This is a genomic window from Fretibacterium fastidiosum, from assembly GCF_964642095.1.
GTDB classification, from domain to species: Bacteria; Synergistota; Synergistia; order Synergistales; family Aminobacteriaceae; genus Fretibacterium; species Fretibacterium fastidiosum.
Genome location: NZ_OZ209244.1, coordinates 2,286,795 through 2,402,137 on the forward strand (window position 1 = coordinate 2,286,795; position 115,343 = coordinate 2,402,137).

Annotated in this window: 98 protein-coding genes and 3 pseudogenes (2 of these 101 cut by a window edge); 38 read left to right on the top strand and 63 right to left on the bottom strand. The window is 65.8% G+C overall.

What is annotated here, in order from left to right:
- The 4 genes and pseudogenes from ACK28C_RS10325 to ACK28C_RS10340 all read right to left on the bottom strand — a co-directional run.
- Window positions 1-100, bottom strand: partial view of a transposase gene (locus ACK28C_RS10325; RefSeq protein WP_409152131.1) — the beginning only. 557 nt of this gene lie to the left of the window's left edge; 100 of the gene's 657 nt are visible here — the first part of the coding sequence; its start codon is at window positions 98-100; its stop codon lies off the left edge, out of view.
- Between the two features lie 30 nt (window positions 101-130).
- A pseudogene (locus ACK28C_RS10330) lies at window positions 131-595 on the bottom strand (IS3 family transposase); the annotation flags it as partial.
- 258 nt (window positions 596-853) lie between these two features.
- A pseudogene (locus tag ACK28C_RS10335) lies at window positions 854-1,087 on the bottom strand (IS3 family transposase); the annotation flags it as partial.
- Between the two features lie 44 nt (window positions 1,088-1,131).
- Window positions 1,132-1,272 (bottom strand): hypothetical protein, encoded by a 141-nt coding sequence (locus tag ACK28C_RS10340; protein WP_409152132.1) that lies wholly within the window; start codon window positions 1,270-1,272, stop codon window positions 1,132-1,134.
- Window positions 1,273-1,384: 112 nt separating this feature from the next.
- Here ACK28C_RS10340 and ACK28C_RS10345 point away from each other — a divergent pair, with 112 nt between their 5' ends.
- The 12 genes from ACK28C_RS10345 (at window position 1,385) to ACK28C_RS10400 (ending at window position 13,225) form a co-directional block, all read left to right on the top strand.
- Complete coding sequence (locus ACK28C_RS10345) at window positions 1,385-2,656, top strand: hypothetical protein (protein WP_409152133.1); 1,272 nt, start codon at window positions 1,385-1,387, stop codon at window positions 2,654-2,656.
- 539 nt (window positions 2,657-3,195) lie between these two features.
- Window positions 3,196-4,215, top strand: a complete 1,020-nt coding sequence (gene aroF / locus ACK28C_RS10350; RefSeq protein ID WP_015556660.1) for a 3-deoxy-7-phosphoheptulonate synthase — start codon at window positions 3,196-3,198, stop codon at window positions 4,213-4,215.
- Window positions 4,212-5,048: a prephenate dehydrogenase/arogenate dehydrogenase family protein gene (locus ACK28C_RS10355; RefSeq protein WP_015556659.1), complete on the top strand. Its 837-nt coding sequence runs from the start codon at window positions 4,212-4,214 to the stop codon at window positions 5,046-5,048. The genes aroF and ACK28C_RS10355 overlap by 4 nt, the downstream gene beginning before the upstream one ends.
- A complete protein-coding gene (gene aroB, locus ACK28C_RS10360) occupies window positions 5,049-6,128 on the top strand; it encodes a 3-dehydroquinate synthase (RefSeq protein WP_409152134.1) in 1,080 nt (359 codons plus the stop codon).
- Window positions 6,125-7,411 (top strand): 3-phosphoshikimate 1-carboxyvinyltransferase, encoded by a 1,287-nt coding sequence (aroA, locus tag ACK28C_RS10365; RefSeq protein ID WP_015556658.1) that lies wholly within the window; start codon window positions 6,125-6,127, stop codon window positions 7,409-7,411. The genes aroB and aroA overlap by 4 nt, the downstream gene beginning before the upstream one ends.
- Window positions 7,401-8,519: a chorismate synthase gene (gene aroC, locus ACK28C_RS10370; RefSeq protein ID WP_015556657.1), complete on the top strand. Its 1,119-nt coding sequence runs from the start codon at window positions 7,401-7,403 to the stop codon at window positions 8,517-8,519. The genes aroA and aroC overlap by 11 nt, the downstream gene beginning before the upstream one ends.
- Window positions 8,520-8,551: 32 nt before the next feature.
- On the top strand, window positions 8,552-9,688 hold the full coding sequence (locus ACK28C_RS10375; protein WP_015556656.1) for a bifunctional chorismate mutase/prephenate dehydratase: 1,137 nt from the start codon (window positions 8,552-8,554) through the stop codon (window positions 9,686-9,688).
- A 2-nt stretch (window positions 9,689-9,690) separates the two neighbouring features.
- Window positions 9,691-10,929: a shikimate kinase gene (locus ACK28C_RS10380; protein ID WP_409152135.1), complete on the top strand. Its 1,239-nt coding sequence runs from the start codon at window positions 9,691-9,693 to the stop codon at window positions 10,927-10,929.
- A complete protein-coding gene (aroQ, locus tag ACK28C_RS10385; protein ID WP_409152136.1) occupies window positions 10,910-11,362 on the top strand; it encodes a type II 3-dehydroquinate dehydratase in 453 nt (150 codons plus the stop codon). The genes ACK28C_RS10380 and aroQ overlap by 20 nt, the downstream gene beginning before the upstream one ends.
- A gap of 527 nt (window positions 11,363-11,889) precedes the next feature.
- Complete coding sequence (locus tag ACK28C_RS10390; RefSeq protein ID WP_409152137.1) at window positions 11,890-12,195, top strand: hypothetical protein; 306 nt, start codon at window positions 11,890-11,892, stop codon at window positions 12,193-12,195.
- Between the two features lie 59 nt (window positions 12,196-12,254).
- Window positions 12,255-12,773, top strand: coding sequence for a hypothetical protein (locus ACK28C_RS10395; protein WP_015556654.1), 519 nt, complete (start codon window positions 12,255-12,257; stop codon window positions 12,771-12,773).
- Window positions 12,774-12,820: 47 nt separating this feature from the next.
- Entirely contained in the window at window positions 12,821-13,225 is a 405-nt protein-coding gene (locus tag ACK28C_RS10400; protein WP_015556653.1) for a hypothetical protein, read from the top strand.
- 459 nt (window positions 13,226-13,684) lie between these two features.
- Here the strand turns inward: ACK28C_RS10400 and ACK28C_RS10405 are convergent, their stop codons facing one another.
- The 4 genes from ACK28C_RS10405 to ACK28C_RS10420 form a co-directional block, all read right to left on the bottom strand.
- Complete coding sequence (locus ACK28C_RS10405) at window positions 13,685-15,130, bottom strand: DUF1254 domain-containing protein (protein WP_208873298.1); 1,446 nt, start codon at window positions 15,128-15,130, stop codon at window positions 13,685-13,687.
- A gap of 52 nt (window positions 15,131-15,182) precedes the next feature.
- The gene (locus tag ACK28C_RS10410; protein WP_208873297.1) at window positions 15,183-15,410 is read right to left on the bottom strand and encodes a co-chaperone YbbN; all 228 of its coding nucleotides are present in this window, start codon (window positions 15,408-15,410) and stop codon (window positions 15,183-15,185) included.
- Window positions 15,411-15,667: 257 nt separating this feature from the next.
- A complete protein-coding gene (locus ACK28C_RS10415) occupies window positions 15,668-19,387 on the bottom strand; it encodes an FG-GAP-like repeat-containing protein (protein WP_208873296.1) in 3,720 nt (1,239 codons plus the stop codon).
- A gap of 255 nt (window positions 19,388-19,642) precedes the next feature.
- Entirely contained in the window at window positions 19,643-20,062 is a 420-nt protein-coding gene (locus ACK28C_RS10420) for a hypothetical protein (RefSeq protein ID WP_409152138.1), read from the bottom strand.
- Between the two features lie 442 nt (window positions 20,063-20,504).
- On the opposite strand from ACK28C_RS10420, the gene ACK28C_RS10425 reads away from it, so the two are divergent.
- Window positions 20,505-23,120, top strand: a complete 2,616-nt coding sequence (locus ACK28C_RS10425) for a LuxR C-terminal-related transcriptional regulator (RefSeq protein ID WP_015556651.1) — start codon at window positions 20,505-20,507, stop codon at window positions 23,118-23,120.
- A gap of 43 nt (window positions 23,121-23,163) precedes the next feature.
- Here ACK28C_RS10425 and ACK28C_RS10430 read toward each other — a convergent pair whose 3' ends face one another.
- From ACK28C_RS10430 to dapF, 6 genes are all read right to left on the bottom strand, one after another.
- Entirely contained in the window at window positions 23,164-23,469 is a 306-nt protein-coding gene (locus ACK28C_RS10430) for a septum formation initiator family protein (RefSeq protein WP_015556650.1), read from the bottom strand.
- Between the two features lie 4 nt (window positions 23,470-23,473).
- Window positions 23,474-25,192: an arginine--tRNA ligase gene (gene argS, locus ACK28C_RS10435; RefSeq protein ID WP_015556649.1), complete on the bottom strand. Its 1,719-nt coding sequence runs from the start codon at window positions 25,190-25,192 to the stop codon at window positions 23,474-23,476.
- 22 nt (window positions 25,193-25,214) lie between these two features.
- Window positions 25,215-27,086 (bottom strand): hypothetical protein, encoded by a 1,872-nt coding sequence (locus ACK28C_RS10440; protein WP_015556648.1) that lies wholly within the window; start codon window positions 27,084-27,086, stop codon window positions 25,215-25,217.
- Window positions 27,087-27,088: 2 nt separating this feature from the next.
- Window positions 27,089-29,932 carry a preprotein translocase subunit SecA gene (gene secA, locus ACK28C_RS10445; protein WP_208873290.1) on the bottom strand — a complete coding sequence of 948 codons (2,844 nt, stop codon included), beginning with the start codon at window positions 29,930-29,932 and terminating at the stop codon, window positions 27,089-27,091.
- Between the two features lie 127 nt (window positions 29,933-30,059).
- The gene (locus ACK28C_RS10450; protein WP_208873288.1) at window positions 30,060-30,941 is read right to left on the bottom strand and encodes a YitT family protein; all 882 of its coding nucleotides are present in this window, start codon (window positions 30,939-30,941) and stop codon (window positions 30,060-30,062) included.
- A gap of 43 nt (window positions 30,942-30,984) precedes the next feature.
- Window positions 30,985-31,839 (bottom strand): diaminopimelate epimerase, encoded by an 855-nt coding sequence (gene dapF, locus ACK28C_RS10455; RefSeq protein ID WP_015556645.1) that lies wholly within the window; start codon window positions 31,837-31,839, stop codon window positions 30,985-30,987.
- A gap of 255 nt (window positions 31,840-32,094) precedes the next feature.
- Here dapF and gyrB point away from each other — a divergent pair, with 255 nt between their 5' ends.
- Window positions 32,095-34,029, top strand: coding sequence for a DNA topoisomerase (ATP-hydrolyzing) subunit B (gene gyrB, locus ACK28C_RS10460; RefSeq protein ID WP_015556644.1), 1,935 nt, complete (start codon window positions 32,095-32,097; stop codon window positions 34,027-34,029).
- Between the two features lie 117 nt (window positions 34,030-34,146).
- Here the strand turns inward: gyrB and ACK28C_RS10465 are convergent, their stop codons facing one another.
- The 19 genes from ACK28C_RS10465 to mraZ form a co-directional block, all read right to left on the bottom strand.
- Complete coding sequence (locus ACK28C_RS10465; RefSeq protein WP_015556643.1) at window positions 34,147-35,115, bottom strand: Gfo/Idh/MocA family protein; 969 nt, start codon at window positions 35,113-35,115, stop codon at window positions 34,147-34,149.
- A gap of 166 nt (window positions 35,116-35,281) precedes the next feature.
- The gene (locus ACK28C_RS10470) at window positions 35,282-36,064 is read right to left on the bottom strand and encodes a polyphenol oxidase family protein (RefSeq protein WP_208873286.1); all 783 of its coding nucleotides are present in this window, start codon (window positions 36,062-36,064) and stop codon (window positions 35,282-35,284) included.
- Window positions 36,057-37,364: a bifunctional folylpolyglutamate synthase/dihydrofolate synthase gene (locus ACK28C_RS10475; RefSeq protein WP_409152139.1), complete on the bottom strand. Its 1,308-nt coding sequence runs from the start codon at window positions 37,362-37,364 to the stop codon at window positions 36,057-36,059. Before ACK28C_RS10475 ends, ACK28C_RS10470 begins: the two co-directional genes overlap by 8 nt.
- Before the next feature lie 131 nt (window positions 37,365-37,495).
- Complete coding sequence (locus tag ACK28C_RS10480; protein WP_208873282.1) at window positions 37,496-38,332, bottom strand: SPOR domain-containing protein; 837 nt, start codon at window positions 38,330-38,332, stop codon at window positions 37,496-37,498.
- Window positions 38,333-38,362: 30 nt separating this feature from the next.
- Window positions 38,363-39,580 (bottom strand): cell division protein FtsZ, encoded by a 1,218-nt coding sequence (gene ftsZ, locus ACK28C_RS10485; RefSeq protein ID WP_015556642.1) that lies wholly within the window; start codon window positions 39,578-39,580, stop codon window positions 38,363-38,365.
- A 406-nt stretch (window positions 39,581-39,986) separates the two neighbouring features.
- On the bottom strand, window positions 39,987-41,261 hold the full coding sequence (gene ftsA / locus ACK28C_RS10490) for a cell division protein FtsA (RefSeq protein WP_279369729.1): 1,275 nt from the start codon (window positions 41,259-41,261) through the stop codon (window positions 39,987-39,989).
- Entirely contained in the window at window positions 41,262-42,023 is a 762-nt protein-coding gene (locus tag ACK28C_RS10495; protein WP_015556640.1) for a hypothetical protein, read from the bottom strand.
- Window positions 42,024-42,058: 35 nt separating this feature from the next.
- Window positions 42,059-42,982 carry a UDP-N-acetylmuramate dehydrogenase gene (gene murB, locus ACK28C_RS10500; RefSeq protein ID WP_208873278.1) on the bottom strand — a complete coding sequence of 308 codons (924 nt, stop codon included), beginning with the start codon at window positions 42,980-42,982 and terminating at the stop codon, window positions 42,059-42,061.
- A 113-nt stretch (window positions 42,983-43,095) separates the two neighbouring features.
- Window positions 43,096-44,568 carry a UDP-N-acetylmuramate--L-alanine ligase gene (murC, locus tag ACK28C_RS10505; RefSeq protein WP_243440626.1) on the bottom strand — a complete coding sequence of 491 codons (1,473 nt, stop codon included), beginning with the start codon at window positions 44,566-44,568 and terminating at the stop codon, window positions 43,096-43,098.
- A gap of 76 nt (window positions 44,569-44,644) precedes the next feature.
- Window positions 44,645-45,706 (bottom strand): UDP-N-acetylglucosamine--N-acetylmuramyl-(pentapeptide) pyrophosphoryl-undecaprenol N-acetylglucosamine transferase, encoded by a 1,062-nt coding sequence (locus tag ACK28C_RS10510; RefSeq protein WP_409152655.1) that lies wholly within the window; start codon window positions 45,704-45,706, stop codon window positions 44,645-44,647.
- Window positions 45,707-45,722: 16 nt separating this feature from the next.
- Entirely contained in the window at window positions 45,723-46,889 is a 1,167-nt protein-coding gene (locus tag ACK28C_RS10515) for an FtsW/RodA/SpoVE family cell cycle protein (protein ID WP_208873276.1), read from the bottom strand.
- Window positions 46,886-48,262, bottom strand: coding sequence for a UDP-N-acetylmuramoyl-L-alanine--D-glutamate ligase (gene murD, locus ACK28C_RS10520; RefSeq protein ID WP_015556637.1), 1,377 nt, complete (start codon window positions 48,260-48,262; stop codon window positions 46,886-46,888). Before murD ends, ACK28C_RS10515 begins: the two co-directional genes overlap by 4 nt.
- 122 nt (window positions 48,263-48,384) lie before the next feature.
- Window positions 48,385-49,329 carry a UDP-N-acetylmuramyl pentapeptide phosphotransferase/UDP-N-acetylglucosamine-1-phosphate transferase gene (locus ACK28C_RS10525; RefSeq protein ID WP_015556636.1) on the bottom strand — a complete coding sequence of 315 codons (945 nt, stop codon included), beginning with the start codon at window positions 49,327-49,329 and terminating at the stop codon, window positions 48,385-48,387.
- On the bottom strand, window positions 49,326-50,714 hold the full coding sequence (murF, locus tag ACK28C_RS10530) for a UDP-N-acetylmuramoyl-tripeptide--D-alanyl-D-alanine ligase (protein ID WP_409152140.1): 1,389 nt from the start codon (window positions 50,712-50,714) through the stop codon (window positions 49,326-49,328). Before murF ends, ACK28C_RS10525 begins: the two co-directional genes overlap by 4 nt.
- Before the next feature lie 17 nt (window positions 50,715-50,731).
- Window positions 50,732-52,210, bottom strand: a complete 1,479-nt coding sequence (locus tag ACK28C_RS10535; RefSeq protein WP_409152141.1) for a UDP-N-acetylmuramoyl-L-alanyl-D-glutamate--2,6-diaminopimelate ligase — start codon at window positions 52,208-52,210, stop codon at window positions 50,732-50,734.
- The gene (locus ACK28C_RS10540) at window positions 52,207-53,880 is read right to left on the bottom strand and encodes a penicillin-binding protein 2 (protein WP_208873275.1); all 1,674 of its coding nucleotides are present in this window, start codon (window positions 53,878-53,880) and stop codon (window positions 52,207-52,209) included. The genes ACK28C_RS10535 and ACK28C_RS10540 overlap by 4 nt, the downstream gene beginning before the upstream one ends.
- A 46-nt stretch (window positions 53,881-53,926) precedes the next feature.
- On the bottom strand, window positions 53,927-54,313 hold the full coding sequence (locus ACK28C_RS10545) for a hypothetical protein (RefSeq protein WP_208873273.1): 387 nt from the start codon (window positions 54,311-54,313) through the stop codon (window positions 53,927-53,929).
- Between the two features lie 138 nt (window positions 54,314-54,451).
- Window positions 54,452-55,363: a 16S rRNA (cytosine(1402)-N(4))-methyltransferase RsmH gene (gene rsmH / locus ACK28C_RS10550; RefSeq protein WP_015556635.1), complete on the bottom strand. Its 912-nt coding sequence runs from the start codon at window positions 55,361-55,363 to the stop codon at window positions 54,452-54,454.
- The gene (gene mraZ / locus ACK28C_RS10555) at window positions 55,350-55,778 is read right to left on the bottom strand and encodes a division/cell wall cluster transcriptional repressor MraZ (protein WP_409152142.1); all 429 of its coding nucleotides are present in this window, start codon (window positions 55,776-55,778) and stop codon (window positions 55,350-55,352) included. Before mraZ ends, rsmH begins: the two co-directional genes overlap by 14 nt.
- Before the next feature lie 275 nt (window positions 55,779-56,053).
- On the opposite strand from mraZ, the gene ACK28C_RS10560 reads away from it, so the two are divergent.
- The 4 genes from ACK28C_RS10560 (at window position 56,054) to iadA (ending at window position 62,768) form a co-directional block, all read left to right on the top strand.
- Entirely contained in the window at window positions 56,054-57,706 is a 1,653-nt protein-coding gene (locus tag ACK28C_RS10560; RefSeq protein WP_243440623.1) for a Na/Pi cotransporter family protein, read from the top strand.
- A gap of 3 nt (window positions 57,707-57,709) precedes the next feature.
- Window positions 57,710-59,992, top strand: a complete 2,283-nt coding sequence (pbpC, locus tag ACK28C_RS10565) for a penicillin-binding protein 1C (RefSeq protein WP_409152143.1) — start codon at window positions 57,710-57,712, stop codon at window positions 59,990-59,992.
- A 165-nt stretch (window positions 59,993-60,157) separates the two neighbouring features.
- On the top strand, window positions 60,158-61,594 hold the full coding sequence (gene nhaC / locus ACK28C_RS10570) for a Na+/H+ antiporter NhaC (protein WP_409152144.1): 1,437 nt from the start codon (window positions 60,158-60,160) through the stop codon (window positions 61,592-61,594).
- A gap of 25 nt (window positions 61,595-61,619) precedes the next feature.
- Window positions 61,620-62,768 (top strand): beta-aspartyl-peptidase, encoded by a 1,149-nt coding sequence (iadA, locus tag ACK28C_RS10575; RefSeq protein ID WP_409152145.1) that lies wholly within the window; start codon window positions 61,620-61,622, stop codon window positions 62,766-62,768.
- Window positions 62,769-62,824: 56 nt separating this feature from the next.
- Here iadA and ACK28C_RS10580 read toward each other — a convergent pair whose 3' ends face one another.
- From ACK28C_RS10580 to xseB, 3 genes are all read right to left on the bottom strand, one after another.
- Entirely contained in the window at window positions 62,825-64,051 is a 1,227-nt protein-coding gene (locus ACK28C_RS10580; RefSeq protein WP_409152146.1) for a M20 family metallo-hydrolase, read from the bottom strand.
- 24 nt (window positions 64,052-64,075) lie between these two features.
- A complete protein-coding gene (locus ACK28C_RS10585; RefSeq protein ID WP_015556634.1) occupies window positions 64,076-65,347 on the bottom strand; it encodes a Glu/Leu/Phe/Val dehydrogenase in 1,272 nt (423 codons plus the stop codon).
- Window positions 65,348-65,503: 156 nt separating this feature from the next.
- Entirely contained in the window at window positions 65,504-65,767 is a 264-nt protein-coding gene (gene xseB / locus ACK28C_RS10590; protein WP_015556633.1) for an exodeoxyribonuclease VII small subunit, read from the bottom strand.
- 282 nt (window positions 65,768-66,049) lie between these two features.
- On the opposite strand from xseB, the gene rpmB reads away from it, so the two are divergent.
- Window positions 66,050-66,265: a 50S ribosomal protein L28 gene (gene rpmB, locus ACK28C_RS10595; protein ID WP_208873267.1), complete on the top strand. Its 216-nt coding sequence runs from the start codon at window positions 66,050-66,052 to the stop codon at window positions 66,263-66,265.
- 141 nt (window positions 66,266-66,406) lie between these two features.
- On the opposite strand, the gene ACK28C_RS10600 is transcribed toward rpmB, so the two are convergent.
- Window positions 66,407-66,580 carry a YjfB family protein gene (locus ACK28C_RS10600; protein WP_015556631.1) on the bottom strand — a complete coding sequence of 58 codons (174 nt, stop codon included), beginning with the start codon at window positions 66,578-66,580 and terminating at the stop codon, window positions 66,407-66,409.
- A 159-nt stretch (window positions 66,581-66,739) separates the two neighbouring features.
- On the opposite strand from ACK28C_RS10600, the gene ACK28C_RS10605 reads away from it, so the two are divergent.
- The 8 genes from ACK28C_RS10605 (at window position 66,740) to ACK28C_RS10640 (ending at window position 77,709) form a co-directional block, all read left to right on the top strand.
- Window positions 66,740-67,891 carry a DUF362 domain-containing protein gene (locus ACK28C_RS10605; protein WP_409152147.1) on the top strand — a complete coding sequence of 384 codons (1,152 nt, stop codon included), beginning with the start codon at window positions 66,740-66,742 and terminating at the stop codon, window positions 67,889-67,891.
- Between the two features lie 267 nt (window positions 67,892-68,158).
- Window positions 68,159-69,034 (top strand): methylenetetrahydrofolate reductase [NAD(P)H], encoded by an 876-nt coding sequence (metF, locus tag ACK28C_RS10610; RefSeq protein ID WP_243440622.1) that lies wholly within the window; start codon window positions 68,159-68,161, stop codon window positions 69,032-69,034.
- On the top strand, window positions 69,035-69,706 hold the full coding sequence (locus tag ACK28C_RS10615) for a vitamin B12 dependent-methionine synthase activation domain-containing protein (RefSeq protein WP_409152148.1): 672 nt from the start codon (window positions 69,035-69,037) through the stop codon (window positions 69,704-69,706).
- Window positions 69,696-72,155: a homocysteine S-methyltransferase family protein gene (locus ACK28C_RS10620; protein WP_409152149.1), complete on the top strand. Its 2,460-nt coding sequence runs from the start codon at window positions 69,696-69,698 to the stop codon at window positions 72,153-72,155. Before ACK28C_RS10615 ends, ACK28C_RS10620 begins: the two co-directional genes overlap by 11 nt.
- A gap of 387 nt (window positions 72,156-72,542) precedes the next feature.
- Window positions 72,543-72,767: a hypothetical protein gene (locus tag ACK28C_RS10625; protein WP_208873257.1), complete on the top strand. Its 225-nt coding sequence runs from the start codon at window positions 72,543-72,545 to the stop codon at window positions 72,765-72,767.
- Between the two features lie 16 nt (window positions 72,768-72,783).
- Window positions 72,784-73,149, top strand: coding sequence for a DUF1294 domain-containing protein (locus ACK28C_RS10630; protein WP_015556630.1), 366 nt, complete (start codon window positions 72,784-72,786; stop codon window positions 73,147-73,149).
- A gap of 3 nt (window positions 73,150-73,152) precedes the next feature.
- Window positions 73,153-76,116, top strand: coding sequence for a PD-(D/E)XK nuclease family protein (locus ACK28C_RS10635; RefSeq protein WP_409152150.1), 2,964 nt, complete (start codon window positions 73,153-73,155; stop codon window positions 76,114-76,116).
- A gap of 168 nt (window positions 76,117-76,284) precedes the next feature.
- Window positions 76,285-77,709, top strand: coding sequence for a diguanylate cyclase domain-containing protein (locus ACK28C_RS10640; protein ID WP_208873251.1), 1,425 nt, complete (start codon window positions 76,285-76,287; stop codon window positions 77,707-77,709).
- An 81-nt stretch (window positions 77,710-77,790) separates the two neighbouring features.
- Here the strand turns inward: ACK28C_RS10640 and rsmI are convergent, their stop codons facing one another.
- From rsmI to ACK28C_RS10755, 23 genes and pseudogenes are all read right to left on the bottom strand, one after another.
- A complete protein-coding gene (gene rsmI / locus ACK28C_RS10645) occupies window positions 77,791-78,621 on the bottom strand; it encodes a 16S rRNA (cytidine(1402)-2'-O)-methyltransferase (protein WP_409152151.1) in 831 nt (276 codons plus the stop codon).
- 20 nt (window positions 78,622-78,641) lie between these two features.
- Complete coding sequence (locus ACK28C_RS10650; protein ID WP_409152152.1) at window positions 78,642-79,397, bottom strand: tRNA1(Val) (adenine(37)-N6)-methyltransferase; 756 nt, start codon at window positions 79,395-79,397, stop codon at window positions 78,642-78,644.
- The gene (gene smc, locus ACK28C_RS10655) at window positions 79,397-82,807 is read right to left on the bottom strand and encodes a chromosome segregation protein SMC (RefSeq protein WP_409152153.1); all 3,411 of its coding nucleotides are present in this window, start codon (window positions 82,805-82,807) and stop codon (window positions 79,397-79,399) included. Before smc ends, ACK28C_RS10650 begins: the two co-directional genes overlap by 1 nt.
- A complete protein-coding gene (locus ACK28C_RS10660) occupies window positions 82,782-84,293 on the bottom strand; it encodes an Rne/Rng family ribonuclease (RefSeq protein WP_015556627.1) in 1,512 nt (503 codons plus the stop codon). Before ACK28C_RS10660 ends, smc begins: the two co-directional genes overlap by 26 nt.
- A gap of 126 nt (window positions 84,294-84,419) precedes the next feature.
- Window positions 84,420-85,061 (bottom strand): TIGR03936 family radical SAM-associated protein, encoded by a 642-nt coding sequence (locus ACK28C_RS10665; RefSeq protein ID WP_409152154.1) that lies wholly within the window; start codon window positions 85,059-85,061, stop codon window positions 84,420-84,422.
- Window positions 85,058-86,866, bottom strand: coding sequence for a TIGR03960 family B12-binding radical SAM protein (locus tag ACK28C_RS10670; RefSeq protein WP_409152155.1), 1,809 nt, complete (start codon window positions 86,864-86,866; stop codon window positions 85,058-85,060). The genes ACK28C_RS10665 and ACK28C_RS10670 overlap by 4 nt, the downstream gene beginning before the upstream one ends.
- 83 nt (window positions 86,867-86,949) lie before the next feature.
- A complete protein-coding gene (gene rodA / locus ACK28C_RS10675) occupies window positions 86,950-88,068 on the bottom strand; it encodes a rod shape-determining protein RodA (RefSeq protein WP_409152656.1) in 1,119 nt (372 codons plus the stop codon).
- Between the two features lie 35 nt (window positions 88,069-88,103).
- On the bottom strand, window positions 88,104-88,439 hold the full coding sequence (minE, locus tag ACK28C_RS10680) for a cell division topological specificity factor MinE (protein ID WP_208873245.1): 336 nt from the start codon (window positions 88,437-88,439) through the stop codon (window positions 88,104-88,106).
- A gap of 265 nt (window positions 88,440-88,704) precedes the next feature.
- Entirely contained in the window at window positions 88,705-89,508 is an 804-nt protein-coding gene (gene minD / locus ACK28C_RS10685) for a septum site-determining protein MinD (protein WP_208873243.1), read from the bottom strand.
- A gap of 193 nt (window positions 89,509-89,701) precedes the next feature.
- Window positions 89,702-90,502: a septum site-determining protein MinC gene (minC, locus tag ACK28C_RS10690; RefSeq protein WP_208873241.1), complete on the bottom strand. Its 801-nt coding sequence runs from the start codon at window positions 90,500-90,502 to the stop codon at window positions 89,702-89,704.
- 7 nt (window positions 90,503-90,509) lie between these two features.
- Window positions 90,510-92,261, bottom strand: coding sequence for a penicillin-binding protein 2 (mrdA, locus tag ACK28C_RS10695; protein WP_409152156.1), 1,752 nt, complete (start codon window positions 92,259-92,261; stop codon window positions 90,510-90,512).
- The gene (locus ACK28C_RS10700; RefSeq protein WP_208873239.1) at window positions 92,254-92,715 is read right to left on the bottom strand and encodes a hypothetical protein; all 462 of its coding nucleotides are present in this window, start codon (window positions 92,713-92,715) and stop codon (window positions 92,254-92,256) included. The genes mrdA and ACK28C_RS10700 overlap by 8 nt, the downstream gene beginning before the upstream one ends.
- Window positions 92,712-93,512 carry a rod shape-determining protein MreC gene (gene mreC, locus ACK28C_RS10705; protein ID WP_015556625.1) on the bottom strand — a complete coding sequence of 267 codons (801 nt, stop codon included), beginning with the start codon at window positions 93,510-93,512 and terminating at the stop codon, window positions 92,712-92,714. Before mreC ends, ACK28C_RS10700 begins: the two co-directional genes overlap by 4 nt.
- A gap of 88 nt (window positions 93,513-93,600) precedes the next feature.
- A complete protein-coding gene (locus ACK28C_RS10710) occupies window positions 93,601-94,656 on the bottom strand; it encodes a rod shape-determining protein (protein ID WP_015556624.1) in 1,056 nt (351 codons plus the stop codon).
- A gap of 79 nt (window positions 94,657-94,735) precedes the next feature.
- Window positions 94,736-95,371 carry an MBL fold metallo-hydrolase gene (locus ACK28C_RS10715; protein ID WP_015556623.1) on the bottom strand — a complete coding sequence of 212 codons (636 nt, stop codon included), beginning with the start codon at window positions 95,369-95,371 and terminating at the stop codon, window positions 94,736-94,738.
- 53 nt (window positions 95,372-95,424) lie between these two features.
- On the bottom strand, window positions 95,425-95,874 hold the full coding sequence (gene dtd / locus ACK28C_RS10720) for a D-aminoacyl-tRNA deacylase (RefSeq protein ID WP_015556622.1): 450 nt from the start codon (window positions 95,872-95,874) through the stop codon (window positions 95,425-95,427).
- A gap of 5 nt (window positions 95,875-95,879) precedes the next feature.
- Window positions 95,880-96,158: an ACT domain-containing protein gene (locus tag ACK28C_RS10725; protein ID WP_409152657.1), complete on the bottom strand. Its 279-nt coding sequence runs from the start codon at window positions 96,156-96,158 to the stop codon at window positions 95,880-95,882.
- A gap of 289 nt (window positions 96,159-96,447) precedes the next feature.
- Window positions 96,448-98,097: pseudogene (locus ACK28C_RS10730) on the bottom strand (RelA/SpoT family protein); the annotation flags it as partial.
- A gap of 197 nt (window positions 98,098-98,294) precedes the next feature.
- Window positions 98,295-99,938, bottom strand: coding sequence for a DHH family phosphoesterase (locus ACK28C_RS10735; RefSeq protein ID WP_015556620.1), 1,644 nt, complete (start codon window positions 99,936-99,938; stop codon window positions 98,295-98,297).
- 85 nt (window positions 99,939-100,023) lie between these two features.
- A complete protein-coding gene (gene tadA, locus ACK28C_RS10740) occupies window positions 100,024-100,512 on the bottom strand; it encodes a tRNA adenosine(34) deaminase TadA (protein ID WP_409152157.1) in 489 nt (162 codons plus the stop codon).
- Window positions 100,513-100,545: 33 nt separating this feature from the next.
- The gene (locus ACK28C_RS10745) at window positions 100,546-100,995 is read right to left on the bottom strand and encodes a YhcH/YjgK/YiaL family protein (protein ID WP_243440619.1); all 450 of its coding nucleotides are present in this window, start codon (window positions 100,993-100,995) and stop codon (window positions 100,546-100,548) included.
- Between the two features lie 226 nt (window positions 100,996-101,221).
- Window positions 101,222-101,995, bottom strand: a complete 774-nt coding sequence (nth, locus tag ACK28C_RS10750; RefSeq protein ID WP_409152158.1) for an endonuclease III domain-containing protein — start codon at window positions 101,993-101,995, stop codon at window positions 101,222-101,224.
- On the bottom strand, window positions 101,992-104,478 hold the full coding sequence (locus ACK28C_RS10755) for a Lon protease family protein (protein WP_409152159.1): 2,487 nt from the start codon (window positions 104,476-104,478) through the stop codon (window positions 101,992-101,994). Before ACK28C_RS10755 ends, nth begins: the two co-directional genes overlap by 4 nt.
- Window positions 104,479-104,882: 404 nt before the next feature.
- On the opposite strand from ACK28C_RS10755, the gene ACK28C_RS10760 reads away from it, so the two are divergent.
- Together ACK28C_RS10760 and nikR are read left to right on the top strand one after the other, a co-directional pair.
- Window positions 104,883-105,344 carry a hypothetical protein gene (locus ACK28C_RS10760; protein WP_409152160.1) on the top strand — a complete coding sequence of 154 codons (462 nt, stop codon included), beginning with the start codon at window positions 104,883-104,885 and terminating at the stop codon, window positions 105,342-105,344.
- Window positions 105,341-105,751, top strand: a complete 411-nt coding sequence (gene nikR, locus ACK28C_RS10765; protein ID WP_409152658.1) for a nickel-responsive transcriptional regulator NikR — start codon at window positions 105,341-105,343, stop codon at window positions 105,749-105,751. The genes ACK28C_RS10760 and nikR overlap by 4 nt, the downstream gene beginning before the upstream one ends.
- Here the strand turns inward: nikR and ACK28C_RS10770 are convergent.
- Window positions 105,748-107,622 (bottom strand): hypothetical protein, encoded by a 1,875-nt coding sequence (locus tag ACK28C_RS10770; protein WP_409152161.1) that lies wholly within the window; start codon window positions 107,620-107,622, stop codon window positions 105,748-105,750. The genes nikR and ACK28C_RS10770 overlap by 4 nt on opposite strands.
- A 256-nt stretch (window positions 107,623-107,878) precedes the next feature.
- Between ACK28C_RS10770 and ACK28C_RS10775 the strand changes: the two genes are divergently transcribed.
- Window positions 107,879-108,265, top strand: a complete 387-nt coding sequence (locus ACK28C_RS10775; RefSeq protein WP_409152162.1) for a hypothetical protein — start codon at window positions 107,879-107,881, stop codon at window positions 108,263-108,265.
- A 39-nt stretch (window positions 108,266-108,304) separates the two neighbouring features.
- Window positions 108,305-109,306, top strand: coding sequence for an HAD family hydrolase (locus ACK28C_RS10780; protein ID WP_409152163.1), 1,002 nt, complete (start codon window positions 108,305-108,307; stop codon window positions 109,304-109,306).
- Here ACK28C_RS10780 and rsmA read toward each other — a convergent pair.
- Together rsmA and ACK28C_RS10790 are read right to left on the bottom strand one after the other, a co-directional pair.
- Window positions 109,297-110,118 (bottom strand): 16S rRNA (adenine(1518)-N(6)/adenine(1519)-N(6))-dimethyltransferase RsmA, encoded by an 822-nt coding sequence (gene rsmA / locus ACK28C_RS10785; protein WP_409152164.1) that lies wholly within the window; start codon window positions 110,116-110,118, stop codon window positions 109,297-109,299. The genes ACK28C_RS10780 and rsmA overlap by 10 nt on opposite strands.
- On the bottom strand, window positions 110,115-110,618 hold the full coding sequence (locus tag ACK28C_RS10790) for a YbaK/EbsC family protein (protein WP_015556619.1): 504 nt from the start codon (window positions 110,616-110,618) through the stop codon (window positions 110,115-110,117). Before ACK28C_RS10790 ends, rsmA begins: the two co-directional genes overlap by 4 nt.
- A 234-nt stretch (window positions 110,619-110,852) precedes the next feature.
- On the opposite strand from ACK28C_RS10790, the gene rpsO reads away from it, so the two are divergent.
- From rpsO to trxB, 7 genes are all read left to right on the top strand, one after another.
- Entirely contained in the window at window positions 110,853-111,119 is a 267-nt protein-coding gene (rpsO, locus tag ACK28C_RS10795) for a 30S ribosomal protein S15 (protein ID WP_015556618.1), read from the top strand.
- A 58-nt stretch (window positions 111,120-111,177) separates the two neighbouring features.
- Entirely contained in the window at window positions 111,178-111,405 is a 228-nt protein-coding gene (gene rpmE, locus ACK28C_RS10800) for a 50S ribosomal protein L31 (protein WP_015556617.1), read from the top strand.
- 42 nt (window positions 111,406-111,447) lie between these two features.
- Window positions 111,448-112,140, top strand: coding sequence for an FAD-dependent thymidylate synthase (gene thyX / locus ACK28C_RS10805; RefSeq protein ID WP_409152165.1), 693 nt, complete (start codon window positions 111,448-111,450; stop codon window positions 112,138-112,140).
- Window positions 112,127-113,092: a DUF1385 domain-containing protein gene (locus tag ACK28C_RS10810; protein ID WP_243440616.1), complete on the top strand. Its 966-nt coding sequence runs from the start codon at window positions 112,127-112,129 to the stop codon at window positions 113,090-113,092. Before thyX ends, ACK28C_RS10810 begins: the two co-directional genes overlap by 14 nt.
- Window positions 113,089-114,162, top strand: a complete 1,074-nt coding sequence (prfA, locus tag ACK28C_RS10815; RefSeq protein ID WP_015556616.1) for a peptide chain release factor 1 — start codon at window positions 113,089-113,091, stop codon at window positions 114,160-114,162. The genes ACK28C_RS10810 and prfA overlap by 4 nt, the downstream gene beginning before the upstream one ends.
- The gene (prmC, locus tag ACK28C_RS10820; protein ID WP_409152166.1) at window positions 114,162-115,034 is read left to right on the top strand and encodes a peptide chain release factor N(5)-glutamine methyltransferase; all 873 of its coding nucleotides are present in this window, start codon (window positions 114,162-114,164) and stop codon (window positions 115,032-115,034) included. The genes prfA and prmC overlap by 1 nt, the downstream gene beginning before the upstream one ends.
- Before the next feature lie 108 nt (window positions 115,035-115,142).
- Window positions 115,143-115,343, top strand: partial view of a thioredoxin-disulfide reductase gene (gene trxB, locus ACK28C_RS10825; protein ID WP_015556614.1) — the 5' portion only. The gene runs 999 nt beyond the window's last position; only the first 201 of its 1,200 coding nucleotides appear in the window; its start codon is at window positions 115,143-115,145; its stop codon lies beyond the right edge, outside the window.

The following is a 115,343-nucleotide window of genomic DNA, read 5'->3' on the forward strand; positions in this document are numbered from 1 at the left end:
CGCGAATGGCAAGAAAACGGTACGTCGGACCTTTCCTGCCGAGGCTCAAAGACTGTGGCGCATAGATGACCTCTATAGTGGTCCCCATGTCAAGGACCAAAAAGAGGGGAAAGAGAGTTTAGGTCAAGGTTCAAGAAATGAGGCACTTTTCATACATGTTGCGCGGGGTTATCCTTCCCGGTAACGCCGTGAGCGGACGCTCCTCATTGTAAAATCCGAACCACCACCTCAGCCCTTCCAGCAATTCGGGCACATTCTCATACTCGTTCAGATAGATGCACTCGTACTTCAGGCTTCGCCATAGACGCTCAATAAAAATGTTGTCCAACGCACGACCACGGTCATCCATGCTGATGCGTATCGCACTGTCCAAAAGCCGGCTCGTAAAGTCATCGCTCGTAAATTGACTGCCCTGATCCGTGTTGAATATCTCAGGTTTACCTCGACTCAATGCCACCTCCAGTGCCCTCACGCAGAATTCGCTGTCCAGGCTGTTCGACAGCTCCCACGACAGCACATAACGGCTGTACCAGTCCATTACCGCCGCCAGGTACATGTACCCCTGCTTCAGAGGAATGTACGTAATATCCGTGCTCCCCAAATCCGCGGGCAAAATTTTTAACGTGCGTCAGAAACCGGTTTTATGCGTTTTTTGCCTCACCTGACGGGTGAAAGATCAGAATCGGCTTAACCTGTGCTACGACGGGCTTGAGCCTCGATAAAGCCATCGCAACCCGTGGATTTGGGTGCTCCATACCTGGTTGACAGACGTTATCTCAAGACCCCGAAGCAGATACGGATATACCTTGTGCTCCGGATGGGGCTTGCTCGTCGATGGGCCAGGAGCCTGGCCTTCCAGTCCCATCTTTCGCATCAGACGCATCACTCGCTTACGGTTTACCGCATATCCCTGACCTTTGAGCCAGATCGCCTTCCTCCGACTCCCATAGAACGGCGTCTGGATATACTGCCGGTCGATTGCCTTCATCAGTTCTTCGTTAGCCTCACTCTCCCTGCAGGGCAACAATGATCGGTAATAGCCTGAGCGGCTCAATGCCAAAAGCTTGCACTGGCGTCTGATGCTCATCTCGGCATCGCACGGATTAACAAAACTGCGCCGTTCAGCGACGCTCAATTCCTCCTCGTTTTTTTTTTGAGCCACTCTATATCCATTTTCAGGCGCCCGATTTCCTTGTACAACGGGTCGGTGATCTTTTCTACGTCCATTGAGCTCCCCGTCTCAAAAAGCTCGGACGCCCTGTCGCTCAGCATCTTTTTCCAGCGCCCTATCTGCATGGAAGAAACACCATACTCCGCAGATAATTCCGATAGGGTCCTGTCGTTACGATACGCGCTTAACGCAATCTCCAGCGGCGGCAGAGCCGTGGAACACCTGAAGTTTTTGAAGGAGCAGGCGGGGCTGAAGAAAGTCTCTCTGCCGTTTCCATCTCCGACGTCGGCCCGGGACTACGCCAGCTGTTTTCATAACGAATCGGAGGACCGGGAGCGGGGTCATGGCCGTTCCTTTGTCCCGGCATCGAATGAGGCGCTGAGGGGGTTTGAGGAGGTGCACCGCCATCTTCTGAGGTGCGCGTTCGAGGCGTCCGTGCAGGAGGAGTTGACGCTGGACCAGGACGCGACGTTCATCGAGACGAAGACGAGCGGGGCGTTGTACAACTACCAGGGGAAACGGAGTTACGAGGCGTTGAACGTGTACTGTCCGGAGTACGACCTGCCTGTGGCGACGGAATACCGGGACGGGAATGTGAAGCCTGGGCACGGACAGCTGGAGCAGCTGCAGGGGGTACTGGCGCATCTTCCTGCGGGAGTGAGGAAGGTGAGGTACCGTTCGGACAGTGCGGGTTACCAGACGCGCCTTTTGCGCTATCTGGCGGAGGGTCAGGATGCGCGTTTCAGGGTGATCGAGTTTGCGATCTCGTGTCCTGTATACCGGGATTTCAGGGAGGCGGTGGAGGCAGTTTGTGAGAAGGATTGGCGCCCTTTGGGCAACGGCCAGGAATGGGCGGAGGTCGTCTATGCGCCACAGTCTTTGAGTCTCGACAAGAAAGGTCCGACGTACCGTTTTCTTGCCATTCGCGAGGCATTCGAGTTGGAGGGATCGGGAAAGAAGCTCCGACTGTCTCAGGAGCTGCAGGACTCACGGCAGCTGTTCATACCGGAGCTGATCGACGACCTGGAGTCTGAGAACGCCAAGGTGAAGAAGCTGCATCTGACGGAGCTTGGGGGCCACGTATACAAGGTGTTTGGTATCGTGACGAACCTGTTGGATTGGGAGGGAGGAGCGGTAATCCGTTGGTATCGTGAGCGGTGCGGCAAGTCAGAGGAAGTGCACCGCATCCTGAAGGAGGACCTGGCCGGCGGGCACGTCATCTCGCACCGATTTGGGTCGAACGCGTTTTGGTGGAATGTGTCGGTGCTGTCTCTGTCGCTGCACAGTTTGTTAAAGCGTCTGCTTCTGCCTGAAGCGTTGAGGAGTTACCGTCCCAGGACGCTGCGATTTGTGTTTTACACGAGCATAGGGCGTATGGTGCGCCATGCGCGCCGCATGGTGCTGCAGGTGAAAGGGGGAGTTGTGGGGAGTTGGTTTCTAGGAGCGTACCGGAAGCTTGAGAAATTGGCTATCTCGCTGGAATGAGCAGGAGAACGCTGGGCCAATAGCCGAGAGGGGGTGTGGGTGCGAGCCCACGCTGACGGGGTTATTGTGAGAACGGGAAGATATTTCCGTATTTGAAGGCAGCGGAGGGGTGAACAGCCCATTTTTTAAAACTTTTCCTCTGCCTGGCCCTCTTACTTTGCCCGCGCTTTGCGTTCCCGTGGATTTGGGCCCCCAATCCCAGCTTGACTTTCTGCTGTGCTTGTGTAATGATTTGCAACATCGTTCGACAAGCCTCTTTTACGTTGTAAGAGGATGCTCTGAGTTTGCGGCCGACAGGGCCGTGCGGCTTTTGGAACTTGGAATCGAGGTCTTTTGAGATGCGTCTTACCGCAGTCAAGCTCTTTAGCTATTGCTTTTTCGGCTTTGCCTATGATTACGGCAGGCCCAATTTGCGCTTGGCTGGGAGTGAAGCTCTTTAACGCACCCTCTTCGTTACGGCATCAAGAACGCCCCCGGCAGCCATGAAGCGCTGCGGGGGCGTTTTCGTTCTCATAATAAAACTTATGGAGGTAGTCGTCATGATCATCATTCTGAAAAAAGATCCGGATCCAGCACAGCTTGAGAGCCTCGTCGCGTGGCTTCGGGACAAAGGGCTTCAGGTCCACACCAGCACGGGCGAGTCCCACATCGTGCTGGGGCTCGTGGGCGACACGGCCGCAATGGACATCGATCTCATCGCTGCCCTCGACATCGTCGAGAGCGTGCGGCGCGTCCAGGAGCCCTACAAGAAGGCCAACCGCAAATTCCACCCCAAGGACACCGTCATCGAGGTCGCAGGCCGCCAGATCGGCGGCGGGACCCTCACCATCATGGCGGGGCCCTGCTCCGTCGAGAGCGAGGAGCAGATCCTGGCCGTGGCCCAGGCCGTGAAGGAGAGCGGCGCGACGATGCTCCGCGGCGGCGCCTTCAAGCCGCGCACCTCCCCCTACTCCTTTCAGGGCAAGGGCGTCGAGGGCCTTCGCCTTTTGAGCCTCGCCAAGAAGGCCACAGGGCTGCCCATCGTCACCGAGCTGATGGAGGTCCACCAGCTTGAGTACTTCGACGACGTGGACGTCATCCAAGTTGGAGCGCGCAACATGCAGAACTTCAACCTTCTGAAGGAGCTGGGCAAACAGGACAAGCCCATCCTCTTGAAGCGCGGCATGTCCGGCACCATCGAGGAGCTCCTGATGAGCGCGGAGTACGTCATGAGCGAGGGCAACGAGAAGGTCGTCCTCTGCGAGCGAGGCATCCGAACCTTCGAGACCGCAACGCGCAACACGCTGGACCTCTCCGCCATTCCCGTCCTGCGGCAGCAGAGCCACCTCCCCATCATCGTGGACCCCAGCCACGCCACGGGCAAGGCCAACCTCGTCCCCCCCATGGCCCTCGCCGCCGTGGCGGCCGGAGCCGACGGCCTGATCATTGAGGTCCACAACGACCCACAGCACGCCCTCTGCGACGGAAGCCAGTCCCTGCGCCCTGAGGTCTTCGACCGGCTGGCGAGGCAGATCAAGGCCCTTCACGCCGCCGTACAAGAGCTGGAGAGGACGGCATGAACGTCGGGATCGTCGGCCTGGGGCTCATCGGCGGCTCCATGGCGAAAAGCGTCAAGACGCGTACGCTCCACACCGTATGGGGGGCGGACATCGACCGCGAAACCATGACGCTGGCCCGCCTGTGTGGGGCCATCGACGGGCCTCTGACGGATGAAAACCTCGCCGACTGCGACCTCCTCCTGCTGGCCCTGGCGCCCCGGTCCGTCGTCGGCTGGGTGCAGGAGCACGCGAAAGGGATATCCCGCAAGACCGTCGTGATCGACCTGTGCGGGATCAAGCGGGCCGTCTGCCGGGAGCTCGCGCCCCTGGCGCGCCAGCACGGCTTCACCTACGTCGGGGGGCATCCCATGGCGGGCCTGGAGCGCAGTGGGTTCGTCAACGCTCAGCCGGACCTCTTCGCCGGCAGCTCGATGATCCTCATGAGGGGCCCGGACACGGACATCCAGCTCCTCGACCGGCTCAAGGCCTTCTTCACGGACGTCGGCTTCGCCTCCCTCACCTTCACGACCCCGGAGGAGCACGACCGGATCATCGCCTACACCTCCCAACTGGCCCACGTGGTGTCGAGCGCCTACGTCCGCTCTCCGGAGGCCCTCGAACGCAGAGGCTTCTCCGCCGGCAGCTTTCGGGACATGACCCGCGTGGCGCGCCTCGACGAAATCCTCTGGACGGAGCTCCTCATGGACAATCGGGACTTTCTCGTCGGCCAGATCGAGACCCTGATCGACAACTTAAACGGATACCTCGACGCTCTGAAGTCGGACGACGCCGCACGCCTCAGGGCTCTCCTAAAGGAAGGCCGGGAGAAAAAGGCCCAGGCGGGAGGGAACTGAATGTCCGCCGTCGTGAGGGTCAACGTGGGGTCAGGGTACGACGTCGAGGTCGGGGCGGGGCTCCTGCAGCGCTGCGGGGAGAGGATCGCGCGGACGCTGGGACCCCGCAGGGCCTTTGTCGTGACGGATGCCAACGTCGGCCCCCTCTACCTGAGAGCCTGCCTCGACAGCCTGACCGATGCCGGGTTCACGCACGCCTCCCTTGCCCTCCCCGCGGGGGAGGGTACCAAGAACCTTTCCACCTTCGGCGAACTGCTCGAGGCGATGGCCCATGAAGGCATGGGCCGCACCGACATCGTCGTCGCGCTGGGCGGGGGCGTCATCGGCGATCTGGCCGGCTTCGCCGCTGGGTGCTACATGCGGGGCATCCCCCTCGTCCAGATCCCTACGACGCTGCTTGCCGCCGTGGACTCCTCCGTCGGAGGCAAGGCCGCCGTGGACCTGAGCGCCGGGAAGAACCTGGCTGGGGCATTTCACCAGCCCTCCCTCGTGCTGTGCGACACGGATTGCCTGACCTCCCTGCCGGACCGGGAGTACCGGTGCGGGGCTGCCGAGGCCATCAAGGTCGGGGTCCTGGGCGACGAGCCCCTGTTCCGGCTCTTCGAGGAGGGGGGCGCTCCCCGGGAGCGCCTTACGGACGTCATTCTGCACTGCGTTCGGTACAAGGCCGCCGTGGTGGAACGCGACGAGCGCGAGCAGGGCGAGCGAAGGCTGCTGAATCTGGGGCACACGGTGGGACACGCCATCGAGCGGTGCTCTGACTTTTCCATCCCTCATGGGCTGGCCGTGGCCGCTGGCCTCGCGGTCATCGCGCGCGCCTCGGCCAAGCGGGGCTGGTGCGCTCAGGACACGGCCCGCCGCGTCGAGAGGACGCTTATCAAAAACCGCCTACCCGCGACCACGGGCTTCCCGGCCGAGGCCCTGGCCCGCGCGGCGCTTTCCGACAAGAAGCGTTCCGGCAGCGACATCACGCTGATCACCCCCAAGGAGGTCGGCACCTGCGAGCTGCGCCGGGTGGGGGTCGACGAACTCCCCGGCGTCATCGCCGACGGCCTCGCCGAATCGGGTGAAGTGGCATGAGGGCCCTCATCCGTCCGCGCCCTCTCGCCGGGACCGTCACCGCTCCGGCGTCCAAGTCGGAGGCCCACCGCCTCCTGATCTGCGCCGCCCTGTCCGACCGGCCCACGCGCTTGACGCTCAACGGCACCTCAGAGGACATCGATGCCACGGCGGACTGCCTGCGGAGCCTCGGCGCCGAGGTCCTTCATGAGGAGGGCAGCCTCGTCGTCACTCCCATCAGGCGCGTTCCCGATGGTCCCCTGCTGGACTGCCGGGAGAGCGGATCGACGCTGCGGTTCCTGCTGCCCGTGGCGGCGGCTCTGGCCGAGGAGGCCCGCTTCACCGGCAGCGGGCGCCTGCCGGAGCGCCCCATCGGTGCGCTCCAGGCCGCTATGGCCCGACACGGCGTCTCCTTCAGCGCGGACCGCCTGCCGTTCAGAACCTCTGGCCGCCTTCAGGCCGGCGCTTTCGACCTGCCGGGCGACGTCAGCTCCCAGTACGTCACGGGGCTCCTGCTGACCCTTCCTCTGCTCAGCGGCGACAGCCTCCTGACCGTCCATCCCCCCCTGCGCTCCGCTGCCTACCTGGACATCACGCTGGCGGCACTGCGCCGCTTCGGAGTTCGGCCCCGTGAGGAGGGCGGAGGCGCGGACCTCCCCCGGCGCTTTCAGCTTTCGGGTCCCCAGGCGTTCCACACCCCGGGCGTCCTGGAGGTCGGAGGCGACTGGTCCGGCGCGGCGTTCTTCTTGGCAGCCGGGGCTTTGACCGGCCCTGTGAGCGTCCGGGGCCTTGACCCCGCCTCCCCTCAGGGAGATCGGAGGATACTGGACTTTCTCAAGGCGTTCGGAGCGGAGGTGAGCCTGCGGAAAGACGCGGTCACGGTGGCCCCTGGCTCCCTTCGGGGGCTGGAGGGCTGCCCCCTCGACGTCGATGCGACCCCCGACCTCCTGCCGGTCCTCGCTGCAACGGCGGCGTGGGCCGACGGCAGAACAGCCTTCGTCAACGGCGGGCGGCTCCGGCTCAAGGAGAGCGACCGCATCGCCTCGACGCTCTCGCTCATTCGCTCCCTCGGCGGCCGCGCGGAAGAGACGCCGGAGGGCGACGGGCTCATCGTCCAAGGCGGTGGGCTGGTCGGAGGGACCGCGGAGGGCTTTCACGACCACCGCATCGTCATGGCTGCGGCCGTCGCGGCCTCGCGTTGCCCTCAGGGCGTGACCGTCACGGACGCGGAGGCCTGTTCCAAGTCCTACCCGGCCTTCTTTGAAGACTACGCACGGTTGGGAGGCGACGTCCATGTCCTCTGAGTTCGGCATCAACATCCGCTTCAGCGTCTTTGGACAGTCCCATGGGCGGGCCATTGGGGTCCTGATCGACGGGCTACCGGCGGGCGAGCCCATCGACATGGAGGAGCTGGCGGCCTTCATGGAGCGCCGGCGCCCGGGGAAGTCCCGCCTATCGACAGCACGAAACGAGGCGGACCAGCCCCTCATCCTATCGGGCGTCCGGGAGGGCAGGACCTGCGGCTCCCCGCTCTGCGCCATGATCGAGAACGCGGACGCGCGCTCGGAGGACTACGGGAAGCTGTCGGACACGCCCCGCCCCGGGCACGCCGACTACACGGCGTGGGCGAAGTGGGATGGCGCTGCGGATATGCGGGGCGGCGGGCACTTTTCGGGACGGCTCACCGCCCCCCTGTGCATCGCGGGCGGCATCGCAAAACAGATCTTGTCGCGGCGGGGGATTTGGGTGGGGGCACACCTGGCGGAGGCCGCGGGTCAGACGGATGCTCCCCTCCCCCTCCGTCCATCGGCGGCTCTCCTTGCAGCCGTCGCCGGACGGGAGGTGCCCGTCCTCGACGAGGGGGCTGGCGCGCGCATGAAGGAGGCCATCCTGAAGGCCGCGGACGAGGGGGACTCCGTGGGGGGCATCGTGGAGTGCGCAGCCATCGGCCTGCCCGCCGGGCTGGGTGAGCCGATGTTCGGGGGCGTGGAGAACCGGTTGGCGGCCGCCCTGTTCGGAATTCCGGCCGTCAAGGGCGTGGAGTTTGGTGCGGGCTTCGCGGCGGCGCGCATGAGAGGTTCTCAAGACAACGACCCCTTTGAGGTGGGCGAGGGGGGGAAAATCCGGACCACCTCCAACAACGCGGGTGGCATCCTGGGGGGCATCACTACGGGGATGCCCCTGATCCTCCGGGCCGCCGTCAAGCCCACGCCTTCGATCTTCCAGCCACAGCGCACCGTCAGCCTGTCGCGGCGCGAGGTGGCGGAGCTCCGCATCGCGGGCCGGCACGACCCCTGCATCGCCCATCGGGCCGTCCCGGTGATCGAGGCCGTAACCGCCTGCGTGCTCCTGGACCTGCTGCACGACAAGCCTCCCGTCCTAAGGCCGGGGGCTGCGGACGATGACACATAACCGATAAAACACCGCCATAGGAGGAAAAAATCATGGACATCGCTGAAGTTCGTTCCAAGATCGACGACCTTGACCAAAGGATGCTGGACCTCTTCCTGGAGCGCATGAGCCTGATGGGAGAGGTAGCAAAGTACAAGGAGGCGCACCACCTGCCCATCGAGGACCGGGCCAGGGAACGCGAGGTACTGGCAAGGGTGATGGACAGGGCGGGCGACATGGAGGAGTACGCCTTCTACTTCTTCTCCAGGCTGATGAGCCTCGCCAGGGCCAGACAGAACGAGTTCCTTTCCAGCCCGAGCAAGGTGCGCGCCCTTGTGGAGCGCGCGGTTGCCCGCGTCGAGGACCTGTTCCCCAAGACGGGGAGCGTGGCCTGCCAGGGAGTGGAGGGCTCCAACGCCCAGGCCGCCTGCGACAAGCTGCTGCCGAGGGGGCGCATCCTCTACATGAAGACGTTCAAGGCCGTCTTCGACGCCGTGGGGTCCGGGCTGTGCCAGTACGGCGTGCTGCCCATCGACAACAGCCTCAACGGCTCCGTGCGCGCGGTGTACGAGTTGCTCCGGGAACGCCGGTTCTTCATCGTCCGCAGCACCCGCCTCTTCATACGCCACGTGCTGATGGCGAAGCCCGGCGTCAAGCTCAGCGAGATCCGGAACGTCTACTCCCACCCCCAGGCGCTGGGGCAGTGCTCGGACTTCCTGGACTCCCTCGAGGGCGTCGAGGCCATCCCCTACCCCAACACGGCGTCCGCGGCCAGAATGGTAGCGGAGTCCGGGGATCGGACCGCCGCGGCCATCGCGGCGCCCGGCTGCGCCGCCCTCTACGGGCTCACCCCCTTAAAGGAGGACATTCAGGACAACGACAACAACCAGACCCGCTTCATCTGCATCGCGAAGGAACCCGTCATCTACGCCGGGTCGAACCACCTGAGCGTCATCCTGGCCTGCGAGAACACCCCCGGTGCGCTGAACGACGTCCTCTCCAAGTTGGCCGCCCACGGGGTCAACATGAACAAGCTGGAGAGCTGCCCCGTCGTGGGGCGCAATTACGAGTTCATCTTCTTTCTTGAGATGGACGGCTCCGTGCAGGACGCGGGCGTCCTCTCGATGCTGGAGGACCTGGAGCGCTCCTGCCCCAGCTTCGACCTCCTGGGAAACTACGCGATCGTCTGACCATGCCCGCCTTTGGACTCATCGGACGAACGCTGGGGCATAGCTGGTCCGTCCCTATCCACAGGGCGCTTGGCTGCGAGGACTACCGGCTGTTCGAGCTTGAGCCGGAGGAGCTGGAGGGCTTTCTCCGGCGGGAGGACGTGGGCGGGCTCAACGTGACGATCCCCTACAAGCGCGACGTGATGCCCCTTTGCGACGAGCTGGCGGAGAGCGCCCGCCGCGTCGGCAGCGTGAACACGATCGTGCGGGGCCCCAAGGGCCTGGTGGGGCACAACACCGACCTCTATGGGCTGCTCTGGGCCGCGGAGCGCGCGGGCATCTCCATGGCGGGGCGCAGGGTCGTGATCTTCGGCTCCGGCGGCGCCTCCCTCGCGGCACGGGCCGCGGCGGAGGCGCAGGGCGCCCGGTCGGTCGCCGTCATCTCCCGAAGGGGACCGGACAGCTATCGGAACCTGAACCGTCACGCGGACGCGGAGGTGCTCATCAACGCGACGCCCGTCGGCATGTACCCCCGGACGGGCGAGAGGGTCGCGGACCCCGCCCTCTTTCCCCGCTGCCGGGGCGTCATCGACCTGATCTACAACCCGCGGCGAACCGCCCTTCTGATGCGGGCGGAGGAGCTGGGGATCCCCTCTACGGACGGCCTGCCGATGCTCGTGGCTCAGGCGGCTGCAGCGGAGGAACTCTTTACGGGGCGCGGGGGCGATGAGGAGGAGGTCCAGCGCATCACGGCCCGACTGAGGCGTGAGATGATGAACGTCGTCCTGATCGGGATGCCGGGCTGTGGCAAGACGACCGTAGGGCGGGAGCTGGCGCGCTTGACGGGACGCCCTCTGGTCGACCTCGACGAAGAGATCGCCAGGGCGGCGGGACGATCCATCGAAGTTATCTTCAGGGAGGGGGGCGAGGAGGAGTTTCGCCACCTCGAGCGCGAGGCGGCGGCGGAGGCCGGGCGAGAGAGCGGGCGGATCATCGTCACAGGCGGCGGTGTCGTCAAGGACTTTGAGAACAACTACCCGGCCCTGCACCAGAACGGGCGCATCTGTCATCTGGAGCGGGACACGTCCCTGCTGGAGCGCCGGGGACGCCCCCTGTCGCTCTCCGCGGACCTCGATTCCATGTACCGGGAGCGCCTGCCGATGTACCGGCGATTTCGGGACGCAGCCATCGTCAACGACGCCTCCCCGCGTGACGCCGCGGAGGCGGTTTGGAGGGATTTCCTTGAGAATATTGATCGTTAACGGTCCCAACATGAACCTGCTGGGCCTGCGCGAGCCTGAGATCTACGGCCGGACGACCTACGGGGAGCTGACGGCGATGATCGAGGAGGAGGCGGCACGGCGCGGCCTCGAGACGCAGTTCTTCCAATCCAACCACGAGGGAGCCATCGTCGATGCCATCCAGGACGCCGCAGGCCGATTTGACGGCATCGTCATCAACCCCGCGGCCTACACCCACACGAGCGTCGCCATACTGGACGCCTTGAAGGCCGTCGGGCTCCCCGCCGTCGAGGTCCACGTCTCCGACCCCGACCTCCGGGAGGACTTCAGGAGGACCTCCTACGTCCGCGCCGCCTGCATCGCCACGGTCAAGGGCAGGGGGCTGCGGGGCTACGTCGAGGCGATCGACATCCTGAATCGGTATTTATGCGGAAAACCGACCAATCCCGCATAGAGTCCTTGCATTTTGATTTTCTGTGCTATAATAAAGCGCCTTTCAAGATAACCCATCAACCATTCCATTCAGGACAAAAGCTCCGGGCCCGAAGACAAAGGGCCCGGCTTTTCCTACCTGTTTCTTTACATTTGCCCGTCTCTGTGTTTGAATATAAAGAAGGTAGATCGCAACAGCATCAACTCGGCGGGACGTTCGGGAGCGACTTCGCACCTCTGAAGCAACTGCTGATGTCGACAAACGAGCGCGAATAGGCCCGACAGCAGGGTCTTTCTGCGTCTTCCGATCGGGAGGGCTAAGGCGAGGAGGCGGGCATCTTTGATGGAGGAATTTCCTGCGACGGGGCTGTGGTTCACGATGTTTTTCCTTTTGCCGTCTCGTTTGACGTCATCGGCCTGTGGCGCTGCCGGAGGCTTCCGCTCATGAATAGCGATCGACTCCCTCTCAGATGGGGTAACTTGTGGCGAATTTTTTGGGCTTCTCTGGACGAGCTGTCCTTCGGAGAGATGTTATGGAGGATGCCCCTCGTGGTGGCCATTGCGTATGCTTCCGGTTACGAGATGGGAGCAAAAAACATGTTGAAACCGGCAGAGCCGTATGCCCCGATGGTTTGGACCTATTATGGGGTATCGTGGCTGATTTTCGTCGTGTTTCGCTATTATTTCCTTCCCTCTCACTGGTTCCCGTGGATGCAGGTCGTCGCGGGCTTCCTGTACGGGGGGATCTTGGGCGTCCTGACCTCGCTGTTCTACCATGCGTCGCTCGAACAAACGGTAACGATCGTCGTGTGTGGAGCGGTCTCGATCCTGATCCTGATATTGCGTCGTGAATGAGCTGCAGCCATCGCGGCTGCAAAAAATGTCAAGCACTCGAAGGGAGAGTCGGAGGCGCGATGAGCCGAAAAAATCTTTACATAGGAATTGCGTGCCTGTGTTTGTTTTTGCTCGCCCTGTGGACTGCAAAGCTGAGGAACCCCCAAAAAGATTCGACCCCCTTCCGAAACGGCAGGGAAGTTTATGAGACGTTGATGTCGCTGAGGCCGGGGACTTCCCTTGAGAAGGCCAAGACGCTTCTCGGAAACCCGGACGACGTTTCGGAAAACGTCCTCACTTGGTTCCTCATGGATGAGCAGGGGGAATTTGCAGCGGATTTCAACGTCCTGACGTCACAGGACAGGGTGATCGCCTCCTCTTACCTTGAATCTGCCGAGGGGAAAAAAGTTGCCTCAAAAAAGTACAAAATTTTTGAGAGGGAGTTGCGTTCCATATTGGGCCCTCCGCGTGAGCAAATCTCCGATCTTTTAAGCGTCTGGGTTTCTGAAAAACTACAATTTATCTTAGCGGTTACCTTCGATGAGGAAATTTCAGCGGTGACTCTTCTGTTAAAGGAGCCCCTCGTTGAGGGGATGTGATCTGCCGATTGCGGACAGGTTGGGAGAGGACGAAAAGGAGGGACGTCATGAACGTCATCAAAAGAGCCCTGGACCGGTGCGAAGTTGAGTTTTTGTTGTTGGGAATGATGGTCGTTTCACCAATGGCGGATTCTCTATTGACAGCAACCGGTTGGGGGGAAATTTTGCTTCAATCGTTTTTTGTCGCCATCTGTCTTCTGTTCATCTACAAGGTCGTCGTCTCAAAATCTCCAAACTGGGCCTGGGCGGCATGGGGGTCTTTTTGCTGCCTCATCGTGCCTGTCGCCCTTTTTGGATATTTTGCAGGACCGGGACAAAAAGATTCTCACGTAAAGATCGTTTACAGCCTCTTAAATGTGCTTTTTATAGCCATCGTCTTGTTGCGTACCTGCTTTCGGCTGGAGGACCTCAAGAGGGCGGAAAACGCCTCGTCACACGACAGCGAGCATTAATACCAATTCGCGTTTAATATGGATTGCCTCCCCTGAAAGGGGAGGTGCCGAACGGAGTGAGGCGGAGGGGGTCGGCCAGACGACCGGCCTCACGCAAGCCGATCTTTCGGGAGGATTGCGGCGGCCGGTCGGTCGGCTGAGCCGAAGCGAGGCAATGGATTGCCTTGTGGAGGCGTTGACGGGGAATGTCAGACAGGCGCGTCTTATGAAAAACACCCCTCCCCTTCGGGGCAGCCCCCCTTGCATAAGCAGACTGCCAGCGAACGCAGTGAGCTGTGCAGGTCGCTTAGGGGCTCCATCAGGGGGGGCCTTTCTTTCCCTTTAGACGCAAATTGGTATCAGCACAATTTGGCATGACACCGGACGAACGGCCCCCAAAAGGGGGCCGTTCGTCAACGGTTCCTTCGTGCCCATTCCGTTGCCTGGAGCACGGGGCTTCTTTGCTTCTTTACACCCGCCCTATTCAGCCGTTGGGATAAGGCTCGGTGCCTTCCATCCCCCGTCGATCCTCGTCCTGTCCGGGCAGTAGATGCGCAGGAACAGGTGGAACCCGCCCCGTCCCGTGGGCAGCCAGTTGGCCTTGAGGGGGTCCTCGTCCTTTGGAGCCTCGGGCTGGAGCAGCAGCTCCAGGGAGCCGTCCGCATTATAGGTGACAGGGGTGCGGTCGTTGATGCAGTAGCGGTTCAACGGGTTCGCAATCAAAAAGTCGTCGTCGCCGTAGGCCGTTACCGACCAGAACCCACCCCTCAGAACCGGCGGCAGCGCCCCCTTCTCGAAGCGCACCCTGTAGCGCGTCCCCGCCTTCAGGGCCTGTCCCGACGAGTCCTTGTTCGTGCTGGCGTAGATGGCGGCCGAGACCGGGTTGGCCCCCAGCCCCCTCCAGGCGACCATCGCGCGGTAGTCGTACTCCGTCCCGAACTCGGCGATCGGCGCACCGAGGTACTGCCATGGCCCCCAATGCACGAGGAACTTCTGACTGTTTGCGGTGACTCGCTCCTGGACCCTCTTGACCATCGCCCGCCACGCCGCCTCCCGCTCCTGCGCGTCCGATCCCAGCACCGCGGGATCGAAGCTGAGACCGGGTCCTACGCCCAGCACACGAAGCTTGTCCAGGAGGGGCCCATCGCCGGGGAGCGGAGGGTTGTCCCGCATCAGGGCGTTGGCCTCGCCGAAGAATTGCTCGGGCGTCATCCTCAAAACGTAGTCCACGGGGACCGCGCCGTCGTACCGGGGGTCGTGGGTCCCCTTTGGGGGGACATAGTCTCCGCCCCGGAGATAGTCGGCCAGCGGCATCAGCTTCATCCGTTTCTGAAGGGTCCGGACGTTTTCCAGGTCGTCCTCGCCCCTGCACAGGGTGCGCCCGATGATCCAGCCGAGGTTCCCGGAGAAACGAAAGGGCGTCATCCCCGCCGGAACGGTCGTTTTGTCGTCCGACCGCATCAGCAGGCAAACCTGCTCCCCGGACGTTCCCTCCCTGCCCCCCGTGCCGGCAATCCCCACGCTGTTCGTCCAGGCGTCCAGGAACTGCGCCGAGCAGTAGCGGTCTGCGGCTGGCTTGACGAACACCAGGGGCCCGCCCTTCAGGTCGATGAACGCCTGAGAATAGAGCGTATCGACGTTCGGCGTGACGACGTCCTTGAAGTCCGGCCCCGCCAACCTCTGCGCGTGGCGCAGCTGGTTCACGGGCACCTTTGCGGAGGTGGCCTCGACGACGTTCGTCGCCACCCTCTGGGACACGGACATCATGACCAGCGGATAGCAGTAGACGTAGGCGTCGTCGAGCGTCGTCGCAGAGCCGGACTCGTGCCTGCCGCCGCCGCAGCCCCCCAGGGCAAGCAGCAGCAGGGCCATGGCTGCGGCGAGGGGCAAAACGCCCCCGCCGCTCTTTACTCTCCCTTTACTCACGAACACGATCTTCTCTCCCCTTTCGACGGATGCCGAGACCCGAGGCCCCGCGTCATTCGATGTCGATCCCCATGTCCCGGAAGATCTCCAGCACCTCGTCAAGGCTGTGATAGCCAACCTCCTGACGAACGACATCGCCGTTGTCGTCCAGAAAGAGGAGGGCGGGGAGGTAGGTCACGTTGTACTCCTTAGCGAGCTCGGGATACTCGTCCACGTCCACCGCTTCCGCTGCCAGCCTGCCCTCATACCGGTCATTGATCGCATCCAAAACCTTGGACATCTGTTTGCAGGCCGGTCAACCGGCCCCGGACAGGGATACCAGAGTCGGCAAGTCCTTTCCCTCGGCATGAACGGGACAGAAAATGAAAGCCAAAAAAAGGAAAATCGACACAAGCATCGTTCTCATTACCGAACCCTTCCTTTCGCTTCTAAAGAATGTGTTCCTTTCGCTTTCAGCAGGAATACCGCGGCAAGGGCCAGCGTTAACCCACCCCATCCCGCGTCGCCCCTAAAGGGACTAGCTGCGGTTGTTGAAAATCAGGCTTTCCTTTTCAATAGGAACGCAGCTGCAAGAGCCAGTGTCCATCCACTGACACCCGCGTCGCACCCGCCGCTGCTCTTGTTGTCGTCAGGCGTGGGAGGATCCGTCGGGTTGTCCCCGCGGGGCCAGTGGAGGCTCACGCCCTTGTCCCCGACGAGATCGACGGCCAGGGTTCCCTCGCGCATCTTGCCCGGCGACACAATGAACGAGAGGCTGCGCTCCGTGTTCGGGAAGATCGCCGGGATGGTCCGCGTCACAACGCGGCTCTCGCTGCCGTCGCCCTTGACGCGACTCACCGTCAGGCGCAGGTTCGTCAGCGTCTCGGAGCCACTGTACCGAATGGTGGCGTGGGCGCGGAAGTCCTCGGTCTGTTTCAGGAGCTCTGCGCGGAACTCCGGAAGCGTCAGCTGCGTGCGCGTGTCGTCCGACCGGATGGGCTTGAAGGTCATGCTGAAGTCGCCCTCCTTCGCGGCCGCACGGGCCACCTGGGCGGACACGACCGCCAGGCCCGCGACAGCCTTCGGCTCCTCGGCCAGAACGGCGATCGGATAGCGGCCGACGTTGTTGCCGCCCGGATCGCTCTTGTAGTCCCACTCCTCGTGGAGCTCGTCGAGTTTGTTGTCCGGGTCCACGGCGAAGTAGAGGTCGTAGTTGCCGGGGGCGAGGTCGTTCGGAACGGTCCACTGGAACGAGGCGGTCGCCTTGTTGGCCTCCGTGCCCTGCGTCCAGCCTCCAAGCCGAACGGTCTGCCGGTCCAGCGTCCGCAGGTCCGTGTCCCCGCCCCCAGCGCGAAGGCGCATCTCGACCTCGACGTCACCCGCGTCCTTGAAGCTCGCGTTGTAGAGCGGGAGCCGAACCTCGTACTGTCTGCCGCGGACGAGGGCCGACGTCGTCCACTTCTTGAGGACGACGTCCCGGAACCCAATGCCGCGCACCTGCGTCGCCGAGAGCCTGTCCTCGTTGGTGGACCAGACCACCCGGGTTGTTCCGCTCTCGGACAACTGGACGCGCCGGTTGTAGCGCGCCGGCAGGACCAACGCGGGGTCGGGTTTGTCGGCGTAGAGGCTGCCCGGCGCGTTCCGCCATACGAGCGCGTTGCTGTCGGCCAGGTCCACCGCGAAGGCCACCTTCATCACGCCGGCGGCGTCGGCGTAGAGCTGGGTCTCGATGAGGTGCTTGACGTAACTGGAGTTGAACGGGAGCTGCGCGTTGTTGAGGGTCACGGTGAACTTCTCGGACTCCTGGTACGTCTTGGTGAAGGTCTCGGTGTTCGTCAGCTCGTTGGAATAGCCGACCGTGCTCGTGACCCCGACGCTGAAGACTTTCGGCGCGCCGAGCGAGACGTTGAGCGAGCCGTTCGCCGCCTTCTTCGACTTGGTGGTGAGACCGGACACGTCGGTCGTCACCTGAGAGACCGCGAGGTCCAGCACCGTCTTGCCGCCGACGGTCGAGTTCAGCCTGTTCGACAGCACCTGCTGCAGTTCACCGTAATACGGGGTGTTCTCGACCTTCGTCGGATACGAGAAGAGGTTGCCCTCCTCGTGGATGGGGTTGTAGTCGTCGAACTGCGCGCTCTGGCCGGCGTCGCCCTGGACGATCGTCGGCGCGTCGCAGAGCGAAAAGGTCATGAACCGATCCCCGTTGAGCTTCTCCCCCTCCTCGAGCGGCGCGTCCGGAGCCTGAGGCATGGTACCGAGGACCGGGTAGCGCCACACGTGCCGGTCGGTCTTATACAGGACGACGTTGTCCGATCCGTCCGTGACGGTGGTGATGGTCGTCGCGACCGTCGCCTGGGAGCTGTTGGCCTTGTTCTCGACCCTTGCCGACGTGTCCTTGTAGCCGCCCGAAGCGTTGGCGCCGATCAGCTTGTACCGCCCTCCGACGGAGGCATTGACCCCCCACTCCAGCGCGCTGGTCGCGCTGAACGACGTGTCGGCCTTGCTGCTCTCGGTCTGGCCCTTCGAGTACGCGACGGACGAGCCCATCCAGGACAGGTTCATCACGGACTTCCGCTCCGGCCGGACGCCGTTGACCTCGAATGGGGCCTGGACGTAGTCCACGTGGTAGGGGGGCGTCTGGATCTCCGCGACGTAGCTGCGCTCGTCGGCGAAGACCAGGTGCGTCGGATCGCCCAGGGCCAAGGACTCGCCGTAGAAGTCCCCGGGCAGGAGCGCCACGGCGCGTCCCGCCTTGCCTTGCGCGTAAAGGACGGGCGAGGAAAGGCCCGTGAGGTTGCCGCCCGAGATCTCGGGCGACAGGTACCACAGTCTGTCGCCGGTGAAGTAATCGCTCGACCGTTTGTCCGTATCGTCGTCCTGCGAGATCGAGAAGAACACCTTTCGGAGCGGGGCCCCCCGCTCCGACGTTCCTCCCAAGGGCACGAGCGCGAGCGACGCGCTGCGGAGCAGGTAGCTGCACTCCGCCCTGTCCACGCCGCCGACCCCGCCGTATCCGGCGAGGGTCTGTCCCGTGCTGCGCCAGAACTTACGCGCGGGCTTCAGGGCACCGTCCGTCTCCCACACCGAGGCCTGAATCTGCCCTCCGTTACCCCCGTACTTCGCGGACAGGAAGACGATCTCGTCCTTCCCGTCGCCGTCCAAGTCGCCGGCAGAAGCGATCATCCCGAAGTGCGGGACGTACGCCAGCGTCCACGACGTGCCGCCCACCCGCTGATCGTCGTCATCCAGCCGCGTCTCGGAGCCGCTGAACCCGGAACCGTTCCACCCGTACGTCCGAACGGTCGGATAGGCGTCGCTGTCCTTCCACTTGTCGGCGTAGACCGCCGCGAGCTCCATCCTCCCGTCGCCGTTGAAGTCCCCGGCCACCACGTCGCAGCCGTCGACCTTTTCGCCCTTCCCGTCCCGGCTGCCGAGGCCGGTCTCGTATATCGGGGACGCTTCGACGCCCCCCGACGCACTCCTCGAGGCGCGATAGACCTGAAGAAAATAATCGTCGCCCCTGCCGGTGCGGATGACCGCGAACTCGTTGGCCCTGCCGTCGTGGTCGAGGTCGCCCGCCGCCACGCGAACCGACGGGAAATAAGCGTTCATCGCCCCGAGCTGTCGGGTCTCGACGCGCTTAGTAGCAGGGTCGACGAAGGCCAGCCAGGCGGTGTAGGTCTGCTCGTACCCGGGGCGTTTCTTCCCCCACGGGGCCCCGCCCGCCGTGTAGTACGCGACGACGAAGGCCTCGGGTCCGTCCTCGCCGTCGGGGAATAGCCCGGCAGCCGAGTCCGTGACGTAGGGGTACCCGGACGCCTCGATCGTCGTGCTCCAGCCTTTCGCCGCGGCGATCCCGCCCTTCCCGTCCGTCTTCACCTGCGCGAAGCGGAGGGTGACGCCGTCTTCGTTGGAGGACGGATACATCACGACGAGGGAGCCGTCCGCGGCCCGCTTTTTGCCGACAGTCGGGTGAAGGCCCGTGTTGGTGTACCCGCCGTCATCCTCGAGGTTGACCTGAGCTTTCTCGGACGGACCTCCCTGGTCGTCCCCCTGAGTGGGATAAAACCGGAATTTGCCGTCGTTCGCCTTCATGAACTTCAAGAACGATTCCTTCACGATGCCGCGCGAGCCGGTCGTCTCCTTCACGATGTCGTCGATCTGCCCGAGCGGCTTGCCATTGATCAGGACGGACGCCGCCGCGTCCGCCGGCGCGCCGTGGATCAAGACGATCCCCGCCATCCCCGCGCACAGGACGCAGCCCCGCGCCAGAGGCAAAATCCTTCCGAGGCCAGTTTTTTTCGAGCGCCCTGACCTTCGCGTTCCCCATAAACCGAACAATCTTCGCACCTTCCCCCACTTCAACTTCATAAAAGACAACGACAGGTACGGCGTAAACCAAACGCCGTACCTGTCAAGTATCTTACTCAAACGCAACGGCGGCAAAGCCCGTCTGCAATATTCCCCGGATGTTCCTCGTTTCGAGGCGAAACGCCCCGAGAGAACGACATCCCCCCGCTTATCTTATTGTGGCTATTTCTCCTGTATGGAGTCGATGAGGGCCTCCAGCTTGGGGTTCTGCCCCGTGATGACGAGCATCAGGTATTTATCGCCCTCCGTGTTCAGGATCGCCCTGCTCTCCACGCCGGCCTCGTTCTTGAAGTCGAAATGGTACACGTCGTCCTCAAACACCGGCTCCGAACCCTTCAGCTTCTCTGCGAAAGCCGCAGCCAGGTCCTTGGCCTCCATTCCATCCCGCTTGTCCATCGTGATGCTCACCGCCGCAGAGTTGTCGTTGGCCACAATCCCCACGGTCGTGCCGTTCTGCGTCGCGGTCCAGTCGTCCGGGACATCCACGGTAAAATCCTTGAAATCCTGCACGGCTGCAAAGGCCGCGGCGGAGAACACGAGGACTGCCAATACCGACAAGACACCAATACGCTTGCTCAACATTCACAAAAACTCCCTTCCCGATAGCGAGGTTGAATAGACAGGGGACCAAGCCCCTTATCTATGATATTCTATGCCCAGCCTGGATAAGGGTCCATGACCTGAGGTCAGGATTACGGCCCGAAGAGGTAACTTTTTTCTGCAAAAGAGAAATTTTTTGGTTCACTGCCCCTCCAAGGGCCGGTCGCAGCCTTCATCACGTTCCTGTATAATTGTGAGGGGATCAAAGAGAAATGTTGATTTATACCAAATCGCGTCTAATGTGGATTGCCTCCCCTGAAAGGGGAGGTGCCGCCAAGGGCGGCGGAGGGGTTTGCTCTTAGCCTACTCAACACCCCCCAGCCCCTGCGGGGCAGCCCCCCTTGCAGGGGGGCCCTTCTCGCCCTTCTTTGAAACGCGAATTGGTATTAGTCCATCACGAAGAACATCACAGGGAGAACAGACCATGTCCGAGGAACATTTTCTTCCGCCTCGTGCGGGGAAGGGGGTTCTGTCCCGCGCGAGGGTGAACGCGATTTTAGAGGCCGCAAAGGAGCGAGGGGGACAGTGGATCTACGTGGGGGCTCCGGGCGGATTCGGAAAGAGCCTTGCCGTCTCGCAGTGGCTTGCCCCGCAGCGCAACAAGCACGCCTGGATCACGCTGGACCCCTACGACAACAACGAGGGCCGCTTCGTCCGCAAGCTCCTTGGAGGTCTTGCCTTCGCCCAGAGGGCGAACCGAAGGCTGGCCCATACCGTGGAGCGGGTGCGGCCCCCCTTCCTGGAGTGCCTCTTCGACGCCCTGGACCTGCTCCTCCCCAACGAAAAAAAGTACGTCCTGGTCCTGGACGACCTTCACCACCTGCGGGACGGGGCGGTGCTGAGGGCGCTCCCCCTGTTCCGAAAACGCCTCCCCTCCGCTTTCACCGTCTGCCTCCTGAGCCGGGACGAGCCCCCGGATGTCTTCCTGGACGCCATCCTGAAGGGCGACATGACCGTCCTGGACGCCCGCGACCTGGCCTTCGACGAGGAGGAATTGCGAAGGCTCCTGAGTCGAAACGGCCTCTCCGCCAGTCAGGCCCCCGACCTCCTGAGGAGGACTGCGGGCTGGCCCATAGCGGTGAGGGCCCTTTTGATGGGGCGCGAAACGCCGGAAGAAGCGGAGAAAAAAAGGAAAATGTCCCCCGACGAGGTCCTGCATGGGGAAGAGCTGCTGCGCCGCTACCTGGACGTCCACGTCTGGAGCGGCTGGGGCGATCGGGTTCAGGACTTCCTGATGCAGGCCTCCCTGCCCGCCCTGCTGGACGGGCGGTTGTGCCGCCGCCTGACGGGACGGCAGGACAGTGCTGAAATCCTCGAATCCCTGTCCCGGAACCTGGCCTTCGTCTCCCGTCTGGGGGACGGGCGTTATCGTCTGCACGACCTCTTTCGGGACTTTCTGAGGGAGAAGCTTGCCGAAAGTCCCCGCGCTGGTGAAGTTCACGCTCTGGAAAAAAAGGTGGCCGACGCGCTCTTTGAGGAGGAGGACTATTACGCTGCTGCTGCGCACTACATCCGCTGCTCCGATTCCAGGGGACTGTCCGACTGCTGTGCGGCCTTTCGGCGAATCGCCGCCTCCAGTTCGATCGAGGATCGCATCGCGTTCTTCAAGGAATACGTGATCGGGGGACGCGAGGAGCTGCGCAAGGACCTCTTTGAGGGGAACCTTCCCATAATGGCTCAATGCGCGTTCGTGTACTACGTGGAGGGGGACGCCCGGCAGTTCCTCCGGCTTATGGATAAGATTGAACGAGAGCTGAAAGGCCGAAGCCCAAAGGACGATTCCTGCAAGAAAGTGGACGAGGACGCGCTTCAGTTTTTCTGGGTGCTTCGGGCCCTGGACTTCCGGAGGCCTCTCGACCGCTATACGGACGAGTTCCTGGCGGGGCGAAAGGACCTGGAGCCTCTCCTGGCCGGCGGACGGCTCCGGGTGGGGACCTTCACCGCGGCCATGCCCATGCTGCATCGGTCCTTGATGGACCAGTCGGACCTGGCTCGGGGCCGCAGCCTCTACGCCCAGGCCGAAAGGAGGCGGAAGGCCTTTACCTCCTTTTTGGGAAATGAGCACCTGGTCATACTGGAGTGCCATCTTGCGGGGATCCTCTACGAGAGCGGCCGCCTCCCCGAGGCCTGTTTCCGGGCCCTGAAGGCCCAGGAGATGATGGAGACGACGCCCTGTAGGGCGGAGGTGCGTTTCTCCGCGGACCTGATCCTGTCGGCCATCCTGAGGGGGATGGGACGGAGGGACGAGGCCACCAGGATCGAGGCGGAGACGGAGCGGCGCATCGAGAGGGAAGGCCTCCTGCCCCTGCGTCCCAGCCTTCGGACCTGGCGCTATGCCTCCCGCATCGCCGGCGGAGACGGGACAGCGGCGCGGGAGTGGCTGGATACCTACGCCCCCCCCCTCGCCGACCGCCTGCCCCTGTACCGGATGCACCAGCACTTCGTCACGGTCCGGGCGCTGCTTGCCGTCCGTGAGGATGCCCTGGCCGTCCTCTTTGGCGAGAAGCTGCTGAAGCTGGGGATGGATTTTCGGCGCCAACTGGACGTTATCGAAGCCTCTCTGCTGCTCTCGATCGCCCACAGGAACCTGGGAAACCGCAAAAAAAGCCTCTTTTACATAGAACGGGCGCTCAAGATCGCGGCGCTCTGCAATTTCTCAAGGCTCTTCATCGACGACGCGCCCGCCCTCGCCCCGATCCTCGACGCCCTGCTTCGGGCCTTCAAAACGCGAAAGGCGCTCTGGATCGACTTTGCGGTCCGGGTCCGGGCTGCCATGGCGGGGACCGATACGGCGTCTCCGCCTCCGTCAAAAGCGGAGGCGGAGACGGTTCCCCTCCTGAACGGCAGGCAGGTTCGGATTCTGGAGCTTCTCGAAAGGAACGCCAGCTACGGGGAGATCGCGAAGGACCTGGGGATTGCCCACAGCACGGCAAAATACCACGTCCTCAGGCTTTACCGCGCCTTGGGCGCCTCAAGCGCCGCCGAGGCCCTCGCCCGCGCCGGCTGCAGCAGGCCGCAGCGAGAGGACGGCCTTGCCTGAGCCCCACAGGGCGGGGCCATCCCCGGGTCAGGCGACGGGCGCCTCAGGGCAGATCGCCGGACCGGGCGCCGGGGCTTGCCAGCAGGATGACGCGCTCGCCCGAAGCCACAAGGTTGTACTGCTCGCGGGCCAGGTGCTCGATCCCCTCCCTCGTCTTGTAGAAGGACACCTTCTCCTCATAGTTCCTGACGTTTTCCTTCTTCCGCTGAAGGAGATCCTCCCGCTCGTCGATCGCGCTCCGGATCTGTTCGATCCGGCTCACCTCAAAGGCGTAGTGCGTCACCATGATCAGCGCCAGGAGGCCGAGGAACGCGATCAGGGCGATCCGCCTCAGCGGGGGCATCGCCATGGCGCTACATCCGCTCCGGAGCGCTGACCCCAAGCAGGCCCAGACAGGTGGCGAGGACGATTCGCACCGCCTCCGCCAGGCGCAGGCGGCCGCGCTCAACCTCCGTGCTCTCCCCCAGGATGCGGTTCGTGTTGTAGAAGGAGTGGAAAGCCCCCGCCAGGTTCAGCGCGTAGGCCGTCACCACATGGGGCGCCAGGTCCGCTGAGGCCCCGGCCATCTCCACCGGGAAGGTCGCCAGCGTCTCAGCCAGAGCCCGCGCTTCCCTGTTGTCGAACAACAGGTCGGGAAGGGGCGTCCCATCCCGGCGCAGCGCCGCCACGTCGCCGCCGCGCCCCTCCCACTCCCGAAGGAGGCTCGATATGCGGGCATGGGCGTACTGGAGGTAGTAGACGGGGTTGTCGCTGCTCTGCTTCTTCGCCAGGTCCAGGTCGAAGTCCAGCTGGCTGTCGCTGCGCCGCATGAGGAAGAAGAAGCGCGTCGCGTCCACCCCGACCTCGTCCAGGACCGACCTGAGCGTGACGAACTCCCCGGCGCGCGTCGACATGCTCACGATCTTTCCGTCGCGCTTCAGGGCCACCAGCTGGATCAGGAGGGCCTTGAAGTCGTCGGGGGCCCTGCCCATCGCCTCGACGGCCGCCTTCATGCGCGGGACGTAGCCGTGGTGGTCCGCGCCCCACACGTCGATGACCCGGTCGAACCCCCGGCGCACGAACTTGTCGTGGTGGTAGGCGACGTCGGAGGCGAAGTACGTCGGGACGCCGTTGCTTCGGATCAGGACCCGGTCCTTGTCGTCCGCAAAGGCCGTTGACTTGAACCACAGGGCGCCATTCGACTCGAAGGCGTACCCGCGCTTCTTCAGGTCCTCCATGGCGTGGCTCACCAGGTCCCGCTCGTAGAGCGACGCCTCGGAGAACCAGCTGTCGAACAGGACCCCAAAGCGCTCCAGGTCCTCTCGTATCCCCTCGAGGATGTGGTCCGCCGCATACCTTTCGAACCAGGGAAGGCTCTCCGCGAGGGGAGTCGCGAGGAAGCGATCCCCCTCCTCCTTCCGGATCCGCTCCGCCAGGTCCAGCAGGTAGTCGCCCTTGTAGCCGTCCTCCGGCAACGGGGCGAGCTCCGACCTGCCGCAGACCTCGAAGTAACGGGCCTGCGTGGACCTCCCCAGCGTCTCGATCTGCAGACCGGCGTCGTTGAGGTAATACTCTCGTTCCACGTTCCAGCCCGTGAAGCTCAGGATTCGCGCCACGGCGTCGCCGACGGCCGCGCCGCGGCCGTGGCCGATGTGCAGCGGCCCCGTCGGGTTGGCGCTGACGAACTCCACCTGGACCCTGCGCCCCTGCCCCAGGTCCACTGCCCCGTAGCGCTCCCCCTGCTGCAGGACCTGAGACGCGGCTTCGGCGAACCACCTGTGGGAGAGGAAGAGGTTGATGAACCCCGGCCCCGCGACCTCCACCCTGTCGAGCAGGTCCTGGCACCCCTCCTGCAGGGAGCCGGCGATCCGGGCCGCAATGTCGCGCGGAGGCATCGAGAAGGCCCGCGCCAGCTGCATGGCGACGTTGCTGGCCCGGTCCCCCTGGTCTGCGCGCCTGGGGCGTTCGAGCTCAAAGGACAGAGCCTCGGGCAGCTCCTTTCCGCACGCCTCGGCCGTCCTCAGGGCTGCGGAGTGCAGGGCCCGCACCAGCGCAGCCTCCACTGCGTTCAACCTGGAAAAATTCTCGTCCATTTCTCATCGTTCCTCCCAAAGTTCAGCGCTTCAACTGCACTGGAATATGCCTCTCCGCAAAGGCCTGCCACAGGGCCACGCAACGCTGGAGCAGCGCCAGATCGCCCTCCGCCACCCTGAGCGTATCGACCTCGCACCGAGCCGAGCCCACCACCCGATGACGCCATGCCTTGCAGCTGTCGCTGTAGTTGACCCTGTCCGGCGTCCGCTTCGTCTCCCCCTCGTCGAGGATGCGCTCCGCGCTGCGGGGCAGACCGATCGTCCACCGCTGCTCCAGGACGAAGGGAAAGCGCAGCTCGATGGGAGTGGACTGCCCCTTCAGAGCGCTGAAGGCCTTCGGCAGAAAGGCCGGCGGCATCGCCAAGAGGCCCGGTCCTCCGATCGAGGCCACGCCGGGCTTTTTCTTCAGGGCAAAGGAGAGCTCCAGCCCCTCCCTGCTCCGTCGGCACTGGACGTCCTCGTAATGGCGCAGGTCGGGGAAGAGCTCCAGCAGGGCAGCACGCACCTCGGCCTCCGCAGGGGACCGCTCTCGCAGCAGGAAGGGAATCCAGGCCCCTCGAAGGAGCAGGCGCACGACGCCGGTCAACCTCCCCTGCTCGTCCATCTTGAGCTCCATGGCGGCGAACAGGCGGTTCGCCGCCGCCCTGGAGGCGGGCACCTCCTTACTCGACAGGGTGCCGTTGGCGGAGAGGCCAAAGACCCGCTCCCCCTGAAGGAGCGCGGAAGGCCCTCCGTCGAAGGGGGCGCTCATGTCGTAGAAGACGCTGTCCCGCGTCCGCTGCTTTCCATGAAACGCAGGGACCTCCAGCAGGGCGTCCTGCAGGAGCTCAGGGGACAGAGGGGGCTCCTCCGCAGGCTCTATGGGAAGGCGCCAGCTCATGGGCGCGTCCACCCCTTCCTGAGCCAGCCAGGCCCTGGCCAAAAGCAGTTTTTCGTTCCGGGTCCAGGGCGCCGCGCCGGGGACCTCCCGCCGGGCCCCATCGGGCAGGTGAAGCTCCGGCTGGAGGAAGAGCCAGTTGAGGAGGCTCTTCACGCCCTCCTCCGCAGAGCTGTGAAAGCCCGCCCTCGCGGCGTCCGGCGCGGTGGGGAGCTCGGTGCCGACGGCCGAACGCATCAACCGGATCAGGCCCGCCCTCTCCCGCCTCATGCTGAAGGCCAGCCCCGACCTCCGGGAGCGAATCAGCCCCTTCGGCTCGAAGGGCGCGGTGTTGATGACGCGCCAGCTGTAGACGGACCCCTGGGGGGCCCGTCGGACCTCCGGCTCCAGCTCCTGAGGAAAGGCTCGAAAGACGATGGACTGGGATGGGGGGAGGTGTACCTCCACGTTGGACTCCCAGACGGGAAGGGCCTCCTGCAGCCAGACGAGGTCCTCAAAGGCCAGGGCATCGGGCGTCACATCCCGCCAGGCGACCGCCAGGACGAAGGGCTCCGGCAGGTCCCGGAAGCTCACGGTCTGGAGCCCGCCCTCGGCGACCGGCGCCACGTCCCGCAGCTTCTCTCCCGTGTCGAAGGAGTAGACGCAGGCCTGCAGGACCTCCGCCCGTCCTCCCGCGGGGTCCGGGATTCGCCAGGTCAGCCAGCGGTCGTCCAGGTCCCTGCGGCCCAGGATGACCCACAGGTGCGTCCGCTCCATCCCTCCCTTGTCGCCCCGTCTGAAGACCTCCCGGCGCAGCCAGACGATCCCCTGGGCGTCGGGGTAGGTGGTGAAGTCCGGGTTGAGCTGGCGCATGCGCGCGACGCTGTACTCCGGCACCTCCTCCCCGCCCTGAGCGGCAGCGGGCAGAGCCAGGGCGGCCGTCAGCAAAAGCCACGCCACCAGGAGCCGGCACAGCCTCGTCCCGACCCCGCCGCAGGGGTGGGACCGCGTTCCGGCCGCGTCCTCATCGAAGCGCATCCCTAGAGCCCCTTCCCGCAGCAATGCTTGTACTTCTTCCCGCTCCCGCAGGGGCACGGGTCGTTTCGCCCGATCTTCGTCCCCCGGCGCACGGGCTGACGCTTCCCGCCCCCCGGCTGGGGCAGCGGGTCCTCTCCCCTGCCCTCCGGGCCGAAGCCCGGAAGCTGAAAATCCCGGCTCTCGGAGACGCGTCGCTCCCTGGATGGCCCCTCGGCGGAGACGACCTGCACGCGGAAGATCTGTTCCGCGATGGCCTCCTTGACCCGCTCCATCATCTCCTGGAACAGGTTGAAGGACTCGAACTGATACTCGATCAGGGGGTCCTTCTGGCCGATGGCCCGGAGCCCGATCCCCCGGCGCAGCTCGTCCATGGCCAGCAGGTGATCGCGCCAGGCGTTGTCCAGCGTGTTCAGCAGGACGTACCTCACCAGCCCCTCCGCTACCTCCGGCGGCAGGGTCGCCATCTTTCGGTCGTAGCGGGACTCGACCTCCTTCAGGACCTCCTCGCGCACCAGCTCCAGCCCGGCGCGGCTGTCCACCCGGGCCACCTCGTCTCCGCTCCCCGCCCCGAAGAGGGCGCGGAAGCGCGCCTCGGCCCTCGCCGGGTCCGCCTCCCCCTCCTCCGGGAAGTAGCGGTCCAGGATCGAGGAGGCGACACCGTGGACCACGTCCCGACCGTAGGCGACAACGTCCTCGTCCGTCAGGATCATGTGCCGCTCGTGGTAGACCGCTTCCCGCTGCTGGTTCATCACGTTGTCGTAGGCCAGGAGCTGCTTTCGGATGTCGAAGTGCATCTCCTCGACCTTGTGCTGCGACGACTCGATGATCCTCGAGAGCATCCCCGACTCGATGGCCTCTCCGTCCGTCATCCCCAGCTTCCCCATCAGGCCCTGAATGCGCTCGGAGCCGAAGAGGCGCAGCAGGTTGTCCTCAAGGGAGAGGTAGAAGCGGCTGCTGCCCGGGTCGCCCTGGCGGCCGGACCGTCCGCGCAGCTGGTTGTCGATGCGGCGGGACTCGTGCCGCTCCGTCCCCACGATCGCCAGGCCGCCCAGCGCCGCCACCTTTTCGTGCTCCTCGCGGCAGGCGGCGGAGAAGTCCACAAGGAAGGCGTCGTAGGCCTCCTTGATCCTGGCGAATATCCCGCGCAGCCGCCCGACGATCTCCGCGCCCTCGGCCGCATTGACGCGCTGCTCCTTCAGGTAGTTCGCCGCCAGGTTCTCCGTGTCCAGGTTGGAATAGCGCACGAAGTACTCGTAGACGCTCTCCTCGTCCAGCCCGCTCCCGCCCCAGTCGACCTCGGGGCGGGTGGCCAGGAGCTTCTCCCGGGCCAGAAACTCCGGGTTCCCCCCCAGCATGATGTCCGTGCCGCGGCCCGCCATGTTCGTGGCGACGGTCACGGCTCCTTCGTGTCCCGCCTGGGCCACGATGTGGGCCTCCTTCTCGTGGTGCTTCGCGTTCAGCACCTGGTGGGGCACGTGGCGGGCCTTCAGCAGCTTGCTGACCCGCTCCGAATTCTCGATGGAGGTGGTCCCCACCAAGACAGGCTGTCCGCGCTTGTGGCACTCCTCCACGTCGTCCGCGACGGCGTTGAACTTCTCCACCATCGTGCCGTAGATCACGTCGGGGTTGTCCTTTCGGATCATCGGACGGTGGGTGGGGATCGTCACCACCTGCAGGCCGTAGATCTCCTTGAACTCCTCGGCCTCCGTAGCGGCCGTTCCCGTCATGCCCGCGAGCTTTCTGTACATGCGGAAGTAGTTCTGAAGGGTGATCGTGGCAAGCGTCTGGCTTTCGCGCCCCACCTTGACGCGCTCCTTCGCCTCGATGGCCTGATGGAGCCCGTCTGAGTAGCGGCGCCCCACCATGAGGCGCCCCGTGAACTCGTCCACGATCACGATCTCCCCGTCCTTCACCACGTAATCCACGTCGCGGGTAAAGAGGCGGTGTGCCTTCAGCGCCTGCACGATACGGTGCGCCAGGTCGGAATGTGCCGCGTCGGAGAAGAGCCCCGGCAGCTTCAGGGCGTCCTCGCAGCGCTGGATACCCGCCTCCGTGACGGCGATGCTGCGCTCCTTCTCGTCCTTTTCGTAGTCGGCCCCTTCCTTGAGCTGGCGGGCCACGCCGTCCGCCTTCACGTAGAGATCGACGTTGTCGTCCGAGGGGCCTGAGATGATGAGGGGAGTCCGAGCCTCGTCGATGAGGATGGAGTCCACCTCGTCCACGATGCAGTAGGCGTGCGGGCGCTGCACCATCTGGTCCGCGCGCATCACCATGTTGTCGCGCAGGTAATCGAAGCCGAACTCGCTGTTCGTGCCGTAGGTTATGTCCGCCCTGTAGGCCTCGTAGCGCTCTTCGGCCGGCATGTAGGGATAGATCACCCCCACGGAGAGCCCCAGGAAATTGTAGATGGGGGCCATCCAGGCGGCGTCGCGCCGGGCCAGATAGTCGTTCACGGTCACGAGGTGGACGCCCTCCCCCTTCAGGGCGTTGAGGACGACGGCCAGGGTCGCCACCAGGGTCTTGCCCTCACCGGTCTTCATCTCGGCGATGTGCCCGTCGTGCAGGGCCATGCCGCCGATCAGCTGGACATCGTAATGACGCAGGCCAATCGTCCTCCAGGACACCTCGCGGGCCAGCGCGAAGACCTCCGGCAGGAGCTCGTTCAGGTCCGCGCCCTCCCGCGCCAGCCCGCGCAGCTCCGCTCCACGGGTCCGCAGCTCCTCGACGCTCCTGGCCTCCATCGCGTCCGACAGAGCGTTGACGTCCTCAACCTGCGTCCCGTACTTCCGGAGGGCGCGGTCGTTGGGGTCCAGCCCCAGCATCTTCCTTAAACTCTTCCACAGCATTCAGGCAGTCACCTCAAAATGATGATAATGTCAAAAAAATGCAGAAGTGCGGGGCCCCCTGGGGCTCCCGCGCACCGGCAGCTTTCCCTCCTGCCATTATAGCCCACGGGACGCCGCTGCGCCCCGGCTACAGGGAGCGCCAGTTCTTGAAGCCCTGCCCCAGCACCTCTGAGGCGTCGCAGATGGAGACGAAAGCGTGGGGGTCCTTCTCCTTGAGGAAGCGCTTGAGGTTCGCCACCTGGCGCGGCCCCAGGAGGGAGAGGAGCACCGGGCGGGGCTCGCCCGTGTAGACGCCCCGACCGTCGAGGCGGGTCACGCCCCGGCCCGTCGCCGTGATGAAGCGGCTGACCTCGTCCGGGATGCTGGTGATGATGAGCGCCTGCTTGCGCTTGTCGAAGTTCCGGGTCATGTTGTCCAGCATCACCCCGCAGATGTACACGCTCACCACGCCGTAGACCACCGGCTCAAGCCCCACCACGCCCAGGGAGAGCGCCAGGATGACGACGTTGTAGATGATGGAGAACCGGCCCACCTCGAGGTCGTAGCGGCGGCGCAGGACCGCGGCCGCGATGTCGAAGCCCCCGCTGGAGCCCCCCACGTTGAACATGGCCCCCATGCTGACGCCCTTCAGGAAGCCCGAGATCACCGCCGCCATGAACTTGTCCTCCGTGATCAAGAACGGAAAGCGCGAGAAGACCGCGAGGAAGCCGGAGAACACGACGACGGAAAAGACCGTCAGAGCCAGAAAGTGCAGGCTCAGGTCCCTGCGTCCCCAATAGATCAGCATCAGGTTGACGCCGACGATCATCCAGTTGGGGGAGATACCGAAAAGGTAGTTCGTCAGCACGGCGATGCCGGGCACCCCGATGTCCGGAAAGCGATAGGGCAGCGTGCAGTACGCCACCGCGAAAGCGTAGACGACGTTCGCCAAGACCAGGACCACAAGGGCCCGCCATTCCCTGGCGCACAGATTCCGCAGGGAGCTCAGAGTTTCCTTCGCCATTTCCATTCTTTTCCCTCGTATTCTCAGCGTATTTTTATGAAGTGCCGGGCTAAGCCGGGCGCCGGCAATCGGCCTCGAAGGCCTCCGGCAGGAGCCGGACCTCCGCGATCATCAGTGCCCCTCCCTCAAGCCTTGGCTGTACGACGTCCGTTTCGATCCACGTGAGGCTCACGTCGTTCACGCCACCGGGGTTCACCACCCGGACCTCGTCCCCCACGACCCCCAGGAGGCGCCCCGCAATGGCGCTCGCCGCAGAACCCGTCCCGCAGGAGAGGGTGACGTCCTCCACGCCCCGTTCGTAGGTGACGACGTCGAGCGTCCCGGAGTCTTCCGACGAGAGGAGGGCGAAGTTCACGTTAGCCCCCACCGGGAAGAGGTCCTGCCGGCTGCGGAGCGCGCGTCCCAGCACAGCGTACTCGGCGATCGAGCGTCGGCGTTCCCGCTCAAAGATCACCGCGTGGGGCACGCCCACCACAAGGAAGGCGTAGGTAAAGTCACAGCCTTCCACGGAGGCGTGGGCCTTCAGCACCGCCGACCCTGTGCTGACCGGAGCCAGGTCCAGGGCGACGCGGTTTCCCCTGACGACCGCATGGACGTCGCCTCCCCGCGTTTCAAAGGTCATCTCCCGTCCCACAATCCCCCGGTCGAAGGCGAAGCGCGCCGCGCAGCGGGCGCCGTTGCCGCACATCTCCCCCTCGGAGCCGTCCCGATTGAACAGGCGCATCCGAAACGCTGCGCGCTCCGAGGGTTCCAGCGCAAGGAGCCCATCTGCCCCCACGGACTCCCTGCGACGGCAGACGGCCCGCGCCGCACGAGCGAGGGCCGAAGCGTCCATCGCCAGCGACAGGTTGTCCACGACGAGAAAGTCGTTCCCGTTTCCGTTCATCTTCAGGCAATCAATCATTATTAGCTCCCTCCGAGCCGACGGCCGCAGGACGCCTGGCAAGCCCTGAGGATGCGTCGTCTTTTGCGGAAACTCCCCCTTTCGGAGCTCCTCAAATGCGGTATAATAAATCAGTTGGACCTCTTTGCCAACGTCGCTTATCAAGTAATTTATCATAGCAGGCCCGCGGAAGAAAGTGCTGAGTAAAACTACACGACACGGCCCTTCCGCCAGGAGGACGCCCAGCCGCCTGCCGGTCGCGATTCAGGAGGGAACATGGACAACAGAACGCAGGGGATGCAGAGCGCCATCAACGACTACAACGCCAACAAGATCAAGGTCCTTGAGGGGTTGGAGGCGGTGCGCAAGCGTCCGGGGATGTACATTGGCGATACGGGGCCCAGGGGGCTTCATCACCTGGTCAACGAGGTGGTCGACAACTCCATTGACGAGGCGATGGCCGGCTTCTGCACCCGAATCGACGTGACCATCCACAAGGACGAGAGCGTTACCGTCCAGGACGACGGCCGCGGGATCCCGACGGACCCGCACCCCTCGAACGGACGGCCGACCTGCGAGGTCGTGCTGACGCGCCTGCACGCCGGCGGTAAGTTTGAGCAGGGCGCCTACTCGGTGTCCGGGGGCCTTCACGGCGTGGGCGTTTCCGCTGTCAACGCCCTCTCGGAGTGGTTCGAGGTCACCATCGCGCGAAACGGCATGGAGCGCACCCAGCGCTTTGAGCGCGGCGTGCCCGTCACGGACCTCTCGGAGGGCGTGCCGGTCGACTGGCAGGGCACGAGGATTCACTACCTCCCCGACAAGGAGATCTTCGAGGACGTCCACCACTCCCTGGAGACCCTCAAGAGCCGCTTCATGGAACTGGCCTTCCTGAACGCCGGGGTCCGCATCTTCGTCACCGACGAGCGCAGCAGCGAGAGCCGGGAGTATCACTTCGAGGGGGGCGTCAGCGCCTTCGTTCAGTACCTGAACCGAGACAGGACGACGCTCTTCGCTCCCCCGGTCGTCATATCGGGCGAGAGGAACGACATCAAGGTGGACATGGCCCTTCAGTACAACGACGAGTATCAGGAACGCATCCTCACCTACGCGAACCTGATCCACACGGTGGAGGGCGGAACGCACCTCATGGGCCTGCGCCAGGCGCTGACGCGAGCCCTCAACGAGGCGGCGCGCAGCGGAAAGCTCTTGAACGACAAGGAAGACAACCTCACGGGCGACGACCTGAAGGAGGGGCTGACCTGCGTCCTCTCCGTCAAGCTCGTGGAGCCTCAGTTCGAGGGACAGACCAAGACGAAGCTCGGCAACAGCGACGTGCGCGGCGCGGTGGACTCCGTCGTCTACGAGGGGCTCCTCTCCGTCATCGAGGAGCGACCCGACATCGTCCGCCCCATCGTGGACAAGGCGCTTCGGGCCCGCAGGGCGCGAGAGGCGGCCAAGAAGGCCAAGGAGCTGGTGCGCAAGGGCGCCATGACCGGGATGAACCTTCCGGGCAAGCTGGCGGACTGCTCCTCCAAGACGCCGGAGAACTCGGAGATCTACATCGTCGAGGGGGACAGCGCCGGCGGCAGCGCCAAACAGGCGCGCGACCGCACCTTTCAGGCGATCCTGCCGCTGCGGGGCAAGATATTGAACGTCGAAAAGGCGCAGGAACACAAGATGCTTCAGAACCGCGAGATCCAGACGATCATCACGGCGCTGGGGTGCGGCATTGGCACGGAGTTCAACGCGACTCGGCTCCGCTACCACAAGATCATCATCATGACCGACGCCGACGTGGACGGCGCGCACATCAGCACGCTGCTCCTGACCTTCTTCTATCGCCACATGCCGGAGCTCCTGACGGAGGGGTACATCTACCTCGCCCAACCGCCGCTCTACCGCGTGCAGAGGGGCAAGCAGGTCCACTACTGCTACACGGAGAAGGAGCTGCGCCAGCATGTGGACGGCGCGCCGGACCCCGACAAGGTGGGCGTGCAGCGCTACAAGGGACTCGGTGAGATGAATCCGGAGCAGCTTTGGATGACGACGATGGACCCCGCCAACCGCATCCTGAAGAAGGTGGAGCTGGACGACGACCTCCTGGCGGACGAGTACTTCGACATCCTGATGGGCGAGAGGGTGGAACCGCGCCGGGAGTTCATCACCACCAACGCTAACTCGGCCAAGAACGTGGATCTCTACGCCGGTTGACGCGCGAGGGTTTCACCTTAAGAGAAAAAGTGACGCGCTCCGGCGGATTCTTCCGCCGAGGCGCGTCACTTTTTCTCCAGAATTTCAGCCGGGATCCGCGGCAGGAGTCGATGCCACTCAGGCCGTCGCCCGCTCTCCGGACGCCGCCGGACCGTCGTGGATCTGCCTCAGCACCTCGATGGCGACCTCAAGGGCGCGCTTGCCATCCCGGATTCCCACCAGGGGTTGCCGCCTGTCCCGGACACAGCTGACGAAGTGGGCCAGCTCCAGCTTCAGCGGCTCGTTCTTGGGGAAGATCGGGCTCTCGAGGATCTCCATCTGTCCGTCGCTGCTGCTGACGCAGCGGTTGATCTGCACCGTCTGCGTCTCGTAGTTTACCGTGATCTGGCGCTGGCGCTCCATGATCTCCAGCTGACGCAGTTTCTTCTCCGAGACGCGGCTGACCAGGATGTGAGCCACCACTCCATTCTCGAAGGTGATCTGAGCGTCCGCGATGTCCTCGTGCTCCGTAGAGACGCAGGCCCCCGCCGCCGCGATGCGGGCGATGGGGGACGGGACCAGGGAGAGGATGATGTCGATGTCGTGGATCATCAGGTCCAGCACGACCCCCACGTCGTTGATTCGCGGCGAGAAGGGGCCGATGCGTTTGGACTCCAGGTAGATGGGCTTGTGGGCCGTCTGGGAGATGTAGCGAATCGCGCTGTTGAAGCGTTCGATGTGCCCCACCTGAAGCACCAGGTCCTTCTCCGCCGCCAGCCGCAGCAGGTCCTCTGCCTCCTCGGGGCGGGTCGTGACCGGCTTCTCGATCAGGACGTGAAGCCCCGCCTCCATCGCCCGTTTGGCGATCTCATAGTGCAGGCTCGTCGGAACCACGATGGATACGGCGTCCGGCGCCTGACGGTCGATGAGCTCCTCCAGGCTCCCGTACGCGGGGACGCCCAGGTGAGCGCCTATTGAGCGCGCCCGCTCCGGATCGTTGTCGGCGACCCCCACCAGGCGCGCGTCCAAAAGCTCCGTGTAGACCCTCGCGTGGTGCTGTCCCAGGTGCCCCACCCCAATGACGCCAAACCTCTTTATCGATTCCATAACGTCACCTTCCAGCGAGATGCAAAGTCTTTGCGCCGTCGGCGTCCCTCGATGCGCGGCAGCTGCGTCGTCTCCCGTTTATCCTTATCCCCGCTTCGGCATCCTTTGTGGCACGCCGCCGCTCCCGAAAGCGAAATTTCTTCGCCCTCGTTTCGGGCGCTTCGGGTCAGAGCAGCCGGAGGTGCAGGAACATCCGGTCCTCGCGGTCCCCTCCGCGGTAGGAGTAGCAGCGTCCGTCGGAGGCCGTATCCATCCCCGCGACGTGAATTCGCTCCTCAGGGACCCCGCACTCCGCCAGCTGCCTTCGGATCTCGCCCGCGATATCGAAATAGAAGCTCTGTCCGACCCTCTCGACGTTGTCCGGATGGAAGGTGTTGAGCCCGCGCTGCGTCCACTCCTCAAGCGTTCGGGGGTAGCTCCTGCCGGCGATGCAGGGACCGATCCACGCGGAGGCGGAGGCCGTCGCTCCCCGCCCCATCGAACGCTCGACCTCCAGAAGGCCCGATCGCGCGATGTTCTGGACCGTGCCCTTGTAGCCCGAATGGAGGATCAGCGCCCATGGGCCGTGCCGCCGCGCCCACTCCTCCGAAGGGAGCAGGAGGACCGGGGCGCAGTCCGCGAAGCGCAGGGAGGCGTCGAGGTCGCTGCGCGTCAGCAGGACGCCGTCCGCCTCCACATGCGCCGGGAGGGCGGCCTCAGGATCGGCCTTCAGAATTCGGACCCCATGCACCTGACGGGGGGCGACCAGGGGCCGCCCCTCGTCGAGGAAGTCCGGCGCGAGGCGGTCGCGGATCGCCGCGGCGCGCCCTTCCGTTCCCGCGAGCAGCGGGCCGCGCATAAAGAGGCGGGCGGAGGCGAAGGACCGGGCCGGCAGGAACTCCAGGACGTTCTGACCTCGCGGAAGGCACAGCCGAAAGTGCTCCCGGTCGGCTACGCGCTCCTCAAACACGGCGGGGCCCTCCACTCTCAAGCGCTTCCCGCAGCCTGGGCCGCACCCACCCGATCAGGTAGAGGCTGCCGCAGACGAGCACGACCTCGTTCTCCCGACGGGCCAGCAGCGCCGCCTCCAGAGGCGAGGCGAAGGACCGAGGCTCATTGCGCCAGGGAAATCCCGCCGCTGTGCTCAGCAGGTCCTGAGCCGGGAGGCACCGCTCCATGTCCGGCACCTCCGTGGCGTAGAGGGCGGGGGACAGCGCGCCGAGGAACGAGAGGCACCCCCGATAGTCCTTGTCCCGCATCGCGGCGTAAACCACGCCAAGCCTCTTGCCCCTCCAGAGCTCACGGACGCTCTCGACGAGCTTCTTCACCCCGTCCAGGTTGTGTCCTCCGTCCAGGACGACCGTCGGGTCGTGGGCGATGACCTCGAGACGTCCGGGCCAGCGGGCCTCCGCAATCCCCAGCAAAATACTCTGCTCCGTCAACCCCGGGAACCTGTCCCGAACCTGAGCGAGGGCCAGGAGCGCCAGCGAGGCGTTGGACAGCTGATAGCGCCCCGGCAGGCGGGTGCGAACGCGATCGAGGTCGAGGAGCGGGGAGCGAAAGTCGAAGGTGCAGCCCGACTCGTCCATCAGGACGTCCTCCAGCCGAACCTCCTCGGAGACGACGTGGGGCAGCGCGCCCGCTCTCCCGCAGAAGGACTTGAAGAGGGGGACCAGCGCCGGGTTGTCGCCCAGGAAACAGGCCGGAACGCCGGGCCTCACCACGGCGAACTTCTCCCCTGCGATCGCCTCCAGCGTGTCCCCCAGAAACTCCATGTGGTCCATCGAGATGGAGGTCACGACGGAACACGCGACCCGGCCCAACAGGTTCGTCGCGTCCAGCCGACCGCCCAGTCCCGCCTCGACGACCCCCACCTGCGCCCCCTCCCGCTCGGCCAGCAGGAAGGCCGCCGCCGTCACCAGTTCAAAGTAGGAGGGAGGGTCCTTCGCCAGAAGCCCGTCCTCCCGCACCGGCGCAACCGCATCCCTCACGGCGGCCAGCCACTTTTCCCCCGCAAGCGGCTCTCCGTCGATCCATAGGCGCTCCGCGGGGCTCTCCAGGTGGGGGCTGCTGTAGAAGGCGGTCCTGCAGCCCGCGGCTCGCAGCGCCGACGCCAGGAACGCGCAGGTGGACCCCTTCCCGTTGGTGCCCACGACGTGCAGGGCCGGCCATCGGTCCTGCGGGCTGCCCAGGAGACGGAGCAATCGCCCGATCCGCTCCAGGCCGGGTCGGATACCCTGAGAGGCCGCCCCGTTCAAAGTTCGCTCCATCTCCGCAAACGCTGCGGCATCTGAAGGGTTCACACGATTCATCGGACCATTCCCTCGCTTTTTGAAAAAGGACCTCCAACAAAAAAAGCTCCGGGGCTTCCATCCCCGGAGCAAGGCTGAGGCATCGCAAACTAACGTTGAGCCGGCGGGATGGCGTAGCTCTGTGGAAACCCCAGTTTCTTGAGCTGAAGGATAGCCACCTCCGCAGATCGCTTTGTACTTCCGGCCTGCACCCAAACCTTGTGAAACTTCGGGCTGGAGAACACCGTCGCCCTGTATCCGGCCTTCGTCAGTGTGGCTACGGTCTCCTGCGCCATTCCCTTCGAGGAAAAGGCTCCCACTTGAACGCGCCACACGGCCGTTCCCTGCTGAGCGGGCTTCTGAGGTGCGGGGGGCTGGGGCTTCGGCTTTTGCTGCGGAGCCGGCTTGGGCTGCTGGGGCTTTGCAGGCTCGGCATTGGCCTTCTTCTGCACCTGAGGGGGCGGAGCCTCCTTCTGTTTCACCGGCTTCACCGGCGTGCGGTCCACCTTCACCATGCCCGTTCCCGCGTCCACGGAGGAAGATGTCGTCGGGATGGGCTGAGGGGTGGAGCGGGCAGTGGTGTCGCCGTAGGGGATGACCGTAACGTCGAGGGGCAGCGGGGTTTTGGGGCTGACGGACAACTCCGCTCCCCCGTCGGCGCTGCCCGCTCCGGTCCCCGCCGTGAGGCCGGCCTGCGGCACCTCTTCCATCGGCGGGACCTCGGCGTCGGCAGAAGGGGGCGTCCCTGCCAGGAGGTCCTCCGCCTGAGGGGGAAGGGCTCCGGAGGAAAAGGCCAGGCCATTGGCAAAGAAAAGTTTTCCGGCAACCACAAGAAGGCCGATCGCCACAACCCCGACGAACGGCAGTATGATGTCCCCGAAGGAGAGGATGAACCCCTTCTTCTTGATCTCCCTATGTCTCGATCGCCTCGTGATCCTTCTCTTCAACGGTGCTGCTCCCATTCCCTGCCCCTTCCGTTACTCCCTGGGGCGCCTTCTGAAGATGGCGGGCTGGTCGTAGGGCATCTTGGGCAGGCCCCGGAACGGCGCCATCTCATCCTCGCTGGGAGACTGCAGTCTCGTCTCCTCGAAGCTCCCGCGCTCCTGCCTCCCGAAGATCGTCCTCGCGTGGGAGGGCTGCTGGGTTCCCTCGTTCCTGGCGGCCGGCTTTTCGGGCACCCGGTTGGAGGAAGGCGCCTTGCGGCTCAGGGCCCGTCCCTCCGGGAAGCCCGTCGCGATGAGGGTCACGCGGACCTTGCCGCCCATCTTCTCGTCGATGACGTGCCCCCAGATGACCTCCGCTTCGGGGTCCGCCGTCGATTTGACGACCTCCGCCGCCTTGGACATCTCCATCAGCGTGATGTCCGGCCCCGTCGTCACGTTGAAGAGGACGCCCTTCGCGCCCTCCATGGGCACCGACATCAGCGGGGACTTGATCGCGGCCCGCGCCGCCTGCTCCGCCCGATTGTCGCCGTCGCTCTCCCCGATCCCCATGATCGCCGTTCCGGCGTTGGACATCACCGTCCGCACGTCCGCGAAGTCCAGGTTGATGAAGCCCGGCTGGGTGATCAGGTCCGTCACGCCCTTAACGGCCTGGTAGAGCACCTCGTCCACCATCGCGTAGGCCTCCGTCAGGAGCATCTTTTCCGCGTTGCCCAGCTGAAGCAGCCGGTCGTTCTCCACGATCAGGAGGGCGTCCACGCATTTTTTGAGGTTCTCGATGCCGCCCTGAGCCGTCTTGAACCGCTTCTGCATCTCAAAGTTGAACGGCAGGGTGACGACGCCGACCACGAGGGCACCCGATTCCTTTGCAGCCGCAGCGATCACCGGCGCGGCTCCCGTTCCCGTGCCGCCGCCCATTCCGGCGGTCACGAAGAGCATGTGTGCGCCCTCTATGTGCTCTTTAATGCACTCCAGGGACTCCTTCGCGGCCTCCATGCCAACCTCCGGGTTCGCGCCGGCTCCCAGCCCTCCCGTCCTCTTCTCGCCGAGGATGATGTGGTTGTTCTTGGGAGCCCGGTTCAGGGCCAACGCCTTGGCATCCGTGTTGGCGGCGATGAACTCCACGCCTTCCAGGCCGGATTCAATGATGTGGTTCAGAGCGTTGCCGCCTCCGCCGCCCACTCCAATGACGATGATATTCTCCCGCTGCTTTATCGCATCGTCGGAGAGCTCAAACATCTGTCCCTGATCCATCTGCCATCCTCCCAGCTGCTTTTGCTTCGACATTCATCCGGCGCCCCGGCCTGTTGCAGGCGGCAGGAATTCTTTTCGGAAAAATAAACAAATCCCCGGCCCCGCGCCCTAAACGACATCCCGCTGTGCGGCACACTGCATCACATTCTGTTTAATTAGAGGACGAACCCGCTCGCCCTGCCACAGGAAAAATACAGAAATTCCAGGGAAGCAGGGTATTCTTCAGCGGGTATCCTTCAGCGCTTCCCTGAGATTTTAACATGGGGCTACGCCCTCCCGGAACCTTCCGGCTGCCGTTCGCTGACGCTCGCGGGCTCCCAACGTGCTTCGCGCGGCCTGATGAAGTTTCAGACACGGATGGGAAACCCTACGGTCGACCGTTCCCGACGACTTAGCCGGCGTTTTCCTAGAAGAGTTCCTTGAATTTCCTGGCGAGTCCGCCGAGAAAGCTCCTCAGATTTTCCGCCGTCGGCTCCGGCTTCTGGGCGTCCGTCATGGGGTCGTCCAGGTACTCGACCGACAGGCGAACGTCCTCGGAGTTGGGCTCGACGAAGAGGTGAGAGTAGCTGTTGCGGTAGGTGTTGTAGCGCAGGAGCCCCGCTGCACTGACGTAGGAGGTGTCCTCGCGTCCGGGCGGCATCGCGTAGATGGGGTGGGCGACGCGAACCTTCATCTGCAGGACCTCCCCCAGCATCTCCACGATGCCCGGCGTCTTGGCTACCCCACCGGACAGGACCACTCCGCCTGGGAAGAGCTGCGGGCTGCAGTCTGCAAGGGCCACCCGGACGTAGTCCATCAGGAGTTCCTCAATCCGGGCGCCGATCACCTGAATGGCCATGTCGATGTCGATGCCGTCCCGCCGAAGGGATTCGTCGTCCTCCATGAAGATGCGCTTTTTGACGTCCTCGGCATCCCGCAGGGAGACGCGAAGGACGGTGGCCAGGTCGCTCGTGATGTGTTCTCCCCCAATGGGGATGCTCATGATCTTGAAGGGACGCCCTCCGCGATAGAGGACGAGGCCCGTCGCACCGCCGCCGATGGAGAGCGAGATGCAGCCCATCTTCATCTCCTCCTCCACGACGGACCCCAGCGACGCGGCCAGGGGCTTCAGCACAAGCCCCTTCACCCGGATCCCCGCCCCCTCCTGCACGCAGGTGAGGACGTTCTGGGTGTAGGTCATCGGGACCGAAACCGTTTGAAGCATGATCTCGAGGCGCTTCCCCGTCATGTTCAGGGGCTCGTCCACGGGGCGACCGTCCAGCTCGTAGCGCACCGGAATCGTGTGGACCGAAAAGGTGTTTTTGGGGAGTTCAAGACGGCTTTGGGCAGCCTCGATCGCCCTCATGAGGTCCGCCTCCTCGACGCGCCGCGGCTCCCGTCCGTCCAGGGCCACCATTCCCTCCGTCATCACGCTGTTCACGTCCAGAGAATTGAAGGCCACGATCGCGGAGTTGATGCGCTGGTTCGTGATGTTCTCCGCCTCCCGCAGCGCCCGCTTGACGGACTGGGTCGCTTCCTTCAGGTTGACGATGACGCCCTTGGAAAGGCCGTGAGAGGGGGAGTAGCCCATACCGATCACCTGTACAGCCTCCGGGTAGCGTGGGTCCTGCTCCGCGACAATCACGGAGATCTTCGTGGTTCCCACACTAAGTCCGACTAAGGTATCCGACTCCCTTTGCAATTACTTCAAACTCCCTTCTTCTGGCCCGCCCGGCAAATCTCTCAACAGGATCTTGCCCCTGTACGTGGCATCGATCAGGTGATTTCCGCCCTCTTTCGAGAGTTTTGAAAAGAGTTCTTCAAGCCCGACGCCCAGGTCCTGCCCCTCATATTTTTCAGGCTGTATCAAGAGCTCAAAAAGCTGTTTGTTTCGCCTGAGCTTCAAGCGAAACAGGTCCGCCCCCGCCCTGCGGTCCCAGGCGATGTCCTGTACCGCACGAAACCATCCGTACCTCTGGTATTCATCCAGGAACCCGGCGAGCGCGTCCAGCGGCATCGGGAAGTCAAAGACGCCGGAGGGAGCCCGATCGCCGTCCTCCTTCAGCTGGGGCAGGTGCCACGTCGGGCCCGACCCCATATCCGCGCTGGTCATGTGCCCCTGCGCCTCCGCGACGTTCCACATGCGCCCCTCTCTTGAGACGCACCACAGCTGGTCGTACCATCGCACCTTCAGCCACGGCGTCAGCCGCTTGATCGCGGTCGCGAACCTTCCGAACCGCGGCATCGTCGTGACCACGGACACGGGCATGTCCCGCTCCAAAAACTGCTTGAGCCCCTCCGCATCCTTCAAAAAGTACGGCCAGAAGCGAAAGCAGCGAGACGGGAACACCGACCACAGCCGCTCCTCCAGAGCGGGGTCCTGAGCGTCCACCCGGTAGCCGCTCAAGGGCATCCACGCCCTGTATTCCATGAGGCGCCAGAGGCCGCCCAGGAGCAACGACATCAAAAAAACCCTCGACCAGCGCACGCCCTTTCTCCCTAGCAGGCATCCCCTGCCTCAAGCCCGATCACACGGATCTCAGGCTCCAGGCGGACCCCTGTCCTCGCAAGCACCGTCGCCTGGCAAAGCCGCATCAACGACAGAACGTCGGACGCCGTCGCGCGCCCCTCGTTCACGATAAAATTCGCGTGGCGCTCGGACACCTTCGCACCTCCGACGGCCATCCCCTTGCAGCCGCACCGATCGAGCAGGCGCCCGGCGCTCTCTCCGGGGGGGTTCTTAAAGCTGCACCCCGCGCTGCGGGCCCCGATGGGCTGCGCGCTGCGCGCTGCGCGAAAACGCGCCAGTTCCGACTCGATCCGTCCCCTCTCCGCCGGGTGAAGGAGCATCCGGCAGCCAAGGAAGACCCGTTCGTCCCGAGTCAGCGAAAAGCTGCGATAGGCAGCGACGAACTCGCCCTTCTGCCATTCCCTTGAGGAGCCGTCCCGCTCGAGGGACGTCACCGCGGTCATGAACTCCCCCACGCTTCGTCCTCCGGCTCCAACGCTGCCGGCGATGGCGCCGCCCACCGTGCCGGGGATCCCGGCGACGAACTCCAAGCCGCCAAGGCCTCGCCGCACCGCCTCGGTGAGCACGGCGGAGAGCGGATGTCCGGCCTGCGCCTCCACGATCGCTCCCCCCTCCGGCGTCCTGCGCCAGACGGCCCCGTTCCACCTTCGCATGGAGAGGACCACGCCGGGGATCACCCCATCGACAAACAGGACGTTGCTTCCCCCTCCCAGCACGTGAACCGAAACTCCAAAACGGACGCTCGTCCGGCAGATGGCCTGAAGGTCCTCGAGGCGGGAGGGCTCGACGTAGTATTCCGCGCTCCCCCCGACGCCCAGCGTGGTGAGCGGCGCCAGGGGCCTCCCTCGCTCCACGGGACAGCTTAGACTTCTCTCCAGCTCATCCGCAAACATTCCCGCTCCTCGTTCACAAAAGACATTATATCAGTCGGTCGAATCAGGGCGCAACAACCCTGCGAATTGGTGATGAACTCTCCCCCAGGTGCCGGAGGATCGTCCTGAATCCGTTATGAGTCAGCCCTTATTCCACTTCTCAATCCATCGCGTCCTTCGCCGTCTTTGCACGCCCTGCCCCGCGTACCGTCAGGTACGCCTTCGCTGCGGCCCTCAGGGAACGATTTAGTACCCCCATCGAGGAATCGCTCGCCCACGCGAAAGACGTTTCCCGCGCCCATCGTGAGCAGAAGGTCCCCATCCTGTGAGAGCGCCCGCACCGCCCTCAGCGCGTCGTCCTCGTCCCTGCAGAAGGCGATCCGCTTCCCCGCCCTCCTGAGCCTCTCGACGATCGCCTCGGCCGAGACCTGCTGTGGAGGCTCCCCCGCGCTGTAGATGGGCAGCAGGAGGATCTCGTCCGCCCCGGACAGGGCAGCCGTCAGGGGCTCGACCAGGGCTGCCGTTCGCGTGTAGCGGTGCGGCTGGTAGAGCAGCAGGATCCGCCGGTTGGGGTAGATCCCCCGAAGCGCGGACAGCGTGGCGGCGATCTCCGTCGGGTGATGGGCGTAGTCATCGATGACGGTGACCCCGCCGAGGGTTCCCTTCGTCTGAAGGCGCCGTGCCGCGCCGTGAAAGTCCTTCAGGGTCGCTGCCGCCTTCTCAAAGGGGACCCCCAGGACGTCCGCCGCAGCCAGCGCGGCCAGCGCGTTCAGGACGTTGTGCTCCCCCGAAACGGAGAGCTCGAGGGGGCCAAGGACCTTCCCCTTGCGGCACACGCTGCAGGATATCCCGCCGGTCGCCCTGGGGACGAGGTCGAAGGCCCCCCAGTCCCAGGACCTCCCCCAGCCGTAGCGCAGGAGCGGGCCCCGCAGCCCTTCAAGCATCCGCTGGGCCCCCTCGTCCTCGGCGCAGACGATGAGCGGCGCCCCCTCCTTGCGCCCCGATGCAAAGCGCGCAAAGGCCAGGATGACGTCCTCAAAGGAGGGGAAGTGGTCCACGTGGTCCCAATCGACGTTGGTGACGATGGAGACGGCGGGTCGAAAGAGCTCGAAGGAGCCGTCGCTCTCGTCCAGCTCCGCCAGGAAGAGGCGTCCCTCTCCCAGGAGGGCGTTCGTCCCCATGTCCCGCATCCGGGCCCCTACGTAGAGGGTGGGGGCGAGGCCGGCGCGGGACAGGACGAGGCTGAGCATGGAAGAGGTCGTCGTCTTTCCGTGCGTCCCGGCCACCCCAACGCCGGAAGCTGCGTTGAAGAGCCAGCTCAGCGCCCTCCCCCGCCCGGCGGTCCGCACCCCACGCGCTCTGGCGGCCTCAAGCTCATCGCAGTCCTCGTCAACGGCGCTGGAGTAGATCAAGAGCTGAGGATCGAAGCGATCGACGTGGTCGCGCGAGTGCCCCGGCAGACATTCCATCCCCAGAGCCTCCAGCTCCTGAACCGATTCGCCCCGGCTCAGGTCGCAGCCGCTGACCTGAAACCCCATCCCGGAAAGCAGCTTCGCAAGGGACGCCATCCCGGCCCCCCCCATGCCCATGAGATGGATCCTTTCCACTCCCTCAAGTTCTGTCACCATGTCAAGAACGCCTTTCTCATAAGCTTCAGAAAACGCTGATTTCTAATGCGATCGCTCAAAGCAGTCCTGCGGCCCGTGCGATCGCCATCGACGCCGCGTCCCCGTCCGCAGGGGCCGCAGCCCTGCCGCGCTCCAGAAGGTCTCCGATCACGTCCGCAAGGAGCAGGGTATCCCCCTCCTTCCAGAGGACGCCTCCCCCCGCCTCGGCGAAAGAAAGGGCGTTGCGCACCTGATGCCCGTCGGCGGCCTGCATCCAGGGGACGGCCGCCGCGGGGATTCCCCACCTCAGGGCCTCCGCCAGCGTGGAGGCCCCCGCGCGGCAGATCAGCGCATCGCAGAGCGAGTAGAGGGGGTCCACGTCCCACCGGCGGCCGACGAAGTGGATGCCCTCCCGGTCGGCTTCACCGGGGGCATCCCCCAGGAGGACGAACTCCACGGGCTCAGCCCGGCCTCCAAGGGCATCCGCCGCCCTCAGCGCTTCGCGGACCAGCGCGGCGCTACCCAGGGAGCCGCTGATGACCCCGACGACGCGGGAGCCCTCCTTCAGCGACAGGCCAAGCCGACGCTCTGCCTCCGCGCGGGGCAGACGGTGCGGCGTTCTGACGGGAACCCCCGTCAGAACGTGAGGGCCGTGAAGGCCCTGGCACTCCTCCCATCCGGAGGCGATCACCGCCCCCAGCCTGGAGGCCAGCCGCGTCACCCGGCCCGCTACGGCGTTCTGCTCGTGGAACACCACCGGTATCCCGCGGAGGCGGCAGAGCAGGAGCGGGGCGAAGGAGACGTACCCGCCAAACAGGAAAGCCGTCGTTGGGCGCACCTCGGCCAACCGGCGCGAGACCTCCCCAAAGGCGGAGACCAGGGCGAGGGAACGCCTCAGGACCTTCAGCGGGGACCGGACGCCGAGAGGGGACCCCTCCAGGGAAAGGCGGAAGGGCGTCACGCCGGCGGCGGCGTAGATCTCGGCCTCAAGAGGCCGGGAGCCAGACAGGTAGGAGACCGCCGCGCCGCAGTGCGCCTCGAGCCACCGCCCGAAGACGAGGGCCGGAAAGATATGCCCTCCCGTCCCCCCGGCGACGATCAACGCGCTCCTCGCGCTTGCTCCGTCTCCCGCGCGCATCAAACGCCAGCCTCCATCACATCTCCCGCCTCGCCCGGCGTCCCGGCGCCTCAGGGAGCTCTTCCATCCCGGCTTCCCGTCCGTTCAGCGTTCGATCGACCGCCATCAGGACGCCCACCTTTGCCCACATGAAGAGCAGCGAGCTCCCTCCGGCGCTGATGAAGGGGAGCGGGACCCCCGCCAGCGGCATCAGCTTCATCACGCCCCCCAGGTTCAGGAACATGGGACACACCACCGACGCCGTCATCCCCAGGGCGAGCAGGGAAAGAAAGGGGTCCTCACTCCGACGGTAGATCCGGTACGCCCTCCAGGTCCACAGCGCGTACAGCGCAAGGAGGAAGGCCGTCCCCAGGAGGCCGAACTCCTCCCCTATCGCGGGAAAGACGTAGTCCGTCTGCGCCTCCGGAAGGTAGCGGTCCTCCTGGAGCCCCTTTCCGATCCCCACGCCCGTAAGGCCGCCGTTGGCAAAGGCCACAAGCCCCTGAATGATCTGAAACCCTTTGCCCGTGGGGTCGGACCATGGGTCCCAAAACGCGTGAAATCGCCTCATGCGGTAGGGCGCCTGCCAGATCAGGAGCGCGATCAGGAAAAAAGCCAGGATGCCCCCCAAGATGGGGTACTTCCACCCCCGGCTCTCCACGTGCATCAGGCAACAGACCCCGATCACCACGAGTACCCCTCCCAGGTTGGGCTGCAGCATGAGGGGCAGCACCGAGAGGAAGATCACCAAAAGCGTCGGGCGCGCAAAGGCCTCAATCCCCTCCCGGCGTGACGCCGCCATCCGGTCGGCGAGGAAGATGGGCATGGTGAAGAGAAGAACCTCGAGGGGCTGAAAGTTGATGCCTGAAAGGCTGATCCAACGGCGCGCTCCGCCGGCCCGCAGCCCCAGGCCGGGGACCAGGGTGCCCCAAAGCAGCGCAAGGGAAGCCAGCCAGAAAAGCCCACAGTGTTGGCGCAACGCCTGAGGCCGAAGCATGGTGCAGCAGGCCATGGCCGTCATGCCAAGGCCCAGAAACTGAAACTGCTTCAACGGAAGGGCGTAGGGGTTGCCGCCCGTCATGCTGTTGCGCAGGGAGAGGGAGGCGATCATCACCAGCCCGCAGAGGCTCAGGATCATGGGGATGCTCCAGATCAGGAACGCCCCCCTCCGCCAGAGCCCCTTCCCGTCGTCGTTCGGCCTCAATTCGGCTCCTGCAGGCCGCGGACGATGGAGCAGAAGTGGTCGCCCCTCTGCCCGTAGTTCTCGTACATGTCCCAGCTGGTGCAGGCGGGGGACAGCAGGACCGTCATCCCCGGACGGGCCAGGGTCTGGGCCTTTCTGACGGCATCCTCCATGTCCTGCGCCAGGGTCACCGCCGTGAAGCCCGCTCCCCTCAGCGCCCCAGCGATCGCATCCCGCTCCTCCCCCAACAGGACGGCGGCGTCCGCTTCCCGCAGGACGCCCTCCGCAAGCGCCGCATAATCCTCCCCCTTCCCGCGGCCCCCCAGGATGACGACCTTGCGGCCGGGGAGAGCGGTCATGGCCGTCACCGAGGCGGCGACGTTCGTCCCCTTGGAGTCATCCACGTACAGGACACCGTCGACGGTCCCGGCCCGTTCGCAGCGGTGGGGCAGCGGGAAGAATCCCTTCAGAAGCGTCTTTGCGTCCTCATCCAGGCCGAGGAGGCGGAGGGCGGCCACGCTCATGGCCACGTTCTCCAGGTTGTGGGCCCCCAGAAGCGTGGTCTCCGAGTAGCGAAAGAGCGGTGTCATCTCCCCGTTCAGGCGCAGCGTCGCCTCCTCCTCCCCCATGAAGATGTGGCCCGCCATCCCGTGCTTCGGCCTCTCCTCCCAGCTCAGGGTGATGACGCGCTCCTCCCCGCCGGCCTTCAGGGCCTCCACGTCGCGATCCTGCACGATCCCCCACCCGGAAGGGGCGCGCAGCGACAGGATTTTCGCCTTCGCCGCGACGTAGGCCTCGTAGCTGCCGTGCCAGTTGAGGTGGTCCGGGGCAAGGTTGGTGACGATGGAGACGCAGGAGGAAAGCGTGTGGGTCCACTCCAGCTGAAAGCTGCTGAGCTCCAGGACCACGGCGTCGAACTCCCTGCCCGCAAAGACCGACGCCGCCCTGCCCAGGTTCCCCCCGACGGCGACGTTGCGGTGCGCAGCGTTCAACATGTGCCCGATCAGGGCGGTTACGGTGCTCTTGCCGTTGCTCCCCGTGACGCCGATCAGCCTTCCGCGGAGCTGCGGGATCACGAAGTCCAGCTCTCCAATGAGGGGCGTCCCGCGCTTCCGGGCCGACAGGACCACCTCGGAGGTCGGCGGGATGCCGGAGCTGAGCAGCATGGCGTCCGCCTCAAAGGCCCGCCCCGTGTGTCCGTTCTCCTCCCAGGTGATCCCGTTCCGCGAAAAGAGCTCCGCGACCTCCGCGGACACCCCCTTTTGTTCCGTCACAAAGACCCGCGCTCCGATGCGGGCGGCCAGCAACGCAAGCTCCCGCCCGCTCACCCCGGCGCCCACGACCGTCAGGCGCTTACCCTTCCAATTGGAAAAATCCCGTACCTTATCGTCCATCACGGCAGAAAATTCACCTCTCGTCCGCCGCGCCGGCGGCGCGGCATCAAAAACGATCGAACCCGCTCTCCTTTTGGGAACCCCTCCGGGGCGGCTCGCTTACAAACCCTGCCGGCAACCGCTCAGCCCTCGCCCCCAACGCAGAGCAGAAGCAGCGAAAGCCACGCGGCTCCGACGGCCTGAACGAGCCAGAAGCGTGCCGTCACCAGGCTCTCGTCCCAGCCCATCCGCTGAAAATGGTGATGGAGAGGCGCCATCAGAAATACGCGCCGGTTCAGCTTGCGGATCGTGAAGATCTGAATGGCCGACGTGAGCATCTCGATCCCGAACAGGAACCCCACCGGGATCAGGGCCAGCAGCCGACCGTTCGTCACGCAGAGCCCGGCCAGAGCGCCTCCGAGAAAGTGTGCCCCCGTGTCCCCCATGAACGTGCGCGCCGGGCGCAGGTTGAAAAACATGAAGCCGGCGGTCATGAAGAACAGCATGGACACCGTCGTGACGTTGAACTCGGACGCCGGGATCAGAAAGGGCAGGGCCGTCAGGGAGATCATCGCGCACCCTCCCGCCAGGCCGTCGAGGCCATCCGTTATGTTGACCGCGTTCAGCATCCCCACGCACCCGATGAAGGTCAGGGGAGCCAGGAGCGGCCAACCGAGCTCAAGCCCCGGCCAAAGGCCCGCGCGTCCCTTCAGAAAGACCAGCAGGACCCAAAGGCCGCAGACGACGAGCTGCACCTTGAGCTTCGTCAGGCTGCGCAGGCCCTCACTGGAACGGCTGAAGAACTTCAGCCCGTCGTCCAGGAGCCCGATAAAACCTCCCGCCAACGGAAGGGACCAGAAGGTCAGCGACTCGCCGCTCCAAGTCGAAGCCAGGCCCAGCAGGGCCAGCACCAGGAACACCGCGCCGCCCATCGACGGCGTAGCGGCCTTGACCTCCACGTCGATGCCCACCCCGTAGCTCTTCTGCGCCTGCGTCAGGCTCACGCGCCGTTGAACGCGAAGCCAGACGTACTGCAGAACGAGGCTGAGGCAGAAGAAGGCCGCACCCCACAGGGTCGCCCGCTTCATGAGGCGGCTCCCCCACGTTCCGCAACGAGGCCGCGCACCACGTTCTGAAGGCCGAGGCTGTTCGACCCCTTGACCAGGAGGCCGGTCCACGACGTCCCCTCGGCGATCTCGAGCGCCTCTCCCCAGTCCCGCACGAAGGCGAGCCCCGGACGCTCCGGCACCGCGCTCCTCCAGGCGTCCCCCACCAGGACCACGCTCTGCAACCCGTTCAATAGGGGCTCCAGCTCACGGTGATAGCGGAGCGTTTCCCGTCCCATCTCCCGCATCTCTCCCAGGATCGCCATCTTTCCCTCGACCTGCAGTTTCACAAAGGTCGCCAGGGACGCCCGCATCGACTCGGGGTTCGCGTTGTAGGCATCGTCCACCAAAAACCTCCTGCCGCCGTCCAGCGACAGGATCCTGCCCCGTCCATCGAGGGGCTGAAAGCCCCTCAACGCCTCCGCACACTCCGCGAGCCCAATCCCCTTGAGCTCACCGAACGCCGCGGCGAAGGCGAGGGGCAGGGCGAGGTGCGTCCCCCACACCCCGGCGCTGAAGCGCGCCGTCGCCCCGTCCCGGCTTCTGAGGCGAAAGGTGAGCTCAGGCCGATTGCCCCGCATCTCAAAGCGTGGGGCTTCAATGCGGCAATCGGCTCCGTCGCTTCCTATCGAGAGCGTCTCCGCCTTCCCCCCCATGCTCAGCGCCGCGTTGCGCAGGGGGAGGCAGTCGAAGTTGTAGAGGAGACGCCTCAGCCGCGGGGAGCGGACGATCTCCATTTTACCCCTAAGCACCCCTTCCAGGGAACCGAATCCCTCGAGGTGAACGGGAGCCACCTGAGTGATCGCGGCCGAGGTCGGCGGGAAGAGGTTCGTCAGTTCCAATATCTCCCCCGGCTTGTTGGCTCCAAACTCCAGGAGCAGCACCTCCGCGTCCGGCGGCATGGCGAGGACCGTGCAGGCGCACCCGATCCTCGTGTTCAGGCTGCGGGCAGCGGCGTGCAGCCTGAATCGCCCTCCCAGCACCTGCTGAAGGGCCGCGCGGGTGGTGGTCTTCCCCACGCTCCCCGTGACGGCGACCACCTCAGGGACCTCCAGGCTGCTCAGGTAGGCCGAGGCCAGCCGGGCCAGGTCCCGTTCCGGTTCATCCAACTCCACGCAGGGCACGGGCAGGCCGCCGGGCCTCTTCCCCCGGCGGACGACGATCAAGCCCGCCCCTCGCTCCAGGGCCTGGGGGACGTACCGGTGGCCGTCCACGCGCTCTCCCTCCAGGGCGACGAAGGCCCCGCCGGGCTCCACGCAGCGGCTGTCCGTCGCGACATGGGCCGGGAAGGGACGGCCTGCGGCCTCCTCCGGCAGGGGCTCGCCGATGAGGGCGAACATCTCCCCCAGCGACGGCCTCCCCTTCAACGGCGGACGCCCCTCCCTCAGGCCCGAAGCCACGCCTGCACCGTCTCCGCGTCGCTGTAGGGCGTCCTCTTGCCGCACCTCTCCAGGTATCGCTCCGGCCCCTTCCCCGATACCGTCAGGACGTCGCCCCCCGACAACAGTTCAAGGCCACGGCGCACCGCCTCCCCACGGTCCAGGATCACCTCGTGGGACGCTCCGTCCCGAACCTCTGCGATCCCCGCCTCGATCTCGCCCGCGATCTTCGCGGGGTCCTCGTCCCGCGGGTTGTCCATCGTCACGATCACGTGGTCCGCCAGCTCCCCCGCGACGCGCCCCAAAGCGGGACGGTTTAGAGGGTAACGCCCGCCGCCGTGTCCGAAGACCGATACCACCCGCCCCTTCGTCAGGGCACGTACCGTGGTCAGGAGGCTCTCGAGGGCGGCCGGGGTGTGCGCGAAGTCCACGAAGCAGCAGGCCCCGTTGGACAGCACGTAGCGCTCGAGACGCCCCGGCACCTGAGGGGTGAGGGCAACCCCGTGGACGATGGCCTCATCGCTGACCCTGCCTCGCAGAGCCGTGACCGCGCAGAGGATGTTCCAGACGTTAAACTCCCCGGACAGGGGGCTCGTGAGGTCCAGCGGACTCATGCCGCGCATCTCCACCCGCATCTCCGTCCCCCTGAGGGAGGTGCTCCACTGGCTCACTCGGGCAAACGTGTCCTCCGCCGCCATGGAGAAACCCCTGAGGTGCTCCGGCGCCTCCTCCAGGAGCCGCCGTCCGTAAGGGTCGTCCCCGTTGGCCGCCCCCAGGAAGTCGGGCTTCGCGTACCGGGTGAACAGCAGGCGCTTGGCCTGAAAGTAGTCTTCCATCTCCTTGTGAAAGTCGAGGTGCTCCGGGTTGAGATTGGTGAAGACGGGAACGTCGTAGCTCGCGCCGCGCAGCCGCCCCAGGGTGAGCCCGTGGGACGAGGTCTCCATGACGCAGGCGGCGCACCGGTTCCGCACCATGTCCGCAAGCCGGCGCTGGACGACGCAGCTCTCCGGCGTCGTGCGGGTCGCGTCGTGCTCCTCGGCGCCGTCGCTCTCCACGATGGTCCCCAAAAGCCCCGTTCGGACGCCGGCCGCCTGCAGGATGCTGCGCAGGACGTAGGTCGTCGTGGTCTTGCCGTTGGTCCCCGTCACGCCGACCATCAGGAGCTTCTCCGCGGGCCTGTCGTAGACGGCCGCCGCGGCGTCCCCCATGACGTCGCGCACCGACGGGACGACGACCGCCGGCAGGCCGACGCCGGGGTCCCGCTCGCAGAGCAGGGCCAGCGCCCCGCGCTCCCTGGCCTCCATGGCGTAGTCGTGGCCGTCGCTCCTCTCGCCGCGGATGCAGCAGAAGAGGGTGCCCTCGCCCACCTGGCGGCTGTCCGACGCCACGTCGCCGATCAGTGGGTCCTCCGCTGCGTTCCTGACTTCGAGGGACGGCGTCCGCCCTCGAATCGCGGCAAGGACCTCGGAAAGTTTTATGCTCATAGGGATCCCTTCTTCTGTGCGTAATATTCGAGTTCCGCCATCTCCTCGACGATGGCCCGAAAGGGGGGCGCCGCAAGTTCGCCGCCGTAATAGCGCCCCCCCGCCGGCTCCCCGATGACGAGGAGCATGAGGTACTTCGGGTCCTCGTAGGGCCAGAAGCCGATGAAGGAAGCCACGTAACGGTGGCGGCTGTACTTTCCGCCCTCCGGCACCTGAGCGGTGCCCGTCTTCCCCGCCAGCCGGGTGACCTTCGTCTCGGCCCTCCTGCCGGTGCCCTCGACGACGGCGTCCCGCATCGCCTTCCGCAGCCACCTTGCGGTCTCCGGCGTCAGCACCTCGCGCAGGACGAGGGGGGAGCCCTCGTACACCGTCTCCCCCATGGAGTTGGTCGCCTTCTTCACAATGTAGGGGCTCATCAGCCTGCCGCCGTTGACGATGGCGGCCGTCGCATTGATCAGCTGCAGCGGGGTCACCGCCAGCCCCTGGCCGATCGCGATGTTGGCGGGCACGACGCCGCGCCACTGTTCGGGAAAGGGGACGATCCCCTCCGCCACCGCCGGCAGTTCGATGTCGCTCTCCTGCCCGAACCCCATGGCTCTGAGGCTCTCGTACATCTTCGCCTTTTCCGCCCGGATGCCGATCTGCGCCATGCCCACGTTGGAGGACTTGATGATCAGGTGGGCGGTGTCGATCCTTCCCATGGCCTTGGAAGCGGCCTCGGCCACGTACCCGTCCGCCACCTTCAGCCGCGCCGGACAGTTGAACGTCTCGTTCGTCCGGGCCCAGCCGTTCTCCAGCGCGATCCCCATGACGAGCGGCTTGAGGGTGGACCCCGGCTCATAGCCCCGACTGATCGCGTTGTTCGAGAGGGCCTCCGAGGCCAGGCTCCTTCGATCGCCCGGATCGAACGGAGGCCAGCTGGCCATCGACAGGATCGCCCCCGTCCACGGGTCCATGCAGACGGCAGCCGCCCACTTGGCGCCGTTGTCCTTCGCTGTCTTGAAGAGGTGCTTCTCGACGACGTACTGCATCCTGCTGTCAACGGTCAGGGTCACGACGGGCGTCGTGCGCCTCTGCTTTGACACGTCGTTGACGAGGACGGCGGACTGGGCGCCCGGTCGGCGGACCAGGATGCGGTACCCCGGCGGGTTGTACAGCGTGGAGTCCCAGGCCTGTTCGATCCCCGCAAGGCCCCGGTTGTCGATGTCGCAAAAGCCCAGAACGTGGGCCAGGAGGGACTGGTTGGGATACCTTCGGTCCTGCTCTCCGATGTCGAGCAGCGCCCTCAGGTTGAGCGCCCGAAGGTCCGCCCCCTCTTTCGGGGACACCTTCCGGCGGAGCCACATGAATTGGGAATCCCCCGCCTGCGCCAGCCGTGCGAGGAGGTCCTCGGACAGCGCCCCCTGCAGCGCCAACGCCTCGTCGGAGGTGAGGAGGCTGGGGTCCACGGCAAAACTCGACACGGGCTCGGAGATCACGAGGGCGTTCTCCCGCTCGTCCTGGATGATCCCCCGGTCCGCCCGCATGGGGACGCGCCGCCAGTACTGGTGCTGGGACTGCTGGATGATGCGCGGGCTCGGAAAACAGTGGCGCTCGATCAGCGCCCCTCCCATCAGAAGGTACAGGACGGCGAACGGGAACCAGGGGCTGATCAGATGCCGTTTTCGCAACGGTCTTCCACCTTGGTGACCATGGCTCGCGCAGGACGGCCCCGCGTCACCGCCGCTCCCCGCCCCAGAGCCAGGCCAGGCTGGCGCGCCACCCGGCGTCGTCGGGCCTGGGCGCAGGGCTCCCCGCGGAGGCCAGGCGTTCCTGAGGCCCGACCGACAACGCCTCGACCCGCAGCACCTTCTGCATCCCCAGGCACTCCTTGCAGTAGGTGTAGATCTTGATCGGAGCGACGAGGGCGGACAACTCCTGCTGCAGCCGGGTCTCCTCCGCGACGTACTGCTGTATGGATTCGTTGATGGAATCGAGTCGATAGGCCAGGCGCGCCGCGTGGAAGCGCAGGAACCCAAGAAGGGCGATGAGGAGGAGGCCCCCTCCTGCCCACAGGATCAACGCGATCCCACGCCTCGACGAACGATCCTTTACCTTCTGCATACGAGATTTCGCCCCACTTTCATCCCTGCCTATCTGCGGGTCAACGCCCCCGCCCGTTCTCCACGCGCTCGGGCTGCGTCGACCGCAGTCATCTTCCATGAATCGGCTCGCAAGCCGGACGTCCTCTGCGACGGAAAACTACCCGCCCTCAAAAAAACGAAAGGCCCGAAGTTTTGCGCTCCTCGACCGGTAGTTGCGCGTCCGCTCCTCCTCCTGGGGCAGGAGTGGATGCCGCGTCAGCGCACGGCCCAGCCCCTTCTCCTTCTCCCAGCTCCGAAAGCGGTGCTTCACGATCCGATCCTCCAGCGAGTGGTAGGACACCACCACCGCCACACATCCCTCCCCCGCCAAAGTCGGCAGGGTCGCCAGCATGGACTCGATCGCCGAAAGCTCGTCGTTCACGAAGATGCGCAGCGCTTGAAACACCCTTCGTGCGGGATGGGTCCCCATCTTCCTCTGAACGGGGGCCGGCAGGACCTCCCGGATCAGGGTTACCAGTTCCCCCGTCGTCTCAAGTCGCAGCCCCCTGGCCCGACGCTGGATTATACCATTGGCAATGCGGCGGGAGTAACGCTCATCGCCGTACTCCCAGAAGATCCGAGCCAACTCGTCGGCGCTCAGGCCGCTCAGCACCTCCGCTGCGCTGGGAGCTCCGCCGCCTGGATCCATCCTCATGTCCAATGGGCCGTCCTGCTGAAACGAGAAGCCCCGCGCAGCCTCCGTCAGTTGCAGATTGGAGACGCCAAGGTCGAACACGAACGCATCGAAGGGGGCCTCCCCCTCTAAAACCCCTGCGATATCCCCAAAGTTGGCGTGTACGGCGCAAAAGCGCGGGGCAAAAGCAGATAGGCGCCCCTTCGCCAGGCGCAGCGCATCCGGGTCTCGATCCACCCCCCAGACCCGCCCATCGGGGAAAGCCCGGAGGATCGCCTCCGAGTAACCGCCCAACCCCAGGGTACCGTCCACAATCCGAAGCGCCCTGCGCGGCTCCGACGCCTCGCTCAGAAAGGAAAGGACCTCCGGCAGCAGGACTGGCTCATGCGTCTCCATTCATTTCCCCTCCCGCGAGCTCCTGCAGGGCGTCCAACCCTGCCTGGCTGTACTCCGTCCAGGCAGCGCGATCCCAAACCTCCGCGTGGTCGTTCACGCCATTGACCACCAGGTCCTGACGAATTCCGGCATAGTCACGCAACACGCTCGGCAGCAGGATTCGCCCTGCTCCATCCGGGGCCAGATCATGGGCACTCGCCAGCACGATTCGCTGAAGCCGGCGGGCCTTGGCGTTGTTCATGAAGGATTCCGCATCCATCCACCGGATGAGCCTTTCCCACTCCGCCTGAGAGTAGAGGGAGACGCAGCGCTCCATCCCGAAGGCCGCGATCACCGTCTCGCCCAGTTCATCCCGAAACTTCGCAGGAAGCACCAGGCGGGACTTTGCATCCAGGCGATGTTCAAAGGTTCCCATCAGCACCCTGGACCGTCTCCTTCCCCTCGACGTTTTCCCCTCTTTCTACCACTACGCACCACTTCATTACACTCAGGACCACTTTATCACGTAGTTGAAATAACTTAAGAGCCATAAGGCTTAATAATGCTAATTCCAAAGTCCCCCTTCGGGGAAGGAAGCCTCATGTGAACGCGGCCGCGGCCTTTGCCCCGCGACGACCGCAGAGCCCGCAAAACCGAGGACGTGGTATACTTACGTCACGGGAAGAAGATCTCTTTTTGGGGGTACGGCTTGTGAATTGGTCAACGTTGCTGCACGTCGCCGGTGGGGTCGGGCTGTTCCTTTACGGCATCAAGCTCATGAGCGAAGCCCTTCAGTTCATCGCGGGCGACCGCATGCGCCACCTGATAGGGACCCTGACGAAGACGCCCCTCCGGGGGATATTCGTCGGCATCCTCGTCACGATCCTGATCCAGAGCAGCAGCGGAACCACGGTGATGACCGTCAGTTTCGTCAACGCGGGGCTGATGACCCTGAAGCAGGCCATCGGCATCATCATGGGGGCCAACATCGGGACGACGATCACCGCCCAGATCATCGCCTTCAGCATCCAGGACATGGCGCTGCCCTTCGTCGCCGCCGGCGTGGCGATGGCCATATTCGGGCGAACCAAAAAACTGCGCTACTTCGGCAACGGCGTCGTCGGCCTGGGGCTCCTCTTCATGGGGATGCAGACGATGGAGGCCGCCACCTCCTTCATGGCGTCGCGGAGGGACCTGCTCCTGTCCCTCAGCCGCAGCCCCATCCTGGGTGTGGCCGCAGGCGCGCTCATCACCATGATCGTCCAGTCGAGCGCCGCCACCATCGGCCTGACCATGGCCATGGCCTCTCAGGGGCTCATCGGCATCGATGCGGCCATCCCCATCATCCTGGGCGACAACATCGGCACCACCATCACGGCCGTCCTGGCGGCCATCGGAACGAGCCGCTCCGCCAAACAGGCTGCGGCGGCCCACGTGCTCTTCAACTTCCTGGGCGTCGTCATCTTTCTCCTCTTTCTGCCGTTCTACAGGGCTCTGGTCCTCCGCTCCGCCTCGGACGTGGGGCGCCAGATTGCGAACGCGCACACCATCTTCAACGTCGTCAACACCTTCCTGTTCTTTCCCTTCGTCTCCGTCTTCGCCCGCATGATCGAAAGGGTCATCCCCACCCAGGGAGCGGGCCAGGCGGGATATGCCCTCTACCTGGACCCCAAGCTCATCGCGGCCTCCGCCACGGCAGCGGTCGAGGCGGTCAAGGACGAACTGCTGCGGATGGGGGACATCGCGCAGGGGATGCTTGCCATCGCGCGGAGCGCCTACGTGCCGGGCGCCCGCGTCGCCGAGTTGAACGAGGAGTTCGCCTCCCAGGAGAAGGAGGTCAACGCGATCAACCGGGCCGTCGCCTCCTACGCCTCCGAGATCTGGCAGAAGGGCGTGTCCGCCGACATCTCCACCGTCCTGGGGTGCTACGTTAACGCGGCCGCGGACCTCGAGCGCATCGGCGACCACGTGGAGAACCTGATGGAGCTTGCAGAGCCGTTGAACGGCTGCCTCTCGAAGTCCGCCCTGACGGAGTTCGGGAGCATGCTGGACACGGCCGATCTGGCCCTCTCCACGGCCCTCTCCTCCATCAAAAACGAGGACGCCTCCCAGGCGGATCACGTCATCAACGACCTCGAGAACCGAATCGACGATCAGGAGAGGCAGTACCGCAAAAATCACATCGAGCGCCTGAACCGCGGCCTGTGCGACCCGGAAAAGGGCGTGAACTTCATCGACCTCCTCGGCAACCTGGAGCGCATCGGAGATCACAGCCACAACATCGCCTACTACACCCACGACATCGTCAAGCTCTCGGCCGCCCCCGTCCATCCGGCCCAGTACGCCGGCTCTACGCTGTCCTGAACCATGCTGAAGGCATTCCCTGTCAAGAAGGTCCTGCTGTCCCTGGGGCTCTTCCTGCTGGTCGGGGCGGCGACCCTTGCCGTGCTCTGGCGGAGCATCCCCCTCGACCTGCAGCGCTTCGATTCCCTCAGCGCCTCCCCCGCGCTCTTCGATGGCGAGGGGAAACTCTTTCACCTTCGCCTCTCGTCCGAATCGGAGTGGCGCCTCCCGATCCCCCTCGCTGAAATGGGACCGTGGCTTCCCCGCATCGCCGTGGGGGTCGAGGACGGACGATTCTACAGCCATCCGGGCATCGACCTGATGGCCATCGCGCGGGCGGCCGTCCAGAACACGGCGGCGCGCCGGGTCGTCTCGGGCGCGTCCACCATCACGAGCCAGCTCGTTCGCCTTGCCGTCTCGGAGCGCGAGACGGCGGAGGGGTCCTCCAGCCTGGTGCGCCGGCCCCGCACCCTCGCCACGAAGGTGAGGGAGTTCATCCTGGCACTGAAGCTGGAGCGCGTCCTCTCCAAGGAACAGATCCTCGAGCGCTACCTCAACCTCGCCCCCTTCGGAGGGAACATCCGGGGCGTTCAGGCAGCGTCCCTGATCTACTTCGGGAAGCCCGCCTTCAGGCTCTCCCCCAGCGAGGCATGTCTCATGATCGGCATGTTGAAGGGGCCGACGCTCTACCGCCCTGACACGAGGCCCGCGGCCGCGCGGGAGCGGCGGGACGCCATCATCCGCCTCATGGAGCGGAAGGGGGTGTTCACCAGGGAGGCGGCGGAGCGCGCCCTCCTGGAGGAACTGCCCCGGAGCCGGACGGCGCCGCCGCTCCGGGCCTGGCACTTCGCGGAGATGCTCCTCGGCAGCCAGCCGGGAATGGAGGGAAGCGTCGTGACCTCCCTGAGGCTGGACCTTCAGACGCGGCTCGAATCCATCCTGGGACAGGCGGCCCGCGAGCTCCCCCAGGACATCACGCTGGCCGCCGGCGTCGTGGAGAACAGCACGGCGCGCCTCGTCGCCTGGGTCGGTAACGCCCGGTTCGGCGGCAGGGGCACGGGGGCCTGGGTGGACTGCGGCCTGGGGCTCCGCTCCCCAGGCTCGACGCTGAAGCCTTTTGCCTACCTCTCCGCCATTGATCAGGGGCTCCTGACCCCCGCCTCCCTCCTGGCGGACTCCGCCATGGCCTTTTCGGGACGCGCCCCACGCAACTTCGACCTGCACTACCGCGGGGCCGTGAGCGTCCGGACGGCCCTCTCCGAATCCCTCAACGCTTCAGCCGTTCGGGTCCTGCGGATGGCGGGGCCCAATCGCGTCCTTCATCTGATGAGGGAGGCCGGGCTGCGGCACCTGTCGCAGTCCGCCGCGCACTACGGCGACTCCCTCGTCCTGGGGGGCTGTGACGTCACCCTCATGGAGGAGCTGGAGGCCTTCACGGCCCTGGCCTCGCTGGGACGGCACCGCCCCCTCTCCCTGCTGAAGGACGACGCTCAGGTTCCGGAGACGCGTATCGCCTCGGAGGCGGCCTGCTGGATCGTCTGCGACATCCTCAACCATCGTGGACCTCTCTCCACCCTCCCCAGGGGGACCCTGGGGGTGCGGTGGCAGGCGGCCCTGAAGACGGGGACCTCCTACGGCCTGCGGGACGCCTGGACCGCCGCCTGGACCCCGGACTTTACGACCGTGGTCTGGGTCGGCAGGCCCACCGGCGAGTCCTGGCCGGGGCTCGTCGGCATCAAGGCCGCGGCCCCCGTCGCCATGCGCATCCTGCGGGCCATCTCCCCGAACTCGGGGTGGTACGACAAACCCGACGCCCTGGCGCTGCGCAGGGTCTGCTCGCTCTCCGGCCAGCCCCCAACGGCAGCCTGTCCCTCCACTCAGCTCGACTGGTTCATCGAGTCCGTCACGCGCACCGTCCCCTGCCCCCTTCACACCATCAAGGCGGGACAGACGGCCCTCCTCCTTCCGCCGGAGCTCAGCGCTCCGGACACGCCGCTCAGCCGCATCAAGCGAAGCGCCGAACTGAAGATCGTCTCTCCCATCTCTGGCGCCACCTACTTTACCGCCCCGTTCGACCGCGAGAGACGGATCCCCATGAAGGCGGAGGGAGGGGTCGAGCGCGTTCACTGGTATTTGGACGGGCAGTACATGGGCTCCTCAAATCCCCGCGAGACGTTCTTCCACGGCGTGCCGGACGGACGGCACGTGATCGGAGCCGCGGACGAGGCGGGGCGGAGCAGCGTGACGGAGGTTTCGGTCGTGACCCCTGGAAGAAGACAAAACGCTCCGGCGCCGCGGCTGAATTAGCCCGCGAACACGACGGGCCCCTGGAACGGGGGCTTGTCCGCCGACATCTGAACTCATTTGGGACCTCATCCTGGACAACGCGCCTCAGGCGCGGCACTCGCGTTAGAAAGCGCGCAGCGCTCTGCAGCGCGCTGGGTCAACCTACATTCTTAAGGAGGTCTTTACATGAAAGACAGGGAAAGAACGCACAGGGAAGTCGGTTTGGTCGGGGCAGTCCTCATCCTCCTGATGATCCTCTTCATCATGGTGATGGGCAAGCTGGTGCTGAACTTCGACACGGGGATGCTGGTGCTGATCGTCGCGATGGCCACGACCATCGTCTACGTCGGCGTCTACCGCTTCACCTGGGACTTCATGTTCAAGGAGGGCGTCATCCCCATGGTGGCGCGGGCTTCGGGCGCGATCCTGATCCTTTTGATCGTCGGGCCCATGATCGCCATCTGGATGGCGGCCGGGACGGTCCCCTACATGATCAACCTCGGCCTCTCCATCCTGAGGCCTCAGACCTTCCTGGTCTCGGCCTGCCTCGTCTGCGCCATCTCCTCCGTGCTGACGGGGACCTCCTGGGGCTCGGCCGCCACCTTTGGAGTGGCCTTCATGGGCATCGGGCACGGGCTGGGCATCTCCCCCGCCGCCACGGCGGGCGCCATCATCGCGGGCAGCTACTTTGGCGACAAGGTCAGCCCCATCTCCGACACGACGGTGCTGGCAGCGGCCACGGCGGAGACCGACGTCGTCGCTCACATCCGCTCCATGCTGTGGACCACCGTCCCCGCGTTCTGTATCGGCCTTGCCGTCTACGCCTGGGCCGGTTCCAGCGCTGCGGACACCATGGACATGACCCGCATCAACGAGATCGTCCAGGCCATCGAGGGCTCCTACAAACTCACCCCCATCGTCCTGCTCCCTGCCGTGCTCCTTCTGATCCTGGCCTTCATGGGCTTCCCGACGATCCCCGTCCTCTGGGCCTCCATGGCCTCGGCCGTGCCGCTCGCGATGATGCAGGGACACGGGCTGTCGGATATCGTCAAGATCATGGCGAGCGGCCCCAAGGCGGCCACGGGCCTGGAGGTCGTCGACAAGCTCCTGAGCCGCGGAGGCCTCTCCTTCATGTCCTCCTCCGTGACCGTCGTGTTCTTCGCCTACATCTTCGCGGGACAGCTGGAGTGCACGGGCACCATCCGGGTCGTGACCTCGGCCATGAAGGAGCGCTTCATCCGGAGCAGCATCGGACGCCTCGTGTTCTCCACCTCCCTGACGGGGCTCATCACGGCCCTCGGCACGGGGAACTCTTACCTCAGCATCATCATGCCGGGGACCATGTACCGGGACCTCTTCGACGACTTCGGCATCCAGCGCCGCGTCCTGTCCCGCACCCTCGAGGATTCGGGCACCGTGTTCGTGCCCCTGATCCCCTGGTCCGCAGCGGGCGTCTACATGTATGGGCTCTTCAACGTCCCCGTGCTGGAGTACGCCCCCTGGGCCGTGATGTGCTATTGCGGGTTCCTGCTGGCCTGGCTCTACGCGTTCTGCGGCTTCGCCATCTTCAGGGCGGAGCCGAAGGACGGATCTCAGGCCAAGGGATCCAAGATCGCGCTCTGATGCCGCACAGGACGGGGACGCTCAGATGACGCACCCACTGCTGCTGAAACACGTAGACCTCTACGCCCCGGAGCACGTCGGGGTCAGGGACCTCCTGATCCTTGGCGGACGGGTGGCCGCGGCGGAAGCAGACCTCACCGTCAACGTGCCGGACCTTGAGACGATCGACGCCCGCGGGGCCATCGCGGCGCCGGGCATCGTGGACCACCACAACCATTTCGGCGGCGCAGGGGGCGAGGGGGGCTTCAACTTCCGGACCCCGCCGGCCCAGCTCTCCACCTTCGTGAAGGCGGGGATCACGACCGCCGTCGGGCTCCTGGGCACCGACGGCTACAGCCGGTCCCTGACAGAGCTGCTGGCCAAGGCGCGCGCCCTCGAAATCGAAGGCCTGAGCACGTGGATCTACACCGGTGCCTACCAGCTTCCGGGACCGACCATCACCGGCAGGACGGGCACGGACATCGCCTGGATCGACAAGGTGATCGGCTGCAAGATGGCCCTCTCCGACCATCGTTCCTCCCACCCCGCCCCGGAGGCGATACGGGCCCTGGTCTCCGACGTGCGGGTCGCGGGGATGCTCTCCGGGAAGCGGGGGGTCGTCTGCGTCCACATGGGAAGCGAAGGGACGGGGCTCAACCCCCTGCGGGAGGCCGTCAGGGGGACGGACGTCCCTCTCACCCAGTTCATGCCGACCCACGTGAGCCGCTGCCAGGAGCTCCTGGCCGACACAGTCCGCTGGGTTCAGGAGGGGGGAGCCGCCGACCTCACCGCCGACGAGAAGACGCCGGACGCCGTCGCCCAATTCGCCTCCGAGGGGTGCGACCTGTCGCGCGTCTGCTTCAGCTCGGACGGAAACGGCAGCATGCCCCGCTTCGACAGCGCAGGGAACTTCGCGGGGATGGGCGTCGGGGACCCGGCCTCCATCCTGCGCGCCGCGGCGGCCTGCCGGGAGCGGTCCGCTGCCCCGCTCGAAAGGGTCTTCGCCTTCATGAGCGCCAATCCGGCGGCCCTCCTGGGCCTGCCCCGCAAGGGACGGCTCGAGAAGGGCCAGGACGGCGACGTGATGGTCCTCGACGAGGACCTGCGACTGAGGACCCTCGTCGGGCGGGGGCGAGTGATGATGCGGGACGGCGAAGTGCTGGCCCGCGGGACCTTCGAGCCCCGGGAAGGGTAGCGAACGGGGGAGGGCCTCAGGCCCTCCCCCGCGCTTTTTACCGTTCAGCGGAGCGGCTATTTGCCGCCCGTCATCATCAAGGCAAAGACCTTGGCGTTGTTGACGATGTACGGAATCTCCGTGAACTCGTCCGGCTGGTGAGCAACACCCGCGCACTCCTGGGCCCAGACGGCCGCGGGAATGCCGTTGCGGCGGAACACGGCGGCGAAGGTGCCGCCCCCGATGCCCCCCGTCTTCGGCTTCAGGTGCAGGACCTCCTGAACCGCCCCGGAGACCAGGCGGACGATGTCGCTCGACTCGTCCGTCGGCTTGGCCGCGTCGCTGCGGTTGACGTTGAGCTCGATCCTGGCGCCGGTCCGGGCCTCCACGTCCCTGCGCACCTTCTCCACCACCTCAAAGGCCCGGTCCAGGTCCACCGACGGCAGGACGCGGCAGTCGAACTCGAACTCTTCGCGCCCCGGCACGGTGTTCGTGTTGGGCACGTTGGCGAAGCGGCGCGTGGGCTCAAAGGTGGATACGGGCGGATCGAATCGGGCGTCCTCCTCCGGGAAGGCCTTGTGCAGGGCCTCATCGACCTCCACCGCCAAAAGGTTGGCCACGCGGCAGGCGTTCAGCCCCTTGTCGGGGATCGCGGCGTGGGTCTGGTGTCCCAGCACCGTAAAGCTCAGTTTCCATCCCGCCTTCTCCGCGATTTCAATGAAGTCCCCCGCATCGTTGCCGCTGTCCGGCGCGATGACGAGGTCGTCCTCGCGGAACAGGTCCCCGCGCTCGAACAGCGGGATCAGGCCGTGGTGGCTCCCCATCTCCTCGTCGCAGACGAAGGCGAGGTACACCGTGTACTCCGGCTCCACGCCGGCGTTGACCAGGGCCTTCAGCGCGAAGAGCGACGCGATGAGCGCCATCCCGTTGTCGCTGACGCCGCGGCCGTAGAGGCGCGAACCCCGGACCTCCGGCTTGAAGGGGTCCAGGGACCAGACGGCGCGGTCCCCCTCCGGCACGATGTCCATGTGCGAGAGGATGCAGAGGCGGCGCTTCTGCCGTCCCGGCCACTCCAGGAAGAGGGAAGGGCGGTTGCCCGTGGGCGACTTGGGGTCGTCCACGAACTCCCACTGGACCTTCCCCAGCCCCAGCTCCGCGACCAGCTTCTCGATTTCCTTCGCCTTGGCCTCCTCACCCGTCCCCCCGTTGTGGGGGGAGACGGCGGGGATCCGACAGATGCGGCTCAGGGCCGCAACCATGTCGTCCCTGAGCCGCTCGACTTCCGTTAGAACCTTGTCGTTCACCAGAAAGCTCCTCCAAAAAGACGCCTACAGGAAGAGCCCGCGCAGCTCCACCACGTCGGCGACGCGCTGGATGGCGGCCATGGTGGCCGCGCGGCGCATCGTGACCTTCTTGGCCTCCGCGTAATCCCACACGCGCTTGAAGTTGTCCTTCATGATGTGGATCAGGCGGGTGTTGTACTCGTCGGCGGTCCAGAAGAAGCCCTGAAGGTTCTGCGCCCACTCGAAGTAGGAGCCGATGACGCCGCCCGAGTTGGCCAGGAAGTCAGGCACCAGCTTCACGCCCGCGTCCGCCATGATCTTGTCGCCCTCCGGCGTGGTGGGGCCGTTCGCGCCCTCGACGACGTACTTCGCCAAGACCTTGCCCGCCGTGTCCTTGTTGATGACGCCGTCGCGCGCGCAGGGGAACAGGAAGTCGCACTTGGTGAACAGGACCTCGTCGACCTTCTCGCAGTTCCCGACCTTCTCGAATCCGTTCAGGAGCTTCTTGGGGTCCTTGTCCTTCACCTCGAAGGCCTTCTCGATGTCGATGCCCTTTTCGGAGTAGTAGGAGCCCGTGATGTCGCTGATGCCGACGACCTTGACGCCGTTCTCCTGCAGCGTCTTGGCCGTGTAGCTGCCCACGTTGCCGAAGCCCTGAATGGAGGCGGTCATCTTCGCGGGGTCCTTGCCCAGCGCCTTCATGAACTCGAGCCCGCAGGTCGCGACGCCGCGGCCCGTGGCCTCGTTGCGCCCCTTGGAGCCCCAATAGGAGATGGGTTTGCCCGTCAGGATGCCCGGCTCCAGCTGGCCGTGCATCTTGCTGATGGTGTCCAGGATCCACACCATCTCAGGGCCGCCCGTGTTCATGTCGGGGGCGGGCACGTCCGTCCAGGAGCCGATGATGGGGGCGATGCGCGCGGCGAAGGTGCGGGTCATGCGCTCCTTCTCCTTCTTCGACATCTCGAGCGGGTCGCAGCAGATGCCGCCCTTGCCGCCGCCGTAGGGGATGCCCGCCAGGGAGCACTTCCACGTCATGAGCATGGAAAGCGCCTCGCACTCGTCGATGTCCACCGCGGGATCGTAACGAAGGCCGCCCTTCGCAGGCCCCAGGGCCGTGGAGTGCTGCACGCGATAGCCCTTAAAAACCTTCACGGAGCCGTCATCCATCTCGGTGGGCACGGAAACCTCAAGCCTGCGCTCCGCATGGCTCAGGATGGAGATCAGCTTCTCGCTGAGCCCCATCTCGTCCGCCGCGCCGTAAAACTCCTGAAGCGCCGTATCCAGCAGTACGTTTTCAGCCTTTCTTCTCTCAGCCATTACGTCATGCACCTCCACAATATTTTGAGCTCCCATCGCTGGGAAAGATTAAAGATAGATAAAGAACGAACACCGCGACGGCCCCTGAGCGAAGCAACCTCGCAACGTGTCTAAAGGATATCACAAAAAAGAGAAAAGCGTGCGGAAATTGCGTTTTTACACGTCAAATTCCCCGTCGTTTTCCCCCTCATCCTCCCCTTCCTCCTCGACGCCTGAGGGCTGCGCGGCCTCGAAGAGCGCTTCCCCCTCCTCCGTCAGAATCGTCACCTTCCGCTCCGCCCTCTGGAGCAGCTTCTCGCTCTTTTTGACGAGGGCCACCCCCTCTTCAAAAACCGCCAGCGCCTCGTCCATCGACATCGGCTCGGACTCCAGGCGTTTTGCGATCTCATCCAGACGCGCCAGATTTTCTGCGAACGGCATATCTTTCCCTCCTGCAAGGTCAAACGAAATTATGGTTGGCCGCGTGTTATTGTAGCAGGTCGCGGCACAAAAAACCGGCTGACCGCTCACGGGCGACTTCACCTTCCGCGCTTCGACTTGCGTGCGGCGCGGGGCCTTTCAGAATTTTTCCGGACGTCCATGCCTTTTCTAAGAAAGTTGTGATAAAATTCTAGAGTTAATTTCGAGGATCGTTCGGCGGAGCGGGGAGATAACAGGAAGCGTTCTTCCTTCCCCTACGCCCGATGCAGGGAGGAAATGATCATGGCAAAGTTCTGTCAGTGCTGCGGGCGCGGGCCCGCTTCGGGAAACGCGGTGAGCCACTCGAACCGGCACACCCGTCGTCGTTGGCTCGTCAACCTTCAGAGCGTGCGCATCGACGCGGGCGACGGCACGACGTTCAAGGTGCGGGTCTGCACCAAATGCCTGAGGTCCGGCTTCGTCCGGAGGGCAATGGCCGCGGCGCCGGCCGAGGCGTAAGCGAATGGGGGCTCCCGGTGGAGCCCTTTTTTTGTGCGCGGTTCACGCAGCGGCCGGCCGCGCTCCCTTCCCCGCCGAAGCCTGGGGCAGAATTTGGGGGCGATCCTGCCGGACCGCCCCCAACCCCGCGTCCACCGTCCGCTACGCCTTGACGTCCAGCGCACCGCCAAGCCCCATGGACTTGAGAAGCTGCGCCATCATGTCCTTCTGGGCCTCCATGACGTTCTTCAGCATGGAGGTCTGGACCGCCTGAGCCGTCCGCGCCGAGGCCATCTCCATGGAATACCGCGCGACATCAGCCGTGATGTCCACCATCGCTCACCCCCTTCGTCAGCGCCCTGTCCGCGTCGTTTGGCCAGAGCCGCTTTGCTTTATGATAGCACATCAAAGACCGCAGCGCGGGCGAAATGAAAGCGTTTGAGCCGATCGAGCGGTGGCCTGTCCGCCGAACCCGAAAGGAGGGGGCGAGAGGGCATGGACGAAAGGGGCGGACTCCTGCTGATCCAGCAGAAGGACTATGAGCAGGCGGGCATCGACGCGGCGGTGCGGCGGGCCTGCGACCACTTCGGTGGCGCATTGAGCCCCGTGAAGCCCGGAGACCGCGTGCTCCTGAAGGTGAACCTGGTGGGCGGGCACGCGCCGGAGCGCCGCGCCACGACGGACCCCTCCGTCGTCCGCGCCGTCGCCCGCCTGCTGCTGGACTGCGGCGCAAGGCCCTTCATCGCGGACAGCCCCGGCATTGACGCCTTCCATGTGGCCGCGGAACGGGCCGGCTTCGCGGGCGTCGCGCGGGAACTGGGAATCCCCTGTCTGGAGCTGACGGACCCCGTGCCCCTGAAGGTCTCCGAGGGCTCCCTCTTTCGGAAGATCGAGGTGAGCCGCCTGGTCCTCGAGGCCGACGCCGTCGTCAACCTCCCCAAGATGAAGACCCACGGACAGATGCTCCTCACCCTCGGCGTCAAGAACCTGTTCGGCTGCGTCGTGGGACGCGCCAAGGCCGCCTGGCACTACGACGTGGGCTTCGACCGGGACCGCTTCGCGTCCCTCCTCCTGGAGATCGCGGGGGCCGTAGCCCCCTGTCTGACGATCCTCGACGGCGTCGTGGGGATGGACGGAGAGGGCCCCACCAGCGGACACCCCAACCCATGGGGCGTCGTGGCAGCCGCCCGCGACCCGCTCCTCATGGACCTGTGGCTCTGCCGCATGATGGGCGTCCGCCTCGACGACTTCCCCCTGTACCGCGCCGCCAGGCAGCGGCGCCTTCCTCAGTGTGCTCTGGACGACGCGGACGTCGCAGGCGACCTTCCGCCGGACCACGCCTTCAGCGTCAGGCTCCCCGATCAGGGTAGCCTGCGCTTCCTGCCCCACTTGCCCTTTTTGGAGCGGGCCATGATGTCCCGTCCCATCCAGATCGCGGAGCGCTGCATCGGCTGTGGGCGATGCGCGGAGGTCTGCCCCGCGGACGCACTGACCCTCCGCGGCAGAACGCTCCGGTTCGACTACGACAAGTGCATCCGCTGCTACTGCTGCCACGAGATGTGCCCCGTCCGTGCCATCGCGTTTCGAGAGAGCCCCCTCGTCCGCTTCAGTCGACAGATCGAGAGGCTGGCCGGGTGGTTTCGGTGAAAGCCGATTTGCTCAAAGGAGCCCCTTGTGATAGAATGCCTGAATTGAATATATTATCGAGAGCACGGGGAGAGAGTCAGCTCGACGATCCTGCGCCAACCTGTTCGACACGTCGTTCAAGGTGGTCCTGCTGACAGCGATAAGTGGAGCTTTGTCGTTTTTTGAGGAGACGCCGCCCATGGTCGCAGGGGCGGCGTCTCCCTTTTGCCGGAGGCGCCGGACCGTGCCGCAGCCGCGCTGCGGCAAATGAAAGGAGTTGCCGCTACCGTGAAGAAGCTTTTAGACATCCCGACGCCGAGTTATACCTTTGAGATCTTTCCCCCCAAGGGCTCCATGAGCCTTGAGGGGACCTACGCCACCATCGACAACCTGGCGAGCCTCGGCCCGGACCTCATCAGCGTCACCTACGGCGCGGGCGGGACCAGCCGCGACAACACGGTGAAGATCGCCTCGGGCATCCAGAACAAGTACAGCATCATGGGCGTGGCGCACCTGACCTGCGTCGGAGCCACGCGGGCGAACATCGGGGAGATTCTGGACGAGCTCAAGGCCGCGGGCGTCCGAAACGTCCTGGCCCTGCGCGGCGACCTGAAGGACGAGAAGGACCTGGGCGAGTTCCACCACGCCTCGGAGCTCGTTGCCTTCATCAACGAACGGGGCCGCGAGTTCGACCTGTTCGCCGCCTGCTACCCGGAGAAGCACCTGGAGGCCCCCAGCATGGGGACGGACCTGCACCACCTGAAGGAGAAGTGCGACCTCGGCGTGAAGGCCCTCGTCTCGCAGCTGTTCTTCGACAACGACACGTTCTTCTCCTTCCGGGACAAGGCCCGCGCCATCGGCATCAAGCAGCCCATCATCGCCGGCATCATGCCCATCACCTCCCCCCACCAGATCGAGAAGATGATCACCATGTGCGGCGCCAGCGTGCCCGCGCGCGTGCAGCGCTTCGTCGATGCCTACGGGCACAACTCGGGGGCCATCAAGGAGGCAGGCATCGCCTACGCCACGGACCAGATCATCGACCTCCTGGCCCGCGGGGTGGAGGGCATCCACCTCTACACCATGAACCAGGCGGACGTCGTGCGCCGCATCGACGAGAACATCCGCGCCATCCTCTACTCCATGAGGGTCAAGAGGTCCTGAATGGACCCCACGCAGACCATGATCGACGACGCGCTGCGCTTCATGCGCGTCCCGTCCCACCAGCGCAGCGGAGAGCTCTCCCTGCAGGTGAGGCGGACCTTCGAGGAGCTCGAAGGCGTCGTGCAGCCCCGGAGTGTCTCCCGTCGCTTCCCCTCAGAGGTCCTCGCGGACGGCCGGGGCGTCGTCGTCGCGGGCTTCACCATTCAGAGCCGGGACCTGGCCAGACTCCTGGCCCACTCCAGCGAGTGCTGCCTCATGGCGGTGACGCTGGGCAGCGAGGTGGACCGCGCCATCCTGAGGGCGCAGGCGCGGGACATGCTGGGCGGCCTCATGCTGGACGCCTGCGCCTCCGTGCGGGCGGACGCCCTCTGTGACGAGGAGGAGAGGAAGGTCGCTGAGACCCTGAGGGAAGGGGAACACCTCACCATGCGCTTCAGCCCCGGCTACGGCGACGCCCCCCTGCAGGCCTCGGCAGACGTCATCGCGGCCCTGGACGCGACGCGGCGCATCGGCCTCGCCATGACGAAGCGCTTCATGATGACGCCCGTCAAATCCGTCACCGCCATCATCGGCGTGTCGCTTCAGGACACGGACCGGACGCGCGGCTGCAGGACCTGCGCCGGGCGGGAGACGTGCCCCTACAGAAAGAGAGGAGAAGGCTGTGGACTTTGACCTTGGAAAGCTGAGGACGAGGGGGCCGCGCCCCAGGGAGCTGGGGCGGGACGTCCTGTTCTTCGACGGGGGCATGGGCACCATGCTTCAGGCGCGGGGGCTGAAGCTGCGCGAGCTGCCGGAGTCCCTGAACCTCACCCACCCCGACCTGATCCGGGATATCCATCGGGAGTACGCCGCTGCAGGCGCCGACTTCATCACCACGAACACCTTCGGCGCCAACCCCTTCAAGCTGGAACGGGCGGGGCTCTCCGTGGACGCGGTGGTCCCCGCCGCGGTGCGGCTGGCGCGGGAGGCGGCCGGGGGGACGGGAGCGCTCACCGCACTCGACATCGGCCCCACGGGGCGCGTGATGGCGCCCCTGGGGGACGCCTCCTTCGACGACGTCTACGACGCGGTGGCCGCTCAAGTGCGCGCCGGCCGCGACGGGAGCGACGTCGTGCTGCTCGAGACCTTCACCGACCTGCGCGAGCTCCGGACGGCCCTCCTTGCCGTGAAGGAGAACTGCAGCCTGCCCATCCTGGCCACCATGAGCTTTGAGGAGGGCGGGCGCACGTTCTTCGGCGCCACGGTCGCGTCCATGGTCATGACGCTCGAGGGCCTGGGCGTCGCCGCCCTGGGGGTGAACTGCTCCCTGGGGCCGGCACAGCTCATCCCCATCGTCCAGGAGGTCTGCGCGCTGGCCCACGCGCCCGTCATGGTGCAGCCCAACGCGGGCCTGCCCGTGATGCACGACGGAGCCTCCTTCTACGACGTGACGCCGGACGAGTTCGCAGAGGCCGCCGTCCGGTTCGCGGAGATGGGCTGCGCGGTCCTGGGGGGGTGCTGCGGGACGACGCCGGCACACATCGCGAAGGTGGCCGCCGCCGTGCGCGCCGCACGGCAGGAGGTCGCGCCCCGCTCCGTCCCCGACAGGACCTGCATCTGCACGCCGGGCGTCGCCGTCTCCTTCGGCACGGACTTCGTCATCATCGGCGAGCGCCTGAACCCCACGGGGAAGAAGGCCCTCCAGGCCGCCATCCGTGCGGGGGACATGGACTACGTGCTGAAGGAAGCGTTGAAGCAGCAGGACCAGGGGAGCCACGTGCTGGACGTCAACATGGGGCTCCCCGACGTGGACGAGCCGGCCATGCTGCGGCGGGCCGTCGAGGAGATTCAGGCGGTGATCGACCTTCCGCTGCAGCTGGACTCCCCGAACCCGGCGGCGCTTGAGGCCGGCGCCCGCGCCTACAACGGCAAGCCCCTCCTGAACTCCGTCAACGGCAAGGAGAAGAGCCTGGAGACGGTGCTGCCCATCGCCAGGAAGTACGGTGCCTGCGTCCTGGGGCTGGCCCTCAACGACGACGGGATCCCCGGACCTGCGGAGGACCGTCTGGCCGTGGCCCGCCGCATCGTTCGGGAGGCGGAACGGCTGGGCATCCCCCGACGCGACGTCCTGATCGACTGCCTGACCCTCACGGCCTCCGCGCAGCAGGACCTGGTTCGGGAGACGCTCCGCGCCGTGCGGATGGTGAAGGAAGAGCTGGGCGTCTCCACCGTGCTGGGACTCAGCAACGTCTCCTTCGGCCTGCCGCGCCGGCCGCTGATCAACCGGACGATGTTCGCCGCGGCACTGATGCAGGGCCTTGACGCCGCCATCATCAACCCCGGCGACCAGGGCATGAGGGAGACGCTGGCCGCCTGGCGCCTGCTCAGCGGCATCGACCGGGAGGCTCACGACTACATCGCCTACTGTCAGGCGCACCCGGAGCCGACCGCTGCGCCTTCGGCGCCCGTCCCGACGGGTGGAGCCGGGGTCTCCCCCGCCGCCGCGGGGGGGCTGGACGAGGCCATCGTCCGGGGGCTGAAGGACGAGGCCGCCGCGGAGACGGACAAGCTCCTCCGGGACCTGGCCCCCCTGGAGATCGTGGAGAAGCACATCGTTCCGGCCCTCGACTCCGTGGGGCGGGAGTACGAGGCGAAGCGCCTGTTCCTGCCGCAGCTGATCAAGTCCGCCGACGCCGCCAAGGCCGCCTTTGAGCGCCTGAAGGCCGCTCTGGCCTCCTCCCCTCAAAAGGACGTGGAAACGGCGCTGGGGCCCATCGTCCTCTGCACGGTGTACGGCGACGTACACGACATCGGCAAGAACATCGTCAAGGTCATTCTGGAGAACTACAACTTCAAGGTGGTTGACCTGGGCAAGGACGTGCCGCCGGAGCAGGTCGTCGCCGCGGTTCGGGAGAGCGGCGCGCGCGTCGTGGGGCTCAGCGCCCTGATGACGACTACCGTCGCCAGCATGAAGGACACGATCGAGCGCGTCCGCTCGGAGTGCCCCGGCGTGAAGGTGCTGGTGGGCGGCGCGGTGCTGACACCGGACCTGGCGCGGTTCACGGGGGCGGACTTCTACGCACGCGACGCCATGGAGAGCGTTCGGATCGCCTCGGAGGTCCTGAAGGACGCAGGGGCGTGAACCTGGAGAAAAAACGGCCGAAGATTGGGCATAACGAGTATAATTAAGGAAGCGCTGATTAATCTTCAAAAGTTGTTGAAAGCAATCAAGGAGCATCGAACAAAGGATATCCTTCAGCGCTTCCCTAAAATTTTAAAATGGGGCTACGGCCCCCCACTTCGGGGAGCCTTTCGGCAGCCATTCGCTGGCGCTCACGGGCCGTCAGTCCCAATCCCCACGCGCTTCGCGCGGCCTGATGAAGTTTCAGGCACTGAAGGGAGCCCATACGGTTGACAGTTCTCAACAACTTAATCAGTATTTCCTTAATGACGTTTTGCTTCCGGGGTCCTGGGCGTCCTGAACGCCGGAGGCCGGGGACCACGGACACTTTTTAAGGAGGCGATCGACGTGCGCCGACTCACGCAGAGGGCCGCCCTCCGGGGCGCGACGGCAGCGGCGGCAATCGTCGCTCTGGGGACGCTCCTGTTCAGGGGGCTTGCGCTGCCCTGGAGCGAGGAAGGGGCTCTCTTCGCCGTCTACGGCGCCGGGGTGGGCTTCGCCCTGGCCATCCTCGGCAGCATGGGGCTCCTGTGGCTCTGGGATCGGAAGAAGCGCCGCGGAGGCGGCCTTTGAGGGAGGGTTTGCCGTCATGTCCATGAGGTCGTCGCCGCGCCGGTTCTTCCTCGCCGCAGCTGCTGTCTGCATCGCACTCACGGCCCTGGTCGCGCGGCGCCTGGGGAGCTTCCTGTCCGCCTATCCGATGTGGCTCCTCTGCTGCAGCGTCTCAACGTTTCTGTTCTACGGCTTCGACAAGGCCCAAAGCAGGCGCGGAGGGTGGCGCGTGCCGGAGGCCGTGCTGCACCTCCTGTCGCTGGCCGGGGGCTTTCTGGGCGCCCTCTGCGGCAGGCAACTCTTTCGCCACAAGACCCAAAAGCCTGCCTTCCTCGTCGTCATCGTCCTCTCGGCCGCGCTGCACCTCACCTTCGCCCTCTGGCTGCTGACGCGCCGGGGCTGACCGATGGGCATCCGCATCCTGCCTTACCTTCGGGGCTCCGGCCTCTCCTCCCTGATTCGGGAGCTTCTCCCCCTGGGCAACTCCCTGCGCTTTATCGTCCCCTCCCGCAAGGACCGGGAGTGGTGGTTCCTCCGTTCCGGCCAGGGGCAGTTCGGCCCGTTGGACGAACGGGAGGACGTCCTGTGGACCTGGCAGGACCTCTACGACGACATCGCCTCGACGCCCGGTGCGCGCTCCCGCCGCCCCATCTCCCCCCCCGACCACCTCCTGATCCTGCGCTGTCTGCTTCAGGAGGCGCTTCAGGGCCGGCCGGACCTCGTGAAGCAGTGGCCGGGCGTGGGCCGCGCCGGCTTCCTCGACATCCTGTCCAACGACGTGCAGGAGCTGATGAACGAGGCCGTGCGCCCGGACCAGATGGAGACGGGGGACAGCCCCGTCGCGGCGCTGCTGCGCGACGTCTACGCGCGCTTCCTGGACTACCTGCACCGGAACGACCTCCTGGACAGCGCGGAGATCTGCACGGCCGCGTCGGAGCTCCTGGGGCAGCTGGGGGACGGATGGGGCACCGACCTGACGCTGGCGTTCACGGGCTTTCTGTCCTTCACCCACGGGCAGCTGGAGCTCGTGAAGGCGCTCGAGACACGCTGCCGGGAGATCGTCATCCTGAAGCCGGAGTCGGGGCTGGAGAACTTCTACGACGCGACGGAGCAGCTGGCCGATTACACGTGGCAGCTCGGAGCGGAGCGGTCCAGCGGGCGGATCGTGGAGACGCCGGTGGAGGAGCCCTCCCTGGAGCCGGAGGCCGTCGCCCGGACCCTGGCCCTCTGGGCTGCCGGCACGGGGCCGCTGGCAGGCGTGATGGACTTCCCCGGCTTTGCCTCCATCGGCGTCATGGCCGGGCCGGAGGGCATGGAGGACATGACGGACGCGCTGACGCGCTACGGCGTCCCCTTCTTCCCCACCCTGGGCGTGAGCATCGACCGGACGCTGCCGGGGCGCATCCTGTCCGCCATACGCCTGCTGGACGAGCAGCGCTTCCCCACCTGGGACACCATCATGCTGCTGACGCAGCCCTGCTTCGCGGGCTCCCCCTTCCCCTCGGAGCGCACTCTGAGGGCCGGCCCCAGCGGCCTCACAGGCTGGACGCGCTACTTGTCCAGGGCGAGCCAGGACGATCCGGTCAAGGCGGCAGGGGCCTCCATGCGCGCCGTGGGCCGCCTCTGCCGAGCCGTCCGGAAGGGCGGAACGCCCGCCCTCCTGATGGCGGAATTTTATCGGTTCCTGACGGCGAAGGGGCTCTGGCTGGACCGCATGGCCGACCTCTCCTGCCCGGAGCTGGACGAGGAGGTCCGGACCACCGCCTCCGCCATCGAGACGGTGCGGGAGAAGATGCTGAGCCTTCGCGAGCTGCTGCCCGACATCGGGCCCATCGGGCGCGCCGCCCTGAAGGACCGGGATGCTTTCGACTTTCTGGAGACGTGGTGCCGGGAGAGCCGCACCCGCCCTCCCATGCCCCTGTCCGGCGCCCTCCGACTCTACGCGGGACAGCCGCCCGTGCTGGCCTCCCACTCCGTCTGGGTCATGACCGGCGTGACCCAGCGGACATGGCCCGGCCGCTCCCAAAGCTCCCCCCTGCTCGACGCCTCGGAGCGCCAGCGACTGGACCGGAACGGAGCGCACATGCCCTCTCCCCAGGAGAAGGCCGTGCAGCGGGAAGCGCTCTTTCGCCGGCTGCTCCTGACGGGAGAGGACCTGACCCTGGTCTATCGTTCCCTGACAGACGACGCGGGGCACCCCATGGCCGCCTCCCCCTTCGTGTCCCGCCTGCTGGAGGACGCCCGCGGCCTGTGGACGAGGACGGAGCTCCCCGTCGTCCCCCTGGAGAGCCTGACCCAGTGCGAGGACTTCTTCCCCGACGTCGATCCCGACCCTGAGGCGTCGGTCGAACGGCGCCCTCAAAGCCTTCACGGGGGGGAGCGGAGTGCATCCGAATCCGGGCAGGAGACGCTGGCCGTCAGCGACCTCCAGGGCCTGCTGAGCTGTCCCCTGCGCTGGTGGCTGGAGCGCAGGGCGCGCCTGCACGAACGCCGCATCGAGGTCGCCACGGCCGCGGAGTGGGGCGTGCTGACGCACGCCTTCTGGGAAAGGACGTGGCGGCGGTTCGCTCAGGACCCCGAAGCGGACTTCGCCGCGCTGACCCGCGAGGAGTGGGCGAAGCTCGAGGCCGCGGACGAGCCCTACGCGGAGTATGAGCGCTTTGCGGAGGACCGGCGGCTGGCGCGCCGGATGGGGATCCTGCGCTTTCGCGCCCTCCGCCTTGGGGAGGTGCAGCAGCGCATCATCCAGCGGCTGCGGGACGCCGGCTTCAGGCACCAGGGGATATGGCTGGAGGACGATGCAAGGCTCTCCACCGCGAAGGAAGGCGTAACGTTCCACGGACGCTGTGATCGGGTGGAGCTCCTGGCGGGCCCCGACGGCCGCACCTGTGCGGTCATCACGGACTACAAGAGCCGCAGGGCCGCCATCTACGACGAGGGGGTGAAGTCCCTGCCTGCGAGGAGCTGGAACGTGGACGGACGGGACCGCTTCCGGTTCGGACTCCAGCTCTCGGCCTACGCGCTGATGTTCAAAGAACGCGATCCCGACGTCCCCTTAAAGGGCCTCTGCTTCCTGGGCATGGCGGACGGGCGGACGGCCGGCACGCTGGCGCCGGAGCTCCAGCCCCTGTTCGCGGAGGAGGCCGAAGCCCCCAAAAAGCTCCTGGCCTCCATGGAAGAGCGCATGGAGGAAGCCGACTGCGCCTTGCGCTGCGCCGCCGCGCTGCTCCTGGCGGGAGAGTTCGAGCCGTTCTACGACTCCCCGTCCTGCCGCGTCTGCGACATGAAGGGCATCTGCCGACGGGGCGAATTCCATGGCGAGGTGCTTTTGATGGAGAACGACGCAGAATCCGCAGCCCTGCCGGAGTAGTGCCGTCGGTGCAAAAAAACAAAAAAATCCCTAAAATTCCCGACTTTTAGGTGCAGCCTATGGGTTTTGTGCGGCAGGTACACTATAATTAAGAGTGAGAAGACTCGGGGCGTGGTGTTCTTACTTTGAATCCTTGCTATCTCGGCATTTTAAGGGGCTAAAGGGAAGATGGGCATTATGAAGGGCCACCGCTTCAAGAGCATAGGGTTTAAGCTGGGTCTGATGTTCTTCCTCTTCGGCGCCGTCATCATCGCGTCGATCTTCGGCATCATGCTGAGGATCGTCACCCAGATGGAAGAGGCGCTGATCGCGGATCGACTGAACGCGGACATCAACTACATCAAGGACCTGATCGGCGATGGGGACTGGAACGTCCGGCACGGCGCCATCTACCTGGGCGACACCCTGGTGGGCGACGGCACGGAGACCCTGGCCAACCTGCGCCCCTTCCTGTATCACGAGCGCAAGACGGGAACGTTCTCCTACGTGTTCATCCGCAAGGACGACGGCAACCTCTCCTACGTTGCGGGGACCCCCGCCAGAAAGGGATACATGCAGGGCCCCTACCTGCGCGTGGCGGGGAGCACGAAGGACTCGGAAGGGCGCTCCATCGTTGGCACCTACATCGACAAGCAGGTCTCGGACGTCCTGGACGCGACGGGCGTCTACTCCGGCGAGGCCAACGTGGCGGGCAGCATGATCTACTGCCGCTACGAAGTGCTGAGGAACGACGACGACCAGGTCGTCGGCTGCATCGTCGTGGGCCGCAGCATCGCGGAGCTGCAGAGCCAGGTGAACAGCGTCATTCGGACGATGGCGATCAACATCGTCCTTGCGATCCTGTTCCTGGGCTTCATCCTCTTCCTGCTCATCAACCGGTGGACCTCCACGATCGGAAGGGTCGTGGCCTATCTGAAGGTCATCGAGATGGGCGATATCCCCTCGAAGCCCCTGACCTCCCAGACGGAGGACGAGATGGAGACCCTCGTCACGGGGATCAACCTCATGGTTGACGCGCTCAGGGAGAAGGAGATGCTGAGGCTCAAGTCGGAGACCGACCAGCTCACGGGACTGGCCAACCGCTTCGGCCTGAACCGCCGCTTCGAGGAGTTCTTCGAGGACTGCTACCACAACCGGCGTCCCCTCACCGTCGGCATCCTGGACATCGACTTTTTCAAGCCCTACAACGACAACTACGGCCACCAGGCAGGCGACCGGTGCATCGTGGCGCTGGCCGACGTCCTGAAGGAGATCGAGGGGAAGGAGCGCGTCTTCTGCGCGCGGTTCGGCGGCGACGAGTTCCTCCTGATAGGCAACGGACTCGACCTGCCGGACGTCCAGCGCATCGCACAGGAGATCAGGGACGCGGTCGCAGCGCAGCACATGCCCCACGCCCACTCGAAGGTCGCAAACGTCGTGACGGTCTCGCAGGGCTACTGCTGGGGCGTCCCGCTGGAGTACAGGAAGCTGAACGACTTCATCTATGTGGCGGACAGCGCGCTGTACGAGGTGAAGCGGGGCACGAAAAACGGCTTCAGGATCGTCCACCTGACGGAGGGCTTCCAGCCGGTGGATACGGACAACGCGGAATAGCGAAACGGAACGGCAAGCAAACGAGGGGGCGGACCGCAAAGTCCGCCCCCTCGTCCCCTGTCGACGGACCGCCGCTTCGCGTCAGCCCTTCCGGCTTCGCATCAGGTAGTCCTTCACCGCGTTTTTCCCGACGGGGTACCGCTCCGCCACCGCGCCCGCGACGTCCCGCACCGTCGCCCCCTCCGCAGCCATGGCGTCCGCGCAGGCCTGCCAGCAGGCCTCACCCTGCGAGCCGTCCACTGCGCCCTCCGGACAGCCCTCGACCACGAGGACCATCTCCCCCTTCAGCCCCTCCTCCAGGCGTTTCAGGACCTCCGACAGCGTGCCCCGGACGGCCTCCTGGTGGACCTTGCTGATCTCCCGCACCAGCGCGGCGCGCCGATCGCCAAGCGCCTCCGCCATCTCCGCGATCTGGCGCTCCGCCTTGTGCGGCGAGACATAAAAGCACAGCGTCCAGGGCAGGCGCTCCAACGACTGGAGGAGCCTGCGGCGCGGCCCCGGCTTCTCCGGAGGGAAGCCCAGAAACGTGAAGGGCTGCGGCGTGAGCCCGGACAACAGCACCGCCGGCAGCACGGCCGAGGGGCCGGGCAGGACGTCCGCAGGCAGCCCTTCCTCCACGGCGTTCTTCAGCAGGATCCAGCCCGGGTCCGAGACGCCGGGCGTGCCCGCGTCGCTGATCACCGCGACGCTCTTTCCCTCCCTCAACGCCTCCATCAGGCGCGGGAGGCAGCGGTTCTCGTTGTGCAGGTGGAAGGGGACGAGGGGGGCCGCGATCTCGTAGCGGCGGAGCAGGACGGAGGACGTTCTGGTGTCCTCGCAGGCGATCAGGTCCGCCGAGCGGAGGACGCGCAGCGCGCGAAGGGTGATGTCCTCAAGGTTGCCGATGGGCGTCGGGACAAGCGTCAGAGGCATCGTGCATCGTTCCTCTCTGGTCAATTCAGCCCGGAGGGCTCATAAGCGCTCAGGAGTTCTTCCGTGTACCGCCCGTCGGCCCCCAGCACGAAGAGCGGAGGCTCCACGGTCATCCCCTCCCCGCCTCCGCGAGCGCACTCCAGAAGGAGGAGGTTCGACGGCACGCCCGGACGCGGGTGCACCAACCGCATCCTCTTGGGGGCGAGGTCGTGCGCCGACACCACAGCCATCAAGGGCGCCATGCGGTCCGTGCGGAGGACGCAGAAGAGCCGTCCTCCGCGCTTCAAGAGGCGCGCGCCGGCGGCCGCTACGTCCTGAAGCGTGCAGCAGGCGCTCTCGTCCTCCGACGCCCCGTGGCGGGCGATGGCCAGGGAGGGGAGAGGGCTCACCCTCCCACGGTCCGGCGTCTCGTAGGGAGGGTTCACCACCAGTCCGTCGAAGGATTCTCTGGGCAGCAGCGACGCATCCCGCAGGTCCCCGCAGAGGAACCTCACCCGGTCCTGAAGGCCGTTTTCAGTCCGGTTGCGCTCCGCCAGCTCCACGAGCTCCGGCTGAAGTTCGAGCCCCACCACGTGGAACGGTGGGGGGAAGCGCAGGGCCAGCATCAGGGACACGGCCCCCGACGCCGAGCCCAACTCCACGAAGCGGGGCCGCCGCGCCCGGCGGCGCACCCATGCGGCCAGCAGCACCGTGTCCATGCTGACGCGCGGCCCCGCCGCCGGCTGCCACAGGCGGAGCCGACCATAGAGGAGGTCGTCCCTCGTCGCCTCCTCCATCAGCGGTAGCTCTCCACGTCGATGCCGACGATGCGGGACAGGCCGGGCTCCACCATCGTCACCCCGTAGATGAGGTCGGCGCGCTCCATCGTCGTCCGCCGGTGCGTCATGACGATCAGCTGCAACGACCGGGAATACTCCTTCGCCAGGTCGGCGAAGCGGATGAGGTTGTACTCGTCGAGGGCCGCATCCACCTCGTCCAGCACGGCCAGCGGGACCTTCGCCACTTCGAGGGCGGCGAAGAGCTGGGCGATGGCCGTCAGGGACTGCTCGCCGCCCGAAAGCTGCGAGATGTTCTGCAGCTTCTTGCCCGGCGGCCGCGCGTAGATATCCACTCCGCGCTCCCAGATGTTCGTGCCCTCCTGAAGCGTCAGCCTGGCCTCGCCCCCGGCAAAGAGCCGCTGAAAGAGCGCGTTGAAGCGGGCGTCGATCTCCGCCATCGCGCCGACAAAGGTGGCCTCCACCTGAGCGTCCGTCTGCCGGATCAGCTCTCTCAGCTCGTCGGCGCCGCCCCGCACGTCCTCCAGCTGGTCGCCGAGGAAGTCCACCCGCTCCGTCAGGGAGGTGTCCTCGGAGAGGGCCCCCAGGTTGTACGGTCCCAGGGCCTTCAGCTCGCGCTCCAATTTGCGGAGGGAGGCGATGAGGTCACGCCCTCCCTCGACCTCCCTGGCCTCCGCTGCGTCGTAGGGGTACTTCTCGTCCCACAGCTCCATCAGCTGGCCGCGCTCCGCCCCCACCGCGGTCAGCCTCTCCTCCAGAGCCGCGATCTCCGCCTGCCGTCCCGACTCCGCCGCGTCGGCGCGGCTTGAACGGGCCCGAAGCCGTTCAAGGCGAAAATGGGCCTGTCTGAGACGCCCCCGCTCCTCCTCGAGGCGGCGGGCCAATGCCTGTTCCTCGCGGTGCAGCGTCAGGCGTTCGCGCCCGATGCCGCCAAGGAGCGTGCGCCGCTCCGCCTCCTCCCTCCTCCCGGCTTCGGCCTCCTCCGTCAGGCGTTCCACCTGGCCGGACAGGGCCGCGTACTCGCCCTCCATCCGCTCCGCGATGGCCCGCGCGCCGCGAAGCCGCTCCTCCGCGAGGGAGAGCTCCGCGCGCATGGGGGCCAGGGCGGCCTCCATCCCCTCCTCGTCCGCGATCTCGTTCAACCCGGAGAGCTCTTCCTCAAGCGCTTTCGTCCGCGCCCCTGAGGAGCGCAGGTCGGCCTTCAGCTCCTCCGCCCTGGCCGCACCCTGAGCGCGATCCGCCTCGAGGCGTTCAACGGAGGCCCGCAGTGCGGCAAGCGCCCTGGCGGAGGCTGCAGCGTCCGTCCTCAGCCGCTCCAGCTCCGCCGCCGCCCCGTCCCGCGCGGCGGACAGCTCCTGCTCCCGCGCCTCGTCCGCGCGGAGGACCCCGTCTGCCTCCTCGATGCGCCTGCGCAGCTCCTCGATGGCCTCCTGAGCCTGCGCAATCTGCTGGTTCAGGACGATGGCGCTGGCCCTTTGACGCCCCCGTCCGCCGCTGACCGTCCCCGATGGGGCGAAGACCTCGCCGTCAAGGGTGGCGATGGGGAAGCGGGCCCCCTGCTTCGCCAGGCTGCTGCCGAGGGCAAAGTCCTCCACGATGAGCAGGTCCCCCATCATGTGAAGGAGCGCAGGCTCCCAGGGGGAGCGCACCTGAATCAGGTCCATGGCCCAGCCCACGACGCCGGTCGAGGGCAGCCTGAAGCGGGCGTCGCGGTCCCTGGGCCGGCAGCGCTCAAGGGGCAGGTAGGTTGCGCGCCCCGCGCGGCGCTGCTTCAGGAGCTCGATCCCCTCCTGGGCCTCATCGAGCGTGCGGACCAGGAGCCAGAACTGCCGCCCGCCCAGGTACGCCTCAAGGGCCGGGGCGATGCCCGAAGGGCAGGAGAAGGCCTCCGCCGCCACCTCGGGACGGGAGCGCATACGGTTCAGGCGCGAGGCCGAGAGCAGGAGACGGACGGGCTCCGGATAGACGGAGGCCCCGGCGCTGTCCCTCAGGGAGTCCAAATCCCCCTCGCGGTGCGCCCGATCCCGCCTCATCTGCTGCAGCGTCGCCGCCTGCTTCTGGCAGGAGGCGTAAAGGACCGCGTGCTCGTCCGTCAGGCGCCCGTGCCTGGCGGACGCTTCCGCGACCCGACGCTCCAGCGCGGCGCCCGCCTCCGCCCGGCAGCGCTCCTCCTCCCGGAGGCGCTCCAGCTCCACTGCGCCCTCCCGATCGGAGGCGGCGAGGGCCCGCAGCTCCGCCTCCGCCCGCGAAGCGGAAAGCCGCCGCTCCGCCAGCTCATCCCGCAGGCGTTGACGGCGCTCCCTCTCACGCTCCACGCCCGCGCGGCTCTCGTCGAGCTCCCGCGCCCGCGCCTCGATCGCCTCCCGGCACCCCGCAAGCCGCCGCTCTCCTTCGGCCACGTCCCCTCTCGCAGAGTCCAGCTCCTGCCTCAGGGCGTCCCGCCGCTCCTCGTCCTTCCGCACCTCATCCAGAAGCACGGCCCGCCTCTCCAGGATGGCGCGGACGCGCGCCGCGCTCTGAAAGGCCTGACGCTGCAGCGCGTCCCTGCGCGCGGCCAGCTCCTCCATCCGCGCCGTGAAGGCCCTCTCGTCGAAGCCCTGTCCCCTCAGCGCCTCCTCGGCGCCCAGGAGGGCCCGTCGCCAGACCTCGCGCCAACGGACCTCGGAGTCCAGGCGCACGCGCAAAAGCTGTGCCTCGGAGCGCAGCGCGGCTCCGGACCGCTCCAGCTCCAGGCGCTTTGAAAAGTAGAAGTCGCGGCGAAGGACCTCCAGGTTGTCCAGGATGCCCCGGGCCTCCACGGCCACCCCGACGTCCGCGGCGATCTCAGCGCGGCGATCGTTGAGGTCCTGAATCAGGGTCTCGATCCTCCGGGCCTCGCTCAGAGCGTCGTCGAGCCGCTTCAGCGTCTCGTCCCGGCGGGCGCGGTAGCGGTCGACGCCGAACAGGAGGTCCAGCTGGCGCCGGCGCTCCCTGGGCCGCTGGTGGATGGCCGCAGAGACCTCCCCCTGGCCGATGAAGGCGAAGCCCTCCCCCGAAAGGGAGAATCGCTCCTTCACCGCGTCCAGGTCCTGAAGCAGGATCCGTTCCTCATCCAGCAGCAGCGTCCCGCCACCCTCCGCGTACTGGCGGCACAGGACGGCCCGATCCTCGCCCTTCGTCACGACGAGGCGCACCTCGGCCCCCTTCGCCGGGGGGACGGAGATGCTGCCCGAAAACAGGAGGTCGCTCTGCCGGAGGATGCGAAGGGCCGTCCCGCTGCCCTCGCCCAGAATCCACCTCAGCGCGTCCAGGATGTTGCTCTTGCCGCTCCCGTTGGGGCCGACGATGGCGGTGAATCCACCGTTGAACGTGAAGCTGCAGGGGCTGCCGAAGCTCTTGAAGCCCTTAAGGTGCAGGGACTCGATGGACAACGATGGAACTCTCCTCCCGCCGCTCAAGCTGGTGCGCCCGATGCTCCACCGCGCTCAGCGTCCCCTGAAGCTCGATGCGGTACTTGCTCCAGGCGAAGTCCGGCATTCCGGCGACGAGGATCTTCACGTCCAGCTCCCGTTCCCACATCGCGAGGTACGTATCGCGGACGTACTGCGCGACCATGGAGTTGGCCTGCAGCAGCAGGGCCTCCGCGCGGTTCGTCTGCGCTATCTTCCTCAGGAAGCGCTTGATGGACAGGGCCAGCGTGTCCTCCCGCAGCACCCAGCCGTTGTCGTTGCAGAAGGGGCACCCGCGGGTCATCACGGACCTCAGATCCGGCCTCCCGCGCTTGCGGGTCAGCTCCACCAGGCCAAGCTGCGTCATGCTGAACACGCGGGCCCTCGACCGATCCAGCTGAAAGACCTCCTCGAGGCGATCCAGCAGCTTTTTTCGGTCCTCCTCAAACTCCATGTCGATGAAATCCACCACGACGATCCCGCCGATGGACCTCAGGCGCAGCTGACGGGCCACCTCGTCCGCCGCCTCCAGGTTCGTCGCCAGCGTCGTGTGTCTCATGTCCAGGTCCCCGACGTACTTGCCGGTGTTCACGTCGATCACCGTCAGGGCCTCTGTGTGTTCGATCACGAGGTAGGCGCCCGATCGGAGCCAGACCTTGCGCTCCAGGGCCTGCTCGATCTCCGCCTCGACGCCGTAGTACTCGAAGATGGGGACGGCTCCCTCGTAGAGGGAGACCTGCGGACGGTCCGTCTTGTAGAGCGTCGCGACGTACTCGTTCACGTGCCGCATCTCCTCGGCGCTGTCGAGGATGATCTCATCGACGCTGCCGTGGACCTCGTCCCGCAACACCCGCCCCAAAAGCCCCCGGTCCTTGTACAAAAGGCAGGGGGCGGCCTGGAGCTCCGCGTCGTGCTCAATCTCGCGCCAGAGCGCCAGCAGGGACTCCACGTCCGCGGCCAGCGTCTCCTCGTCCACGCCCTCCGCGGCGGTTCGGATGATCACGCCGAAGTCGTCCCCCTTCAACTCCCTGGCGAAGTGGCGCAATCGCCTCCGCTCTTCCTCATCGACGATGCGGCGGGACACGCCGGCCTCTCCGCCGTCGGGGACCAGCACGAGGTAGCGTCCCGGCAGGGAGATGCGCGGGGTCACGCGGGCCCCCTTGTTCTTGATGGCCGTCTTCGTGACCTGCACCACGATCTCCTGGTTCTCGACCACCTTCATGCCGTGTACGTCGTTGAGGTACAAAAAGGCGTTTCGTCCCTCGCCGATGGTGACGAAGGCCGCGTTGATCCCCGGCAACACGCTTTCCACCCTGGCCTTGTAGATCTCCCCGGCTTTCTGACGGTCCCACATGCGCTCTATAAAGACGTCCGCCAGCCGCCCACCCTCGAGGATCGCGACGCGCGTCTCCTCGTCCTCGCGGGTGTCGGCGATGATCTTTCGCTCCACACAGTCTAAAGACGACATTTGTCCTCCTTAGGGATCCGAGGGCCGGCCCGCAAGGTACCGCTGCGCCGCCGGCTCTCGTAAATTTTCAGCCGCCCGAACGGGCCTGCCCTTAGGGGCAGCCGCTCAGGACCGCTCAATCGTTCTTCAGTTCAGGATCGGGGCTTTTTCGCCCTCCGCCCCCAGGACCACGGCCAGAGGGCCGATGGCCACCCTCACGACGTTCAGGTCTTGCCACCCCTCCAGGACGCCGTCCGCGATCATCTTTCGGACCCAGCCGCCGATGCCGTTTTGGGCGGGGTGGGCCAGCACGAAATCCACCCAGTCGGCGCCACCGTCTTCCTCGACGTCAACCCCGCTTGCACCCCGCAGCAGTTCGTCGCCGTAGAAGGCCTGCGCCCGCGCCAGAAGCTCCTCGGAACCGAGGGGCCCCACGCAGCGCACCCAGTAGCGGGCCGCCTGGCAGACCTTGCCCAGCGACGGCGCGCCCTCCTCAGGCAGCTCGTAGGACAGCAGGCGAAAGTCCACGGGCATCGCCGCGTTCCACCGCGCGAGGAGGTCCTCCGGCACCTCATCGAGGTACACGTCCACGAGCTCTCCGAGGGCGACGACGCCCGCCGGCAGCTCAGGCGCGAAACTCATCTTCGGGTGCGGAGAACAGCCCAGGGTCTGCGTCAGGCTGAGCCCGGCGCGCAGCGCGGAACGGGTGAAGATCGAGGCCAGCGCTACGTGAGGGACAAAACACGCAAAGTTGCGTTTCTCGTAGCGAACGCGCACGCGGACGCTCACAGCGCCGCCTCCCGGCACCCCAGGCCACAGCCCGCACAGCCGTCCCGGCAGTTCGGCGAGAGCTTCCCTTCGTAGGCACGACGCCGCTCGCGGAGCAGGAAGTCCTTTCGCACCCCAGGATGGATGTGATCCCAGGGCAGCGCCTCCGACGTGCCGCGCTCGCGCGTGAAGTCGAGGGGGTCCAGCCCGCAGTGCTCGAAGGCGTCCAGCCACCGCTGCAGGTTGAAGGTTTCGCTCCAGCCGTCGAAGCGCGCGCCCGTGCGCCAGGCCCGTTCGATGACGTCCGACGTGCGCCGGTCCCCGCGCGACAGGACGCCCTCCAGAAACGTCTGCTCCGGCTCATGGTAGCTCAGGGACAGGCTGCGGTCCCGCACGCCGGCCTTGAGGCGCCGTCCCTTCTCCCTGAGCTCCTCGATGGAGTTCTGCCTCTCCCACTGAAAGGGCGTGTGCGCCTTGGGGACGAAGCCGGCCACCGACACGCTGATGGAGGCCCTGCGCCGCCCCAGGGTCCGGCCCAGCTTCAGGGCTCCCCGCGCGAGCTCCAGGATGCCGTCCAGGTCCTCGTCGCGCTCCGTCGGGAGGCCCATCATGAAGTACAGCTTCACCCGGTCCCAGCCACGGGAGAACGTCTCCGTCAGACAGGCCCGAATGGAGTCCTCGTCCACGCCCTTGTTGATGACGTCGCGCAGCCTCTGAGTCCCTGCTTCGGGGGCGAAGGTCAGCCCTCCGCGGCGCAGCTGCTGCAGGCGCCCCGCCAGCCCGACGGAGAAGCTGTCCACCCTGAGGCTGGGGAGGCCCAGCCGCGCACGGCGCTCCAGGAGCGGCCCCGTCAGCTCGTCGATCAGCCGTTCGATCTCCGAGTAGTCGCAGGAGGCCAACGACAGGAGCCCCAGTTCGTCCCACCCCGTCCGGCGCAGGAGCGCAAGCACGGCGCTGACGACCTGGTCTAGGCTCCGCTCCCGGACCGGGCGGCAGATCATCCCGGCCTGACAGAAGCGGCACCCCCGGCTGCAGCCCCGAAAGAGCTCCAGGACCGCACGGTCGTGGACGATGTTCACCGACGGGACGACCATGGAATCGGGGATGAAGACCGAGTTGAAGTCGAGCCGAATCTGGCGCTCCGCGAGGAAGGGGGCCTCAGCGGGGGACAGGGGACGCCCCCTGTCGTCCGAGGCGTAGAGGGAGGGGACGTACACCCCCTTCACCTTCGCGCAGGCCGCAAGGCGGGCGGCGCGGTCCTGTCCTCTGGTTCCCTCCAGGACGGGGAGCAGGTCGGGGAGCACCGCCTCCCCGTCGCCGATGCAAAAGAGGTCGATGAAGGCGTGCAGGGGCTCCGGAACGAAGGCCCCGTGTCCGCCCGCAACGACGATGGGGTCCTCCCTGCGGCGGTCTTCGGCGCGGAGGGGAATGCCCGCGAGGTCCAGGATCGTGAGGACGTTCGTGTACCCCATCTCGTGCTGCAGGGTGAAGCCCACCACGTCGAAGTCCGACAGCGGCCTGCGCTGCTCGACGGACGTCAGCGGCAGCCCGCGGGCCCGCAGGAGCGCCTCCATGTCCCCCCAGGGGCAGTAGGCGCGATCCACAAGACAGCCCAGCGCGCGGATGAGGGGCGCCAGGATTTGAAACCCGTAATAGCTCATGCCGATCTCGTACACGTCGGGAAAGGCGAGACAGACCCGCAGCCCGTTCCCCTCGTCCCAGGACGGCAGGGCATAGCTGCGCCATTCGTTGCCACAGTAGCGCGACGGGCGCGACACCTGGGACAGGAGCGGCCAGTCCGGCCGCTTGAACTCGGGGAAAAGCATTCAAAAAAGACTCCTTCCAGGAGGCACGGGGGGCCGCGGGCCCTTTCCGTGCATGGCCGTCAGCGCAAGTGCGAGGCCGTTCCTTAAAAGTAGTAGGGCCGCCTCGTGCCCTCGACGTAGACGCTCCCCACGAGGCCCAGCCCCATGAACAGGGAGAGGAGGGAGCTGCCCCCGTAGCTGAGAAAGGGCAACGGCAACCCCGTCACCGGCATCAGGCCGACGCTCATGCCGATGCTCTCGAACGTCTGAAACCAAATCCACGACACGACCCCTGCCGCGATCAGCTTGGCGCGTCGGTCCCGGCTCCTGAGCCCCGCGCCGACGATGCGGCAGAACAGGACGGTGAAGAGCAGGAGGACGACGATGCCGCCCAGGAAGCCGAACTCCTCCGAGCTGACGCTGAAGATGAAGTCCGTGTGGGGCTCGGGAAGGAACCGCAGCTTGCTCTGCATCCCGAGCAGAAACCCCTTCCCCCAGAAGCCCCCCGACCCCACGGCGATGCGCGACTGGATCACGTTATATCCGGCGCCCAGCGGGTCCAGCATGGGGTCCAGGAACACCAACAGGCGCATCTTCTGGTACTCTTTCAGGCCCAGCCACAGGAAGGGGAGCATGAGGACGCCCGCTCCGCCGATGGCCAGGAAGTAGCGTATCGGAGCCCCCGCGGCGAAGATCATCCCGAAGGAGATCACGAGGTACACCAGCGCGCTGCCCGCGTCGGGCTGCATCAGGACCAGCAGCACCGCCGGCAGCATTGCGCCGACGCCTATCGCAAAGGTCCGAACCGAGAGGGGCGGATAGCGGCTGAGCACCTTCGACAGCATGAGGATCAGGGAGACCTTGGCGAACTCCGACGGCTGAAAGCGAAAGCCGCCGAGGGCCATCCAGCTGTGGGCGCCCTTCACCTTCGGCGCCAGGACGACCGTCGCCAGCAGCACGAAGAGCGTGAAGGCGTAGAGCGGATAGGCTACGTCCAGAAGGCGGTGGCAACCTATCGCGAGGATCGCGAGCATCGCCACAACGCTGAGGCCCAGGAAGCCGAACTGGCGCAGGGCAAAATCCCCCCCCCGCCCAAGGGGGCCCGCTGCAGCGCTGTAGATGCAGAGGATTCCCCAGAGGGTCAGCGTCAAGGCACAGGCCAAAAGGACCCGATCCATCGCGGCGGCGTCCTCTCTGAAGGACGAGATGCGCGGCGGCTCCATCACCCTCGTTCACCCCTCCCGCCCGGCGCGGGCGCTCAGCGGTCCCTCTCCCGCCGTCGCCCGCCCGCGGGCTTCTCGCGATGGCGCGGCTCCTCAAAGGACTCCCCGCTGCTCCCCCGCTTGATCCTCAGGACGGGGATGTTCGCCACCAGGGCGACCTCCTGCTCGTCGTGGTCCAGGTCGATTTCGATCTTGCTGAGGTCGATGTCCATGTACTTCGTCAGGACGCCGATCATCTCGTTGCGCAGTTCCTCGAGCAGCTGCGGCGAGATGTCGGTCCTGTCGTGTATCAAAACGATGCGCAGCCTGTCGCTGGCCTTTCGGCCCGACCGGTCGGCTCCACCGCCAAAGATTTTCCGTAAAAAGTCCACTGCTATCTCTCCCCTGTCCGTGACTCCATGTTCAGCCGTAACGTCCCCGTGCTTAACGCCTGAGACGGAAATTCCCTCCTCGGCAGGGACGGCACATCGACCCTCAAGGGCCCTGTGCTCCGCAGGCGTCAGTTCCCATGCGAAGCGAACGTTTTTTTGAAAACTTCGTCGTCCGTCTCCCGACCCGTCGGACCTGTGAGGGGCTTTCGGCCTTCATTTCCTGCCGAGGCAGGCCGTTCGCTCGACGCAGCGATCCTTCTGCGGGCTAACGTCGCCTAAACAGGTTCTTAAACCAGCGGAATATGCCGTGGGAAGCGTAGGCATCAAGGTCCATCAGCGGCACCTCCTGCCCCATGAGGCGTTGGGCGATGTTCAGGTAGGCCTGGGCTGCGGGGGACTCCGGGGACAGCGTCATCGGCTCGCCGTTGTTGGTGGCGCGGATGACGCACTCGTCCTCCGGGACGATTCCGATCAGCTTAATGGAGAGGACGTCCAGGATGTCCTCCTGTGCCAGCATGTCGCCATCCTGGACCATCGTGGGCCGGAGGCGGTTGATGATCAGACGGATCGGGGCCTTTCCCATGGACTCCAACATGCCGATGATGCGGTCCGCGTCCCTCACCGCCGGAATCTCCGGCGTCGTGACCACGAGGGCCTCGTCGGCCCCGGCCGCCGCGTTCTTGAACCCACCCTCGATGCCGGCGGGACAGTCCAGGAAGATGAAGTCGAAGTTCGGCCGCAGCTGGCTGCAAAGCTCTATCATCTGTTCGGGGCTCACCGCGTCCTTCGTGCGAGTCTGGGCGGCGGCCAGCAGGAACAGGTTTGGCACTCGCTTGTCCCTGATCAGGGCCTGCTTTAAGGTGCAGTTCTTTTCGATGACGTCGATGAAGTTATAGACCACCCTGTTCTCGAGGCCCATAATGACGTCCAGGTTGCGCAGCCCCACGTCCGCATCGACCGCTACGACCTTCTTGCCGAACTTGGCCAGGGCCGCCGCGATGTTCGCGGTCGAGGTCGTCTTTCCCACCCCTCCCTTTCCGGAGGTCGTGACAATAACCCGAGCTCCCAATAGAAACCCTCCATTCGCTGAAAAAGCATACGCTCATTAGGAAAGCGCTGATTGACTTTCGTAAAAATCGCTGAAAACGGTTTGCCGACCGTCCCCGATGCCAGCCTCTCCGGCCTGTGCTGCGAACTGCGCCGGCGCCATTCTAATCTCTAAGCTGCCCGAAGAAGAAGGGCCATTCGGAGGAATCCTGCTCTCACGGCTCCGCTGCGCCGCTCAGAAACTCGTTCTCGCGGACGATGGGCTCCCCGTCCTCGATGACGATCAGAACCGGCTTCTGCCATCCGGCGGTGGAGGGGTCCGCGTAGCACAGCTTATGCCCCAGGCGCACCTGCTGCGCCTCGAAGGACCCGGCCATGACGAAGACGTCCTCGCGGCCTCCGCGGCCCGCGTGGACCAGCCCTTTCAGCTTTCCAGACACGATGACGCTTCCGCCGGCGGATATCTCGGCGCCGGAGTTCAGATGTCCCCACAGCACCACGTCCCCCTCGGCCTCCACCACCTGGCCGGATCGCATAGAATTATACACAATCCTCACCCTGGGCGGTCCCCACTCCTTCGCCGTCCTGTGCGCCTCCGGCTGAGGGGTGGGGGCGACGACCGGCTCCGCCACCGCAAAGCCCGATCTGCGAAACAGCTGCAGCGACTCCTCGTTATCGGAGAGCCAGGCCAGGACGCGGAACCCCTTGCCCCACACGACCTCCTGCAGGAGCCGAAGGAGAAGCCGCTCCGAACACGCCCTGGACTGAAAGTCGAGGGCGATCCCCTCCGAGTCCGGAAGCTGGTACGCCTGGGGCGGGATGCGGGACAGGAGCTCCAGGAGCGTCTCCTCGGACGAGGAGACGGGCAGGGAGATGCGAATGCCGTAGCGCGTCCCCGCCATCCGGATCTGAGCGCCGGATCCCCGGCTGAGGGCCTCCAAACCCGACGAATGGCCTTCGGGGAGCTCCCCGAAGGGGGGATTGTCTTGAACGTCATCGTCATGCTTATGGGACATCGTCACCCTACTCTTTCTTTTCCCCTTCAGTCGAAGCGTGGCTCAACATGTGGGCCAGGAGCTCGCCCACGATGGGCGAAGTCACGCTGCTTCCGTGCTTTCCGGCCTCGACGATGGCCACCACCACGTACCGTGGCGCCTCCGCCGGCGCATAGCCCGCGAAGAGCGCGTGGTCGTCCCCGTGGGCGTTCTGAGCCGTCCCCGTTTTGCCGGCGACGGTCACCCCAAACTTCCCGGCGCGAGCTCCTGTCCCGCGCTGCACCACGTAGTCCAGCCCCTGCTGCACGAGGGCCACCTTGGCCGGTGTGAGGTGCAGATCGACGGGTGGCCTGTAGCTCAGGTTAGAGAGGTGTGGCGTCACCAACCTGCCCCCGTTCGCTATCGCCGCATAGACCCGCGCGATCTGAAGGGGCGTCATGAGAAGGTACCCCTGCCCGATGGAATAGTTCACGGTATCCCCCTGATACCAGTTCTCCTTAAAGCGCCTTCGCTTCCAGTCGGGCCCCGCGATGACGCCGGCGCTCTCCCCCGGAAGGTCGATTCCCGTCGGCTCCCCAAGACGGAAACGACGGGCCCACTTGAGGATGCGGTCTATCCCCATCCGTATGCCGACCTGGTAGAAGTAGACGTCACAGGAGTGCTGGAGGGCCGTCAACACGTTCATGGAGCCGTGCCCGCTGCGCCTCCAGCAGCGGAAGGTGTGGGAGGCCAGCCTGATGGCCCCGCTGCAGGAGAAGGAGGTGGAGCTCGTAATGACGTCCTCTTCGAGGGCCGCCAGGGACATGAACGCCTTGAAGGTCGAGGCGGGAGGGTAGACCCCGGAGATGCAGCGATCGAGCATTGGCCTGTTGGGGTCCCGAACGATAGCGTTCCACTCCCTCCCGGAGACCCCCCAGGCGAGGGGGTTGTTGTCGTAGGTCGGGGAGGAGGCCAGCGCAAGGATCGCGCCGGTCTTCACGTCCATCGCGACGATGGCCCCCTTGTAGTTCTTCAGGAGCTCGACGGCCAGCTTCTGCACCCCCATGTCCAGGGTGAGGTGCAGGTCCGTCCCCTTCGCCGCGGGACGGGAGTCCAGGACGCGCACCTTGCGCCCCCGCGCGTCCACCTCCAGCGCCTCCTCCCCCGCCTCCCCGCGGAGCTCGGCCTCATAGGCGCGCTCGATGCCGGACTTCCCGATCAGGTCTCCCCCGTAGTAGTCGTTTCCGGAGCTCGCCTTGAGCTCCTCCTCCGAAATCTCCCCGACGTAGCCCAGGACGTTGGCGGCCATCGCCCCTGCGGGGTACGTTCGGCGCCACACGGAGAGGGGAAAGAGCTCGTGGGGGAAGTCCGTGTCCGCCACCAGGTCCGCCATCTGGGGCATCGTCAGGTTGGAAACGAGTTTCATCACCCGATAGGGGGCCAACCGCTGCTGTTTGATCGTCCGCGCCAGGTCCTCCGACGTCATGGGGATCCCGTGGCGCAGGAGCACCGCACTGAGCTTCTCTAGCTTCTCCGGAGTGTCCAGGTCCAGCGGATAGCCCATGACGTTGAACGTCGTCTCGTTCACCGCCAGGGGAACCCCGTGCCGGTCGAAGATCTCGCCCCGTGGGGCGGCAAAGCGGATCAGCCGCAGGCGGTTGTTGTACGCCAGCCGCACGTACTTGTCCCCCTGAAAGATCTGGCAGAAATAAAGCCCTCCCAGGAGGACAAGAAGCGACCCCAGGACGCCCCCCAGAAGAAGCTTCAGGCGATCGTCCAGCAGGTCGCGGATCTCAGGCATGGAGGCTCCTCATGTGCTTCGAGTAAAGGTGCAGGCACAGGAGAAGCGCGGGGAGGGAGCAGAGCTGCTGCACCAGGAAGAACCCTCCGCTCACGCCGCCGCCCACGATCAGCACCGGGATGAGTGGCGGGATCACCAGGGACGCCTCCAGCAGGAGGAAGGCCACGAACATCGTGCGCCCCTGAGACGGAATGGCGCTCCACATCCAGAGGACCAGCATCACCACCGCGACGTATCCCAGCGTGAAAAATCCGGGGATTCCGACCCACCTCAGGTCCCACAGCAGGCCGCCCACGAAAGCGGTCCAGATGGCCCACAGGCGCTCCTCCCCCTCCTTCAGCGTGAGGAGACGGTAGACCACCCCCAGCAGGAAGAGCTCCGGGGCCTGCGTCACGCGCAGCAAAAGCACCTCTATGAGGTCCTGAAACAGCCACAGGCCCACGAACTCCATCATCGGGACGCCCCCTCAGGCCCTACCAGCAGGGACACGCTGTAGAGCTTTGAGAAATCCGCGCCCGGAGCGATGCGGTACGTGGCGTAGCCGTCTGGGGTCGTCTCCAGCTCCTCGGCGATGACCCCGATGGGCAGCCCCGGCGGAAGCTGTTCGCCGATCAAGGCCGTGCTGACCTTCATCCCCTTCATGGAGCCCCGTCCCGCCGGGATGTAGTTCAGGAAGACGGACCCGCTGCCGTTTCCCATGACGACCCCCAACTCCCTCGTCTCCTCCACCACGACGGGGATCATCAGCGACGGCGAGGTGAGGAGCTCCACCCACGAGGACAGGAGCGACACGGAGCTGATGCGCCCCGCGAGGTAGCCGTTATGAAATACGGGCAGTCCAACGATGACGCCGTCCCCCTCTCCCTTGTCGATACGGATCTCGTTCCACCAGGACATGGGCGCGCGAAGCGTTATCCTGGCCACGTCCTTCCTGGCCTCCAACGCGCTCAGCTCGACGCGGATGCGCTCGTTTGCCAGGGTGGCGTTCAGGACGCGAAGCTCCGCGTTCTCGCCCCGCAGCGCCTCGATCTCCGCCTGTATGGCGCTTCGGCTGCGGCCCCAGCTCAGCCAGTCGCGTATCGTCTCCCGCAGGAGGACCGCTGGATACTCCGGGATGCTCAACATCCCGCTCAAAAGGTCCGCTGCGGTCTTCGATATCCCCAGGCTCGCGCCGACCCCCAGGAGGAAGAGCCCCAGGATGAGGGCCGTCAGGCCGTGGGCCCTCTCCCGGACCTGGCGTCGGTCAAGCATGGGGACGCCTCACGGCACGGCGAAGACGCGGGACGCGCCCCGGCAGCCCCCTCGGAACCGTTCCCTGGTGCGGCGCCAAATTCGGCATTCAGCGCGAACCGCGCTCGACGGACATCAGGACGCGCCGCATCGTCCCCAGGTTGTCCAGTATCTTCCCAACGCCCAGGGCCACAGAGAAAAGGGGCTCCTCCGCCACGATCACCGGCGTGTTGATCGTCCGTGACAGCCGTTCGGCAAAGCCGCGCATCAGAGCGACCCCGCCCGACAGGACGATGCCGCGGTCCACGATGTCCTTGGCCAGTTCCGGGGGCGTCTTTTCAAGCGCCACCTTCACCATGTCCTCGATGCTCAGGAAGATCGGCTCCAGGGCCTCCCGGACCTCCAACGAGGACACCATGTCGCTCTTGGGCAGGCCGTCCGAGAGGTCCCGCCCCTTCACGGACATCTCGAGTTCCGGGGACAGGGGAAGCGCGGAGCCGATCGTGTTCTTGACCTCCTCCGCCGTCGTCTCCCCGATGAGCAGGGCGTAGCGCTGGCGGATCATCGCGATGATGGCGTTGTCCATCGTCCGGCCCGCCGTGCGCAGGGAGCTGGTCACGACGATGCCTCCGAGGGAGATGACGGAGACCTCGCTGGTCCCGCCGCCGATGTCGATGATCATGCAGCCGTTGGGCCTGTCGATGGGAAGGCCAACGCCGAGGGCCGCGGAGATGGGCTCCTCCACGACGTAGGCCTCGCTCGCCCCGGCCCCCAGCGTCGCGTCGACCACCGCCTTGCGCTCCACCTCCGTCACCTCCGCGGGGACGGAGATGACCACGCGCGGATGCACCATGAAGGACCCGCTGCCGCCGGCCCTTCGCAGGCAGTAGCGGATCAGCTCCTCCGTCATGTCGAAGTTCGCGATGACGCCGTCCTGGAGGGGCCAGATCGCCTCCACGCCGCCGGGCGTCTTCCCGGACATCGCCTTGGCCTCCCGCCCGACGGCAATGACCTCGAGCCCGCCGCCCCGCGGCAGCTTGCGAATGGCCACCGTCGAGGGCTCGCTGAGCACGATCCCTTTATCCTTGACGTACACCACGATGTTGGCGGAGCCGAGGTCGATCCCAACATCCAGCCCCAAAACACCGGATAGGTACTTGAACATGCTTCTTCATCACCCGCAGTTTCAAACTCAAAGGGCCCCCTGCCGATGCGCAGGCGGGCTTTCAACACCAGGGCGTCTTCTAAGACTGCACGGGCCAGAAGGGGTTGTGCGCCCTCTCCTTGCCGATATTCGTCTCCGGCCCGTGCCCGGGCAGGACGCGAAGGTCGTCCGGCAGCTTCGCCAGCCGCAGGAGAGAAGCGTTCAGCTTCGCCTCGTCGCCGCCGTCGAGGTCCGTGCGCCCCACGCTGTGGGCGAAGAGCGTGTCGCCGGAGGTCAGCACCTTCTCGTCCCCCTCCGCAATAAGATAACACACGCCGCCCTCGGTGTGCCCCGGCGTCTCCATGACCTGGACCTCGATTTTTCCAACCCTCAGGGTCTGTCCCTCCACGACCTCCTGAAAGTCGGTGATGGGGTCGCAGTGGATCCGAAGCGCGGTCTGAAGCGATTCCGGAGGATTGCGCAGGATGCGGGCGTCGCCGCGCCCCACGTAGACCTCCGACCCCACGAGGGGCACGAGGTCCCGGACCCCGGCGATGTGGTCTAGGTGTCCGTGGGTCAGGAGGACCTTCCGCAGTTTCAGGCCGTGGACCTTGACGAACTTCAGCACCTCCGAGGCGTCGCCGCCCGGGTCGATGAAGAAGGCCTCGCCGTCCTCGTCCCAGAAAAGATAGCCGTTCGTCCACAACGCCCCCAGAGGGAAACGCTTGTATTGCATCTTGAGCACAGCCTCCCGTTCAAAACAGCGCGGAGTTCGTCTTCCCGCCCCGGTTACCTTCTGTCCGCAGTGTCGAGGAAGAGCGTGACGGGGCCGTCGTTGAGGATATCCACCTCCATGTGCGTCTGGAAGACCCCGCAGCCCGTCTCCACGCCCTGGGCCCTGACCCGCTCGACAAAGTATTCGTAGAGCTCCCGGCCCTTCTCCGCCCCCGCCGCCCCCACGAAGGAGGGACGCCGCCCCTTGCGGCAGTCGCCGTAAAGCGTGAACTGGGAGACCAGGAGGGCAGCGCCGCCCACGTCCAGCAGGGAGAGGTTCATCCGGCCCTCCGCGTCCTCAAAGATCCTGAGGTTCACGAGCTTCTCAGCCAGCCAGTCCGCGTCGGCCTGCGCGTCCTCGGCCCCCACCCCAAGGAGGACGCAAACGCCCCTTCCGATCCGGGCCGCCTCAACTCCGCCCACGGAAACCGCCGCCCTCGAAACCCTCTGAACGACCATGCGCATGGCCTCTACCCCCTCGTAACCTCGATGATGTCCTTGACCGCGTTCAGCTTTGCGATGACCCCATAAAGGTGTTCCAGGTCGCGGACCCGCAGCTCGATCTTCATCCTCATCAGGCTGTTGCCGATCGTCGAGGCCTTGATGCCCGATATGCTGCCCCCTCCAAGCCCGATGGACTGCGCTGCGTCCCGGATCAGGTTGGCGCGGTCCACGGCCTCGGCCTTCAGCCGCGCCGTGTACAGTTTGTCGGAGGAGCGGCCCCAGGAGACCTGCACCACCCGCCCCATCTGGGCGTTCAGGATGTTGGGGCAGTCGATGCGGTGTATCGTGATCCCGCGGGTCCTCGTGGAGTACCCCACGATGGCGTCCCCTGGTATCGGCGCGCAGCAGTTCGCCAGGACGACGCTCACCCCCCCCCTCCCCCTCCACGATGATGTCGGAATCGTGCCGACGGACCGGAGGGTTCTCCTTGACGAGCGTCGAGAGGTCGTCCGCAGGGTGATGCTGCTGCAGGTAAGCCAGGACCAGCTTCTGCGCCACGGTGCTGGGGCCGGAGGTCCCCGCCCCCACGGCCGCCAACACGTCGTCCTTTCCGGACAGCCCCAGGTCCCGCGCCACCTTGTTCAGTCCGGGGGCGAAGTCCTCCTGGTTCTCGACGGTGAGGCCGCGCTTGCGCAGCTCCTTCTCCAAGGCCTCCCAGCCCCGCGCGATCTTTTCGTTTCGATCCGTCTTTTCGGCCTGGCGGAAGTGGTTGCGTATCTTGCTCCTGGTCTTGCTGGAGCGCGCGATCTTCAGCCAGTCTTGGGAGGGCGATCCCTGAGGGGAAGTGATGATCTTCACGATGTCGCTGTTGTGCAGCTGCGTGCTCAAGGGGACGATGCGGCCGTTGATCATGGCCCCCACGCAGTGGTTGCCCACCTCGGTGTGCACCGCGTAGGCGAAGTCCAGGGTCGTGGCTCCGTTGGGCAGCACGAGGGGCTTGCCCTGCGGCGTGAAGACGTAGACGTCCGACGTCAGGATGTCGCTCTTGAGGAGCTCCAGGAACTCCTCCGGGTCCTGTCCATCCCCCTGTTCCGCCTCCAGCGCCTGACGCACCCACATCAGCTTGGCATCCAGGCTGTCCGCGGCAGCGCCCTTCGACTTGTAGAGCCAGTGAGCGGCGATGCCGTACTCCGCCAGGTGGTTCATCTCGTAGGTCCGTATCTGGACCTCCATGGGGGCCCCGAAGGCCATCACCGTGGTGTGCAGGGACTGATACATGTTGCTCTTGGGCGTCGCGATGTAGTCGTCGAACTGGCCGGAGATGGGCGCCCACATGGCGTGGACGATCCCCAGCACGGCGTAGCACGTGGACACGTCCTCCACCAGGACGCGGATCGCCAGGATGTCGTAAAGCTCGTCAACGGATAGCTTCTTTCGCTGCATCTTCTCGTAGATGCTGTAGTAGTGCTTCGCGCGCCCCTTGATCCTGCAGGGGATGCCCTCCTTGCCCAGCCGCGCCTCGAGGGCTTCAATCCCGCGCTTGATGACGCTCTCCATCTCCGGCAGGCGGCGCTTCACCTTCCTCCGAATCTCCTGATAGATGTCGGGCTGAAGGTATCGGAAGGAGAGGTCCTCGAGCTCCCGCTTGATCTGGTAGATGCCGAGGCGGTGGGCCAGGGGCGCAAAGATCTCAAGGGTCTCCCTGGCGATGCGCTCCTGCTTGTCCCTGCGCAGCGCCCCCAGGGTCCTCATGTTGTGAAGCCGATCCGCCAGCTTGATCAGGACGACGCGGATGTCCCGCGCCATGACGATGAACATCTTGCGCAGGTTCTCCGCCTGATAGCCCTCCATGGACATGAAGGGCAGCTTGCCCAGCTTGGTGACCCCGTCGACGAGGGTCACCACCTCGTCCCCGAAGCCCTCCCGAAGCTCGTCCTTGGTGACGTCCGTGTCCTCCAACACGTCGTGGAGCAGGGCTGCCGTCAGGCTGGCCAGGTCCAGCCGCATCCCCGCCAGGATCAGCGCCGCGGAGAGCGTGTGGACGATATAGGGGTCTCCATTCGTGCGCTTCTGGTCCGCGTGGGCCCTGGCCATGAACACGAAGGCCCTGCCCAGCTGGCGCATCTGCGAGGGCGTCAGGACGGCCATGGCCTTGGACCAGAGCTCCTGCCAGATCGTCCGCACCGCCTCCGTCAGGCACTGCCTGGGGATCTGGACCAGAAAGGAGTCGCGGAGGGCCGCCATCTCCCGAAGGTCCTCGTTGCCCGACAGCGCGGGCACGCTGTTTAAGATGGACCGCAGCGCGTCCCGGTCGGCGTGAAGCCCCAAAGGGGAGGGGGCGGAAGATGGGGAGGCTGCGTCAGCCTTCGCGCCGGGCTCCGCTCCCGCCGCTGTCAGATCGTCATCCTTCACTTCTACCGCCTCCTCTTTCGGGGGTAGGGTCAAACCACTACAGCATAGTCCAGGATGAACTGGATCTGCTCCTCATTCCTCCAGTAGTCCAGGCGCGGATGATAGACCCACCCCTTGATGCCCGATGTGTCCTGCAGGTCGGGAGCGGCGTTGAAGGCCAGGAGCTTGACGTTATCCACTCGGACGGCGCTGTGTTTTCCGTCCTTTCCCAAAGGCTCCACCCGATCCTCCCCGCTGCTGGCGCAGTAGAACAGGGGGCAGGGATTGTCGTTCCCGAAGGGCCCGAGTGCCGTGACCGTTCGCCAGTCGTCCAGGGAAATCCGCGCAGGCGACAGGTTGATGGCGGAGACGACCTCATCCTCCACCCCAACGTCGGCCAGGAGCCCCTCCAGCCTCCCCTCCACCTCGTCCCAATTCCGGGCCAGCACGGAAAATCCGGCAGCGTAGCGATGGCCGCCCCAGGCGTCCAGCAGGTCCGATATCTCGCTCAATATCCCCACTGCGTTGCCGCCTGTGGGGACCCTGAGGGTTCCCCGAACCTTCTCTCCCACGGGGGCTGCCAGGGCGACGGCGCTGCGGCGCTGAGCGCAGATGCGGCTCGCAACGCCGCTCAACACGCCGACAGGCCAAGACTCGTCGAACATCACGTGACGGTCGTCCTCCCCGCTTTCCCGGATGTTCCCCGCGATGCGCTCGGAGATCATCTGGCGCCGTCGGTTCATCTTGATCAGCTCGCCCGCGCACTCGTAGACCGCGTCGTCGCCGCCCACGCCCAGGAGGGCCCGAACGGAGACGTCGGCGCAGGAGATGCGTCCTGGCGCGTTGAGGCAGGGGATCACGCGCATGGAGAGCTGCTCCTCCGTGATCTGCCGGGCGTTGAGCCTAAGGCGGCTGAAGAGCGCGCCCAGACCCCGCCGCGGGTTCGTCCGCATCAGCCGCATCCCCCGGCGGACAAAGGAACGGTTCAGGCTGTTGAGCGGCATGCAGTCGGAGATCGTCGCAAGGGCCACCAGGTCCAGCGCGTACTTGAGCCAGTCCCGCGGCAGGATGCCCTCCTTCCACGCCCAGCACCAGAGCACCGCCGTGGCGCAGAGCTTCCTGGCCTTCCCCCCACCGTCCGCGCAGGGGTTGACGATGGCCTGAAACGCCGGCGCCTCAGCGACGGCGTGGTGATCGAAGACGAAGACGTCCAGCCCGCGCCGCTCCAGGTCCTCCAGCATCTCCGAGTCGTTGGTGCCGCAGTCTACCACGACGAGGGTGTTGCAGCCGCCGCGGACGACCTGCTCCAGCACCTCTGCGTTGAGCCCATACCCCTGGACGTCGCGCCTCGGGATGAAGTATCGGACCTGGACGGCCTTGTGGCGAAAGATCTCCATCGCCAGGACCGTCGAGGAGATGCCGTCCGTATCGTAATCTCCGTAGATCAGCACGTTCCCAAGGGAGCTTTTGGCGTTCCACTTGTCCCGCGCGACGGCGCTGGCGGCACCGAGGTCCAGAGAATCCAGAAGCCTCTCAAACTTCGGATTCATCCAGTCCTGAGCGTCGGCGATGTCCATGACCCCTCCCTGCTGCATCATCTGAAGGACCATCGCCGTCAGCTCCGAGCAGGGGACGCAGCGCGCCAGGCTGCGGGTGCTCTCGCCCATCTCAAAGAGTTTCAAGTTGGAATCCATACAGGTCGACAACAAAGGCATATCCCCTCAAGCTCCAGGGGCGATCGTGCCACGACTCGCCGGGCCTCCCCCGAAGACTGCAATTTTATTTCGCCGGACGCTCCACCGCCGCGAAGGGGGACGGGCGCCCCCGCCCGCGGCGCTCCAGAAAGTAGGCCTGAAGCAGGCGAACGCACTCGTCCTCCAGAACGCCCCCCCGGACCTCAGAGCGGTGATTCAGGCGCGTGTCTCGAAGGATGTCGTACAGGGAGCCTCCCGCGCCTGCCCTGGGGTCCCGCGCGCCAAAGACGACGCGGCTCACCCGCGCGTTCACGCAGGCCCCCGCGCACATCGGACAGGGCTCAAGCGTCACGTAGAGGGTGCAGCCGCTCAGGTTCCAGCCGCCCCTCTCCGCCGCGGCCATGCGGATGGCCTGAACCTCCGCATGAGCGGTGGGGTCGGCCACCTTGGCGTTTCCGCCCCAGCCCAACGCCCTGCCGCCATCCACCACGACGGCTCCCACCGGGACCTCCCCGCGAAGCAGGGCGCTACGCGCCTGCTCCAGGGCGCAGCGCATAAAAAAAAGGTCGTCCACTTCGCCCCGTAGCGATCTGATCTTGTGGAGCCCCTAGAGGCGAACCTTCAGGACCAGCTTGCGGATCAGCCCGGCCTGCTTGAAGTAGACGTTGGGCTTGTGCGCGTCCTCCGGCATGAAGAGGATGAAGTGTCCGGGAGGCGCCTGAAGGTAGACGCCCTCGCCGCTGTAGAGGGCCACGTCCCGCTCGCTGGAATAGGGCTCAACCTCCTGAAGGCTGGAGGTCAAGGCGTAGCCAAACCACTCCTCGCCGCTCAGCGTGACGTGGACGTCCAGATAGCGCCGATGGGCCTCAAAGAGCGCATCGGCCAGGGGCCTGGTCCTGTTCTCCTGGACGTCTAAGAAGACGTCGTCGCCGTCAATGGCGTGACGCCCCAGGGGCAGGGCGGAAAGGTCGTGCTCGGCAAGGTAGGTCAACCCCGCCCTGACTCTGGACCCAAGCCCGCCGTAACGGGAAGGGTATTGTATCGTTCCTAAAATCATCGCTCAATCTCCCCAATCAAGTCCGGATGCGTCCGCAAACGTCTTCATTCAAGCTCCGCAGCCGTGGAGCGGGCCGCTTGAAGGCGCCTTTGGACCTCTTCTTCAGGATGCAGCACCCCTGCAAAGCGAAGGGCCAAACGGCGTCCAATTGGTCTATTATACGCCTTGACACCCACATCCCCAACAGGCGCGGAGGCGATGGACAAAAGAACCTTCTGCAAAGCGCTCACCCTGCCGCGCGGGCCCGCCTGACCTCGGCATCCCGCTCCGACACGATGAGCGCCCGGCCGAAGTTGCAGAGGGCGGTCAGGGGGCAGGCGCCGCACTGAGGGGCCCTGGCGCGGCAGATCGCCCTGCCGTGCTCGATCATGTTCACGTGTCCGCCGAGGTAGCGCGAGGGCGGGGTTTCCCTTTCCATCAGGAGGGAGATATCCTCCGCCGGTGCCCGCTCCGCCGCGAAGCCGACCCGCCGCGCGATGCGCCCCACATGGGTGTCAACGGGGAAGGCGGGAAGCCCCATGTCGAAGAGGAGGACGCAGGCCGCCGTCTTGGCCCCCACTCCCGGCAGCGCGACGAGGTAGCGCCGCGCCTCGTCACGCCCGCGCTTCGCCAGAGGGGCGATGGAGTATTCGCCGAAGTCCCGCTTGACGATGTCCAGGATCTCGAGGATATGCCGGGCCTTCGTCGGCGCCAGTCCCGCGGGGCGCACCGCGTCCTCCAGCCGGGTCAACCCGCCGCGGACGACCTCATCCCAGGAGGCAAAGCGCTCCTTCAGGCGGGCAAAGGCGGCGTCGCGGTTGCGGTCGTTCGTGTTCTGCGACAGCACCGTCAGGACGAGGCCCTCCAGCGGCTCCCCGTGCCCCAGCTGCGGCGGGTTCGCCTCGTTGTGCCACAGGGCCTCCAGGTGATCCAGGACCGAGAGGATCCAGCGGGACAGCATCCGCTCCGGCGCCAGGGGTTCGCCCTGGGGCCCGGAGGGCGCCGCGCTGAGCCGGCTCATCGCCCGCGCCCCCTCCCGGGAGCGCGCGCTTCGTCGTCCTGCTCCCTCGCACGCCGCCCTTCGCCGCCCGAATGCCTCTTCTGCAGCTTGGCGCTGTCCTTCAGCATCCGTTCGAGGCGCGCCCTGACGAGGCCGTGGACGGACCCCTTCGTGTAGGACCCGTCCTTGTGCTCCCGCCCGGCCTTCGTTCCGGTCAGAAGCTCGATGCCCTCGTCGATCGTGTCCACGGCCCAGATGGAGAAGCGCCCCTCTCGGACCGCCTGAATGACCTCCGCGTCCAGCATGAGGTTCCGCACGTTCGCCCGCGGGATCATCACGCCCTGGTCCCCCGTCAGCCCCGTGAGCCGGCACAGGCTGAAGAAGCCCTCGATCTTCTCGTTCACCCCGCCGATGGCCTGAACGTTTCCGAACTGGTCCACGGACCCGGTGACGGCGATCCCCTGCCGGAGTGGAAGCCCCGACAGGGCGGAGAGCAGGCAGTAGAGCTCGGTGGAGGAGGCGCTGTCCCCTTCGATCCCGCCGTAATTCTGCTCGAAGGTGATGCGCGCCGAGAGCGTCAGCGGCATGTGCCGGGCGTACTTTCGCCCCAGGTAGCTGGAAAGGATCATCAGTCCCTTGTTGTGAATGGGCCCCGTCATGCGCACCTCGCGCTCGATGTTCACAATGCCCTCCTGCCCCACGAAGACGTTCGCCGTGATGCGCGAGGGGTGCCCGAAGCGGTAGTCCGTCAGGTCGATCACCGACAAGCCGTTGATCTGCCCCACGACCTCCCCCGTCGTGTCCACGCGGATGGTCCCGTCCACAAAGGCCCGCGTCAGCCTCTCCTGATAGAGGGCGGAGCGGTATCGCTTGTGCTCGATGGCCTTCCGAACGTGCTCCCGCTCGACGCGCTTCCCCTCTCCAGACTGGAGGACCGCCCAGGCGTTGGCCTCCGCCAGGAGCTCCCGGAGCCTCCCCATCTCGGTGGAGAGCCGCTCCTGGTCCTCCGCCTCGCGGCTGGACCACTCCACGATCTCCGAGAGGGCGTCCGCACCGAAGGGCCGCAGCTTCTCCCGCCTGGCGATGCCCGCCACACAGCGGGCCAGCTGACGTTCCGAGGCGGCGTTGCGCGGCATGTCCACGTCGAAGCTCGCCTTGACCTTGAAGAGCTTCTGAAACTCCGGGTCGTAGTACTGCAGCATCTCGCAGATGTAGGGGGACCCGATCATGATCACCTTGAGGTGCATCGGGATCGGGCTGGGGCGCAGGGAGGACACGGGGACGGCCCCGTACTGTTCACCCAGGTTCTCGATGGAGGCCGTGCCGGTGCGCAGCAGGCGCTTTACGGCCTCCCAGGACATGAAGTTCATCAGGACCTTCTCCGCGTCCAGCACCAGGAAGCCGCCGTTGGCCCTGTGAAACGCGCCGGCGGCGACGCGGCGGAAGTCCGTGTACAGGTATCCCTGCCGACTCTCGTACTCCACCTTGCCCGCCAGGTTGCAGTACGTCGGGTTCGTCTCCCAGATCACGGGCGCCCCCTTCTTCGGCGCGTTGTTGACGAAGAGGTTGGCCTGATAGCGGGTGAAGTCCACCTCCGCGGACTCGTCCCTCATCGAGGTGACGAAGGCGCCGAAGTTCTCCACGACGTCCTCCGTCATGCGGGCGAACCACTGGGACAGGGGGCCGTTCTCCTTGTAGGCCTCGCAGATGTCCGCCAGGCAGGGGGCGATCGCGGCCCGACAGATCTCCGACTCAAGCCGGCTGATTCGGTCCTTGAGGTCCTTCTCCATGTCCCGGATCCGGCGCAGGCCCAGAAGCGTCCGCTGAGAGACCTCCTCGGAAAGCTCCTGATAACGCTTCTGCTCCCTGCTGTCCAGCGCCTCGAACTCCTCCTGCTTGATCTCTCGGACGACCTTCTTGCCCTCCTCGTCCTTTCCCTCCACCAGGGGGATGTTGACGAAGCCCTGCGGCGTCCGCTTCAGCAGAAAATGGTGCTTTGCCGCAGCCGCCTTCAGGCCGTCCATGATGGCCCCCGCCTTCTCCTGGAACTCCTTGACGTACTGCGCCTTGGCGTCCTCGTACTGGCTCTGTTCAAACGCCTTGCTGATCGTCACCTTGAGGTCGTTCACGAGGGCGTCCAGCGCGGAGACCAGCTTCTTTCCTCCCCCGGCGGGGACGGAGATCGCCAGGGGCTCGCCCGGCTCGTCAAAGTTGTAGAGGTAGAGCCAGTCGTCCGGGGCCGGAAGGGCAGCGGCCCTCTTCCTCAGGCTGTCCAGGGCATAGCTGGTGCGCCCACTGCCGGGCCGCCCCAGCACGAAGACGTTGTAGCCCCTTCCCGGGACGGAGAGCCCGAACTCCATGGACTCGATGGCGCGCTCCTGGCCGATGAGCCCCGCCGTTCCCGCGCCGGGCGCGGAGATGTCATCCGTATCCTCCAGCTTCCAGCTGTCCGTCCTCTTGACCTTCCTGAGCTTCTCAGGCAGCAGCTTCCATTTGTCCCTCAAGTCGTCCCCGCCTTATACTGTCAAGTCGTAAAGCCCGCGCCCCATGGCCGCAGCGCCCCCGGCAAAAAACGGGAATCGAGGGAAGCGCACACGCCCCGGTTCATCAGGCAATTTATTTATTGTACCAAAGATTCGGGCCGCAGCTTCCGCCTCCCCCGACCTCCGCGAAAACGCCGTCGACCACCATACCGCCCGTCCTGCCCTTTTCACAGGGGCATCCTACCCAAATCGTGTGCCAGCGGACCTAGCCGGCGCACCTGATATAATTGGGGCGAAAAAGGGTCCGCGATACCACAATCACAAATTTCAGGGAAGCGCTGTTGGACAATCCTCGATTGCTTTCCACAACTTTTTAAAAACAACCAGCGCTTCCCTGAAAATCACAGATGTTCGGAGGTCGTGTCTTGTTTCAAAACATCGTGAACCAAATCCTGTACTGGCTGTGGCCCTCCCGCATTCTGAAGCACTTCAGCAGCTTTCTCGACCGATGGCAGAGGGCGGACGCGCGGGAGAAGGGCATCCTCCTCCTGGTGTTCTCCCCCCTGGCCGTCTGCCTCGGCGGGCTGCTCTTCAGCGTCTTCTCCTTCGTCCTGTTCGTCCTCCCCTCCTTCATCCTCAGGGTGCTGGGTTGGGGGCTCCTGGCAGGGCTCTGCGACGCGGGGGGCAGCTTCCTCTACGAGCGGGCGACGGGGAAGGGCCCCCACGCCCGCGCGACCTCCGACCCAGGCGCCTTCCGCGACGCGCCCTACACCGACGTGTCCTTCACGGAAAACCCCGGCACAGAGGGGGCGGACGAGCAGGGTCGCAGAGAGGATATCCAACAACGATGGTTCGAGCGCGTTCGGAGGATGCGTTGGAAAAGATGACGGACAAACTCGTCCGCTTCAGCGTCGCCATGCCAGAATCGCTGTTCAGCGAGTTTGAGCAGCGCGTCCGCCGCTCCGGCAGGAAGAACCGCTCCGAGGCGCTGCGGTTCCTGGTGCGCCGCTACCTCGCCGAGGAGAGGTGGCGCGGGGACGAGGGAGAGGTCTACGGGACCGTCACGCTCGTGTACGACCATCACACTCCAGGCCTGACCCGGGGCCTGACCGAGGCCCAGCACTGCCATGGGGACGTCATCCTCTGCTCAACCCACATCCACGTGGACTGCGACACGTGCCTGGAGTGCGTCCTCCTGCGCGGGGGCTCGTCGAGGATTCAGGGCTTCATCGAGGCCCTGGGGCGCATCCGGGGCATCAAGAGCCTGGAGTCGGTCATCACGTCGGGGGCCTAGGGGTTTTCCTGCCGCTCCAGCAGGTCCGGCCACAACGGGATCCAGGCCCGCGTCTGCATCAAGCCGATGTCCAGGTACACCGCCAGCATGGACCTCCCCGGATAGCCTGAGGAGGACAGCTCCTGAGGCAGGGGGATTTGCACCTGGAGCCGGGTCCGAGGCGCCGTCAGGTCGGGCGCGTGCCCAAGGGCAAAGACCGTCCTGCCCCCCGTGAAGGCGCTGGCCCGCGTCAGCGCGAGCGAAGGGACCTCCCTGGCCCACACGTCCAGCTCAAGCCCGTTCATCAGGCAAAACTGCGCGAGCGACAGGAGGTCCTCCATCGTGAAGGGGATCGAGGCGTCGACGATGACGTTCGTCAGGCTCCCCCGGTGGAGGTGCCAGAGCGAGGGCAGGGCCGTGTGCAGGTCCCTTCCCTGCTCCACCCGCGTCGTCCGCAGGGAGGGAGGCAGCGCCTGGGAGGCCGGCAGGGCGCGGTGCAGCAGGAGCCCCTCGAATTTGGCCGGCTCCTGCCAGAGGGCCGCCGACCGGATGCTCCTGTTGTTCCAGACCGAGTGCACCAGGACGGGGGCGTCCCGGAAACAGGAGGCGAAGGGGGAGACCAGTGTCGCGTCCAGCAGGAAGCTTTCCCGGTTCGCCTGCATCACGAGCGTCGGGTTGAATATCCCGAAGAAGCTCTGGTTCACCGCCTGAGACGGCAGCATGACCGCTTTCATCAGTCGGGAGCCGCTCACGTCCAGGCCGCAGAGGTCCCCCTCGTCGGACGCGAACAGCGCCCAGATATCCCGAAGCCCGGACTGCAGAGGCTCTCCCCGCTCCGCCCTCCGCTCGCTCAAGTCAACGCTCAGGCCGAAGACGTTTCCGTCCTCCGTAAGGGCGAAGAGCTCGCCAAGCGGCGACCACAGGAGGTCCCGCACCAGCGGGACCTCTACGGAGAAGAAGTCGCGCCGGCCGGCAGCGTTCAGGACGAAGACCCGGCCGTTTCCACGATCGGCGACGGCCAGCCAGTCCGCGAAGCACTCCACGGCCACGGGCTCAAAGAGCATCTCCCCCTCCGGAGGGGTCCAGCGCGCGAGGGGTTTCAGGGTCGCGCTATCATAAAAGGCGACGTCGCGCGACACGGGGTCCGCCACGACGAACTCCGAGGCGGATACCCACGCCGCGTCCACCACGTGCGAGGGGATGGCCCCGACCCGATCCGGGGACGCCGGGGCATCGGGCAGGCCGGAAAAGGAGCGGACGTCCCCGCTCACCCCGAAGGTCCAGAAGGTTCCATCCCCCGCCGGCAGCGCCGCCGCAGGGCGCTCCACGGGGATGGAGCGAAAGGCCCCCTCCCCTCGCGACCTCAGGCACACCTGGTTTCCGAGGGTGTCGGCCAGGCACAGGACGTCGCCCAGAGCCTTGACCTTGCCGAGGCCCTTGATGCTGAAGGGACGGGTGAGCCCTGTCCGCCACTCCGTCTGAAGGTCCGGCTGTGAGAACTGCCAGCGGAGGGCAAGGGGGCGGGACCCGACGATCATCTGCAGCGTGCGGTCCTGTTCCACGAAGCCCTTCATGATGCGGAGCGCCGTGCCGTCCATGGGGCGCACCTCGAGGTAGCCGGTCAGTGCGGCCCGCGCCTCATCCCCTTCCCCCATGCGCTGCAGGTTCAGCGCGCTCAGGAGGTAGTAGTCCACCAGGTATGTGTTCGCCTTCAGGGCGCGGTCAAGGTAGTCCTGCGCCGCCCAGTAGTCCCGCCCCAGAAAGTACCCGTAGGCCCGGTTGAAGTGCCGCTCCGACTCGTCCAGCTGCGCCCTCGGCAGCTCCGCCCCCCAGGCGCGCGGCGCCGTCAGACACACCGCCACCGTCATCATCACAAGGATCGTCTTCCTCATCTTCTGCTCCTCACGCTGTCTCGAACGTCGTTAAAAAAAGCCGTGGAGGCGACGCGGCGCCCAAAGCGGCGCAAAGGCGCGCCGCACGAGGCCCCTCCCCTCCTTTTCGATAAAATTTATTATAGCCTATCGGGCGCCTCCTGCGCCGACCGCCGAGGCGGGGTATTCCGATGGGACGGTCCGGGCGACGCCGGCCATCGCAGGAAGGAATGTTAAAATACGTGCGGTCTTAAGGAAGCGAAAGGAGCGCGTGGTGATGGCGAAAGAACGGATCAGGGTCCCCGTCGACGACGGCGTGGCCGGTCAGCCCCTGACGATCTCCATCGGCGCGGCGATGGGCATGGCGGCCTGCGGGGACGAGTTGGAGGCTCCGCAGGCCGCGCCGGAGGAGAGGAGCGCCGCCGCGTCGTTCTCCAAGGCGGTCCTGCAGAGGGCCCGAGCCGGTGGCGGCAAGTGGACGGTGCGGCTCCTGCTGACCCCAAAGCCCGACGCGAGGCAGCTGGAGGAGCTGGCACGGGAGGTGCGCAGAGGGTTGGGGACGGGCGCCCGCATCGAGGACGGGGCCCTCGTCGTGCAGGGCGATATCCCCGACCGCCTGGAGGACTGGTTGAGGAAGCGCGGCGTCCCAAAGGTCATTCGGTGACCGGGGGCCCGGACAGGGATCGGACGAAGGAGGCTGCCCATGCAAGAGACGTTTGCACCGCCCTTTTGGCATCCTACGCTGATGGAGGCGTTCATCCTGGATTGGGACGGGGTGTTGGCCAGCACGAAGCTGGATTTTCGCGGCGTTCGTGAAAGATACTTCGGCGGGAAGGCCGTCGTGCCGCTGTTCGAGCGCGCCGCGACGCTGCCGCCGCCCCTGAACGAGGAGGCGCGGGAGGCCATCGTCCGCGTCGAGATGGAGGGAGCGGCCCGCGCCGTCCCCGTCGAAGGGGCGCCGGACCTGCTCCGCTGGCTTGAAGAGAACGGGAAGCGCTGGTGCGTGGTCTCTCGCAACTGCCGCGAGTCCATTCAGCTTGCCGCAGAGCGCTGCGGCATCGCGCTGCCTCCCATCGTGATGAGCCGCGAGGAGGGCGTCGCGAAGCCGGACCCAAGGGCCCTGACCCTGGCGGCCCAACGCCTGAACGTGGCGCCGGCGCGCTGCGTCATGGTGGGGGACTTCATCTTCGACCTGCTGGGAGCCAGGCGCGTTCCCATGCGGTGCGTCCTGGTGGAGGGCGACGCCGCGGCCTGGGGGCACCTGGCCGACGCCTCTTGGGGCACCCTGCGGGGCTTCCTGGACGACCTTCGGTCGCCCCGCCCGCTCGTCCAGTGGGAGTACCGCGCGGAGGCGGCCCGCAGAGGGGAGGCTCATCTCCGCGCCGTGGGAAACGCCTCGTGGCGCATCGGCAAAGGACGGGGACTCCGCCAGGCGATGGCGTTGGCACGGCGGGGGGCCGTGCGCCTCGTCGTGCCCTCCGACGCGACCCTGAGCGTCCACGAGTGGAAGGGCACGGACCTCCCCGCGCGCCTCATCGGCCAGCCCCTGACGGAGGTGCTCCGCGAGGTTCTGGCGCAGCGGTGGCCCGCCGTGACGGTGTGCCCGGACGACGGGGGGACCGAAGCGGTCGGCCTGCCGCCGGGGGCGGACGTCGATGAAGCGATCGAAAGTGCCCTGTCTCGCCTTCAGGGACCTCAGGCCTGACGGCTCCTCAGGAGGTCGCAGAGCAGGAGCCACTCCGGCCCCGACACGTCCTCGGCCCTGACGCCCGGCGCCACTCCCGCCTCCCGCAGCAGCGCGCCCCAGTCCGGAATCCCCTTGAAGCCCTTCAGGTTGTTGTGCAGGGTCTTTCGTCGGTGCGCAAACGCCCGATGCAGCAGCTCGCTCCACAGCCCGTCCGCCAGCAGGCCGTGGCGCCGCTCCACGCGAATCTCGACGAGTGCGGACTCCACGCGCGGGACGGGACGGAAGCAGGAGGGGGGGACGCGCCGGACGCAGGCCGTCCTCCCCATGACCTCCAGCGTCGCCCCAAGGGGGTAGCGCTCCCTGGTGTCCGCGGGGGCGAGGAGACGGTCAGCGGCCTCCTTCTGCACCATCAGGAGGCAGTAGGCCAGGCCCTTCGGGGCGAGGGCCAGCAGGCGCCAGATCAGGGGCGTCGTGATGCTGTAGGGGATGTTGGCGATCACCTTCGCGGGGAAGGGCACGAGGGCGGCGAGGTCCGTCCTCAGCGCGTCACCCCAGTGAAGGCACAGGCGCCCCTCCGACGCCGCGGCCAGCGCCTCAAGCTCAGGCCGCAGGCGCTCGTCCAGCTCGACGGCGTGCAGCAAACAGCCCCGCTCCAGGAGGGCGCGCGTCAGGACGCCCTGCCCCGGCCCGACCTCCAGGACGACGTCGCCCTCCCCCACCCCTGAGCGCTCGACGATCTCCGCCAGGACGCCGCGGTCGACCAGGAAGTTCTGTCCCAAGCGGCGCAGCGCGTGAAACCCGCCCGGCGCCCTGCCTCGCCCTGCCCTCAACGTTCGGCCGCGTCCTTTTTGACGCTGGCGCTAGCGCCGCCCGTGAGCCTCATCAGCCGGTCGGGCTCCACGGGGAAGAAGGCGTGGTCCGTACCCGCCGCCGCCCAGACGACTTCATACCGGAACAGGTCCTCGTCCAGCACCGCCCTCAGCGGCTGCGGGTATCCCAGCGGGGGGACGCCCCCCACGCGGAAGCCGTAGCTCCCGTACACGTCGTCCGCCGGCATCATCCGGCAGCGGCGTCCGCCGAAAGCGCGGGCCACGGCCCTGGAGTCGATCCTGTTCGAGCCGCTCATCAGCACCAGGACCGGTTCCCCGTCCACCAGACAGACGAGGCTCTTCAGTATCTCCTCCGGCGGCACGCCGATGGTGGCGGCCGCGTCCTCCACCGTGAAAATGCTCCCCTCCACGACCCGGATCTCGACGTCCTGGGCGCCCGCGGCGTCCAGCGCCCTCCGTACCCTTTCAACCGCTTCAACCGCGTCCCGACCCTGGGGCATCCTGCGCTCTCCTTCCGTGCAAAAGGAATGGTGCGGGCACGCCCGCAACGTTATTCTACACTAGAGGCCCTAGGAAGGGGACGTGCGGCCCCCCGCGCGGCGCCCTCGTCAAGGCCCCACTTGCGGCGCGTGTCCTAAAATGCTAATATACGCTTCGGCCCTGCACTCAGGATGTCGTCTCGGATCGGACGAATCCCTGGTCATGCGGCACGATTAGAGACAGAGGTGAACGAAATGATCCCGAAGGAAAAGAAACAGGAAGTCATCAGCGAGTACCGGACGCACGAGTCCGACACCGGCTCCCCCGAGGTTCAGGTGGCCGTGTTGACGGAGCGCATCCGCGAGCTGACGGAGCATTTGAAGGCCCACAGCAAGGACTTTCACTCCCGCCGCGGCCTTCTGAAGATGGTCGGAAGCCGGCGCAAGCTCCTGCGCTACCTCAAGGAAAAGGACTTCAACCGCTACAAGAGCCTGATCGAGCGACTTGGCCTGCGCCATTGATCGGCCCCGTCCTCAGGCTTTAAGGTAAAGGATTCCGCTTTTTGGAGGTGTTTCGTTTATGAAGAAGGACATTCATCCCGAATACCAGGATTGCAAGGTGACCTGCGCCTGCGGCAACACGTTCACCACCCGTTCCACGATGAAGGAGATCCGCGTTGGCGTCTGTTCGCAGTGCCATCCCTTCTACTCCGGCAAGAAGGGGCGCGTCCTCTCCGAGGCCGGCCGTCTCGAAAAGTTCCAGAAGAAGTACCAGGGCATCCACTACGGCCAGAAGACGGACGTTTAGCAGAGAGGAAGGAAGGGGCCCGCAAGAGCCCCTTTTTTTATCATGCCCTGCACCGTTGCCCTGTTGGCGCACACGCCCCATCCGGACGAGCTGGTGGCGGCGGCGGCCCGCATCTGCTACAGGGACGTCACGGCGGCGGACCTCCTCGCCGGAGAGAGGGAGTCCCTCTCCGAGGCACTCCTGGACCAGCTGTGGCGGAGCGGACACCTCTCCACCTTCGAGCACGCCTCCTTCACCTTCGCCGTGGACGGGCTGAGCCGCGTGGCCTCGCACCAGCTGGTGCGGCACCGCATGGCCAGCTTCAGCCAGCAGAGCCAGCGTTACGTCCGGATGACGGGCTCCTCGGTCATCGTCCCCCCCTCCGTCGCGGACATGCCCGAAGCCGAGGCTCTGTTCCGGCGACAGTCCGAGGCCTCCTTCGCCGCCTACCGGAGGCTCGTCGAGCTGGGGGTCCCGGCGGAGGACGCCCGCTTCATCCTGCCCCACGGCTGGGAGACGCGGCTGGTCCTGACGATGAACGCGCGGGAGCTGCACCACTTCTTCCACCTGCGCCTCTGCCGCCGCGCCCAGTGGGAGATTCGCGCGCTGGCCCGACGGATGCTCCTCCTGTGCAGGCAGGAGGCCCCCGTCCTGTTTAAAAAGGCCGGTCCGTCCTGCATTTTTGGCGCCTGCGGCGAGGTCAAACCCTGCGGCAGGCCGTTTAAGGATATGGAGGATCTTCTTGTCGAGGATTAAACTTTGGCTGCTGGCCGCCATCGCGGCCTCCCGCCTTGTGACCGGGGAGGCGAAGCGCGTTCCCGTGGGTGGACAGGCCGTCATCGAGGGCGTCCTGATGAAGGGCCCCGCCCGCTGGGGCCTGGCCGTCCGCAGGCCCACCGGCGGCATCTTTCGCGAGCACTGGCCCAACAGCTCCCGGACGAAGCGCTTCCCCTGGAAGCTGCCCGTCCTTCGCGGGGCGGTCGTCCTGTGCGAGATGATGGCAACGGGGTTCAAGGCGCTGTCGCGCTCCGCGGAGGTCGCCCTTGAGGAGCAGGAGGAGACGCTGACCCTCAAGGACCTCCTCGTCGCCATCGCGGTCGGCGTCGCCGCCGTTGGCGGGCTCTTCGTGGCCCTGCCCCTCTGGGTCGCCGAGCTTCCCGGCCTGTCCCCTCTGTGGACCAACATGCTTGAGGGCGTCGTCCGGGCGCTCATCTTCATCAGCTACGTCGGAGTCATCGGACTGTGGGGCGACATTCGCCGCGTGTTCTGCTACCACGGGGCCGAACACAAGACGATCAACGCCTTCGAGAGCGGCCTGGAGATGACGCCGGAGAACATCCTGACCTGCTCCCGCATCCACCCCCGCTGTGGGACCTCCTTTCTCCTGATCGCCGTCCTCGTCAGCATCGCCGTGTTCTCCATCGTGGGAGGGGGCAGCTTCTTTCGTCGCGTCGTCCTGCGGGTCCTGCTCCTACCCATCGTGATCGGCACCTCCTACGAGATCATCCGCTTCGCCGCGGACTCGGGCCGGCTGGGGCGCATCGTCATCGCCCCCTTCCTCTCCCTGCAGTACCTGACGACCAGGGAGCCGGACCTCGGACAGGCGGAGGTGGCCCTGACCTCCCTGAACACGGCGATGGGGACCGGGGATGACGAGGAGCTCCCCGAAGGACAGCCCGTTAAGGAATCAATGGAGGACAACTCATGAACATCGAGCCCAAGCTTCAGGCCATAGAGAAGGAGTTCCTAGACATCGAGGAGCGGATGGGGGACCCGGCCACGGCCTCGGACCCCAGGGCGCTTCAGGACCTGGGAAAGAAACGAGCTCAACTGGAGCCCGTCGTGGAGAAGTACCGCGCGTACCGCGCCGCCGTCGCCAGCATCGCGGAGGCCAGGGACCTCCTGAAGGGCGGCGACCCGGAGATCGCGGAGCTGGCCAGGGAGGAGCTGAGCGAGCTTGAGCCTCAGATCGAGAACTTTGAAAAGGAGCTGACGATCCTCCTTCTCCCCAAGGACCCCAACGACGAAAAGAGCGTCATCGTGGAGATTCGAGCGGGCGTCGGCGGCGACGAGGCGGCGCTCTTTGCGGCTGACCTCTATCGCATGTACACCCGCTTCTGCGAGCGGCAGCGCTGGAAGATCGAGGTCATCGACAGCAGCCTCATAGGCCTTGGCGGCTATAAGGAGGTCATCTTCCGCATCGACAGCCACGGCGCCTACAGCATGATGAAGTACGAGAGCGGCGGGCACAGGGTTCAGCGCGTGCCGGTGACGGAGGCCAGCGGCCGCATCCACACCTCGAGCGCAACGGTGGCGGTGATGCCCGAAGTGGAGGACATCGAGATCGAGATCCGCCCCGAGGACCTGAAGGTCGACACCTATCGTTCCAGCGGCGCCGGAGGGCAGCACGTCAACATGACGGACTCCGCCGTGCGCATCACGCACCTGCCGACGGGCATCGTGGCCACGTGTCAGGACGAGCGCTCCCAGATCAAGAACCGCGCGCGGGCCATGGCCTACCTCAAGGCCAGGCTGTACGCCCTGGAGCAGGAGAAGCAGAACGCCGAACAGGCCAGCGAGCGACGCGGCATGATCGGGTCCGGGGACCGCTCCGAGCGCATCCGCACCTACAACTTCCCTCAGAACCGCATCACGGACCACCGAATCAACCTCACCCTCTACAAGCTGGACAACTACCTCGACGGGGACCTCTTCGAGATGATCGACGCCATGATCCTCGCGGAGCAGACGCAGAAACTCGAACACCTGGAGGAGTGATGAGCGCGGGAAGCGCAACCCTGCGTGCACACCTGACGTCCATCCGGAAGCGCCTCGCTGCCGCGGGCGCGGTCAACGCGGTGCAGGAGGCGCGATGGCTGCTCTGCGACGGCCTCCGCCTCACCTCGGCGGAGCTTCTGGCGCACCTGGAGAGGGAGGTCGTCCTGCCGGAGGCGCTGGAGGCCGGGGTGCGTCGCCGTGAGGCCGGAGAGCCCCTGCAGTACGTCCTGGGGACGGCGGACTTCTGGGGGCGCGACTTCCGCGTGGGGCCCGGCGTCCTCGTCCCGAGGCGGGACACAGAGGTCCTCGTTCGGGCCGCCCTGGACCTCCTCCCGCAGGACGCGCCCTTCACGTTCCTGGACTGGGGCACGGGCAGCGCCTGCATCGCCGCGACGCTCCTCCTGGAGCGCCCCCTGGCCCGCGGCATCCTGGCGGAGCGATCGCCCGACGCCCTGCGGTGGGCGGCCGAGAACCTGGCCCGCTGGAACCTGAGCTCCAGGGCCCGCCTCCTCCCCACCGACGCTCCGGAGGACATCGCCGTCCGGGGCGAGTGCGACCTCCTGATCAGCAACCCCCCCTACATTCCGAGGGGCGCGATCCCCCGCCTCATGCGCGAGGTGCGGGACCATGAACCCCACCTGGCGCTGGACGGAGGCGTGGATGGGATGGACTGCTACCGGGCGCTCCTGGCGAGCGCCCCGGCGTGGCTCAAGCCGGGGGCTTTCGTCATCCTCGAGACGGGAGAGAGCGACCAGGCCCGCGCCATTCGGGACGCTGTGGAGCGCTCCCCCGACCGGGCTTTCTCGTTCCTTCAGAGGATCGCGGACGACTCCGCAATTCTTCGTTGCGTTGTTTTAAAATATCGGGGATAATACCTAAAGAACGGCTCTGGCGCGCGTCGGAGGACCTGCAAGGGCTGCCCCGCCCGGCGGCCAGGCTGAGGCAAATCAATCATTAACCTTTAAGGAGTCGATGAAGTTATGGAAAAGCGTGAGCTCGTTATCATTGGCGCAGGCCCTGCGGGCATGTCCGCGGCCATCTATGGACGTCGCGCCGGGCTGGACGTCCTCCTTCTGGAGAGGGGCAGGACGGGCGGGCAGATCAACATCACCGACGAGATCGAGAACTACCCCGGAGTGCCGCACGCCACGGGACCCGAGGTCGGCGAGATGCTGCACCAG

Bases quoted from the DNA above. Each gene is read 5' to 3' on its own strand.
- ACK28C_RS10670 (WP_409152155.1), bottom strand. From the start codon at position 86,866: ATGCTTTTCCCCGAGTTCAAGCGGCCGGACTGGCCGCTCCTGTCCCAG.
- ACK28C_RS10770 (WP_409152161.1), bottom strand. From the start codon at position 107,622: ATGAGGAAGACGATCCTTGTGATGATGACGGTGGCGGTGTGTCTGACG.
- murB (WP_208873278.1), bottom strand. From the start codon at position 42,982: ATGTTTGCGGATGAGCTGGAGAGAAGTCTAAGCTGTCCCGTGGAGCGA.
- ACK28C_RS10615 (WP_409152148.1), top strand. From the start codon at position 69,035: ATGGACCCCACGCAGACCATGATCGACGACGCGCTGCGCTTCATGCGC.
- ftsZ (WP_015556642.1), bottom strand. From the start codon at position 39,580: ATGGATCAGGGACAGATGTTTGAGCTCTCCGACGATGCGATAAAGCAG.
- ACK28C_RS10725 (WP_409152657.1), bottom strand. From the start codon at position 96,158: ATGGGGCGGGTGGTGCAGGTCTCCTGGGGCCGCTCCTCCGACAAACTG.
- rodA (WP_409152656.1), bottom strand. From the start codon at position 88,068: ATGGAGCCGCCGCGCATCTCGTCCTTCAGAGAGGACGCCGCCGCGATG.
- ACK28C_RS10495 (WP_015556640.1), bottom strand. From the start codon at position 42,023: ATGTCGTTGCTCCTGGGCGGCCTCTGGCGCCTCATGGAATACAGGGCG.
- iadA (WP_409152145.1), top strand. From the start codon at position 61,620: ATGACGCACCCACTGCTGCTGAAACACGTAGACCTCTACGCCCCGGAG.
- rpsO (WP_015556618.1), top strand. From the start codon at position 110,853: ATGATCCCGAAGGAAAAGAAACAGGAAGTCATCAGCGAGTACCGGACG.
- ACK28C_RS10780 (WP_409152163.1), top strand. From the start codon at position 108,305: ATGCAAGAGACGTTTGCACCGCCCTTTTGGCATCCTACGCTGATGGAG.
- ACK28C_RS10745 (WP_243440619.1), bottom strand. From the start codon at position 100,995: ATGATTTTAGGAACGATACAATACCCTTCCCGTTACGGCGGGCTTGGG.
- rpmB (WP_208873267.1), top strand. From the start codon at position 66,050: ATGGCAAAGTTCTGTCAGTGCTGCGGGCGCGGGCCCGCTTCGGGAAAC.
- minC (WP_208873241.1), bottom strand. From the start codon at position 90,502: ATGTCCCATAAGCATGACGATGACGTTCAAGACAATCCCCCCTTCGGG.
- rpmE (WP_015556617.1), top strand. From the start codon at position 111,178: ATGAAGAAGGACATTCATCCCGAATACCAGGATTGCAAGGTGACCTGC.
- dapF (WP_015556645.1), bottom strand. From the start codon at position 31,839: ATGATTGATTGCCTGAAGATGAACGGAAACGGGAACGACTTTCTCGTC.
- ACK28C_RS10605 (WP_409152147.1), top strand. From the start codon at position 66,740: ATGGACGAAAGGGGCGGACTCCTGCTGATCCAGCAGAAGGACTATGAG.
- ACK28C_RS10600 (WP_015556631.1), bottom strand. From the start codon at position 66,580: ATGGTGGACATCACGGCTGATGTCGCGCGGTATTCCATGGAGATGGCC.
- rsmI (WP_409152151.1), bottom strand. From the start codon at position 78,621: ATGCCTCTGACGCTTGTCCCGACGCCCATCGGCAACCTTGAGGACATC.
- nhaC (WP_409152144.1), top strand. From the start codon at position 60,158: ATGAAAGACAGGGAAAGAACGCACAGGGAAGTCGGTTTGGTCGGGGCA.
- ACK28C_RS10585 (WP_015556634.1), bottom strand. From the start codon at position 65,347: ATGGCTGAGAGAAGAAAGGCTGAAAACGTACTGCTGGATACGGCGCTT.
- ACK28C_RS10465 (WP_015556643.1), bottom strand. From the start codon at position 35,115: ATGGAATCGATAAAGAGGTTTGGCGTCATTGGGGTGGGGCACCTGGGA.
- nth (WP_409152158.1), bottom strand. From the start codon at position 101,995: ATGAGCCGGCTCAGCGCGGCGCCCTCCGGGCCCCAGGGCGAACCCCTG.
- ACK28C_RS10425 (WP_015556651.1), top strand. From the start codon at position 20,505: ATGTCCGAGGAACATTTTCTTCCGCCTCGTGCGGGGAAGGGGGTTCTG.
- ACK28C_RS10355 (WP_015556659.1), top strand. From the start codon at position 4,212: ATGAACGTCGGGATCGTCGGCCTGGGGCTCATCGGCGGCTCCATGGCG.
- ACK28C_RS10440 (WP_015556648.1), bottom strand. From the start codon at position 27,086: ATGCGCTTCGATGAGGACGCGGCCGGAACGCGGTCCCACCCCTGCGGC.
- ACK28C_RS10710 (WP_015556624.1), bottom strand. From the start codon at position 94,656: ATGTTCAAGTACCTATCCGGTGTTTTGGGGCTGGATGTTGGGATCGAC.
- ACK28C_RS10525 (WP_015556636.1), bottom strand. From the start codon at position 49,329: ATGAAGCGGGCGACCCTGTGGGGTGCGGCCTTCTTCTGCCTCAGCCTC.
- ACK28C_RS10510 (WP_409152655.1), bottom strand. From the start codon at position 45,706: ATGCGCGCGGGAGACGGAGCAAGCGCGAGGAGCGCGTTGATCGTCGCC.
- ACK28C_RS10410 (WP_208873297.1), bottom strand. From the start codon at position 15,410: ATGTCCAAGGTTTTGGATGCGATCAATGACCGGTATGAGGGCAGGCTG.
- argS (WP_015556649.1), bottom strand. From the start codon at position 25,192: ATGGACGAGAATTTTTCCAGGTTGAACGCAGTGGAGGCTGCGCTGGTG.
- ACK28C_RS10635 (WP_409152150.1), top strand. From the start codon at position 73,153: ATGGGCATCCGCATCCTGCCTTACCTTCGGGGCTCCGGCCTCTCCTCC.
- aroC (WP_015556657.1), top strand. From the start codon at position 7,401: ATGTCCTCTGAGTTCGGCATCAACATCCGCTTCAGCGTCTTTGGACAG.
- ACK28C_RS10380 (WP_409152135.1), top strand. From the start codon at position 9,691: ATGCCCGCCTTTGGACTCATCGGACGAACGCTGGGGCATAGCTGGTCC.
- ACK28C_RS10400 (WP_015556653.1), top strand. From the start codon at position 12,821: ATGAACGTCATCAAAAGAGCCCTGGACCGGTGCGAAGTTGAGTTTTTG.
- ACK28C_RS10700 (WP_208873239.1), bottom strand. From the start codon at position 92,715: ATGATGGAGTTCGTGGGCCTGTGGCTGTTTCAGGACCTCATAGAGGTG.
- ACK28C_RS10640 (WP_208873251.1), top strand. From the start codon at position 76,285: ATGGGCATTATGAAGGGCCACCGCTTCAAGAGCATAGGGTTTAAGCTG.
- murD (WP_015556637.1), bottom strand. From the start codon at position 48,262: ATGGACGATAAGGTACGGGATTTTTCCAATTGGAAGGGTAAGCGCCTG.
- aroA (WP_015556658.1), top strand. From the start codon at position 6,125: ATGAGGGCCCTCATCCGTCCGCGCCCTCTCGCCGGGACCGTCACCGCT.
- xseB (WP_015556633.1), bottom strand. From the start codon at position 65,767: ATGCCGTTCGCAGAAAATCTGGCGCGTCTGGATGAGATCGCAAAACGC.
- ACK28C_RS10630 (WP_015556630.1), top strand. From the start codon at position 72,784: ATGTCCATGAGGTCGTCGCCGCGCCGGTTCTTCCTCGCCGCAGCTGCT.
- ACK28C_RS10420 (WP_409152138.1), bottom strand. From the start codon at position 20,062: ATGTTGAGCAAGCGTATTGGTGTCTTGTCGGTATTGGCAGTCCTCGTG.
- ACK28C_RS10340 (WP_409152132.1), bottom strand. From the start codon at position 1,272: ATGCTGAGCGACAGGGCGTCCGAGCTTTTTGAGACGGGGAGCTCAATG.
- ACK28C_RS10430 (WP_015556650.1), bottom strand. From the start codon at position 23,469: ATGGCGATGCCCCCGCTGAGGCGGATCGCCCTGATCGCGTTCCTCGGC.
- rsmH (WP_015556635.1), bottom strand. From the start codon at position 55,363: ATGGAGACGCATGAGCCAGTCCTGCTGCCGGAGGTCCTTTCCTTTCTG.
- mrdA (WP_409152156.1), bottom strand. From the start codon at position 92,261: ATGCCTGAGATCCGCGACCTGCTGGACGATCGCCTGAAGCTTCTTCTG.
- secA (WP_208873290.1), bottom strand. From the start codon at position 29,932: ATGCTGTGGAAGAGTTTAAGGAAGATGCTGGGGCTGGACCCCAACGAC.
- mraZ (WP_409152142.1), bottom strand. From the start codon at position 55,778: ATGGGAACCTTTGAACATCGCCTGGATGCAAAGTCCCGCCTGGTGCTT.
- nikR (WP_409152658.1), top strand. From the start codon at position 105,341: ATGACGGACAAACTCGTCCGCTTCAGCGTCGCCATGCCAGAATCGCTG.
- ACK28C_RS10535 (WP_409152141.1), bottom strand. From the start codon at position 52,210: ATGAGCATAAAACTTTCCGAGGTCCTTGCCGCGATTCGAGGGCGGACG.
- ACK28C_RS10545 (WP_208873273.1), bottom strand. From the start codon at position 54,313: ATGCAGAAGGTAAAGGATCGTTCGTCGAGGCGTGGGATCGCGTTGATC.
- mreC (WP_015556625.1), bottom strand. From the start codon at position 93,512: ATGCTTGACCGACGCCAGGTCCGGGAGAGGGCCCACGGCCTGACGGCC.
- ACK28C_RS10450 (WP_208873288.1), bottom strand. From the start codon at position 30,941: ATGGAAATGGCGAAGGAAACTCTGAGCTCCCTGCGGAATCTGTGCGCC.
- ACK28C_RS10395 (WP_015556654.1), top strand. From the start codon at position 12,255: ATGAGCCGAAAAAATCTTTACATAGGAATTGCGTGCCTGTGTTTGTTT.
- aroF (WP_015556660.1), top strand. From the start codon at position 3,196: ATGATCATCATTCTGAAAAAAGATCCGGATCCAGCACAGCTTGAGAGC.
- ACK28C_RS10375 (WP_015556656.1), top strand. From the start codon at position 8,552: ATGGACATCGCTGAAGTTCGTTCCAAGATCGACGACCTTGACCAAAGG.
- gyrB (WP_015556644.1), top strand. From the start codon at position 32,095: ATGGACAACAGAACGCAGGGGATGCAGAGCGCCATCAACGACTACAAC.
- aroB (WP_409152134.1), top strand. From the start codon at position 5,049: ATGTCCGCCGTCGTGAGGGTCAACGTGGGGTCAGGGTACGACGTCGAG.
- dtd (WP_015556622.1), bottom strand. From the start codon at position 95,874: ATGCGCATGGTCGTTCAGAGGGTTTCGAGGGCGGCGGTTTCCGTGGGC.
- ACK28C_RS10650 (WP_409152152.1), bottom strand. From the start codon at position 79,397: ATGGAGGAGGCGACGAGGGACGACCTCCTCTATGGTCGGCTCCGCCTG.
- ACK28C_RS10735 (WP_015556620.1), bottom strand. From the start codon at position 99,938: ATGGATTCCAACTTGAAACTCTTTGAGATGGGCGAGAGCACCCGCAGC.
- prmC (WP_409152166.1), top strand. From the start codon at position 114,162: ATGAGCGCGGGAAGCGCAACCCTGCGTGCACACCTGACGTCCATCCGG.
- ACK28C_RS10660 (WP_015556627.1), bottom strand. From the start codon at position 84,293: ATGTCGTCTTTAGACTGTGTGGAGCGAAAGATCATCGCCGACACCCGC.
- ACK28C_RS10475 (WP_409152139.1), bottom strand. From the start codon at position 37,364: ATGGAGCGAACTTTGAACGGGGCGGCCTCTCAGGGTATCCGACCCGGC.
- ACK28C_RS10715 (WP_015556623.1), bottom strand. From the start codon at position 95,371: ATGCAATACAAGCGTTTCCCTCTGGGGGCGTTGTGGACGAACGGCTAT.
- ACK28C_RS10790 (WP_015556619.1), bottom strand. From the start codon at position 110,618: ATGCCCCAGGGTCGGGACGCGGTTGAAGCGGTTGAAAGGGTACGGAGG.
- prfA (WP_015556616.1), top strand. From the start codon at position 113,089: ATGAACATCGAGCCCAAGCTTCAGGCCATAGAGAAGGAGTTCCTAGAC.
- pbpC (WP_409152143.1), top strand. From the start codon at position 57,710: ATGCTGAAGGCATTCCCTGTCAAGAAGGTCCTGCTGTCCCTGGGGCTC.
- thyX (WP_409152165.1), top strand. From the start codon at position 111,448: ATGCCCTGCACCGTTGCCCTGTTGGCGCACACGCCCCATCCGGACGAG.
- ACK28C_RS10775 (WP_409152162.1), top strand. From the start codon at position 107,879: ATGGCGAAAGAACGGATCAGGGTCCCCGTCGACGACGGCGTGGCCGGT.